Source organism: Hymenobacter sp. CRA2 (genome assembly GCF_002007105.1).
GTDB lineage: Bacteria > Bacteroidota > Bacteroidia > Cytophagales > Hymenobacteraceae > Solirubrum.
Genome location: NZ_MVBC01000006.1, coordinates 109778 through 225120 on the forward strand (window position 1 = coordinate 109778; position 115343 = coordinate 225120).

At 63.2% G+C, this 115343-nt stretch carries 88 protein-coding genes, 1 tRNA gene and 2 pseudogenes (2 of these 91 running past the window's edge); 46 read left to right on the top strand and 45 right to left on the bottom strand.

The genetic code is table 11. The features are described 5' to 3' along the window. The 3 genes from B0919_RS11370 to B0919_RS11380 all read right to left on the bottom strand — a co-directional run. A protein-coding gene (locus B0919_RS11370; protein ID WP_078012378.1) for an ABC transporter ATP-binding protein crosses the window boundary here: on the bottom strand, positions 1-1339 show its 5' portion. The gene continues 512 nt to the left of window position 1, outside the view; only the first 1339 of its 1851 coding nucleotides appear in the window; the start codon lies at positions 1337-1339; its stop codon lies off the left edge, out of view. A gap of 108 nt (positions 1340-1447) precedes the next feature. Further along, positions 1448-1927 carry an energy transducer TonB gene (locus B0919_RS11375; RefSeq protein WP_078012379.1) on the bottom strand — a complete coding sequence of 160 codons (480 nt, stop codon included), beginning with the start codon at positions 1925-1927 and terminating at the stop codon, positions 1448-1450. A gap of 40 nt (positions 1928-1967) precedes the next feature. Beyond that, on the bottom strand, positions 1968-3488 hold the full coding sequence (locus tag B0919_RS11380) for a sodium:solute symporter (RefSeq protein WP_078012380.1): 1521 nt from the start codon (positions 3486-3488) through the stop codon (positions 1968-1970). Between the two features lie 112 nt (positions 3489-3600). Here B0919_RS11380 and B0919_RS11385 point away from each other — a divergent pair. Both B0919_RS11385 and B0919_RS11390 read left to right on the top strand, forming a co-directional pair. Continuing rightward, positions 3601-4535: pseudogene (locus B0919_RS11385) on the top strand (pirin family protein). Positions 4536-4615: 80 nt separating this feature from the next. Further along, positions 4616-4876: a hypothetical protein gene (locus B0919_RS11390; RefSeq protein ID WP_078012381.1), complete on the top strand. Its 261-nt coding sequence runs from the start codon at positions 4616-4618 to the stop codon at positions 4874-4876. A 227-nt stretch (positions 4877-5103) separates the two neighbouring features. Here B0919_RS11390 and B0919_RS11395 read toward each other — a convergent pair whose 3' ends face one another. Beyond that, positions 5104-6132: an MBL fold metallo-hydrolase gene (locus tag B0919_RS11395; RefSeq protein WP_078012382.1), complete on the bottom strand. Its 1029-nt coding sequence runs from the start codon at positions 6130-6132 to the stop codon at positions 5104-5106. A gap of 89 nt (positions 6133-6221) precedes the next feature. Here B0919_RS11395 and B0919_RS11400 point away from each other — a divergent pair, with 89 nt between their 5' ends. Continuing rightward, on the top strand, positions 6222-6881 hold the full coding sequence (locus tag B0919_RS11400; RefSeq protein WP_078012383.1) for a hypothetical protein: 660 nt from the start codon (positions 6222-6224) through the stop codon (positions 6879-6881). A gap of 100 nt (positions 6882-6981) precedes the next feature. After that, positions 6982-7719, top strand: a complete 738-nt coding sequence (locus tag B0919_RS11405; RefSeq protein WP_254846554.1) for a Bax inhibitor-1/YccA family protein — start codon at positions 6982-6984, stop codon at positions 7717-7719. A gap of 53 nt (positions 7720-7772) precedes the next feature. On the opposite strand, the gene B0919_RS11410 is transcribed toward B0919_RS11405, so the two are convergent. The 3 genes from B0919_RS11410 to B0919_RS11420 form a co-directional block, all read right to left on the bottom strand. Beyond that, positions 7773-9023 (bottom strand): MFS transporter, encoded by a 1251-nt coding sequence (locus tag B0919_RS11410; RefSeq protein WP_078012384.1) that lies wholly within the window; start codon positions 9021-9023, stop codon positions 7773-7775. A gap of 376 nt (positions 9024-9399) precedes the next feature. Beyond that, positions 9400-11244 carry a M61 family metallopeptidase gene (locus B0919_RS11415; RefSeq protein ID WP_078012385.1) on the bottom strand — a complete coding sequence of 615 codons (1845 nt, stop codon included), beginning with the start codon at positions 11242-11244 and terminating at the stop codon, positions 9400-9402. Positions 11245-11388: 144 nt separating this feature from the next. Then, positions 11389-12030, bottom strand: coding sequence for a class I SAM-dependent methyltransferase (locus B0919_RS11420; protein WP_078012386.1), 642 nt, complete (start codon positions 12028-12030; stop codon positions 11389-11391). Positions 12031-12131: 101 nt separating this feature from the next. Here B0919_RS11420 and B0919_RS11425 point away from each other — a divergent pair, with 101 nt between their 5' ends. The 3 genes from B0919_RS11425 to B0919_RS11435 all read left to right on the top strand — a co-directional run bounded on the left by B0919_RS11425 (position 12132) and on the right by B0919_RS11435 (position 13858). After that, a complete protein-coding gene (locus tag B0919_RS11425; RefSeq protein WP_078012387.1) occupies positions 12132-12848 on the top strand; it encodes a phosphatase PAP2 family protein in 717 nt (238 codons plus the stop codon). A 141-nt stretch (positions 12849-12989) separates the two neighbouring features. Then, positions 12990-13071: transfer RNA gene (locus B0919_RS11430), tRNA-Leu, on the top strand. Positions 13072-13180: 109 nt separating this feature from the next. Further along, on the top strand, positions 13181-13858 hold the full coding sequence (locus B0919_RS11435) for a phosphatase PAP2 family protein (RefSeq protein ID WP_078012388.1): 678 nt from the start codon (positions 13181-13183) through the stop codon (positions 13856-13858). 58 nt (positions 13859-13916) lie between these two features. Here B0919_RS11435 and B0919_RS11440 read toward each other — a convergent pair whose 3' ends face one another. From B0919_RS11440 to B0919_RS25225, 10 genes are all read right to left on the bottom strand, one after another. After that, positions 13917-16253: a hypothetical protein gene (locus tag B0919_RS11440; RefSeq protein ID WP_078012389.1), complete on the bottom strand. Its 2337-nt coding sequence runs from the start codon at positions 16251-16253 to the stop codon at positions 13917-13919. An 83-nt stretch (positions 16254-16336) separates the two neighbouring features. After that, positions 16337-16957, bottom strand: coding sequence for a hypothetical protein (locus B0919_RS11445; protein ID WP_078012390.1), 621 nt, complete (start codon positions 16955-16957; stop codon positions 16337-16339). 129 nt (positions 16958-17086) lie between these two features. After that, positions 17087-18034: a T9SS type A sorting domain-containing protein gene (locus tag B0919_RS11450; RefSeq protein WP_078012391.1), complete on the bottom strand. Its 948-nt coding sequence runs from the start codon at positions 18032-18034 to the stop codon at positions 17087-17089. A gap of 321 nt (positions 18035-18355) precedes the next feature. Further along, positions 18356-19918, bottom strand: coding sequence for a M16 family metallopeptidase (locus tag B0919_RS11455; protein ID WP_078012392.1), 1563 nt, complete (start codon positions 19916-19918; stop codon positions 18356-18358). Positions 19919-19960: 42 nt separating this feature from the next. Continuing rightward, positions 19961-21331, bottom strand: coding sequence for a M16 family metallopeptidase (locus B0919_RS11460; protein WP_176133003.1), 1371 nt, complete (start codon positions 21329-21331; stop codon positions 19961-19963). A gap of 124 nt (positions 21332-21455) precedes the next feature. Then, positions 21456-22133 carry a hypothetical protein gene (locus B0919_RS11465; protein WP_139362069.1) on the bottom strand — a complete coding sequence of 226 codons (678 nt, stop codon included), beginning with the start codon at positions 22131-22133 and terminating at the stop codon, positions 21456-21458. A gap of 213 nt (positions 22134-22346) precedes the next feature. Then, positions 22347-23783, bottom strand: a complete 1437-nt coding sequence (locus tag B0919_RS11470) for a dicarboxylate/amino acid:cation symporter (RefSeq protein WP_078012395.1) — start codon at positions 23781-23783, stop codon at positions 22347-22349. A 98-nt stretch (positions 23784-23881) separates the two neighbouring features. Further along, positions 23882-24130, bottom strand: coding sequence for a hypothetical protein (locus tag B0919_RS11475; RefSeq protein WP_078012396.1), 249 nt, complete (start codon positions 24128-24130; stop codon positions 23882-23884). A 15-nt stretch (positions 24131-24145) separates the two neighbouring features. After that, positions 24146-24631 carry a hypothetical protein gene (locus B0919_RS11480; protein WP_078012397.1) on the bottom strand — a complete coding sequence of 162 codons (486 nt, stop codon included), beginning with the start codon at positions 24629-24631 and terminating at the stop codon, positions 24146-24148. Positions 24632-24714: 83 nt separating this feature from the next. Next, on the bottom strand, positions 24715-24972 hold the full coding sequence (locus B0919_RS25225; RefSeq protein WP_176133004.1) for a DUF6799 domain-containing protein: 258 nt from the start codon (positions 24970-24972) through the stop codon (positions 24715-24717). Positions 24973-25288: 316 nt separating this feature from the next. Here B0919_RS25225 and B0919_RS11490 point away from each other — a divergent pair, with 316 nt between their 5' ends. Then, the gene (locus B0919_RS11490) at positions 25289-26326 is read left to right on the top strand and encodes a dipeptide epimerase (RefSeq protein WP_078012399.1); all 1038 of its coding nucleotides are present in this window, start codon (positions 25289-25291) and stop codon (positions 26324-26326) included. Between the two features lie 218 nt (positions 26327-26544). Here B0919_RS11490 and B0919_RS11495 read toward each other — a convergent pair whose 3' ends face one another. Next, positions 26545-27135 (bottom strand): DUF6799 domain-containing protein, encoded by a 591-nt coding sequence (locus tag B0919_RS11495; protein ID WP_078012400.1) that lies wholly within the window; start codon positions 27133-27135, stop codon positions 26545-26547. 156 nt (positions 27136-27291) lie between these two features. Between B0919_RS11495 and B0919_RS11500 the strand changes: the two genes are divergently transcribed. Both B0919_RS11500 and B0919_RS11505 read left to right on the top strand, forming a co-directional pair. Then, positions 27292-27741 (top strand): MarR family winged helix-turn-helix transcriptional regulator, encoded by a 450-nt coding sequence (locus B0919_RS11500; protein ID WP_078012401.1) that lies wholly within the window; start codon positions 27292-27294, stop codon positions 27739-27741. A 52-nt stretch (positions 27742-27793) separates the two neighbouring features. Further along, on the top strand, positions 27794-28444 hold the full coding sequence (locus tag B0919_RS11505; protein ID WP_078012402.1) for a YceI family protein: 651 nt from the start codon (positions 27794-27796) through the stop codon (positions 28442-28444). Positions 28445-28535: 91 nt separating this feature from the next. Here B0919_RS11505 and B0919_RS11510 read toward each other — a convergent pair whose 3' ends face one another. The 3 genes from B0919_RS11510 to B0919_RS11520 form a co-directional block, all read right to left on the bottom strand. Then, positions 28536-29288, bottom strand: coding sequence for a hypothetical protein (locus B0919_RS11510; protein ID WP_078012403.1), 753 nt, complete (start codon positions 29286-29288; stop codon positions 28536-28538). A gap of 18 nt (positions 29289-29306) precedes the next feature. After that, positions 29307-29858 carry a hypothetical protein gene (locus B0919_RS11515; RefSeq protein ID WP_078012404.1) on the bottom strand — a complete coding sequence of 184 codons (552 nt, stop codon included), beginning with the start codon at positions 29856-29858 and terminating at the stop codon, positions 29307-29309. 192 nt (positions 29859-30050) lie between these two features. Further along, positions 30051-32282 carry a S9 family peptidase gene (locus B0919_RS11520; protein ID WP_078012405.1) on the bottom strand — a complete coding sequence of 744 codons (2232 nt, stop codon included), beginning with the start codon at positions 32280-32282 and terminating at the stop codon, positions 30051-30053. Positions 32283-32466: 184 nt separating this feature from the next. On the opposite strand from B0919_RS11520, the gene B0919_RS11525 reads away from it, so the two are divergent. The 3 genes from B0919_RS11525 (at position 32467) to pta (ending at position 35973) form a co-directional block, all read left to right on the top strand. Next, entirely contained in the window at positions 32467-32748 is a 282-nt protein-coding gene (locus B0919_RS11525) for an ATP-dependent Clp protease adaptor ClpS (protein ID WP_078012406.1), read from the top strand. A gap of 147 nt (positions 32749-32895) precedes the next feature. Further along, positions 32896-33510: a recombination mediator RecR gene (recR, locus tag B0919_RS11530; protein ID WP_078012407.1), complete on the top strand. Its 615-nt coding sequence runs from the start codon at positions 32896-32898 to the stop codon at positions 33508-33510. Between the two features lie 369 nt (positions 33511-33879). Beyond that, positions 33880-35973, top strand: a complete 2094-nt coding sequence (gene pta, locus B0919_RS11535) for a phosphate acetyltransferase (RefSeq protein WP_078012408.1) — start codon at positions 33880-33882, stop codon at positions 35971-35973. A 95-nt stretch (positions 35974-36068) separates the two neighbouring features. On the opposite strand, the gene B0919_RS24735 is transcribed toward pta, so the two are convergent. Both B0919_RS24735 and B0919_RS11540 read right to left on the bottom strand, forming a co-directional pair. Beyond that, complete coding sequence (locus B0919_RS24735; protein WP_139362070.1) at positions 36069-36800, bottom strand: hypothetical protein; 732 nt, start codon at positions 36798-36800, stop codon at positions 36069-36071. A 185-nt stretch (positions 36801-36985) separates the two neighbouring features. Beyond that, a complete protein-coding gene (locus B0919_RS11540) occupies positions 36986-37543 on the bottom strand; it encodes a hypothetical protein (RefSeq protein WP_078012409.1) in 558 nt (185 codons plus the stop codon). Between the two features lie 232 nt (positions 37544-37775). Between B0919_RS11540 and B0919_RS11545 the strand changes: the two genes are divergently transcribed. From B0919_RS11545 to B0919_RS11560, 4 genes are all read left to right on the top strand, one after another. Then, a complete protein-coding gene (locus B0919_RS11545) occupies positions 37776-38975 on the top strand; it encodes an acetate/propionate family kinase (protein WP_078012410.1) in 1200 nt (399 codons plus the stop codon). A gap of 130 nt (positions 38976-39105) precedes the next feature. Further along, positions 39106-41097 carry a glycosyltransferase gene (locus B0919_RS11550; RefSeq protein WP_078012411.1) on the top strand — a complete coding sequence of 664 codons (1992 nt, stop codon included), beginning with the start codon at positions 39106-39108 and terminating at the stop codon, positions 41095-41097. Between the two features lie 224 nt (positions 41098-41321). Then, positions 41322-42551, top strand: coding sequence for a pyridoxal phosphate-dependent aminotransferase (locus tag B0919_RS11555; RefSeq protein ID WP_078012412.1), 1230 nt, complete (start codon positions 41322-41324; stop codon positions 42549-42551). A 94-nt stretch (positions 42552-42645) separates the two neighbouring features. After that, positions 42646-43200 (top strand): YfiT family bacillithiol transferase, encoded by a 555-nt coding sequence (locus tag B0919_RS11560; protein ID WP_078012413.1) that lies wholly within the window; start codon positions 42646-42648, stop codon positions 43198-43200. Between the two features lie 87 nt (positions 43201-43287). Here B0919_RS11560 and B0919_RS11565 read toward each other — a convergent pair whose 3' ends face one another. Beyond that, positions 43288-43557 carry a hypothetical protein gene (locus B0919_RS11565; RefSeq protein WP_078012414.1) on the bottom strand — a complete coding sequence of 90 codons (270 nt, stop codon included), beginning with the start codon at positions 43555-43557 and terminating at the stop codon, positions 43288-43290. A 192-nt stretch (positions 43558-43749) separates the two neighbouring features. Here B0919_RS11565 and B0919_RS11570 point away from each other — a divergent pair, with 192 nt between their 5' ends. Continuing rightward, positions 43750-44760 carry a bifunctional heptose 7-phosphate kinase/heptose 1-phosphate adenyltransferase gene (locus B0919_RS11570; protein WP_078012415.1) on the top strand — a complete coding sequence of 337 codons (1011 nt, stop codon included), beginning with the start codon at positions 43750-43752 and terminating at the stop codon, positions 44758-44760. A 146-nt stretch (positions 44761-44906) separates the two neighbouring features. Here B0919_RS11570 and hemE read toward each other — a convergent pair whose 3' ends face one another. Both hemE and B0919_RS11580 read right to left on the bottom strand, forming a co-directional pair. After that, positions 44907-45956, bottom strand: a complete 1050-nt coding sequence (gene hemE / locus B0919_RS11575) for a uroporphyrinogen decarboxylase (protein ID WP_078012524.1) — start codon at positions 45954-45956, stop codon at positions 44907-44909. 146 nt (positions 45957-46102) lie between these two features. Continuing rightward, the gene (locus tag B0919_RS11580) at positions 46103-46735 is read right to left on the bottom strand and encodes a MarC family protein (protein WP_254846555.1); all 633 of its coding nucleotides are present in this window, start codon (positions 46733-46735) and stop codon (positions 46103-46105) included. Positions 46736-46877: 142 nt separating this feature from the next. Here B0919_RS11580 and purE point away from each other — a divergent pair, with 142 nt between their 5' ends. Together purE and B0919_RS11590 are read left to right on the top strand one after the other, a co-directional pair. Beyond that, positions 46878-47423: a 5-(carboxyamino)imidazole ribonucleotide mutase gene (gene purE / locus B0919_RS11585; protein ID WP_078012416.1), complete on the top strand. Its 546-nt coding sequence runs from the start codon at positions 46878-46880 to the stop codon at positions 47421-47423. A gap of 130 nt (positions 47424-47553) precedes the next feature. Then, the gene (locus tag B0919_RS11590; RefSeq protein ID WP_078012417.1) at positions 47554-48729 is read left to right on the top strand and encodes an endonuclease/exonuclease/phosphatase family protein; all 1176 of its coding nucleotides are present in this window, start codon (positions 47554-47556) and stop codon (positions 48727-48729) included. 141 nt (positions 48730-48870) lie between these two features. On the opposite strand, the gene B0919_RS11595 is transcribed toward B0919_RS11590, so the two are convergent. Both B0919_RS11595 and B0919_RS11600 read right to left on the bottom strand, forming a co-directional pair. Further along, positions 48871-54867: a reprolysin-like metallopeptidase gene (locus B0919_RS11595; RefSeq protein WP_078012418.1), complete on the bottom strand. Its 5997-nt coding sequence runs from the start codon at positions 54865-54867 to the stop codon at positions 48871-48873. 135 nt (positions 54868-55002) lie between these two features. Further along, positions 55003-56178, bottom strand: coding sequence for an FAD-dependent monooxygenase (locus B0919_RS11600; RefSeq protein ID WP_139362071.1), 1176 nt, complete (start codon positions 56176-56178; stop codon positions 55003-55005). 243 nt (positions 56179-56421) lie between these two features. Between B0919_RS11600 and B0919_RS11605 the strand changes: the two genes are divergently transcribed. Further along, positions 56422-57102, top strand: coding sequence for a hypothetical protein (locus B0919_RS11605; protein ID WP_139362072.1), 681 nt, complete (start codon positions 56422-56424; stop codon positions 57100-57102). Positions 57103-57192: 90 nt separating this feature from the next. On the opposite strand, the gene B0919_RS11610 is transcribed toward B0919_RS11605, so the two are convergent. Together B0919_RS11610 and dnaK are read right to left on the bottom strand one after the other, a co-directional pair. Then, complete coding sequence (locus B0919_RS11610) at positions 57193-57885, bottom strand: hypothetical protein (RefSeq protein WP_139362073.1); 693 nt, start codon at positions 57883-57885, stop codon at positions 57193-57195. 177 nt (positions 57886-58062) lie between these two features. Beyond that, complete coding sequence (gene dnaK, locus B0919_RS11615; protein WP_078012422.1) at positions 58063-60018, bottom strand: molecular chaperone DnaK; 1956 nt, start codon at positions 60016-60018, stop codon at positions 58063-58065. 360 nt (positions 60019-60378) lie between these two features. On the opposite strand from dnaK, the gene B0919_RS11620 reads away from it, so the two are divergent. Beyond that, entirely contained in the window at positions 60379-60963 is a 585-nt protein-coding gene (locus B0919_RS11620) for a Crp/Fnr family transcriptional regulator (protein WP_078012423.1), read from the top strand. 97 nt (positions 60964-61060) lie between these two features. Next, positions 61061-61438 (top strand): DUF4260 domain-containing protein, encoded by a 378-nt coding sequence (locus B0919_RS11625; RefSeq protein WP_078012526.1) that lies wholly within the window; start codon positions 61061-61063, stop codon positions 61436-61438. 231 nt (positions 61439-61669) lie between these two features. On the opposite strand, the gene B0919_RS11630 is transcribed toward B0919_RS11625, so the two are convergent. The 4 genes from B0919_RS11630 to B0919_RS11645 are packed head-to-tail and all read right to left on the bottom strand — an operon-like array spanning position 61670 to position 66186. Further along, positions 61670-62641, bottom strand: a complete 972-nt coding sequence (locus tag B0919_RS11630) for an alpha/beta hydrolase (protein ID WP_176133005.1) — start codon at positions 62639-62641, stop codon at positions 61670-61672. Between the two features lie 8 nt (positions 62642-62649). After that, positions 62650-63570, bottom strand: a complete 921-nt coding sequence (locus B0919_RS25230) for a pseudouridine synthase (RefSeq protein WP_176133006.1) — start codon at positions 63568-63570, stop codon at positions 62650-62652. 60 nt (positions 63571-63630) lie between these two features. Then, positions 63631-64065 carry a hypothetical protein gene (locus B0919_RS11640; RefSeq protein ID WP_078012425.1) on the bottom strand — a complete coding sequence of 145 codons (435 nt, stop codon included), beginning with the start codon at positions 64063-64065 and terminating at the stop codon, positions 63631-63633. Positions 64066-64107: 42 nt separating this feature from the next. Beyond that, entirely contained in the window at positions 64108-66186 is a 2079-nt protein-coding gene (locus tag B0919_RS11645) for a VWA domain-containing protein (RefSeq protein ID WP_254846556.1), read from the bottom strand. An 861-nt stretch (positions 66187-67047) separates the two neighbouring features. Between B0919_RS11645 and B0919_RS11655 the strand changes: the two genes are divergently transcribed. Then, positions 67048-68199: a hypothetical protein gene (locus B0919_RS11655; RefSeq protein ID WP_078012427.1), complete on the top strand. Its 1152-nt coding sequence runs from the start codon at positions 67048-67050 to the stop codon at positions 68197-68199. Positions 68200-68218: 19 nt separating this feature from the next. Continuing rightward, a complete protein-coding gene (locus B0919_RS11660; protein WP_139362074.1) occupies positions 68219-68893 on the top strand; it encodes a hypothetical protein in 675 nt (224 codons plus the stop codon). 13 nt (positions 68894-68906) lie between these two features. On the opposite strand, the gene B0919_RS11665 is transcribed toward B0919_RS11660, so the two are convergent. Beyond that, on the bottom strand, positions 68907-69587 hold the full coding sequence (locus B0919_RS11665) for a YiiX family permuted papain-like enzyme (RefSeq protein ID WP_078012429.1): 681 nt from the start codon (positions 69585-69587) through the stop codon (positions 68907-68909). A gap of 299 nt (positions 69588-69886) precedes the next feature. Beyond that, a complete protein-coding gene (locus tag B0919_RS11670) occupies positions 69887-71065 on the bottom strand; it encodes a LacI family DNA-binding transcriptional regulator (RefSeq protein WP_078012430.1) in 1179 nt (392 codons plus the stop codon). Positions 71066-71403: 338 nt separating this feature from the next. On the opposite strand from B0919_RS11670, the gene uxuA reads away from it, so the two are divergent. From uxuA to B0919_RS11735, 13 genes are all read left to right on the top strand, one after another. After that, on the top strand, positions 71404-72672 hold the full coding sequence (uxuA, locus tag B0919_RS11675; protein ID WP_254846557.1) for a mannonate dehydratase: 1269 nt from the start codon (positions 71404-71406) through the stop codon (positions 72670-72672). Positions 72673-72718: 46 nt separating this feature from the next. Continuing rightward, positions 72719-74842 (top strand): alpha-glucuronidase family glycosyl hydrolase, encoded by a 2124-nt coding sequence (locus tag B0919_RS11680; protein WP_078012431.1) that lies wholly within the window; start codon positions 72719-72721, stop codon positions 74840-74842. Positions 74843-74883: 41 nt separating this feature from the next. Continuing rightward, a complete protein-coding gene (locus B0919_RS11685) occupies positions 74884-75720 on the top strand; it encodes an SDR family NAD(P)-dependent oxidoreductase (RefSeq protein WP_078012432.1) in 837 nt (278 codons plus the stop codon). Between the two features lie 68 nt (positions 75721-75788). Continuing rightward, positions 75789-78941 (top strand): SusC/RagA family TonB-linked outer membrane protein, encoded by a 3153-nt coding sequence (locus B0919_RS11690; protein WP_078012433.1) that lies wholly within the window; start codon positions 75789-75791, stop codon positions 78939-78941. Between the two features lie 50 nt (positions 78942-78991). Then, positions 78992-80746: a RagB/SusD family nutrient uptake outer membrane protein gene (locus tag B0919_RS11695; protein WP_078012434.1), complete on the top strand. Its 1755-nt coding sequence runs from the start codon at positions 78992-78994 to the stop codon at positions 80744-80746. Between the two features lie 89 nt (positions 80747-80835). After that, the gene (locus B0919_RS11700) at positions 80836-82785 is read left to right on the top strand and encodes a sialate O-acetylesterase (protein ID WP_078012529.1); all 1950 of its coding nucleotides are present in this window, start codon (positions 80836-80838) and stop codon (positions 82783-82785) included. 347 nt (positions 82786-83132) lie between these two features. Beyond that, a complete protein-coding gene (locus tag B0919_RS11705; RefSeq protein ID WP_078012435.1) occupies positions 83133-85337 on the top strand; it encodes a glycoside hydrolase family 3 N-terminal domain-containing protein in 2205 nt (734 codons plus the stop codon). A gap of 102 nt (positions 85338-85439) precedes the next feature. Next, positions 85440-87329 carry an endo-1,4-beta-xylanase gene (locus B0919_RS11710; protein WP_078012436.1) on the top strand — a complete coding sequence of 630 codons (1890 nt, stop codon included), beginning with the start codon at positions 85440-85442 and terminating at the stop codon, positions 87327-87329. Between the two features lie 111 nt (positions 87330-87440). Beyond that, on the top strand, positions 87441-88772 hold the full coding sequence (gene xylA, locus B0919_RS11715) for a xylose isomerase (RefSeq protein WP_078012437.1): 1332 nt from the start codon (positions 87441-87443) through the stop codon (positions 88770-88772). Positions 88773-89053: 281 nt separating this feature from the next. Further along, a complete protein-coding gene (locus B0919_RS11720; RefSeq protein WP_254846558.1) occupies positions 89054-90550 on the top strand; it encodes an alpha-N-arabinofuranosidase in 1497 nt (498 codons plus the stop codon). Between the two features lie 68 nt (positions 90551-90618). After that, positions 90619-91722 carry an endo-1,4-beta-xylanase gene (locus B0919_RS11725; RefSeq protein WP_078012439.1) on the top strand — a complete coding sequence of 368 codons (1104 nt, stop codon included), beginning with the start codon at positions 90619-90621 and terminating at the stop codon, positions 91720-91722. A gap of 201 nt (positions 91723-91923) precedes the next feature. Next, positions 91924-94569 carry a glycosyl hydrolase 115 family protein gene (locus B0919_RS11730; RefSeq protein ID WP_254846559.1) on the top strand — a complete coding sequence of 882 codons (2646 nt, stop codon included), beginning with the start codon at positions 91924-91926 and terminating at the stop codon, positions 94567-94569. Between the two features lie 236 nt (positions 94570-94805). Next, entirely contained in the window at positions 94806-95903 is a 1098-nt protein-coding gene (locus tag B0919_RS11735) for a DUF5700 domain-containing putative Zn-dependent protease (RefSeq protein ID WP_078012440.1), read from the top strand. 126 nt (positions 95904-96029) lie between these two features. Here B0919_RS11735 and B0919_RS11740 read toward each other — a convergent pair whose 3' ends face one another. Together B0919_RS11740 and fabG are read right to left on the bottom strand one after the other, a co-directional pair. Then, positions 96030-96797 carry a DUF4262 domain-containing protein gene (locus B0919_RS11740; RefSeq protein ID WP_078012441.1) on the bottom strand — a complete coding sequence of 256 codons (768 nt, stop codon included), beginning with the start codon at positions 96795-96797 and terminating at the stop codon, positions 96030-96032. 12 nt (positions 96798-96809) lie between these two features. Then, positions 96810-97559 carry a 3-oxoacyl-[acyl-carrier-protein] reductase gene (gene fabG / locus B0919_RS11745; protein ID WP_078012442.1) on the bottom strand — a complete coding sequence of 250 codons (750 nt, stop codon included), beginning with the start codon at positions 97557-97559 and terminating at the stop codon, positions 96810-96812. A 557-nt stretch (positions 97560-98116) separates the two neighbouring features. Between fabG and B0919_RS11750 the strand changes: the two genes are divergently transcribed. The 3 genes from B0919_RS11750 to B0919_RS11760 all read left to right on the top strand — a co-directional run bounded on the left by B0919_RS11750 (position 98117) and on the right by B0919_RS11760 (position 102422). Continuing rightward, on the top strand, positions 98117-100465 hold the full coding sequence (locus B0919_RS11750; RefSeq protein ID WP_078012443.1) for a TonB-dependent receptor: 2349 nt from the start codon (positions 98117-98119) through the stop codon (positions 100463-100465). Between the two features lie 49 nt (positions 100466-100514). Further along, a complete protein-coding gene (locus tag B0919_RS11755) occupies positions 100515-101360 on the top strand; it encodes a DUF4249 domain-containing protein (protein WP_176133007.1) in 846 nt (281 codons plus the stop codon). Positions 101361-101594: 234 nt separating this feature from the next. Further along, the gene (locus B0919_RS11760; RefSeq protein ID WP_176133008.1) at positions 101595-102422 is read left to right on the top strand and encodes a DUF4468 domain-containing protein; all 828 of its coding nucleotides are present in this window, start codon (positions 101595-101597) and stop codon (positions 102420-102422) included. Positions 102423-102503: 81 nt separating this feature from the next. Here B0919_RS11760 and B0919_RS11765 read toward each other — a convergent pair whose 3' ends face one another. Both B0919_RS11765 and sppA read right to left on the bottom strand, forming a co-directional pair. Then, the gene (locus tag B0919_RS11765) at positions 102504-103346 is read right to left on the bottom strand and encodes a purine-nucleoside phosphorylase (RefSeq protein WP_254846560.1); all 843 of its coding nucleotides are present in this window, start codon (positions 103344-103346) and stop codon (positions 102504-102506) included. 100 nt (positions 103347-103446) lie between these two features. Further along, positions 103447-105219, bottom strand: coding sequence for a signal peptide peptidase SppA (gene sppA, locus B0919_RS11770; protein ID WP_078012447.1), 1773 nt, complete (start codon positions 105217-105219; stop codon positions 103447-103449). Positions 105220-105526: 307 nt separating this feature from the next. Between sppA and B0919_RS11775 the strand changes: the two genes are divergently transcribed. Next, positions 105527-107329, top strand: coding sequence for an RICIN domain-containing protein (locus B0919_RS11775; RefSeq protein WP_078012448.1), 1803 nt, complete (start codon positions 105527-105529; stop codon positions 107327-107329). A gap of 234 nt (positions 107330-107563) precedes the next feature. Continuing rightward, positions 107564-109345, top strand: a complete 1782-nt coding sequence (locus tag B0919_RS11780; protein WP_078012449.1) for an RICIN domain-containing protein — start codon at positions 107564-107566, stop codon at positions 109343-109345. A gap of 69 nt (positions 109346-109414) precedes the next feature. Here the strand turns inward: B0919_RS11780 and B0919_RS11785 are convergent, their stop codons facing one another. Together B0919_RS11785 and B0919_RS11790 are read right to left on the bottom strand one after the other, a co-directional pair. Beyond that, positions 109415-109981, bottom strand: coding sequence for a hypothetical protein (locus B0919_RS11785; RefSeq protein ID WP_078012450.1), 567 nt, complete (start codon positions 109979-109981; stop codon positions 109415-109417). Between the two features lie 54 nt (positions 109982-110035). Further along, the gene (locus B0919_RS11790; protein ID WP_078012451.1) at positions 110036-111346 is read right to left on the bottom strand and encodes a replication-associated recombination protein A; all 1311 of its coding nucleotides are present in this window, start codon (positions 111344-111346) and stop codon (positions 110036-110038) included. 139 nt (positions 111347-111485) lie between these two features. Between B0919_RS11790 and B0919_RS11795 the strand changes: the two genes are divergently transcribed. After that, complete coding sequence (locus tag B0919_RS11795; RefSeq protein WP_254846561.1) at positions 111486-112436, top strand: DMT family transporter; 951 nt, start codon at positions 111486-111488, stop codon at positions 112434-112436. 63 nt (positions 112437-112499) lie between these two features. Here the strand turns inward: B0919_RS11795 and B0919_RS11800 are convergent. The 3 genes and pseudogenes from B0919_RS11800 to B0919_RS11810 form a co-directional block, all read right to left on the bottom strand. After that, a pseudogene (locus B0919_RS11800) lies at positions 112500-112889 on the bottom strand (carboxymuconolactone decarboxylase family protein); the annotation flags it as partial. Between the two features lie 111 nt (positions 112890-113000). Further along, positions 113001-113624, bottom strand: a complete 624-nt coding sequence (locus tag B0919_RS11805; protein WP_078012453.1) for a Crp/Fnr family transcriptional regulator — start codon at positions 113622-113624, stop codon at positions 113001-113003. A gap of 39 nt (positions 113625-113663) precedes the next feature. Beyond that, positions 113664-113885, bottom strand: a complete 222-nt coding sequence (locus B0919_RS11810; protein WP_078012454.1) for a hypothetical protein — start codon at positions 113883-113885, stop codon at positions 113664-113666. A gap of 174 nt (positions 113886-114059) precedes the next feature. On the opposite strand from B0919_RS11810, the gene B0919_RS11815 reads away from it, so the two are divergent. Both B0919_RS11815 and B0919_RS11820 read left to right on the top strand, forming a co-directional pair. Further along, positions 114060-114737 (top strand): response regulator transcription factor, encoded by a 678-nt coding sequence (locus B0919_RS11815; protein ID WP_078012455.1) that lies wholly within the window; start codon positions 114060-114062, stop codon positions 114735-114737. A gap of 148 nt (positions 114738-114885) precedes the next feature. Next, positions 114886-115343, top strand: partial view of a sensor histidine kinase gene (locus tag B0919_RS11820; RefSeq protein WP_078012456.1) — the 5' end (the start) only. 910 nt of this gene lie beyond the right edge of the window; only the first 458 of its 1368 coding nucleotides appear in the window; the start codon lies at positions 114886-114888; its stop codon lies off the right edge, out of view.

Sequence of the window (115343 nt, forward strand, 5' to 3'; positions counted from 1 at the left end):
CCGTCAGGTCCAGGTCGTTGATGTTGTAGCCGTCGATGCAAATGCTGCCGCCGCTCAGCTCGTAGATGTGCATGAGCAGCTGCACGATGGTGGATTTGCCGGCGCCCGAGGGACCCACCAGCGCCACTTTCTCGCCCGCCTCGATGCTGAAGGTAATGTCCTTGAGCACCGTCAGATCGGGGCGGGTGGGGTAGCGGAACTCCACGTGGTCGTAGCGGATGTTGCCGTGCAGGCGCAAAGGCTGCGCGCCAGTCACACGGGGTTGGTGTACCGGCTCCGACGGCTCATCCAGGATTTCCAGAATGCGTTCCGAGGCGCCCAGGCTGCTTTGGATCTTGCCATACATCTCGCCCAGCCCAGCCACCGAAGCCCCGATGAACATGGTGTAGAGAATAAACGACACCAAGTCGCCCATGGGCAGGTGGCGCGGGTCGGAGGCGGGCAGCTCTACGTAGGTAGCACCGCGCCAAAGCACCAGGAAGATGCCGCCGAAGATGGCCACGATGATAAACGACACGAAGCCGCCACGGTACAAGCTGGATTTCAGCGCCGCCTGTACGGTACGGTTCAGGCCGGCGCCGTAGCGGCTTACCTCGTGCTGCTCGCTGGTGAAGGCCTTTACCGAGCTGATGCCCTGCATCGTTTCCTCCACGATGATGTTGGTTTTGGCCAGCTCATCCTGGGTTTGCTTCGAGAGTTTGCGGATGCTGCGGCCGAACAGGAAGGCCATCAGCACCAGGGGCGGAAACGTGGCCAGCATGAACAGCGACAGCCGCCACGATTCCCACATGATAAAAGCCACGCCCGCCAGCAGCGTCAGGATCTGCCGCATGAACTCCGCCAGCGTCAGCGTAAACGTGTCTTGGATATTGGCCACGTCCGAGGTGAGGCGGGAGGTGATTTCGCCCACTCGGCGCTGCTCGAAAAAGGGAATCGGCAGCGTAACGAGCTTCTGGTATAGCGTGCGGCGGATGTCGCGCACGGTGAACTCGCTCACCCGCGAGAAAAAGTATATCCGCAGAAAGGAAAACAGGCCCTGTAGCAGCACCACCCCGAACAGCACCAGGGCAATGCCGGTGATGGTTTTGGGCAGAAAACGGGGTAGCGTGTTGGTCTGGTGGTTAGCAATGTTGACGAGGTAGCCCAGCATCTTGGGCATCACCATCGTGGAAATGCTGCTGAACAGCAGCAGCAGCAGGCCCGCAATGAACGGGGCTTTATAAGGCAGCACGAAGCGGAAAATCCGCAGCCCGCGCTGGAAAGTCTCTTTGGTAAGCTTGATTTTGGGCGCGTCGCCGCCGACACTGCCACTGGTATTGAATCCGCTTCTAGCTGCCATCTTCTGAACGGTGAAATAGTGAGATGGTGAAATGGCGAGTTTGATGTTCTGCTGATTAGAACGGCACTCACCATTTCACCATCTCACTATCTCACCTATACGTCGCTGTTACTCAAATTTTACTTTACCCTGCTCGAACTCCACGTGCTGCGACGTGCCAAAAGGCACCGCCAGGGTCACGTCCACGGCTACCGGCTTGCCCTTGCGGGTAGCTGGTTTCCAGGCGGGCATCAGGCCGAGCACGCGCAGGGCTTCCGCGTCGCACTCGGGCGTAAAGCCCTTGTCGACCTTGGCGTTGGTCAGGCGGCCATCTTCGCCCACCGAAAAGCTGGTGAAAACCACGCCCGACTTGCCTTGGTCGCGCACCGCGGCCGGCGTCTGCACGTTCTGCTGAATGAACTCGCTCAGCGCGGGTTGGCCACCGGGGTAGGCGGGAGCCACGTCGGGGCGGTTTTCGCCGGGCTTCATCTGCGGGCGCATCTGGTCGGCACGCATGATGATGGGGCCGCGGACATTGGGCGCCTTGCGCTGGGCCAGCGCCGGGGCGCAAGCTGCGAGCAGCAGGATGAAGAGCAGGTGATATTTCACGGACAAACGGGCTGGGTGAGGCCGACCACAAAGGTACGCCCTAGCTAACCAATTCGCGCGCAGCGGGGTTCACTGCGGCCGGCACCTCGGCGCGGCGCGAAATCAGCCAGAGTCCCAGAAAGGTGAGCAGCCCGTTGTAGATCAGCTTCTCGAAACCAATTTCGTAGCCGCCAAGCCACGCGGCCGAGTTCTGCACCAGCAGCCAGGTGAGTACCGGCGAGAGCACGCAGATGAGGGGCACGAACTTGTCCTGCGGGCGGCGCTGGGTGTACAAGCCGAAGGCGTACAGTCCCAGCAGCGGACCGTAGGTATAGCCCGCCGCGTCGAACACCGCCGATACCACGTTCTGGTCGTTGAGGGCGCGGAAAATCAGGATGATGGCAATGAGCACGCCCGTAAACGCCAGGTGCGTAAGCTGGCGCATGGATTTCTGCTTGGCCTCGGGGTAGCGCGAGATGCCCAAAAAATCGACGCAAAAAGAGGTAGTCAGGGCGGTCAGGGCGGAGTCGGCGGAGGCGTACGTAACGGCGATGATGCCGAGCACGAACACGACGCCCGCAAACAGGGAGAAGTGCGTGGTGGCCAAGTAGGGGAATACGCGGTCGGTGTCGAGCTTGCCTTTCAGGTTCAGCAGCTGCGGCAGCTGGTCCAGGGCAATGCCCTTCAGCTCGGCATACTTAAACAGGAGCACGCCCAGCGCCAGGAACAGCAGATTGACGAATACCAGCGTGATGGTAAACCAGAGCATATTTTTCTGGGCGTCGCGCAGGTTGCGGCAGCTCAGGTTTTTCTGCATCAGGTCCTGGTCGAGGCCCGTCATGGTGATGGTGATGAACATGCCGGCCGCAAACAGCTTCCAGAAGTACTTTTTGTCGTTGGGGTCGGAGAAGAAAAACGTCTCCGACAGTGGCGACTCACGCACCGTTTGCACCAGCCCGGCCCAGCCCAGGTTCAGTTCCCGCCCGATCAGGCCGATGCTGACCACCACGCACAGCAGCATGGCCATGGTCTGGAAGGTGTCGGTCCAGAGGATGGTTTTGAGCCCGCCGCGGAAGGTATAGAGGTAAATCAGCAGAATGCTCACCGTCACCGTCACGGCAAAGGGCACGCCCATCTGCTCAAACACGATGAGCTGCAGCACGCCTGCCACCAGAAACAGGCGGAACGACGCGCCGATGGCCCGGCTCAGCAGAAAGAAAAAAGCGCCCGTTTTGTAGCTCCAGAAGCCGAAACGCTGCTCCAGGTAGGTGTAGATGCTGACCAGATTGAGCCGGTAATACAGCGGCAACAGCACCGTGGCAATGACGGCGTAGCCGGCCACATAGCCGAATACCATGCCCATGTAGCTCCATTGCCCGGTAAGCACCTGCCCCGGCACCGACACGAAAGTGACGCCCGACAGGGACGTGCCAATCATGGCAAACGCGACCATGTACCAGGGCGCGTTGCGGTTGGCCACGAAGAAGGATTCGCTCGTGGCCTTACGCGACGTGAGCACCGCAATGATGACCAGCACAACAAAGTAGCCGGCAATTAGGCTTAAAACCAGGGTGGGAGACATAGGCGAAAAAGTAGGGCGCAAAGATAACCGGAAGCAGCCGAGGCCGGCTGCTGCGGCCAAAACCGCCGCGTCCGCTACCTTGCCGGCGCTGTACCCCTAAAAATACTTTTCCATGCTGGATATCGTCATCGATGCGCGCCCCGCCAGTATCGGCCCGGGTTTCGACGTGCGGCGCATTCTGCCCTTTCGGCAGCGGCGCATGGTGGGCCCCTTCGTGTTCATGGACCACGCCGGCCCCGTGGACGTGGCCCCGGCCCAAATGCCTGACCTCGACGTGCTGCCGCACCCGCACATCGGGCTGTCCACGGTGAGCTACCTGTTTGGCGGGCAAGTCACGCACCGCGACAGCCTCGGCGTGGAGCAGATCATTCGGCCCGGGGAGGTAAACTGGATGACGGCCGGCCGCGGCATCGCGCACTCGGAGCGCTTCGAGGACCCGGCCGCGCTGGCCGGCGGGCAGCTGGAAATGATTCAGACCTGGGTGGCCCTGCCCGAAGCGCACGAGGAAGACGCGCCGAGCTTTGCCAACTACCAGCCCCACGAACTGCCCGTCTTCACCGATACCGGCGTGTGGATGCGCCTGATTGCCGGCAACGCATTCGGCCTCGGCAACGACGTCCGCACTCACTCGCCGCTGTTCTACCTGCACGTGGTGCTGCAGCCGGGTGCCCGCTTTGGGCTGCCGCGCGGCCACCAGGAACGCGGCGCCTACGTGGCCAAGGGCGCGGTGGAAGTCGGCGGGCGCTTCTACACGGCCGGCCAGCTGCTGGTGTTTACGCCCGGTATCGACCCCGTCATCATGGCCCGGGAGGCCAGCACGCTGATGCTGCTGGGCGGCGAGCCGCTGGGTGAGCGGTTTATCTGGTGGAATTTCGTGTCGTCGCGCAAGGAGCGTATCGAGCAGGCCAAGGCCGACTGGCAGGCCGGACGCATCGAGCTGCCGCCCAATGTGATAACCACGAGTTTGTGCCCTTGCCGCAGGACCGCACCCGGCCCGCAGGCACCGGCGGAGCTACGGGCGGAGCGGCGCCGCAGCCGTTGTCGTAGCCGCGGTGGCAGCGGGCTCGGCCTTAACACGACGGCGGGAGGTACGTACGTGCAGGCAAGCACCAAACGCTCCTTTAGCCATGCCTCTGCACCCTGAGCTCGACAAGAAGCTGAGCAAGACCTACGAGCCCAAAACGCGCATCGACGACGTATTCAAGGGCTACGACATCACCTTCCTGACCAACGAACACGGTGAGCCCGTGACGCTGTTCTTCGGCAAGCGCCGCCCCGACGGTAGCATTGCTGGCGAGCGGTACACCCGCACCATCAAGCGCGTACCCGATAGCCTGGAAGTGAAATCCAGCCATTGGGACAACCGCGGTAAGATCATGCAGTTTTAGCCGGCTTATTCCGCTGTCATTGCGAGCGAAGCGCGGCAACCGCAGGAAGGCGTAGCCAATCCTTCCTCTCGTGGCACAACGGTGAAGCACGTAACACCTGATAACAGAAGCACCGCCCGAAACTGCAGACGCTGGTTTCGGGCGGTGCTTCTGTTAGGGCTAGCACATTGGCCAGGACCGATTGCTTCGGCTACGCCTCGCAATGACAGCGGGGTGAACCGTCTGCTCTACTCCATAGCCGCCAAATCCAGCGGCTCGCCCACGGCGGGGGCGTGCAGCTGCGCGTTCAGCCAGCCTTCCCCGGCAATTTGCTCCAGGGTGCGCAGCGGCTCGGAGGCCGGCTCGTCGCTGAGGTCGTAAGTGCCGTAGTGCATCGGGATGAAGTGGCCAGCGCGGAGCTGGTTGCTGATTTTGGCCGCTTCGTTGGGGTTCATGTGGCTGCGCTGCATCATGAAAGCCGGCTTGTAGGCCCCGATGGGCAGCAACGCCACGTCCAGGGGGCCGAACTGCTCCTCAATCTGGTAGAAGTGGGGGCCGTCGGCGGAGTCGCCGCAGAAGTAGAGGGTGCGGCCCGAGGCCTTTTCGCGCAGCAGGAAAGAGCCCCAGAGCACGGTGTTCAGGTCGTTGAGGCCACGGCGGTGCCAGTGGGCAGCGGGCAGGTAGAAGATTTCCAGCGCCGCGTCGGGGCCGAGGTCAAACTGCTGCCACCAGCCGGCTTCCTGCGTGGGCGGCAGCGTGCCGGCCGTACGCCGAAGCAGCCCGGCTACGCGCAGCGGCCCGAGCACCTGCATGGCGGGGTTCTGGCGGGCCAGCAGCCGGATAGAGTCGTCGTCGAGGTGGTCGCGGTGGCCGTGGGAAAGCAGCAGGTAGTCGATGCCGGTGAGGTCCTGCGGCGCGCAGGGCAGGGGGTGGCGCCGCTTGATCAGGGGCAAATCGAAGAGCAGCGGGTCGAAAAGCAGGGTTTTGCCGCCCCAGCGCAGCCAGAAGGAGGCGTGGCCCAGCCAGATCAGCGTGGCCTCCGGGCGCTGCCGCAGGACGTCGGCGCAGGGCTGCACCTGTGGGGCCCAGGTGTCCTGCTTTTTGGCTTCGGCCTGCGGGTTCTTGGTCAGCACCTTCCAGCGCAGCACGTTGCTGAAGCTCGGCTCGTAGAGTTGTTCGTCCACGTTGGCAAACTCGTTGCCAATCATCAGGTTGCCGGGGTAGGTGGGGCGAATGGTCGGCAACTGCTCGTTGCGCACGCGGCGGGAAGAAGCCATATAGAGGATAAAGGACAAGCCAGGGGGCGGACTTGAAACGCCCCGGTGCCTATCTTGTTCGCCGCGAATAAACAAAATCCGCGTGCCGTATGCCCCCAGTTGCTTTTGTCCGCTACCAGCAGTTCCCCAGCGCCGACGCCGCCACGCACCTGCTAGGCCTGCTCGAAGAACACGACATTCCCTTCGAAACCAGCCGGGTAGCGCCCAACGTCGACCCCAACCTGTCCTTCAACACGGTGCATTACGTGTACGAAGTGCGCCTGCAGCCCGCCGACGTCGACCGCGTCAACGCCTTGCAGGACGAGGAAAACCGCCAGCTCATCGAGCAGGCCGACCCCAGCTACTACCTGTTCAGCTTCACGGACCAGGAACTGATGGACGTGCTCACTCACCACGCCGACTGGAGCCGCTACGACGTGCTGCTGGCCGAACTGCTGCTGCGCCGCCGCGGCCACGAGCCCGACGTGCAGGCCCTGCAGCAGCTACAGCAGCATCAGCAGCGGGTGCAGCCGCTACCCCAGCCCGAAAAAAGCCGCCCCGGTTGGATCATTGCCGGTTACGTGTCGGCGGTGCTGGGCGGAGCTTTCGGCATCTTGGTCGGCTGGCACCTGTACTCGGCCACTTCCACCCAGCCCGATGGCCGCGAGTTACACACCTTTTCCGCTCAGGACCGCGTGCACGGCATCTGGATTATGGCTTTGGGCGGGCTGGCGCTGGTCGGTTGGCTGGGCTTGCGTCTACTGCGCTAAGAGTATTGCCGAGGTGCTATATTTATTGCCTGCAAACCAGTATTTTACCCACAGTTTCGCTCTTTCCTCCTGCTCACCCTTCTAGTCCCACCGTTTCGCAATGGAAAACCTGATGCCCGAACAAACCTCTGAGCCGCAAGCTCAGCGCATCGTGCTGACGGCCGAAGAGGCCGCCGCTATTCAAACACGCTTCATGACGCAGGTCTACGGCTGGATGGCCGGCGCGCTGGCCATGAGCGGGGGCATGGCCATGATGGTCGGCGCTTCCGACGTGCTCCAACGCTTCGTGATTGGCAACCGGCTGGTGTTTTTCGGCCTGCTGATTCTGCAAATGCTGCTCGTCGGTTACATCGGGGCACGGCTGGCCAAAATGTCGGCCAATCAGGTCGTGGGTACGTTCGTGGCGTACTCCGTTATCAGCGGCCTCACGCTCGGCTTCATCTTCATGGTGTACCGCGCCGACAGCATTGCCTCCACCTTTTTCGTGACGGCCGGCACCTTCGGGGTGATGAGCCTCTACGGCTACTTCACCCGCACCGACCTGAGCAGTTGGGGCAACCTGCTGCTGATGGGCCTGATCGGTTTGGTCATTGCCTCGGTGGTAAACATCTTCCTGCAAAGCGGCCTGCTCTACTGGATTACTTCCTTCGTCGGCGTACTGCTGTTCGTAGCCCTCACCGCCTACGACACGCAGAAAGTGAAAAGCCTCGCCTTCGTGGGCCTGGAAGACGAAGACCTGGACCGTAAAGCCGCTGTATGGGGTGCCCTCACGCTGTACCTGGACTTTGTAAACCTGTTCCTCTACCTGCTGCGCCTGTTTGGTGACCGTCGCCGCTGAGAACCCGCATGTGAACAAAGCCCCGCAAAGCAGCTTCGCGGGGCTTTGTTTTTTTAGGCCGCTTCGGGTAAGTCGGCCGTAGCAGCGGGCTGCTCAATGCGCAGGTAGTAAAAGCACGCGTACGCCACGCCCGCCAGGCACAGCGCAAACCACGCCCACGGCAGGCGCAGATCCACCACCGATAAGATGCCGCACACCAGCGTGGAAGCAAAGCTGGCCAGGCCCTGCACCGCCTGGTTCAGCCCGAATATCTCGCCGCGGTCTTCCTCCGACGTGCGCTGCGCCAGCAAGCCCTCAATGAGGCCCTGAATCAGCGAGAGCGTGAGGCAATCAACGGCTACCAGCGCGTACAGCGCCACGCGCGAACTGCCCACCAGCCCGTAGCCAGCCAGCACCGGCGTGCCCAGCAGCGCCAGCCACCCGATGACTTGCCGCTGTGGAATGCGGTCGGCCAGGTAGGTGAAGAAGAGGTAGTTGATGGCTACGCTGAGCGCCCCAAAAAACATGAAGAAGAAGGAAATGGCGCGGGCATCCATGCGCAGCTCGCCGAGGCTGGCGAAAGGCACGAAATAGAAATAGTACCCGATGCTGAGCGTGAACAGCGCCTGCGTCAGCACCAGCGGTAGCAGGCCCGGGTGCTGCCGGCCCTTGGCCCGCAGCCGGCGCCACAGCCCGGCCACGTTCACGGCTTCGGTGAGCGTTTGGCGCAGCTCCAGCCGACTGAGGCCGGTACGCTGCGCGTGCGTTTCGCGCAGCAGCAGGCTCAGGGCCACGTTAGCGGCCGCCAGCGCTATAGCCAGCCCTACCACGTAGCGGGCCTGCAGCCCCGTAGGTACGTGCCCGAGCGTAAGCAGCAGCCCGCTCACCATCGGCCCGATGACGAAGCCCAGCGAAATAATGGCCCCTTCGATGCCCAGGTTGCGAAACAGCCGCTCCGGCGGCGATACATCGGTAATGGCCGAGCGCACGGCGCTGTACATGCCGTTGGTAAGTCCGTCGCTGCCGCGGTTGGCGAAGTACAGGCCGGCGCGCACCGGCAGCAGCAGGGCGTTGGCCAGTAGCGTGCCCACCGCCGAAAGCACTAGAATGGGCCGTCGGCCGTAGCCGTCCGAAAGCTTGCCCAACAACGGCGCGGCAAACAGCTGCACGCCCAAAAACAACCCCGTGCCCAGCGCCAGCCACAGCTGCGGCCGCGGCAGCCCGCGCACAAACTCCGGCACGATGGGGCCGATGGCCGAGCCCACGATGACGTCGAGCAGGATGATGGCGTACAGCAGCCAAAGGCGGCGGTCAGGTGGAGGCATTGCTGGAAACGAAAGCTGCAAGTACGAAAAAGCCGGACGGTGAGGTCCGGCTTTCTGGGCTTTCAGGAAGAAGAGAATCAGAAATGCAAAGACTCCCGCACGTCATGCTGAGCGTAGTCAGGACATCTCGCGTGCTTGGTTGAACGACTCGGAAAAGGTTCGTCATGTCGAGCTTGTCGAGACATCTCGCGTGCTGACGGCCGATAGTAACCTCTTCGTTCAACGAGGGAATTACTATCCGGCGAGACGTCTCGACTGCGCTCGACATGACGGCCTTTGCCAAGATGTTCAACAATGAACTTCCCAGCAGACTGTCATGTCGAGCTTGTCGAGACATGACAGTCTGCTGGCTCGGCAACGCTGCGCACCCGCTACGTTACTTCGCTTTCGCGCCCAGCCAGGCCGCCCGGAAGGCTAGCTGTTCAGGAGTGGCCTGTTCGGCGGGCACTACGGCCAGCGAGGTAGAGGCGGTCAGCGGCACCTGCACGGTGCGCACCTGCCCGCGCGAGCGGAATTCCACCGGTACGGTATCACCCACCTTGTGCTTCTTAAGCAGCTTGGGCAGGTCCTTCTCGCTTTTCAGCTCTTTGCCGTCGAAGCGCAGGATTTCGTCGTCGCGGTCGAGGCCGACCTGGTAGAGCGGCGAGCCGACGAGCGTGCCGTAGCTGATGACGTAGCGTTTATTGGTGAAAGCCACCTGACCCGGAGCGCCAAACGTGGGTACGTCGGGGCGGGCGGGGCGCACCAGCAGGCCGGCCGGGGCCAGTAGGGCGGCGTAATCGTGCGGGGTAGCGCGGTAGATGTGCTGGCGGAAAAACTGCCCGGCAAAGGCCGTGTCGCCGCTTACCTGACCCAACAGGCGCTGTAGCTCGGGCACGGTGTAGGGCCGCTCGGGCGCATAGTCTTTCTGCGGCTTGCCGTGTTGCTGCCACACGGCGCGCATGTAGGTGTCGAGGTCGGTTTTGTAGCGCTGGCGCAGCAGCAGATCCAGCGCCAGGGCATTGGCCCCGCCCACAAAGTAGTACGACTGGTACGTGTTGGCGCGGTTGCTGGGGTCGATGGAGCGGGCCGCGTCCACAAACGGCGCCTGCTGGCTCATGTAAATGGCCCCGTAGCGCTGGGCGCCGGGCACCTGCATGGAGTTGACGAGGCCGTTCAGGGCTTCGTCGCAGTACTGCTTATCGGTGGGGTATGCGCCCGAGCGGCGCAGCAGTAGCTCGCCGTAATACTGCGTGAAGCCCTCTGCAAACCAGAGCATGTCGCTCATGTTGGCCCGCTCGAAGTCGAAGGGCTCCAGGTCGCGCGGGCGGATGCGTTCCACGTTCCAGCTGTGGAAAAACTCGTGCGACACCGTGCCGAGGTTGTCCAGCGCGCCCGGCCCGCTGATGGGGCGCGCGTTGGTCACCGAGGTGGAGTTGCGGTGCTCCATGCCGTCGCCGCTGGCCTGGGGCAGGTAGTCGGCCACGAAGGTGTAGCGGCCGAAATCGTACTGCGGTAGCTCGCCGAACACGGCCCGGGCCTCGCGCACCACGCCCTTGGTCAGCTCGGCGTAGCGGTCCAGGTCGGCCGCGGTGCCGGGGTGTAGCACCTGCATTTCGATGGTGCGGCCGTCTTCCTGCCAGCTGCGCACCTGGTGGGCGCCGAGGGAAGTGGGTGAGTCCATAAAGTACTGGAAGTGCGGGGCGCGCCACACCTCGCCGCCGGGCTGCAACTGCGAGGCCACGTTCCAGCCAGCCGGCAGGTCGAAGCGCACTTCCACGGGGCGCTGATCGAGCCCACGGGCATAGGCAAAGGTGGCCGGGATGTTCAGGTGCGCGTGTTGCGCGTCGATGCCGAGGTAGGTGCCATCGGTCCGGTCGCCGAATACGGTGTAGCTGAAGCGCACGGTGCCGTCGGGACCGGGCGTCACGTCCCAGCCGTAGGGGTCGGGGTGGCTGAGCGGCAGCGCTTTGCCCTGCGCGTCGGTGGCCTGCACGTCGTACACGTTCTTGGCGAATTCGTGCAGGGCGTAGCGGCCGGGCGAGGAGCGGGCCATGCGCACCTGCAGCGGTCGGCCAGCCGGCACCTGCGCGAAGGTGGCCACCACTTGCGCCTCGTGGTGCGCGGCGTTGGGAAAGCTGATGCGGTATTGGACGGGAGCGGCCTGCTGCGCCTGGCTTAGCAGCGGCGCGGTCAGCAAACCCAGGCCCAGCAGCAGCCGGGCAGCAGAAGAATGGAGCATAGGGTAGAGTAGGGGACGCCCGAAAGTACGCGCCCGCCAGCAGACACCGAAACGGTGCACCGCGTTGCTTCCCGCCCGTTAGCTTGCCAAAGTGCCGCGCAGGGATTGTGGCAACGGCGCTGGAAAGCCCCTGGAGCAGCACGACTACTTCCACACCGCCGCCTCCACCAGGCCATCGGCCCACTGCTGCTGCCAGTGGCGCTGCAGCCCCAAGCGGCCCAGCACGCCGGCAATATCGGGCAACTGCCTCCCCGGCACGGCCGACGTTAGCCCGAAAAAGCGGTACATCAGCCACTGCAGGCCGCGCTGCCAGCCCCGGTGTGGCGGTGCAAAATCCGCCACTAGCCAGCGGGTGCTGGTGTGGGTGTGCTGGTGTAGCCGTTGCACCAAGGCGGCCAGCTCCACGTCGGGAAACAGATCGAAGAGGAAGAAGGCCACCACGACGTCAAACTGCTCCGCGGGCTGCAGCACGGTTTCGGTGCCGTGGCGCAGGCTGATCTGGTCGGCTACTGCGGGCAACTGCTCCTGAATTAAGCTGGCCGCCTGAGCCAGCATGCGGGCCGAGGCTTCCAGATAGACTACCTGCGCCGCGGGCTGGTGAGCAAACAAATCGGGCAGTACCCGCCCCGTGCCGCCCCCGATAAACAATACGCGCGGTGCCGGCTGTGCCTGAGCAAGGCCCGCTTGCAGCGCCGCGCGCTGGGCCCGCAGCAGCAGCGGCCCGAAGACCAGGCCGGCCAACGGGTCGTAGAAGCGGGCGACGCGGTCAAAGTTGGGCGTGGGCATGACAGAGCGGGCTAGGCGGCGCAACCTACGGCCGGCGGCGCAGAGTATCCTTCGCCCGGCGGTTTGCGTTGTTCTACGCAGTTACCCGTTTTCTGCGCCGCATGACCACCTCTTTTCGTCGCCTGTTCGCCGGAATCCTCCTGTTCGTCACCGAATTTGCTCTGATTCTGGCCATCGGTACGGCGGGCGTGGTCATCTTCCTGCTGCTGGGCCGGCAGGTGCTCGGCGACGGGCAACTGGATTTCGACGAGGGCGCCTTCACCTGGTCGCACTGGTTTCTTGGCGACGCCAACCGCCACTGGGTTGACTTCATCACTTTCCTGGCCTCGCGCAACTTCATCATCGTGGCTGCGCTGGCCGTTATCGGCTACTTCCTGGTGCTGCGCAAGCACCGCTGGTACTCGCTCAAAGTGCCCGTGGTGGCCCTGGGCAGCATCACGCTGAATCTGCTGCTGAAGCAATTTTACAACCGCCCGCGCCCAATGCTGCCGCTTACATCGGCATCGGGCCTGAGCTTCCCGAGCGGCCACGCCATGATTTCGGCCTCGTTCTACGGCCTGCTCATCTACCTTACCTGGCAGCACGTGACCAATAAGTCGCTACGTTGGCTGCTGACGGTACTCCTGACCGCCCTTATCCTGATGATTGGCCTGACGCGGGTGTACCTGCGCGTGCACTACGCCTCCGACGTGCTGGCCGGCTTTGCGGCCGGCGTGCTATGGCTGCTGGTGGCTATTCCGTTGCTAAACCGGATGGAACGCCTCATCAAACAGCGGGCGCGGGGCGCTAAGTCCAATACCATGTTGCCCACGGAGTGAAATTTTTGCGCCTGATTATCAGTGGGCAAAGCTTTTGTTAAGAAAATCTTTTGCGTAGGCTCTTGACAACAACCCCAAGGCCCTCTACTTTTGTATCACAATTCGCCGCTGACCTACCAACAGCGGCGAGTTTTAAAAGCTGCGGTTGTGGCGAAATTGGTAGACGCGCTGTCTTCAGGCGGCAGTTCCGAAAGGTGTGAGAGTTCGAGTCTCTCCGACCGCACAAACCGAGAGCCGGTTCCGAAAGGAACCGGCTCTCGTGTTTTTTAGCGTTTCCCACGCCGTACCTGCCGCCACCGCCGCGGGCTTTCGGCCGTAAGCAAAGGCTTGTTATGAACCGTCTGCCTCGCTTTCTTGTGCGCCTGACCGGGCAACTCTCTGCCGAGCTGGCCGCAATGGGCGTGGCCTTCGTGGGCGCGTTTCTGGCGTTTCTGTACATCACCCGGCTAGTGTTCTACCGCGGCCCGGAGCACTTCGATCAGGCCGCCTTCGATGCCATGGATCGGCTACGTGCCTCTGTGCCCGGCCTTACCGCCTGGGCCCTACGCGTGACGTTTTTCGGCTCGGCGCTCTGGTTTGTCATCGTGGGCTTGGCCGCTCCGCCGCTGCTGTGGTGGCTGAAGCGGCGCCGCGAGGCCGTGGAGCTGTTTGCCGCCATTGCCGGTGCCTCGCTGCTGAATCAGCTGCTGAAGCACTTTTTCGGGCGGGTGCGGCCGCTCACTGCACTGATTTACCAGCCGGGGCTGAGCTTTCCCAGCGGCCATTCTATGGTTGGGCTGGCGCTGTATGGCATGCTGGCCTGGCAGCTGTGGCGCTACGGCCGGCACCCTATCTGGGCCATATTGCTGGTGCTCTGGGCCGTGTTCGTCGGCCTGACGCGTATCTACCTGCACGTGCACTACGCCACCGATGTGCTGGCTGGCTTTGCGGCCGCTGTAGCGTGGGTGGTACTGGTACAGGCTGCCGTGCAGCGCCGGCTGCAGCGCATGGGACAAGTGGTAAAAAAGTGATTATAAGCGCCCAGCCTGTCGAGCGCAGCTACGCTTGACAGGCCGGGATGCGTTACTGTTAGCTCAGCTTCACCCGTACGCGGATGGCCTGCAGGCCCTTCACGCCTTGCAGCTCTTCTAGTTCCAGCTCCTCCACGCCGGGCTCCAGCAGGCCGCGGTCCTGCAAGTAGTCCACGTACTCGCGGTACTCGGCGGCTTCGCGGGCCTGGGCGTACACTAGCGCGATGCAGCCGGGCTGCGTCAGCCGCTCGCCGGTGCCCGCCACGGTGGCCTTGTCCACGCGCTTCTTGATGATTTCGTAGCGGATATTGTAGGCGCCATCCACGTCGAACTGCCGCTCGTCCATGCGGAAGCGGATGCTCAGGGCCTGGCTGTGGATGAGCACCAGCTGGGTGGTATCCAGCGGCACGGGCAGCGTGGGCTTGAGCCGGTGCGTGAGTCGGGTGATTTCGCAACTCACCAGCAACTGCCACAGCCGCAGGTTCTTGAGGAAGATCAGGTCGAAGGGCTTGTCGTGCACCAGCGAAGCGCCCACGTAGATATTGTACTCCACGCCATCGGTTTTAAAGCGCTGGAAGTAGTGCGGAAACATCTTTTGGGCGCGGCGGTCCTCCTCGTCGAGGTAGTCGCTCACCGCATCGTTGAGCTGGGTGATGCTCTGCTCGAAGGCCTTACGGCGCTTGTAGAGAATGCCCAGTTCGGGGTCGATGTTCGACCAGTACTCGCCGATGATGGCGCGTAGCTCGGGCGTGTGCTGCGCCAGGTACTCAAACAGCGGCTCCACCTCCGACTTGATGGATTCCAGAATGCTTACCTCGTCGCCCGAAAGAATGCCCTGGCGCAGGCGCTTCAGGTTCTTGGTGACGTAGAACTTCAGCTCGTCCAGGATGGGCAGGGCCTGAAACTCGGTGGCTTTCTTGAGCACGCGGTTAGCCAAGGTCAGGTGCTCGATCAGGTCGCCCTGAATGGCCTCGTTGCGGGCCGTGCTGGAGCCGCGCACGTCGGAGGAGCCGTAGAGCGGGTACACGTCCTGGAACACGATGGGCTCCATTTCCGCGTTTTTGTTGCCCTCGTCGATTTTCTCCAGCAGGTTCAGGGCCGCGTCGGTGAAGCGCCACTCCATGCTGGGGTGAATGGCGGTAAACTTCTCCTTCACGATGGCCTGCACGCGGGTCTGGATTTCCTCGGCGTTGCGCTTTACGGCCACGGCAAAGAGCGGCAGAAAGGCCGTGACTTTGTCCAGGGCAAACTCGTCCAGGTCGGCGGCGTTGGGCGAGCCCAGCTCCAGCAGGCCCACCGCATCGTCGCCGTAAGGCAGCAGCGCCAGAATGGCCGAGCGGATGCCGATGCTGGTGAGCTGCTCACGCAAGTCCTCCGGAATATCGGCCGTGGCCACGTCCTCCAGCACCAGCGGGCGGCGCTCCTGCGTCACCTGGGCGTACACGCGCCGGAAGCCCGAATTGGCGTCCTGGCGCTGCAACTGCTTCATCAGAAACGAGTGGTTGATCTTGCGGCCAAAGTCCACGAAGGCCTTTTTCTTCTCGTCGTAGGCGGCAATGCCGAGCTGCAGGAAGGGCCGGCCGAAGAGCACGCGCAGCTTTTCCTGAATCTGCTCGAGCCGGTCGGAGGCCTGCAGCACGTCGCGCTCCAGCAGGTCGTACTTCAGCTCCGAGAGGATTTCCTGCTCCGTTACGTCAGTAAGCTGCAGGATGTTGAAGCCTTCCAGGGCGAAATTATCGGGCGGCAGCAGCTCGCGCCACAGGGCCACGTCGTGGGGGTTGCGGCGTAGGCGCTCCAGGTTTTCGTCGGCCAGCTCCGGCTTCGGCCCGACGAGCTTCACATCGAGAAACGCCGAGTTGAAAGCCACGCTGTAGTGCCGGTACAGGCCGATGTTGTAGTCGGGCACGGTGAAGATGATGCTGCCGTAGTGGTCGGGCATGTCCTGGCCGTACAGCTTCTCCATGATCTGGGCGTACACCATGTGCACCATGTGGCGCTCCATGGTGGCCGCGTCGATGTTCAACGGCTGCTTCACGCGCTTGTCGGGCGCCAGCAGCACTTCGGCAAAGCGGGGCGTGTGGTAGAAGCTGTAGCGCTGAAAGGGCGGAATGGCCCCGATGATGTCGGTGGCGAAGGAGGCCGGCGGAAACACGGCCAGCATCAGGGCCTGCACCAGTTGCTGGTGGGCGTCGAGGACGCTGGTATCGGTGAGGGGGCCGCGCAGCTCGGGCGCCTGCTCCACCTTGCGCATAATGCCGCGCGCTACCAGAGCAATGCCGGGGTTGGCATCGTCGAGGCGGGCCTGCCACCACGCAATGATGGGCTCGAGGCTGAGCGTGGTCTGAAAGAAAAATACCGGCGCGGGCGCTGGGGCAACGTCGAGGGGGCGGGGCATAGAAACAGAGGGGAGGGCCGCTTCGGCAGCCGAAATGCAGCTCTGGTTTATACGCAGGCACGCGCCCGGCGGACGTCGGCGCCTCAGCGCGTCAGCACAAACGCCGCGGCTTGCGTCTGACCAGTGGCATCGACCGACTGCTCGGCCTGCGTGCTGTTGGATAGGGGCTTGACGCGGAACGACTTGCGCGTGTTGCGGTAGCAGGTGCAGCAGCCGTCGGCTTCCTGCTTGCCATCGAGACCCACCTGATCGACGAGGTAGCTCGGCAGCGACAAAGGGCGGCGGCCCGGCCCGCGGCTGGGCAGCAGAATGGTGTAGCGGTACGAGGAATCGGCGTTGACGGCGCCCAGCTTGCGGCCATTCACCGCCGCAAACGGCTCGTTGTTGTCGATGACGATGGGCGTGCTCAGGGCCGTACCGCGCGGGCGGATGATGCGCGCCGTGTCGGGCTTGGCGTAAACGGGCGGCGGACCGGGGGAAGTAATGGCTCGGCGCGGGTACACCGAGCGCACGATGAGCACCGTGTCGACTTCGTTGGCCCGGAAGCCCTTGGTCAGCGAGTCGGCGCTGAAGCGGAAAAACAGGGCGTCGGCGCGATAATCCTGGCAATTACAGCCCACCGAGCCGCAGCAGCCGGCAAACAGGGCCGCGCAGCTCAGCGCGAAAAACCAGGACTTAAACGACGCGGCAGCAAACAACTTCATCGGAAACGGAAAACAGGGTAACGGCAGGAGCTACCGTCAGCTAACGAGCGGAACGTAAAAATAGTGGGCCCACCGCTTACGAAGCGGCGGGCCCACTGATACAGGCTGCGTTCGGGGTGTGCCCGGCCGTTATTCCTTCACGAAGCGGCGGGTTTCCGAGCTGCCTTTGCTCGTGATTTTGTAGTAGTAAGTGCCGCGGTTGAGGTCTGCCAGGTTCACGTCGAGCGAGTGGCTGCCCTTGTCCTGCTTGCCGTCGAACACGGTGCGCACGGTTTTGCCGCGCTCATCCAGTAGCTCCACTTTCACGCTGCCTTCTTTTTTTACCTCGTAGGTGAGGCGCTGGGCAGCCGAAGCGGGGTTGGGGTACAGGGCCGCACGCGTGCCGTTTTCAGGTGTAGCTGGCTGAGCCGGAGCGTTCGGGTCGAGCAGCAGGAAGCGCGTCGGGCCGAAGAAATTCTGTTTCATTCCACCGAAGCCGTGGTGGCCGCCTTTGCCGCCCTTCTCCTGCCATTGCTGCAGCTTCTGTTGCTGCTCGGGCGTGGCGTTTTTCAACATCAGCGCTTTGATGTCAGCTGCCCACTGGGTGCGTTGGGGCTGCACTTCGGCTTTCAGCTGGTTGATCTGGGCGTCGTACTTCTGGGCCAGCTGGGCCACATTCTGCATCACGGCGCGTTGCTCGGTGCGCAGCTGCTGCAGTTGTTGCTTCTGCGCGTCGGTCAGCGGCGGGCGCTGGCCCTGGGCGGTGCCGGCGGTGGGCTTCAGGCTCTGGCGCAGCGTCTTGCCTTGCTCACGCAGGGTTTTCAGCTGGGAGCGGTAAGTAGCCAGCTGCGTTTTATCGGCGGCGCTCATCTGCGCGTCGAGCTTCTGACGCTGCTGGCGCACCACGGGCAGGATATTCTGCTGCGTGTAGGCCCGCACTTCGCCGTTGCCTTTCGCGTGGCTGCCGCGGCTGTGCCGGCCGAAGGGCTGGCTGGCTGGCTTGTCGGTCGGGGCTACTTGCGCGAAACTCAGGCTTGCAGTGGCGGGCAGGATGGCAGCGGCAAAGGCCAGTGCTTTCAGCCAGGAATGGTTTTTCATGTCTATGTGAGGAGGGAAGTGGATTTTCGTTTTCTGCTCACATAGAGGAAGAAGACACTGCCGGGTTTAACGGCTGAGAGAATATTTCATGTAATGGTTCACCCCACTGTCATTGCGAGCAACGCGAAGCAATCGTTCCTCTCGCGGCACAAACGGCTTAACTGACAGCAACTAAAAAACGGCCCCGCCCGAAACCAGCAACTCAGGTTTCGGGCGGGGCCGTTTTCGGGTAGTAGGTATTGCGTCGGCGGTGCTACTGGAGGAAGGATTGCTTCGTCCTTCGTCCTCGCAATGACAGTACGAGGCTACCGTTAGCCAGGCCTATTTGAACGTGTCCTTGGTGTCGACCACCTTAACGTCGGTCACGTTCACCTTGAAGCTGGCAACCTGCGCGTCCTCGGCTACCACTTCCTTCGGCAGGCCTTCGCGCACCACTTTGGCGTAGCTCATGGGCGAGGGCGTGTTGTTCTTCAGCACATCGGCCAGGGGCTGGGCTTCGCTGTCGTCGGTTACCACGGTCACGTACATATTCTGCACCTGCCAGTACTTCTTGATGGCCTTGTTCACGTCGTCGAGGGTAAGCTTGGCCAGCTGCCCGTCGAGCTCCGAAAGCCAGTCTTTGCGGCCGTAAAACTTGGAGTCGAGCAGGAAGCCGAGCTGCTTGGCGGGCGTCAGGCCGTAGAGCTTGGTGTAGGAGCGCAGGAAGGTGCGCGTCAGCTCGAAGTTTTCCTTCGTCATGCCGTTCTTCACCAAGCCATCCATCTCGCGCAGGGCCAGGCGCAGCGCGAAGGGCGCGTGGCCCACTTTCAGGTCGCCCAGCTCGGTGGGGTACTGCTTGCGCAGGCCCTCGGCAATCTGCACCGGGCGCAGCCAGATGCTGGCGTAGTTGGCGTGGCGCGGCACGCCGGGCACGGGCAGCATGTTGTTGCCGCCGGCTTCGTACCACTCGATGTAGCTGTAGTCGCCGTAGTTCATCGAGCGGGTGGTGCGGATCTTGTCGTATAGCTTGCCGTAGCTCTTGCGGTGCTCCCCGAGGTAGGAGTTGGCCACCATCAGCGCCGCGAAGTCGTCCTTGCCGCGCGTCGTTTCGATGGGGAAGCCGGCGTACACCGCCGAGCCCAGCGCGTCGGGCTTGCTCACGATTTCCACGTGCACGCCTTTGGTCGGGCTCAGCTTGGGCACTTCCGGCTTGATGGAGGCCGTGGGCAGCGCGTCCATATCCTTCTTGAGCTTCTGCACGAAGCTCTCGGGGTAGTTGCCGGTGATGCCGATGGTCAGGTTGTTCTTGCCGTAGGCCTTGGCGTAGAACTGCTTCACGTCGTCGAGAGTAATGCTGCGCACGCCGGCGGCGGTGCCGCGCGTCATGTGCTGGTAGCGCGTGCCGCGGAACAGCTGGTCTTCCAGCGCAAACTTGCTGTAGTCCTCATCCGACGAGGCCCGAATCACCTGCTCCACGTAGTTGAGCTGGTTGGATTTCAGGCGTGCAAAGTCTTCCTGCGTGAACGAGGGCGTGAGCATCAGGCCCTTGAGCACGGGGTAGAACTTGTCGATAAAGTCGCGGTGAAACTCGAAGGTGTAAGTCGTGACTTCCTTGTCGGTGCGGGCGCCGTAGCGGGCGGCCATGGGGTAGAGCAGGTCCTTGAGCTGGGCGGCGGTCAGCTCCTTGGTGCCGCCTTCGGTCACCAGCTGCGAGGTGAGGTAAGCCAGGCCTTCCTTGCCCTTGGGGTCGGAGGCCGAGCCGTTGTTGAAGCGCAGCATCACCACCACTTTGGCGGCGTTAGGCTGCTTGAGCTCCACCACGTCGGCGGCCAGGGCCGGGGCGGCGATGATGGTAGCCGCGCCCAGCAGCAGGCCGAGAGACGCGCGGAGAAAAAACTGTTTCATGGAATGCAAAATCGAAAGCAAGAGAAATAACCGGCAGTCAGCTTACTGCACGCCGCCCGTGTCTTTCGGGCCGATGGTGCCCACCGTCAGGTGCTCGGGCACGAAGTATTTCTTGGCGGCAGCCTGAATGTCCTGGGCCGTTACCTGGTCGTAGAGCGCGGGGTAGCGGTTCACCGACTGCACATCACCCGTCAGCCAGATAAATTGGGCCAGGGTGTTGGCAATGTTATCGGGCGCGTCCAGGTCCATCAGGTTGCCGTACTTCAGCGCCGATTTGGTGTCGGCCAGCTTCTTGGCGTCCAGCGGCTTGGTCTTGGCGTCTTCCAGCGCCTGCACGATGCGCTGCTTCACGTACGGAATGTCCTCGGCCTTCACCACCGAGGCGCGGATGCTCGTCAGGTGCGGGTCGCGGGTCATGTTGGGTGAGCCGCCCACGAAGCGCACTTTCTGCTCCTTCACCACCAGCTGCTGGTAGAGGTCGGAGTTTTCGGCGAAGAGCATAGTCATCAGAATATCCAGCGCCGGCAGGTCCTTGCTCTGGTCGGAGAAGGCCGGGCCCTTGTAGCTCAGGCTGAGCATGGGCGGGAAGTTGGCGTTCTGGATGTGCACGTAGCGCGGGGCCGTTTGCTCGGCTTCCTGCTTCATGTTGGGTACGTAGGAGCCGCGCTTCCACAAGCTGAAGTACTGCTGCGCCAAACGGTTCACGTCGGCCGCTTTCACGTCGCCCACTACCAGCAGGGTGGTGTACTCGGGGCGGTAAAACCGGTCGAAGAACACCTTCGAATACTCGTACTGGTTGGGCATGTCCACCACGTCCTTGAAGAAGCCCATGGTGGTGTGCTCGTAGGTGTGCTGGTCGAAGGCCGCGTCCGACACCTTCTCGTTCAGCTGGGTGTAGAGCGAGGCCGAGTTCTTGGTGTATTCGCCCTTCACGGCCCCAGCTTCGGTCTTGAAGTCGTGCTCGGAGTACTTCAGGTTCTGAAACCGGTCGGCTTCCACCTCAAACATCTTCTCCAGCATGCGGGCGTTGCCGGTCATGTGGTACACGGTGCGGTCCAGCGAGGTATTGGCGTTGGCCGAAGCCCCGAGGCTCTTGAGCACTTCGTCGTACTGCTCTTTCGAGTACTTATCGGTGCCGCGGAACATCACGTGCTCGAAGAAGTGCGCAAAGCCGGTTTTGCCGGCCTCTACTTCGTCGCGCGAACCGGCGCGCACCACCAGAAACACCGAGGCCAGGCCCGGCGAGGCGTAGGGCACAGTCACCACCTTCAGCCCGTTGGGCAGCTGACTTTGCTCGATGGCGTAAGGGAAAGCCGCCGTGCTGGTAGCTGCGGCTTGTTGCGCCTGCGCGGCCGGGGCGCCTGCGGCCAGCATGGCTACGGCTACGCACAGCGCCCGAAACGTCTGTTTCATATCAAAAACAAGGGTGAAAAAACGACAAACGCGCCGCCTCGTTGCCGAGGCGGCGCGCCAAAGAAACATGGGAAGGAGGAAAGTTGCAGCCGTTTTATCGGAGGGTAGGCTCCCCGGCTCAAAATCAGTGACCGGTGCGAGCAATGGCCGGAGGTGTAGCTGGAATGCTGCCGGTTCCCTCGGTGTGCCGGCCGCCGATGGGGCCCGTAGCCAGCAGCGCCGCGCGCAGCCGTTCGGCGTCTACTTCCATCTGGGGCTTGATCTGGGCCAGGGCTTCGCGCAGCGCGGCCACGTCGGCCAGGCGCGGCGCTTGCGTCTGGGAATAGCCGTGGTACAGCGCCACCCGCACCCGCGACGTGCCCCGGCCGCTGTAGGTGCCCAGAATGTTGCCCTTGGCATTGAGCACCTGCACCGTAGCCTGCAGCTCGGCCTCGTAGTGTTCCAGCGGTACGCCCAGCACCGAAGGCGCCATAAAGGTCAGCATCTGAAAGGCTTGCAGCACCCGCCCGCGGCGCACCACGCGACACTGCTGCACCTGTAGCACCGCGGTACCGAAGCGCGCCGTGTCCTCCGGCTCGGTCAGGTTCATGTGCACTTCGCGTTCGAAGAGCTGCTGCGCGTCCTCGGGCTGCGCGCCCTCGCTGCTGTCCAGCGGGCCGTTGTCCACCCGCACTTCCAGCGAAGGCAGCCGGCTCGACAAGGCCATGGGCGAAGGCTGAAACAGCACTTTATCAGTCGATTTGCAGCCCAGTAAGCTCATGACAAGCAGCGCAACGAGCACGCAGGAAGAAGAACGCAGCATAAAACGCGAGCAGCTAGGGCGGGACAAGAGCAGAGGTCAGCAGCAGGCTAACAGAGGTCTAAGTAAATATAATTTTATTGCAAATAAATGTTGAATTAATAAAATATGATGTTTAAGAGTTTGCTTGATTAGCTGATGGCTCCAAATACAAACGCCCCGCCGGCCGGTGAGCCAACGGGGCGTTTGCAACAACTTGTGCACAACAGGGTACGCTTAGTGCAGCGGCGTGGCGGTTTCTACTTCCGTCTCGTACAGCTCCGTGATTTCCGAGTGCTGGTAATTGTCGACGAACTCGCCTTCCCAGCGGGCAATGACGGCCGAAGCCAGGCAGTTGCCGAGCACGTTCACGGCCGTACGCGCCATGTCCATCAGCGCATCGATGCCGAGAATGATGAACACCGGCCATGTAGGCAGGTTGAACGAAGCCACGGTGGCCAGCAGAATCACCAGTGAGGCGCGGGGCACGCCAGCCACGCCTTTGGAGGTAAGCATCAGCGTGAAGACCATCACCAGCTGCTGGCCAAAAGTAAGCTCCACGCCGGCGGCCTGGGCCACGAAGATGGCGGCCAGCGAGAGGTACAGCGTGGTGCCATCAAGGTTGAAGGAGTAGCCCGTAGGCATCACGAAGGCCACCACCCGACGCGGCACCCCGATGCTCACCATAGCTTCCATGGCCCGCGGCAAGGCGGCTTCCGAAGACGTAGTGGCAAAAGCAATGCTCACCGGCTCGGCCACCGCCTGCACGAAGCGCTTCAGCGGAATGCGCGCCACCAGCGCCACCGGCAGCAGGATGAGCAGCACAAAGGCGATGAGGGCGCCGTAGAGCGTGAGCAGCAGCTGCAGCGCGTTCAGCAGCGGGGCAAAGCCCATTTTACCCACCGTATAAGCCATGGCGCCGCCCACGCCCAGCGGAGCGAAGAACATGACCACGTTGGTGAATTTGAACATCACCTCCGACAGGCTTTCCGACCAGGCCAGCATGGGGCGGCGGTGCTTCTCGGGTACCATGGCCAGGCCAATAGCGAAAATGATGGCAAACACCACCACTTGCAGCACCTGCCCTTCGGCTATCGATTTGGCAATGTTCTCGGGGAAGATGTGTAGGATGATGTCGGCAGCGGTTTGCTTCGGCGCCGTAGCAATGGCATCGGCAGCCGAGGTGCCGGACTGAGCGGCGGCCAGCACGGCCGGGTCCAGCTTGCCAGCCTTGGTCAGGTTGATGGCGGCCAAGCCGATGAACAGCGCGAAAGTGGTGACAACTTCGAAGTACACCAGGGCTTTCACGCCCATGCGGCCCACCTGCTTGAGGTCGGCGTGGCCGGCAATACCGACCACCAGCGTGGCGAATACCAGCGGGGCAATGATGGTCTTGACCAGGTGCAGGAAGATGTCGGACAACACCTTAAAGTTCTGGGCAATACCTGGAAAATCGGCCCCGGCTTCGGCGCCGACCAGCATGCTCACCACAATCCAGAAGGTAAGGGAGCGGCGTCCGGCGGCCCATACCATCAGGGCCACCAGCGCTACCCAGCGGGCAGCCAGCGGCACCATCGGCGGCAGGGCCAGCACTCCGTAGTGAGACAAGGCGGTCAGCAGCACGGCCACGAGCAGCAGGACCAGCGCCGGCGCGGCAAAGCGGGAAAGCTTCATAAGCAGAGAAAAATAACGGACGCTGCCCGGTGGGGAAGGCAGCGTCCGGCAAAGATAGCCGATTGGGCCACAGCCCAACCGCTCGCAAAAAACGAGCGTTAGGGCAGCGTCAGCAGGTAGCCGATGGTGAAGTTGGCATCCCAGTCGAACACGAACTGCTTGCAGCCGGTGGCGTCGGCCAGGGTTTGGTAGATGACGGCGCCGGCCTGGGCCTTGGCGCCCGTTTGCTGGGCGTAGCTGCCCGGGGCCTGCAGCACGGTGTAATCTTGACCCTGGCGCAGCGGCTTGGCCCACTCGTAGGGCATGCCCCCGATGATAAAGCAGGTGCTGCGCAGCTCGGCCGGCACTTGTTGAGCCTTGGTTTACACCTCCGTGGCGACGGTGGCCGGCTCGGTGTTCTTCACGTAAAACTTCGAGCCGTAAGTCTCAATCGACTTAACCGTGCCCTGCTCCAGCCAGGCCAGTTTGGTGTTGCCCGAGCCCATATCGGCTAGAAAGGCCTTGTCGGCGTAGGCGGCCGGCACGGCGGCCCGCAAGCCCAGGGCGCCTTCGCGCTCCGCCGTCACGCTGATGACTACGTAATTCAGGGCCTTCAGCTCCTGGATGATTTTCTGCGTGCCTGGGGCTGCCAGCGCGCCAGAGCTGACCACGAAGTGAATGTCGCGGCCGCCGACACCGTAATCCAGCATCTTGCCGATGTAGGCTTTGAGGCCCTTGCGAATGTCTTCTTCGGGAGCGAGGTTTTCTATCACCAGGCTATTACCGAATTCCGACTTTTCCAGCTGCCAGTTTCTCAGCCCGTCGACGCGCACGATAAAGGAGTTGAAGTCGCTGGCGCCGAGCTCCACTACGCCTTGAGCTTGCCGCCCGCCGGGGCTACTGGCCGAAACGTAAAGGCCGCTGCTTTAGCAGCCGGTGCGGGCGCTGCGGCCTACAGTGCCGGGGCTGCGGTAGGTGCTGCCGAAGCCGTAGGGGCAGCGGGGGCCGATGCGCTCGGTGCGGCTGGCGCTTTGGTAGCCGCCTTGGCCTCGGCCGACTGATGCACCTCGCCGTACAAAGTCACCATGTCGCCCTCGTGCAATTCCACTTTTCCGCCGCCTGGCAGCAGAGCCGTGCGAGTCTGGAAATCAAGCCGGGTGCCGTTGATCAGCACCACATTCTTGGTGACGGGCGTCGTTTTGGTGCCCATTTGCACTACCAAGGTGTTGTGTCGGACGGTAAACCAGGAAGTAAAGCCCGCCGACTGGGTGCCTCGGGGCCATCAGCTTTGCCGAAAAGACCAGCAGCAAAGCCAGAAATAGTAAAATGGTCTTCATGCAATTGGTGGGAAAGGGGGCTTGGTTCAAATAAGGGGTTAAATAGTACTATAAATTGTTTGAATAGACGAGCTTTTGAGCCAACTGGGGGTTGGCTAGCCGAACCCTGCTGATTTCTATGCGAACAGGATTTGCCCCATCTTCGGCCGGCGGTTTTCCGTTTGCTTCTTGCCTTACTGCCCACCCATCATGCTACACTGGTCCATTCGCCCGCTGGAGCTGCCGCTCCGCTTCACCTGGAAGATTTCCCGCAACGCCTCCGATGCCAAAACCAACCTGCTCGTGCGGGTGGGCGATGCGGAAACCGCGGGTGGGGTAGCCGGCTGGGGCGAAGCCGCGCCTAACGTGCGCTACGGTGAGGCGCCTGAGCTGCTCCTGCAGCAGTTTGCCGCGCTGCAGCGGGCCGGGCTGGAGCAGGTGCAGGCGCTGCCCGACCTGACGGCGCTGCTGGAGGCCGCGCAGCCCGCCCACGCGCTGCGCTTTGCTATCGAGTCGGCTTACGTGCACTACCTAGCGCAGCGGCGCGGCCAATCGGTACCGGCGCTGCTGGGCGTGCCCCCGCCGCTGCCGGCCGTGGGTACGGCTTTTACCCTGCCCATCATGGAGCCAGGCGCGGTGCAGGCGTTCATCGAGCGGCACGGCTTGGCGCGCTTTCCACTGCTGAAAGTGAAGGTCAATCAGGCCGCCGGTGCCGAATTGCTGCGTGAAGTGGCCCGGCTGCTGCCCGGCCGCCCGGTGCTCGTCGACGGCAACGAGGCCTGGACCGATGCGGACGCCCTGCTAGGCTTTATCGAGGAAGTGCAGGCCATACCGCGCCTCAACGTGCAGTTGCTGGAGCAGCCCCTGCCCGCCGCCTGCGCCGACGATTACCGCTACCTGCGCCCGCGCAGCCCCTGGCCGCTCATCGCCGACGAGTCAGTAACCGACGCGGCCGACTTTGCCGACATTGCCCGCCAGTTCCACGTGCTGAACATGAAGCTGATGAAAGCCGGCGGCTACCTCAACGGCATTCGGCTGCTCAACGAAGCCCGCGCCCACGGCCTGCGTACCATGGTGGGCTGCATGGTCGAAACGTCGCTGGGCATCTGGTCAGCTCTGCAAGTCAGCGGCCTCTGCGAAATCTGTGATTTGGATGGCTTGCTGATCGTGCGCCACGAGCCTTTTGGCGTGGTGACGGAAGCCGACGGACGCCTGATGGTCCAGCCGCAAGTACCAGTGCTGAATTGATGCTGACCGCTGCAGGACAGCACAAAATCAGAGCGTCATGTCGAGCGCAGCCGAGGCATCTCGCGTGCTGACGTCTGAGAATAATTCCTCAATGAAGGTTACTCCTCGCATCAACACGCGAGATTCCTCGACTTCGCTCGATAGGACGTTCTTTTTTCGTCTTTCAACGAAGCGCGCGAGATGTTTCGGCTGCGCTCGATAGGACGTTCTGAGTTGCGTTACCGCACCGCCCGCAACTGCTCGTCCAGCGCCCGAATCTGACCGTCTAGCTGGCTGGTGTCGGGGGCTTTGGCGTTGCCTGGGCTGAGCAGGGAAATCTTCTGGTTGAGCAACTGAATCTTTTGCGCCATCAGATCGACGCGGCGGTTGAGCTCGGTCATGCGGGCATCTACGCTGGCAGGCGTGGGGGTGGCGCCGCGGTCCAGCACTTTATCGAACTGCGCGTCGGCGGGGGCGGTTTCGCCACGTGCGGCGGCCGCGCTCTGCGGCGTAGCGTAGTTCACGCTGCCATCGGCCGTCACGTAGTCGCCCTCGGTCAGCGTGATGATCTTGCCCGTGGGCAGCTCCACGATGCCGCTCTTCACGTTCACCTTGGTGCCGTTGGGCAGGCGCACGTTCTGGCTTAGGCCGCTGGTTTGCCCGTTGCGGCGCTTTACCACGGCGCCGTTCAGCATCACAAACTGGTCGCCGTTTTGCAATTCCGTGCGCGTTTCGGCGGGCGTCGCTTTGCCTTTGGCGGATTGGGCCACGGCCAGCGGAGCCGTGAGGGCGGTGGCGGCCAGAACCAGAAAGCCGGCAAACAACTTCATAGGGGAGGCAGTTGGTGTGGTTTGTGTAGGGAGCGGGTTTGCATACGGCAAACACCGACGAAAGGGTAGAAGCAAGGGCTTTTGAAAAAAAGCGTGGAACTAATGTTGTGACATATAATGTATGTACATATATTTGCAGCGTAGTTCGAATCACCCATGAAGCTCGAAGACGAAATTCAGCAGCGCGCCTTCAAAAACGCTTACCAGAAAGCCCACCTGAACGTGGTGTTTACCTCGGGCTGGCTGCAGCAGCGCTTGGCTTCGGCTTTCAAGCCCTACAGCCTGACCCTGCCGCAGTACAACGTGCTGCGTATTCTGCGCGGCCAGCACCCCAAGCCGGCCACCGTCAACCTGCTTATCGAGCGCATGCTTGATAAGACCAGCAACGCCTCGCGCATCGTGGATAAGCTGGAAGCCAAGCACCTGGTGACGCGCCAGATCTGCCCGAGCAACCGCCGGGCCGTGGACATCCGCATCACCGAGGCTGGCCTGGAGCTGCTGCGCGAAACCGAAAGCCTGGCCGACAGCCAGAGCCAGGGCTTGCAAAACCTCACCGAAGAAGAAGCCACTCAGCTGAGTGACCTGCTCGATAAAATCCGCAGCTGACGGACCTCTCATCAGCCAACTTAACCTCGACTCTCACACCGTTTTAAAGACCATGAAAAAATTCATCCTGCCCCTGCTCGTTGCTGGCGCCCTGTTTGCTGCTCCGGCTCACGCTCAACAAAAATTCGGTGCCAAGGAAACCGCTGCCGCCAAGCCGGGTAAGGCTACCGCCGCTTCCTACGCCGTGCAGCCGCAGCTGAGCACCCTCGGCTGGGTGGGCAAGAAAGTAGGTGGCCAGCACAACGGCACCATCTCCGTGAAAGACGGCGCCGTGCAAGTGAAGGGCAACCAAATCGTGGGCGGCACCTTCGCCTTCGACATGAGCACCATCAAGGTAGCTGACCTGACCGACCCGGAGTGGAACGGCAAACTGGTGGGCCACCTGAAGAATGACGACTTCTTCGCTGTGGACAAGAACCCGACCGCGACCTTCGTCATCACCAACATCAAGAACATCAAGCCCGACGCGCAAGGCAACAACGCCCAAATCACGGGCAACCTGAGCATCAAAGGCAAGACGAACCCGGTGACCTTCCCCGCCAAAGTAGGCGTGAAAGACGGCGTGGCCTCGGCCTCGGGCGTAGCCACCGTGGACCGCACCAAGTACGACGTGAAGTACGGCTCGACGCTGTTCGGCGCTGCCGCCGACAAAGCCATCGAAGACAACTTCACGCTGAGCTTCAACGTCATTGCCAAGCAGTAATTGCCGCAACTACTAGTCCCTGACCGGACCAAAAGCAACAAACCGCCCCTTCACCGCAGTGGTGAAGGGGCGGTTTGTTGCTATCAGGGGCCTACCCCTCGTTGGGCAACTGCAGGCGGCGGTCGATGAGGTGTTGCTGCAGGGTTTTCTGCATGGCCGCAGGAAGCAGGGGAACCGGCGGGGCATGCAGAGTGCGCAGATCGTAGCGCAGCCACTGAATGGCATCCGCAGTGCTGGAGTGGGCAAAGCGGGCCGAGTAGAACCGCAGCTGGACTACCAAATAGTGCGGCTCCAGGGTTTTCCAGCTTAATAAATACGTTGAGTCGGGTGTGACTTGCCACAGGTGGCGCCCCTCGCGGTCAGAGGCAAACAGCGCTTCCGCGTCGTCGGAGTCCTGCCGTCCGTCGTGGTTGGTATCGGCGGTGATGATGTTATAGAACAGGTACGGCGTCCGGGCCTGAGGCCATAGCTTGGCGTCGAAATCCGTGATGCGGAAGCGACTGTGAGGCAACAGTAGGTGCGCGTCGGTGCCGTCGGGGTGGAAGAAGGCTATGTTGAAGTTGCTGCCACTCTCGTAAGACTCGCTGCTGTAAGAGCTGCCGTAGCTGTCGAGGCGCGACGAGGAGCGGCCTTGCTGGCCGGCAAGGCCCACGAGCTGGTACTGATAGGTGCTAAGGCTGTCGAGGCGCGCGGGGTTGGAGTATTCCAGGCGGAATTCCTGCGCGGCTTTCTGGCGCTGAGCCTCTATTTCGGTGGGGGTAGTGGCCGGTTTTTCGGTAGCCGATTGCGAGCAAGCTGCGCTAATCAGCGGAAGCGCAACCCAGGGAAATATACGTGGGTTCATTGACGAAATAACAGGTGGTTAATGCGGTAGCTCCAGCTCCGGGGGCAGGGGGTAGCGCAGCTGCCGGTGCTTGTCGTGGGCGCGGAGCGTGCCCAGGATTTCGTCGAACTCGGGCTTGTATTCCAGCCACAGGTCCTCGTGCAGCTTCGGAATGAGCTTGGCCGTGCGCACCAGAAAGCGCACCGTAGCCATGTAAAACAGGTGGAAGTAGCCGTCGAAGTAGTTCTGGTACTCATCGAGCACGAGGCGCAATACGTACAGGTTCAGGTCGACTTCCAGGCGCTTGTCCTTGGTGATGCGCTTGGCGCGGGCCACTTCCTTGGCGGCTTTGCCCAGAGCCCGGGACAAGGCGCGGTTCATCACCCGCCCGTTGGCTTTCTGCAGCAGCTCCGCAATGCGCTCGGCGTGCTCGTCCTGCACCGTGCGCAGGTCCACGTCGGGCAGGATTTCGTAGCGCACCAGGTCATAGAGCTCCGCGTCGCGGCGCACGGCCTTGAGCAGCAGGTCTTCCTTTTCCTTGTCAGAAAGCAGTTTGAGGGCGCGCTTGAAGTCGGAGGAAGGGGCAGGCATTCTTGGGTTGAAGGAAGAATGAGGAATGAGGAGGGAGGGAGGCGCGGCGTCGTTAGAACGTCATGTCGAGCTTGTCGAGACATCTCGCTCGGGGACTATTCTTCTCGTTGCACGATGCGGTTACTATCGGACATAGCATGCGAGATGCCTCGGCTGCGCTCGGCATGACGTTCATCTGGCCAACGAACCTAACTACTGGCCGTTGCTGCTGGCACCTGCGGCCGGGGCTTCGGGCTTCAGGTACTGGTCCAGGTAGTTGGTAATCTTGGTGTAAAGGTGCACGCGGTCCTTGCCGCCCACGTTGTGCGGGTGGCCGGGGTATACGAAGTAGTCCAGTTGCACGCCTTTGTCCACGGCGTTTTTGAGGTACTTCAGGCTGTGCTGCCACACCACCACGTCGTCGATGGTGCCGTGAATCATCAGCAGCGGGGCCTTCAGGTTTTCCGCGTAGTTGAGCAGGTTGGCTTTCTGGTAACCCTCGGGGTTCTGCTCGGGCGTGTCCATGTAGCGCTCCGTGTACATCACCTCGTACATGCGCCAGTCGATAACCGGGCCGCCGGCCACGCCCACCTTGAACGTGCCCTGCGGGGCGCGCGTGAGCATGGTCGTGGTCATGAAGCCGCCGAAGCTCCAGCCGTGCACCCCGATGCGCTGGGCATCCACGTAAGGCAGCGACTTAAGGTAATCAACGCCCTTGAGCTGATCGGCCAGCTCCTGCGTGCCCAACTGGCGGAAAGTGGCCTGCTCAAAAGGCAGCCCGCGGTTGCCAGAGCCGCGCGAATCGATGGTGAATACCACGTAGCCTTTTTCGGCCATCATCTGCATCCACAGGTTGCCGCCGCCCAGCCAGGAGTCGGTGACGAGCTGCACGTGCGGGCCGCCGTACACGTAAATCACGGCCGGGTATTTCTTGTTCGGGTCGAAGCCGGGCGGGGTGATGATGCGGGCGTACAGGTCGGTTTGTCCGTCGGCGGCCTTGAGCGGGAATACCTTGGTCTGGCCCAGGCGGTAGTTGCTGAGCGGGTTCGGAGCGCTGAGCAGTTGTTGCTGGCTCTTGCCGTCCTTGGTGCCCACCACCGAAATGGTGCGCGGCGTGGTCTGGCTGCTGTAGCTGTCGAGCAACGCCTCGCCGGAGGGGCTGAGCGTGCCCGCGTGCGTGCCGGCCGTGCTGCTGATGCGCCGCGGCTTGCCCCCGCCGAGGCTCACGGCGTAGAGCTGGCGCTGAATGGTACCGTCCTGGTTGCTGGCGTAGTAGAGCTGCTTGCCCTTGGCGTCGAAGCCGAGCACGTCGGTCACCAGCCAATTGCCCTGGGTGAGCTGGCGCAGCAGCTTGCCGCTGGTGTTGTAAAGGTAAAGGTGGTTATAGCCGCTCCGCTCGCTCTGCCACACGAACTGGTCGGGGTGGCCGGGCACAAATTCCAGCGGGTGCGTGGGCTCCACGTACTCGGTGTCGGTTTCCTCAAACAAGGTCTTCACCAGCGCGCCCGTCGCGGCGTCGTACTGCCGCAGCCACATGTGGTTCTGGTCGCGGTTGAGCACGGCCACGTAGATGCTCTGCTCGTCCGGGCTCCAGCTGATGTTGGTCAGGTACTGCTCCTTCGGCTCACCGGTCTGCAAAAACACCGTTTTGCCCGAGGCCACGTCGAACACGCCCACCGTCACTTGGTGGCTTTTGTCACCGGCCATGGGGTACTTGATGGGCGCCGCCTGGGCCGGCACCTCGCTGATATCCACCAGCGGGTAGTCAGTCACCATGGTCTGGTCCATGCGGTAGTAGGCCAGCTTGTTGCCCTTGGGGCTCCAGAAGGTGCCCTTGGTGATGCCGAACTCCGAGCGGTGCGCCGCCTGCCCGTTCACGATGGCCGGGTTGGTTTCGTTGGTCACGGCCACGTTTTCCTGCCCGCCGCGGCTGATGAACAGGTTCTGCGCCTTGGTGTAGGCTACGCGCGTTTTGGTCGGGTCGAAGTCCACGTTGTCGGCGCCGGTCTGGTAGCCGAAGAGCTTCGAGGCCTTGCCATCAGTGGTGGAGTAGCGAAACACCTCCCGGCTGGGCATGGTCACCAGGAAGGCGTCGGGGCCGGTCCATTGCACCTGCGGAAATGCCGTGGCTTTCAGCGTAGGGGCGCCGGCAGCCTGCAGGGCTTTGTACAGATTGGCCATGCTCACCACGGGCTGCACAGGGCCGCCCGCAGCGCGGCCGCGCACCAGCGCATCCTGGCCGTTCTCAGTGCGCAGGTAGCTGAACTCGTCCTTGGAGCCCGGAATCCAGGCGAGCTGCTTGAGGTTGGCGGGGTTGAGCGCAGGGTTGCGGAAGGCGTCTTCCACGCTCAGCTGCTGCTGCTGGGCGCGCAATGTGGCAGTAGGGGCGCCGGCCAGGGCGAAAAGCAAAGCGGGAAGGGCAAGCTGCCGAAGCGTCAGGGACATAGGAACGAGAAGCAGGAAAGGGGAGTGGGCCACACGGATTGGCGTCGGGAATTTACGCCGGATTCAACAGACCCGCCCCGGTACAAATTCCCCACCCGGGCGGCAACTATCCCCGCACCGGATGTGTTAAGGGGTGCCTTTTGCGAGCAGACAACCTAGCGCCCGAATCCGTACCTTTACCGCCATGAATACCAACCCGCAGATTGCACACGACGAGGACGTTCTGTTGTTGGAGGAAACCACCGACCTGCGTGACCTCGTCGTCTACAACGACGACGTGAATACCTTCGACCACGTCATCCAGACCCTCATCGACGTGTGCCAGCACGAGCCCATGCAGGCCGAGCAGTGCACGCTGCTCATCCACCATAAGGGTCAGTGCACGGTGAAAGTTGGCTCGTACGAGGAGCTGGAGCCCATGTGCACCGCCATCCACGACCGCGGCATTTCGGCCGACGTGGTATAGCCCGGCGCCGCCAAAATCATCTGTCATCCTGAGCCCCGCGAAGGACCTTTCAGCGTCAGAAAAGTGTTATCTGACGTATGCCGTTCCGACGGCTGAAGGTCCTTAGGCTGGCGCCTCTGGATGACAGTTTTGTTGTTATAGATCCGAATGGAATTTCCCTCCAAACTCATCGAAAACGCCGTGGCCGAGCTGGCCAAGCTGCCCGGTATCGGGCGCAAAACCGCTTTGCGCCTGGCTTTGCACCTGCTCAAGGCCGAAACCGATACCACCAGCAACCTGGCCGAAGCACTGGCCAAGATGCGTTTCGACATCCGTTACTGCCAGACCTGCCACAACATCTCCGATACCGAGCAGTGCTCCATCTGCGCCAATCCCTTGCGCGACCATAGCACCGTCTGCGTCGTGTCGGATATCCGCGATGTTATTGCCATCGAAAACACCGGGCAGTTCCAGGGCGTGTACCACGTGCTCGGCGGCGTGATTTCACCCATCGAAGGCATCGGCCCGGCCGATTTGCACATCGAGCCCTTGGTGGAGCGCGTGAAAGTGGAGGAAAGCGAAGTCAAAGAAGTTATCCTGGCCATCAGCCCCACCATGGAGGGCGACACCACGGCCTTCTACCTCACGCGCCGCCTGCGCGAGTTTCCGGAGGTGCACATCAGCAGCATTGCCCGCGGCATTCCCGTCGGCGGCGAGCTGGAGTACGCCGACGAAATCACCCTGGGCCGCTCCATCGTGGAGCGCCAGCGGCAGGCGCGGTAGCTAGTACTGCGCTTCCCATGAAAAAGCCCCGACCATGCAAATGGTTGGGGCTTTTTGTTGTGCTAGAGCTAGCTCCCCTCCTCAGCTGAGGAGGGGTTGGGGGTGGTTGAAAAATTAGAGTTAGAAGTCTAGGATTAGAAATCACCCCAACGATTGGCCAACCACCCCTAGCTCCTCCTCAGCTGAGGAGGGGAACTAGCTTTGGCCTTAGCTTTTGAACTTAGCTTAGGCAGCATAGCTCGTTGACAGTCACCGGCTAGGTGAAAAGCTGAGCAGAATCAGCTCGCCCGCGCCGGAAAACTTTGCGTAGTTACAGCCGATATCTGCCTTCGGTAGTTATTCTGCTGTCACCCGAACCACCCCTCCGGTATGACCAAAACCGTCTTTATCGCCTCGGCCGAACCCTACAGCGGCAAATCCCTTGTTACGCTGGGCTTAGTGAACATGCTGCTGAGCAAAGCCCAGAAAGTAGGCTACTTCAAGCCCATCATCAATACCGGCCCCCAGGAGCAGCGCGACGCGCACATCGACACGGTGCTCCGCTACTTCCAGCTGCCCACCGCCTACGAGGACACCTTCGCCTACACCGGACCGGAGGTGCTGCGCCTGATGGAAACCGAGCGCCAGGGCGAAATGATTGATACCGTCATCCGGCGCTACAAGCAGCTGGAGGAGCAGCACGATTTTGTGGTGGTGGAAGGCACCGACTTCGTGGGCCAGGGCACCGCTTTCGAGTTCGATCTGAACGTGACCATTGCCAAAAACCTGGGCGTGCCGGTGCTGCTGGTGGTATCGGGCGAGGGCAAAACCACGGCGCAGGTGGTCAGCAGCACGCTCACGGCCCTGCGCGGCTTCGAGGCGCGGGAGGTGCCGGTGCTCACGGTAGTGGCCAATAAGGTGGCGCCCGCGCAAGTAGCCGACGCGCAGCAACTGCTGCGGGCCCAGCTGCCGGCCGAAATCGGCCTGTCGGTAATTCCTGAAGACAAAGCCCTGCTCAACCCCACGATGCGCGAGATTCATGCGGCGCTGGGCGGCAAGCTGCTGTTTGGGGAGGACTTGCTGGCCAATCAGGTCGACAACTTCGTGACCGGCGCCATGCAGGTGCCCAACTTCCTGAACTACCTCAAGGAAAACGTGGTCATCGTGACGCCCGGCGACCGGGGCGACATCGTCATCTGCGCCGTGCAGGCCAACGTATCGGCCAGCTACCCCAAGGTGGCCGGCGTGGTGCTCACGGCCGGCTGGCAGCCCGAAGAGCCCATTCTGCGGCTGCTGCGCGGCTTGCAGGGCGTGATGCCCATCCTGGCCGTGTCCACCGGCACGTTTGAAACCAGCGCCCGGCTGGCGGCCGTCAAGTCGCGCATCTCGGCCGACAACCCGCAGAAGGTGCAGCTGGCCATTCACACGTTTGAGCGCTACGTCGACGTGCCGGCCCTGGACCAGCAGCTGGCCAGCTACCAGTCGGAGGGCATCACGCCGCACATGTTCCAGTACCGGCTGATGCAGTGGGCCAAGCAGCAGCGCCGCCACATTGTGCTGCCCGAAGGCAACGACGACCGGATTCTGCGCGCCGCGGCGCTGCTCCTGCAGCAGGACGTGGTGGACCTGACCATCCTGGGCAACGAAGCCGAAGTGGCCGCCTCGGCCAAGCGCCTGGGCCTAAACCTGCCGCTAGGCCATTTGCGCGTCATCGATCCGGTGCACTCCGAGTACTACGCCGACTACGTGCAGACCTTTTATGAGCTGCGTAAGAGCAAGGGCGTGAACGAGGACATGGCCCGCGACCTGCTGCGCGACGTGTCGTATTTTGGCTCGATGATGGTGTACAAGGGCCACGCCGACGGCATGGTGTCGGGGGCGGTGCACACTACCCAGCACACCATCCGGCCGGCCCTGCAGTTCATCAAAACCAAGCCGGGCATCTCGCTCGTGTCGTCGGTGTTTTTCATGTGCCTGCCCGACCGCGTGGCCGTGTTCGGCGACTGCGCCGTGAACCCCAACCCCACGGCCGAGCAGCTGGCCGAAATTGCCATTTCCTCGGCCGAAAGCGCTCAGCGCTTCGGCGTGGCCCCGCGCGTGGCTATGCTCTCGTATTCCTCGGGCACCTCCGGCGAGGGTGCCGAAGTAGACAAGGTGCGCCGCGCCACCGAGCTGGTACGCCAGCTGCGTCCTGATTTGCCCGTGGAAGGCCCCATTCAGTACGACGCTGCCGTGGACCCGCTGGTGGGTCAGCAGAAGCTGCCCGGCTCGGCCGTAGCGGGCCAGGCCAGTGTGCTCATCTTCCCCGACCTGAATACCGGCAACAACACCTACAAGGCCGTGCAACGCGAAACAGGCGCCCTGGCCATTGGCCCGGTGCTGCAGGGGCTGAACAAGCCGGTGAATGACCTAAGCCGCGGCTGCACCGTCGACGACGTGTTCAACACGGTGGTCATTACCGCTATTCAAAGCCAGCAGGGGTAATTAAAAAGAGGCTCAGGACTTTGTATTTAAGGGACTTCAGGATATGTCGTGATTTTGAATTGATATAACTGAGCAGTAAATACTGCTACGAGTAATTAGTCTTGGTCGTAGTCATACCAGGGATAAATTTTTACTGGGGATTTTGTTATATCATTTATGTGATATAAATAACATATTATAACGATTAAAGATTTAATATCGTCTTTGAAACTGTGGATATCTGGATACTTTAGTTCGTGGGCAATGCTGTTCCTTTTTTGCTTAAGCTCATAGAGAAGGTCTACAAACTTTTCGTCGATGTCTGAACGCTGTAAGTTAAAAGGTAGGCCAAAGCCGGCTACTAAATCTCGTCCGTCGTTTTTGGCATGCTTATTTACTTTACTATGCCAAGACTTCCCATCTTGAATTACTCCAGTGTAGTAGGTGTTATTTACTTTTTCAACTAATGAGTTTCCAAAATCTTCAAGTAGAGTGAATAGATATATAAATATCATTTCTTTATGTCGAAAAGGTTCGGCTGAAAGTTCGCTTGTTATATCTGTACTTGCTAAATCTTTTTGAGTGTCTACAATCAGGTCGTTGTTATAGGGATTACGCCATTTTGAAAAAATTTCGGCGCTGAATCTAACTTCGGTTCCCTTGATTGGATAATCGACGTCCAATTCTGCTTCAAAGTTTACGAAGTTTGAATTTTTATCATTGATAATATATTCGTAAATGTCTAGGCCTAATTTAAGTTTTATGGCTTGCGTTATTGTTCGGTCGAAGATGGTCTTTACAGTTTCCATAGAGTCTTGTTTGATATCTGAGTAGCCGAAAGTAATCACTTAGGGTAATTCTTCTTGGTTTGGCTGGGCTACTTTGGTAACAACACTACGGTGGCATTATGTCAGCTAACGCAGCTGGTTATCGGACCGGTTAGAGGTTTGTAATGCGCAACGTGGTTGTAGCCATAGCTGCTCAGGCTTGGTTTCAGCGAATGATAAGAATGAGCTTTAAGTGCAGCACTTGCCTAGCCGTACAGCTCCGGGTACCTGGTCCGGGAAATGCAGCACACGCTTTGCTGCATGGTCCGGTCAAGAGCCTGCTGCCAACCAAAGACGTCGAAGTGCCTTTCCAGGTCCCGGCACGCGCGAAAGTCGTCTTCCGTGACCTCGTAACGGTTGTCGTCGCGGGTACCCGAAACGGACAGCTGAATGGCGAAGTCAGTGACCCACATGAATACCCGGTACCCGAACAGCACAACGTGTCCCGGCTGCTCCAGGTCCGGAAACCGGCGAATTTCGCTCTTAAACTGTTTGAACTCCGCCGCGGGGTAAGCCTGGCCGACAACAGGGCGGGGAAAGTCGGGCGGGAGCCGGTTGGGGTGGATGCCGAGGCGGCCCAGCTTAGCCAGCAAATCAGCCCGATCAGCGTACTGCAACTGCGCTCTGAACTCGTCGCCGTCGTTGGCGTGCCCGCCCCAGGCCCGGATAAAGCAGAAGTACCGCAGCTGATTTACCCACTCTTTGATGGTGGCGCGGGAATGTTGCTGAAACAGCCAGCTGTCGGATAATTTATCAAGTGCCATGCCAGCGGGAAGTCAAAAGGAGGTAGCCGCCGATAGCTGCGGGCCAAGTGGTGTGCACGGTAGGTTACGTAGCACCTACGGGAGGCGCAAATTGGGTAATCGTATCAATTCAGCGCGCAGACCGAGCGGACCGAGTACTTTGCCCGTTAAATAGCGCCTAGCGCCTTCTGCATCGATACTGTCGCACCGCCGCGGCCACCCGCTCATGGGTAGCCGCGCCCTGGTTTTTCTCATGAACATCTTCGTCGTCAACTCCGGTAGCTCGTCCATCAAGTACCAACTCTTCCGCTGGCCCGCCGAGCAGCCTGTCTGCAGCGGGCTTATTGAGCGCATCGGCCTGCCCGATTCTGTCATCACGCACACCGTGTTCGGGGCTGATGCCGAGCCGCAGAAGCAGCAGCGCACCCTGGCGCTGCCCGACCACGCCGCCGGCCTGCGCGAAGTAGTGGCCCTGCTCACCGATGCCGAAAACGGCGTGATTCAGGACCCGACTGATATCGACGTGGTTGGCCACCGGGTGGTGCACGGCGGGGAGAAATTTGCGGCAACGACGCTCGTCGACGAAGCCGTAAAGACCGAAATCAAAAGCCTGTTTGCCCTGGCCCCGCTGCACAACCCGGCCAACTACCTCGGCATTGAGGTAGCCGAGCAGCTGATTCCGCAGGCCCGGCAGGTGGCGGTGTTCGACACGGCTTTTCACCAGACCTTGCCCGAGCATGCCTTCCGCTACGCGCTGCCGGCGAGCCTGTACCACGAGCATGGTATTCGCGTGTACGGCTTCCACGGCACCAGCCACAAGTACGTGGCCGCCCGCGCCGCCGAGCACCTCGGCAAGCCCGACGCTCGCCTCGTAACTGTGCACCTGGGCAACGGCTGCAGCATGGCCGCCGTGCAGGCCGGGCGGTGCATCGACACCAGCATGGGCTTTGGGCCGCTCAGTGGCTTGGTGATGGGCACCCGTTCCGGCGACATCGACCCGTCAGTCATCTTCCACCTCGTGCAGCAGCTCGGCTACTCCGTGGAGCAGGTCAGCGCCCTGCTGAATAAGCAAAGCGGCATGCTCGGCCTCACCGGCCACAGCGACATGCGCGACGTGGGCGCGGCCGTAGCCGCCGGCGACGCCGAAGCCACCCTGGCGCTGGAGCTGTACGCCTACCGCATCAAGAAATACCTCGGTGCCTACGCCGCCGCGCTCGGGGGCCTCGACGCGGTGGTCTTCACGGCCGGGGTAGGGGAGAACGACGCCGCGGTACGCCGGCTGGCCTGCTCCGGGCTGGAGTTTCTCGGCATCCGGCTGGATGAGGCGCGCAACCAGGTGCGCAGCCGCGAGCTGCGCGCAATCAGCGCGGCCGATGCGCTGGTGAAGGTACTGGTGGTGCCCACCAACGAGGAGCTGGAAATAGCCCGGCAGTGCGCGGAGCTGCTGGGGTAAGGCTGCCGTAACGCAAACGGCTTCTCCCACAATCAGTGCGGGATGAGCCGTTGTTGGGGTTGGCTCTGCACCGCAAGGGCCGGGCTTGAATCAAACTCTGCGTAACTTTCGCAGTCAGTTGCTCCCGCCCGTGCCTGCCCCCGTCAAGCTTTCCGTCGTCGTCGTCAATTACAACGTCTGCTACTTCCTGGAGCAGACGCTGCTGTCGGTGCGGCGTGCGGCCGAGAAGCTGGCCCAGCCGGTGGAGGTTTTCGTGGTCGACAACAACTCGGTGGACCGCTCGGTGAGCATGGTGCGGCAGCGTTTTCCGGAAGTCATTCTTATCGAAAACCAGGACAACCCCGGTTTCTCGAAGGCCAACAACCAAGCCCTGCGTATTGCCAAGGGCGAGTACCAGCTGCTGCTCAACCCCGATACGGTGGTGGAGGAAGATACCTTCCTGCGCTGCTGCGAGTTCATGGACCAGCACTCCGACTGCGGCGGACTGGGCGTGAAAATGCTCGATGGGCAGGGCAAGTTTCTGCCCGAAAGCAAGCGCGGCCTGCCTACGCCCTGGGTGGCCTTCTACAAGGTGTTTGGGCTGGCAGCGCTGTTTCCGAAGTCGCGGCGTTTCGGGCGCTACCACCTCGGCTTCCTCGACAAGGACCAGACGCACCAGATCGAGGTGCTCAGCGGGGCGTTCATGCTCATGCGCAAGGCGGCGCTGGACCAGGTCGGCCTGCTCGACGAGGATTACTTCATGTACGGCGAGGATATCGACCTCTCGTACCGCTTGACGCAGGGCGGCTGGAAGAATTACTACTTCGCCGGTACGCGCATCATCCACTACAAGGGCGAAAGCACCAAGCGCACCTCGGTAAACTACGTGTTCGTGTTTTACCGCGCCATGGTCATCTTCGCCCGCAAGCACTTCGCACCGCAGCGGGCGGGCACCTTTTCGCTGCTGATCAACCTAGCCATCTGGCTGCGCGCGGGCGTGGCCATCGTACGGCGGTTCTGGGACCAGGCCTGGCCCATCCTGCTCGATGCGCTGATCATCTTCGTAGGGATATACTTCCTGAAAACGTACTGGGAGCGAAACCACAAGTACGTGCCCACGCCCTACCCGCCGCAGTATATGCTGGTGGCCGTACCAGCCTACATCCTGATGTGGCTCAGCTCCAGCTACCTCAGCGGCGCCTACGACGAACCGGCCAAGGCCTCGCGCATTGTGCGCGGCATCTTTTTCGGCACGGTCATCATCTCCGCCCTCTCAAACTTCCTCGATGCCTGGCGCTTTTCCAAGGCGCTCATCGTGCTCGGGGGTACCTGGGCGGTGGCAGCCATGGTGGGGCGGCGGCTGGTGCAGCACGTGGTGCGCTACCGCGACCTGCGCCTCTCGGAGCGGCGGCAGAAAAACATTGCCATCGTAGGTTCGCAGGCTGAAAGCGCCCGGGTGCGTCACCTGCTCGAAGCCGCCGCCGTGCAGGCCCGCATCATCGGTTTCGTGAGCCCGACCGAGGACAGCGCAGCGGTGAATGCGCCCGAGGATTTGCTTGGTTCCTTGCGCCAGCTCGACGAGGTGCTGCGCATTTACGCGCTGGACGAGTTGATTTTCTGCGGCAAGGACCTGTCGGCCAGCCAGATTATGGGCCGCATGGTGCAGCTGCAGCAGACGCACCCCGGCGTGTCGTTCAAGATTCTGCCCGAGGACAGCGAATACATCATCGGCTCGTCCAGCAAAGACTCGCCCGGCGACTACTACGCCCTCGACATCGAACTGAACCTCTACAAGCCGCAGCAGCGCCGCGCCAAGCGCCTCGTGGATATTCTGCTCAGCTTGGGCCTGCTGCTGGGGGCACCGCTGCTGCTCTGGCTGCAGCGCCATGCGGCGGGCTACCTGCGCAACGTACTGCGTGTGCTACTCGGCCGCCGCACCTGGGTAGGCCTACGCTACCTGGCACCGCGCCGCGGCACGGCCCGCGCCGTCCTCTCGCCCGCCGACCACGCCGAGGCGCCGGGCGCCGGGCCCCTTTCCGAGGCTACCCGCCGCCGCCTGGAGTTGCTTTACGCCCGCGACTACACGCCGACTGACGATTTGCGCTTGGTGCTGCAGAACCTGCGCGGGCTGGGGCGGGAGTAGGGGCGGTATTCTGCTCCGGTTACGCCTGCGACCAAACAGGCGCCAGGGCCTTCCACTTCTGCGGACCGATCTTCCCAAACAGCAAGTTCATTCACCGCTACTTGCTTTACTTGTGCGTACAGGGCCAGAAGCTTCCATATTTCCGCATCAGTCGTTGAGCTGAGCCATCTGCGTATTTTTGCGGCTCATTCTCCATCGTCCCACTCCCAGCTTACCCTTTGCCCATGTCTACTGCTACAGCCGTGCCGAATGCCGCCGTTTCCTTTCTCTCCGACCGCATCAACGCGCTGGAGGAGTCCCAGACCATCGGCATGGCCAAAAAGGCCCGCGAACTAGCCGCCCAGGGCGTCGACGTGATTAGCCTGAGCTTCGGGGAGCCGGACTTCCAGACGCCGCAGTACATCAAGGATGCCGCCAAGCAGGCCATCGATGAGGGTTTCACCTTTTATACCCCCGTGCCCGGCATTCCGGCCCTGCGCCAGGCCATTGCCGACAAATTCAAGCGCGACAACAACCTCGACTACCAGCCCGAGAACATCGTGGTGAGCACCGGCGCCAAGCAGGCCCTGGCCAACGCCGTGCTCACGCTGGTGAACCCCGGCGACGAGGTCATCGTGTTTTCGCCCTACTGGGTGAGCTACGAGGAGATGGTGAAGCTGGCCGAGGGCGTAACGGTGCGCCTCGTGGGCAGCCTCGAAAACGACTACAAAGTGACGGCCGCGCAGCTGGCCGACGCCATTACGCCCCGCACCAAGCTGGTGATGTACTCCTCGCCCTGCAACCCGACGGGCGCTGTCTGGTCGCGCGAGGAGCTAAGCGCCATTGCCGACGTCATTGCCCAGCACCCGCAGGTGTTCGTGGTAGCCGACGAGATTTACGAGTACATCAACTTCGTGGGCGAGCACGCCAGCCTGGCCCACTTCGACGCGGTGAAAGACCAGGTGGTGACCGTCAACGGCTTCTCCAAGGGCTACGCCATGACGGGCTGGCGCATCGGCTACCTGGCGGCCCGCAAGGAAGTGGCCGCCGCCTGCGAGAAGATGCAAAGCCAGATTACCTCCGCCACCTGCTCCATCACCCAGCGTGCCGGTCTGGCCGCGTTGCAGGGCGGGCGCAGCTCGGCCGATGAGATGGTGGCCGCCTACCGCCGCCGCCGCGACCTGGTGCTGGAGCTGGTGAAAGACATTCCGGGCTTCAAGACGCCCCAGCCCGACGGCGCCTTCTACATCTTCCCCGACGTGTCGGCTTACTTCGGCAAAACCACGCCCGACGGCGAAACCATCCAGAACGCATGCGACCTGGCCCTCTACCTGCTGCGCGACGGCCACGTAGCCGCCGTCGACGGCGCGGCTTTCGGGGCGCCGCAGTGTATGCGCTTCAGCACCGCCGCCGCCGATGAGAAGCTGGCCGAAGCCTTCCGCCGCATCAAAGTAAGCCTGGCCAAGCTGCAGTAAGCAGCCGACTTATTACGATGCCCAAAAGCCACCTTCCACGACGGAAGGTGGCTTTTGGGTAAAATGCTGGCGCATTTATTTCATGCTTACTGCTATGAGCCAAAACCCGGCTGCCGCCCCTGGTATCGACGACGAACACCTGCGCTACCCCGTGGGCCGCGTGGTGCTGCCCCAGCAGCCACTCACGCCCGCCGAGCGCCTCGGCTACATTCAGCAGATAGCGGACCTGCCCGCCCAGCTCCGCGAAGCCGGTAAAGCCGCCGGCGGCGTGCGCCTGGAGCAGCCCTACCGCCCCGGCGGCTGGAATGGCCGGCAGGTTATCCATCACCTCGCCGACGCGCACCTGAATAATTACCTGCGCTTTCACCTGGCCCTGACGGAGGAGCACCCCAGCATTCCGGCCTGGAACCCCAACGCCTGGGTGGAGCTGCCCGACGTGGCGGCCACGCCCATAACGGTGTCGCTGGGTATGCTGGAGCACCTGCACGCCCGCTGGGTAGTGCTGCTGTATCACCTGACGGAAGCCGATTGGCAGCGGACCTTCTACCACCCGGTATTCGACCGCGTGTATACCCTGGAGCAGGCCCTGGTGCAGTACGCCTGGCACGGACGGCATCACCTGGGCCATGTGCAGCTGCTGGCACGCTAGCCATGGACGACCGTAAAACGGCAGCGGCGGCCAACTCTGAAGAGCCGGTCGCCGCTGCGGTGTAAGCACAATTTGCCACGGCGTGGCTTAGCGCGAACCGTGGTGCTCGTCGATGGCCTGGTCCATGGCCGCCTTGAAGTCAGAGAGGAGCTTGTCTCGCTCGTCGTTGGTGCTGTGACGCAGCATTCTTTCCACCATGTTGCGGTACACCCGCACCATAAAGCTCGGGCCGTAAGTGGCTAGAAAGTCGTCGTGCACTTTGTCGAATGCCACTTTTTCGGCGTCCGAGATTGAAAGGGAAAGGGCCAGCCACGCCTTGGCGTTGTTGGCCAGGCTGGTTTTCAGGTCTTCATCCACGCGGCAGGGGAATAGGGAATTGAGAGGAGCGGAGCCGGTCAAAACCCCAGGTAGTATATGCAACCCGAATACCCCCGGTTTTGTGCGGCCAAACTCGGATTATCTTTTCTGCCGAAGTCATGCGCCGCCAAAACCGGGCTGCTCAGCTGACTGTCGGTTATCTTTGCGGCCTCATTTGCTTTGCCTGCCCTGATGCCCGCTGCTGCTCCGTCGTCACCCGCTACGCTACCCGCCCTCTTTACTGCTTTCAACGACCTGACCGTGCTCATCGTGGGCGACGTGATGGTGGACGCCTACGTGTGGGGCAAAGCTGCCCGCCTTTCGCCCGAAGCCCCGGTGCCGGTGGTGAACGTGACGCGCACCGAGCAGCGCCTCGGGGGCGCGGCCAACGTGGCCCTGAACGTGCAGGCCCTGGGGGCCACGCCGCTGCTCTGCGCCGTCATCGGCGACGACGCCGGCGGCGACCAGCTGCTGCAGCTGCTGCACGAGCGGCATCTGCCCGCCGACGGCCTGGTGCGCAGCGCCGAGCGGCCCACCACCGTCAAGCAGCGCATCCTGGCCCACGGCCAGCAGCTGCTGCGCATCGACGCGGAAGTGGAAACCGACCTGAGCACCGCCGAAGACGCCGCCCTGGCCGAGGCGTACGCGCAGTTGCTCGACCGCGCCGACGTGGTCATCTTCGAAGACTACGACAAGGGCGTGCTTAATGCCGGGCGCATTGCCCAGTTCATCGAGTTGGCCCGGGCCAAGGGCGTGCCCACGGTGGTCGACCCGAAAAAGCGCAACTTCCTGGCCTACCGCGGATGCACGTTGTTTAAGCCCAACCTGAAGGAGCTGCGCGAAGGCCTCAAAATCGACTTCGCCGACGGCGACAACGCCGGCCTGGAGCGCGCCGTGCAGGTGCTGCGCGAGCATCTGGCACCGGATATGGTCCTGGTGACCCTCTCCGAGCGCGGCGTGTTCTGCGACGCCGGCCAGGGCCCCATCTACCTGCCGGCCCACGTGCGCGCCATTTCCGACGTGTCGGGCGCCGGCGACACCGTTATCAGTATTGCCGCCCTGTGCGTGGCCCTAGAGGTAGCGCCGACCAGCATGGCGGCGTTGGCCAACCTCGGCGGCGGCTTGGTGTGCGAGCAGGTGGGCGTGGTGCCCATCGAGAAAACGCGCCTGCTGCAGGAAGCCGAGGCCTCGGCAGTGCTGTAGAAACTGTAAGGCTGAGGCTGCAAAACGGAACGGTCATCCTAACGCAGGAAGGACCTTACCAAGCCTGAACGAGTCGTTGTGACGATAATCGTTCAAGCGGAGTAAGGTCCTTCCTGCGTCAGGATGACGTTCTAAACGGTCTGCCGTTACGCCAAATCCTGGCGCATGCGCAGGCTGTGCTCCTTCACCGTCTCGATGAACACGCGCACGCGGTCGGGGTTGGTATCGGGGTACACGCCGTGGCCGAGGTTGGCAATGTGGTGCTGCGGGCCAAAACGCTCCAGCATCTCAATGGTGGCGGCGCGTACCTGTTCGGCCGAGCCGTACAGCGCGCAGGGGTCGAGGTTACCCTGCAGTGTTTTGTTGCCGACGAGCGGACGCACCTGGCGCGGGTCCTCATTCCAGTCCAGGCCGATGGTGCGGCAATTGGTTTGGGCGAATTCCTGGTGGGCGAAGTAAGCGCCCTTGGCAAACACCGTCACGGGAATATCGGCGGGCATGGCCGCGCAGATTTCGGCGATGTACGAGGCCGAGAACGTGTGGTAGTGCTGCGGATTCAGGATACCCGCCCAGGAGTCGAATACCTGCAGCATGTTGGCGCCGGCCTCCACCTGGGCGCGCAGGTAGGCAATGGTGGTATCGGTGATTTTGCGCAGCAGGGCGTGGGCCAGCTCCGGCTCCTGAAACAGCAGGCGGCGGGCTTTGGAGAAAGTCTTGGAGCCATGACCTTCCACCATGTACGCCAGGATAGTCCAGGGGGCGCCGGCGAAGCCAATCAGCGGCACGCGGCCGCTCAGGGCTTTCTTGGTCACTTTAATGGCGTCGAGCACGTAGCCCAAGTGCTCGTGCGGGTCGGCCACGCGCAGGCGCTCCACATCAGCCGCCGATTTCACGGTTTCGGGAAACAGCGGCCCGCGGGCTTCCACCATTTCGTAGGTCAGGCCCATGGCCTCGGGCACCACTAGGATGTCGCTGAAGATGATGGCCGCGTCCACGTCCAGCGCGTCGATGGGCTGAATGGTGACTTCGGCGGCCAGATCCGGCGTCTCGACCAATTCCTTGAACCCGCTCAGCCGGGCGCGCAGGGCGCGGTACTCGGGCAGAATGCGGCCGGCTTGGCGCATCAGCCACACGGGCGTACGTTCGGTTTGTTCGCCGCGGGCGGCACGCAGGATCAGGTCGTTCTTCAGCATCAGTTGGCAGTTTCGGGCCACAAAGATAACCCGCGGGCGGCAACGGATATGTGCACGGATGAAACGCAGAGGCAACCAGTACCGGTGGTCGTCGGTAGCCTCTGGCCGTCGTTCCTCCTCGCAATGATGGATGGTGCGGTGCTACCGCCTCACGACTCCGTCATGAACAGCGCCTTGATGGCCGACATGATGAAGTTCACACCCAGAGCCAGGGTGATAAAGCCCATGATGCGCGCCAGTGCGGCCATGCCCGGCCGGCCCAAAAAGCGCGTCAGCCGTAGCGAGAACAGCAGGATGAGGTAGCTGGCCGCCGCTACCAGTACGAAGCCCAGGAAAATCAGGGCCATGTCGGGGTAGCTCAGCTTGCCGGTGAACAGGCCGATGCATACGGCAATGGAGCCCGGACCCGAAAGCATGGGCATGGCCAGCGGCGTAAACGAAATGTCCTCCTTGTGCAGGCTTTCCTCCAGCGTGGCGTCCGAAACCTTGGCGCGGTTGCCGCCCGGCGTGAGCAAATCGAAGGCCGAGCGCATGAGCAGGATGCCGCCCGCAATGCGCAGGTGGTGGATGTTGATGCCGAAGAAATTCAGCACGTACTGCCCGGCAAAGAACGACACCGCCAGCACGCCCACCATGTAAGTACACGCCCGCAGGGCAATGCGTGCCCGGTCGCCGGCCGTTTCGTGTTCGGTCAGCGTGAGGAACACTGGCATGGCGCCGAAGGGGTTCACGACCGAGAAGAGCGTGGTGAAAGTGGCGAGCAGTATGTTCAGCAAATCCATGCGGTAGGGCACAAAATCCCGCTAAAGGTAGGGGAGAAGCGCATACGAGCGGGGCGGAAGTTCGCTATGTTTAGAGGCAGGTGCGTATCACTACCGTTGGGCTTCGGGCCCAGCCTTTCACCAGCTTCTTTCTGACCCGTTTATGACTACCCTGCCCCCCGAGCCCAACGCCACGGACGCCGCCACGCCCGTGGTCGGCATTCTGATGGGCGGCCAGTCGGACCTGCGCGTGATGAACGCCGCGGCCGAAATGCTCCGCCAGTTCCAGGTGCCGTACGAACTCACCCTCGTCTCGCCCCACCGCACCCCGCACCGCCTCGTTGAGTACGCCGAATCGGCCCGCAAGCGCGGGCTGCGCGTCATTATTGCCGGCGGGGGCGGGGCCGCCCACCTGCCCGGCATGGTGGCGGCCTTTACCACCCTACCCGTCATCGGCGTGCCCATCAACGCGGCCACCAGCATCGGCGGGCTCGATTCCATCCTGTCGATGCTGCAGATGCCGGCCGGCGTGCCCGTGGCCACCGTCGCCCTCGACAATGCCGCCAACGCCGCCGTGCTGGCCGTGCAGATGCTGGCCCTCGGCAACGCCCGCCTGAGCGATGCGCTGGAAAAGCACCGCGCCGCCCTGCGCGACAAAGTGATGCGCTCCGTGGACGAGCTGCGCAAGGGCGGACTCGACGATATTTGAGGGCGGCCGGTTCTGGGCTGAGTCCAATTAACGGGCCCAAGGCCAGAATGTAACGGAGGAGTTGAAACCAAGTCGGGCCGGCGTAGTACAATGCCTCAAAGCTCCTCTCCCAACTCCCATCCGTCCCGGCTTGCACCCCTCATTTTTTACTCACCTGCTCATCGGCCTGGTAGGCCTGCTCGGCGTGGCCAGCCTCGTGGCTACGCTGCTGCCGCTGCTGCGCCAAACGGCTTGGTGGATCCGCATTTTCGACTTTCCGCGCCTGCAAATCGTAGGTGTGATGGCGCTGGTGCTGCCCGCCGCCCTGCTGCTCGATTTCTGGTACTGCGGCTGGTGGGGCATTGCCCTGGTACTGAGCCTGGCGGCGGCCATCGTTTACCAGCTGCTGCGCATCGTGCCCTACACCCGGCTGGCGCGCAAGCAGGTGGGCGACAGCACCACCGACAGCAGCCGCGGCCACGTGAGCCTGCTGATGATGAACGTGCTGCAGTACAACAAGCAGGGCGCGCGTGCTCTACAGGTTATCCGCGAAGCCGACCCGGACATCATCATGGCCGTCGAAACCGATTCGTGGTGGCTCGACCAGCTGCGCCCCTTGCAGCAGACGCACCCCTACACCTGCCACGAGCCGCTCGACAACACTTACGGCCTGCTGTTCTTCTCGCGCCTGCCGCTGATCGGCTGCCGCATCAAGTATTTGCTGGACGACGACGTGCCCAGCATCCACACCCGCGTGCAGATGCCCGACGGTACCCGTCTGCGCGTGTACGGGCTGCACCCCAAGCCGCCCGCGCCGCAGGAGTCCAAGACCAGCACCCGCCGCGACGCCGAGCTGCTGCTGGTGGGCAAGGAAATCGACCGCAAAGACGAGCCGACCATCGTGTTCGGCGACATGAACGACGTGGCCTGGTCGCACACTTCCGAGCTGTTTCGGCGCATCAGCGGACTCATGGACCCGCGCGTAGGCCGCGGCCTGCTGCCCACCTTCCACGCCGAGTACCGCCTGCTGCGTTGGCCCCTCGACCACGTTTTCGTCTCACCGCACTTCAAAGTCGACGACATGCAGCGCCTGCCCTACGTGGGCTCCGACCACTTTCCTATTTTCATCAAGCTCAGCTACGAGCCCCGCGACCGGCACGAGCAGGAAGCCAACCTGGAGGAAGCCGACGAATCGGACCACGTGGAAGCGCTGGAGAAAATCAAGGAGGGCTTCGAGGAAGAAGTAGAAGAGGAGCGCGAAGAAGCCAAAGCCGAGCCAGTGCGCAACGTCACGCGCGTGCGGCCTAACCGCTCGCTGTGGTTGTAGCAGCGGGCGGTTGGGCTGCCGTACCAGCTGATTAAAGCACTTAAGAAGCTCTGTCGTCCTTTATCTGGCCTTCGCTCATCATAAAAAAGCCCCGCCGGAGCATTCCGGCGGGGCTTTTTGGCCTACTAACTGATGGTAAGATTACTCCACCACCACGCGGCGGGTCACCGGTGCTTGGCCGGGGGCCGTTACGCTCAGCAGGTAGGTGCCAGTAGCCAGGCCCTGGGTGGGCAGGCTGGTGCTGCTGCCGCTGAAGTCGTGCGTGGCCACGGTGCGGCCTAGCACGTCGCGTAGCGTGGCGGTGCCAGCCGGCACGGCTTTGCTCAGCGTCAGGTGCAGTTGGGCGTGGCCGGCCACCGGGTTGGGCCACACGCTCAGTTGCAGCGCCGTAGCGGCCGAGGTGGCAGCCAGCGGCCGTTGCGGCGAGAAGACCAGCTCGAAGCGGCCGGTAATCAGAGCCGAGGCATTGGTTACCGTGAACGAGTAGCTGGACTGCTGCACGAGGTCAATCAGAGCGCCGGTTTGCACGTCGCGCAGGTACACCGGCACAGCGGTCAGGTTCAGTAGCTCGGCGGCCGAAAGCGTGTAGCTGCCCACAGCTGGTACGCCCACGGCCAGCGGTACCACGCGTTGGGCCGTGCCCAGCGCAGCGCGCCCGTCAATGCTCAGGCGCTGAGTGGCCGAGAGGCTGGTCGAAAGGTTAAGCCCCGAGGGGTTGGGCAGCTTTTCGGCGTCGTACTGAGAGTCAAAGCCGTCGGTAGCGCCTTGCTCGAAGTACACAAACGCGTCGTCGCCCGTTGTGGCGCCCGCAGCTTTAAGCGTGAGCTGCACCAGAGGCCGGGTTTCGGTGGGGCGGTGATACACCGGGTTCGTATAGGACGTGACGCGGTGGCTGTTGCGGAAGTTGATGGTGCCCGCCGTTTGGCCCGGCGTCACGCGCACGAAAAAGCCCTGGCCCAGCGGCAGCACCGGGCTGATCGTGCCGATGCCGTTGTTAAAGAAGCGGTAGGTGCCGGCGTAGGCGTTGGTCGGGTCGTCGCTGACAAATACGTACATCGCTGCATCCACGCCCGGGCGGTCGGCATCCGTTAGCTGGCTCCAGTCTAGGGGCGCGGGGTAGGGGTTGCCCACCAGCGCCAAGCCGGCGTCGGCAGCCGTGGGGCCGGTGTTGCGGCTCAGCGCCACGGCAATGCTGCCGTTGTTTTGTGGCCCGGTGAAGGCCAGCGTCTGACCGGCCGGCATGTTGACGGTGTAGCCCTGGCCCACGCCAAGCGGGGTGCTCAGAGTAGCGGGCGAGTACCAGCCCTTGTCGAAGGTCGACAGGGTGTTGGTGGCCGTGGCTAGGCGCGACTGGTCGTAGCCGTACACCGTGGGGAAGGGCGTTACGGCGCTGGGCTGGGCGCTGGTGTTGTAGGCTGGGTTCACCACGGGCGTAAAGCCCGCCGTGGCCAGGTTGCTCACCGTGGCGTTGCCGGTCGGCGCCGATACGTGGCGGTAGCCCAGGTTGGGGTTGAGGTCAGGCACAATGTAGCGCTGCACCGTCACGTTGCCCAACACGGCGTTGCTGCCGTTGTTCACTAGCATAGCCGTGTTGTTGGCGTCGGATTCGAGCGTGAACGGGTTACCCTGCGTGACCAAGGCGCCGTTGAGCGTCACGAGCCGCCGGGCCGAGGCCCCGGCCGAGGTGCTCAGCAGCAGCCCGTTGGTGCCCACGGTCAGGTTCCAGAAGCGAATGCGTGAGCTGCCCAGAATGTTCGGGCCGTTGGTTTGGGCCGTAGAGCCCAGGGCTGTCGTACCGCCTGAGGGCACAAAGGTGCCGTTGTTGGTCAGGTTGGCGCGTACGTCGAGGGTGCCTGCCGTCTGGTTTAGCGTAGCACCGCTGCCAATGGTCAGGTTGCGGGTTGTAGCCACGCCCGCCGCAATCAGGGGCATGCGCGGGGCGTTGCCGGGCACCGTGGCATCCAGCGAAGCAGTCGGCACGCCGCCGGTCCAGTTGGCGGCCGTATACCAGTCGGTACTTACTGCGCCGGTCCAGGTAGTGGCCGTGACAGGGGCAAGGTAAGTCAGCGAGTAGCTGCTCGAGGCAGCGTTGCCGTTGCTGGCCACGTCCTGAGCGGCATTGGCCAGCACCTGCACCGTGGTAGGCGTGCCCGCCGTGATGGGCGTCACCACGAAGGTGTAGGTGGTAGCGTTGCTGGTCGTCAGGCTGCTGACCGAGCCGTTGGTCACCTGAATGCCGCTAACCGAGAAGCCCGTTACCGGTTCGGAGAACGTCGCCGTGAAGGGCAGGGGCGAGGTCGTCGTGGAGCTGCCCGAAGCGCCGGCCGAAGAGCTGAGGCTCACCGTCGGGGCCGTGGTGTCGACGATGAAGGTATTGGTGTTGCTGCTGGGGCTTACAAACTGCCCTTGGATTTGGGCAGTAGCGTATACCGTGTGTGTGCCCTCCGCCAAAGGCGTCGGCTGGGTAATGCTCCAGTTGGTATTGCCTACGGATTGAGCAGTTGCAATGCCATCGACGTATACTATTACTACACTGGCCGGTGCCGTGCCGCTGTAGGTGGGGATGCTGCTATTAACGAAGCTACCATTGGCGGGTAGCACTACCACTGGAGCCGCCGTGGTGGCTTGGTTGTAGATGATGCTGAACGGCGAAGCCGCCGCGTTGCCGTTGCCGGGCGCATCCTGCGCTACGCCCGCCGCCACGTTCACCGTCACGGTGCCGTTGCCCGCAGGCGTCACGCTGAAATTGTAAGTGGTGCCGCTGCCGCTGAAGCTGCCAGCCGTTACCGCACCGCCCGTCACCGTCACGTCGCTGGCCACGAAGCTGCTCACGCTTTCGGAGAAGGTCACCGTGAATGGAATCGGGGAAGTGCTGGTGCTGCTGCCCGAGGCGCCCACGGTGCTGCTGATGGCTACGGTTGGGGCCGTGGCATCCACCGTGAAGGTGTTGGTATTGCTATTGGGGCTGATGTTGGCGCCCACCGCCGCCGTAGCATACACCGTGTGCGAGCCGTCGGCCAGGTTGGTAGTCGGCGTAAAGCTCCAGTTGCCGCTGGCATTGGCCGTAGTCGAGCCGCTGCTCGTGCCGTCGAGGTAAACCGCAACGGTGGTGCCGCTCGGGGCCGTGCCAGTGATGGGCGGGCGGGCACTGCTGATCAAGCTGCCGTTGGCCGGCGTGAGTACCACTGGCGCGGCCGTCGGAGTTGCCGGGCCGGTCACGCAGATGGTAAAGCTGCCATCGGCCGGCACCGGAACGCTGGCCGTCACGTAGGGATAGTAGCGCACGTAGTAGCGTGCCCCGCTCGTCAGGTTGGTAAAAGTCAGCGATTCTCCGCCGGCGGAGTTCATGTCGCGGCAATCCAGGGAGGTGAGGCTACCGCAGCTGCCCGCGTATACCTGCAGCACGCCATCGAAGGCGCTGTTGGTGCGGATGGTATGCTGCGGACCCGTCGCCACGAACGAGTACCACACATCCAGGGCCGAGTTGCTGATGGAATTGTCGCAGGTGGAGGCCGCCTGCGACTGCGTAGCGCCCGTAACGGTGCCCGAGATAGTCGCGCAGGTGAGGCCCGAGGTCAGGCTGATGGCCGTGGCGCATTCGTCGTTGGCTACGCGGGTAGCAAAACTCAGCGTGCCGGGCGTCGACGTTACGCCGCTCGTACAGTTGCTCACGATGCTGACCGTGTAGTTGGTGGCCCCCGACAGTCCCGTCAGCGTAACCGGCGAGCCGGTTACCGTCTGCGTCGTCGTGGCCGGGAACGTCGTCACGGTGTAGCTGCTGGCCGTGCCGCTGGCCGTGAAGCTGATGCTCGCCGAGGAAACCGTGATGCTGCCTGCGGCCAGGTTCGTGGGTGCGTTGCAGGGCGGCGGCGCGGTGGTCGTAAACGAAGCCGTGGCTGCCGTGGAAGTGGCGCCGCCGGTGCAGTTGGACACGACGTTGACGGCGTAGCTGGTGCCCGGCGTGAGGCCCGTCAGGTTGGCCGACGTGCCCGGCACGGTCTGCGTGGTGGTAGCCGGCGTGGTCGTCACCGTGTAGCCTGTGGCCGAGGCGCTGGCCGCGAAGCTCACCGTGGCCGTGGTTTGCGTCACGTTGTTCACCGCCACGCCCGTCGGCGCGTTGCAGGCCGTGGGAGCCGTGATGGTGAAGTTGGCGTTCGAAATATCGAAGAAGTAGTTATCGGCCGCGGCCACCATGATGCGGGCCTGCGAGGTGGTCACGTTGGGCACCGATACGCTCGCGGAGCCGTCGTTAGCTGTGCCGCTGACCAGCGTCGTGGGGTAGGTGAAGCCGCCGTCGGTGGAGAGCAGGATGTTGACCGTGGCGCAGTTCACGCCGTTGGCGGCGGTGCCGGCCACGTTCCACGTCACCGTTTGGGTGGTGTTGCCGGTCCAGGTAACGGCCGTGTTCGGCGCCGTTACCAGGAAGGGCCCGGCCGCGCTGGTCACACCCAGGTTCACGTCGGTGCTGTAGTTCACGCCGCCAATCACGCCCGCCGGGCCGCTGTGCCGGTCGCGGACTGTGCAGCGAAACTTCAGGGTACGCGTCACCGTGGGCAGGCGCTCCGCGTTGTTGGTGGCATTGTTGATGACATTGGCCAGGCGCGGGAAGTAGCGCGTGGGCGAGGTGGTCGGCAGGAAAGAGCGGAACAGCGGCACGTTGGAGTTGGCCACCTGGGCGGCTGTCACCGAGGCAAAGGGCCCGAGGTCCATTTGCTCCCAGCAGTAGGTCAGCGCGTCGCCCTCGGCGTCAGTACCACCGGCCGAGAGGCGGAAGGGCGTACCGATGGGCAACGTCTTCGAGCTCGGCACGCTCACCACCGGCGCCGTGTTGCCCGTGGCCGTGGTGGTGGCGCAGGTGGCGGTGGCGATGAACGTCAGCATCTCCTGGATGCTGCCCGAGTGGAAGTAGGCGTCGGAATTGCCCTGCAGGTTGTCGGTGTTGCCGCAAATGCCGGCGTAGGCCATAATGGTCGAGCCCGAGCCCGGCTCGAAGGCCGTGCTGGGGTTGCCATTGTCGGTGCAGGAGCTGTTGGGGCTATTGAAGGTGTGGTTGCCGCCGAACTGGTGCCCCATTTCGTGGGCCACGTAGTCGATGTCGTAGGCGTCGCCCACGGGGCTGCTGGTGCCGGTTTCGCCGCGGGCCTTGTTGCCGCCCCGGCACACCACCCCCAGACCCGCCAGCCCACCACCATCCGTGCTGAACACGTGGCCGATGTCGTACCCGCTCGCGCCAATGATTGCGTCGACGTTGGCTTGGTTTTGCGTCAGCAGGGTGCTGGCGTCGTCGTTGTCGTAGGGGTCGGTGTTGGCGTTGGTGTAAATGAGCCGGTCGTTGCCGGCCACCAGCTGCAGGCGCACGGCCAGCTCCTTTTCGTACACGCCCACCACGCGGTTCACGCTCGTCACCACGGCCGACAGGCCCAGGGCCACGGTGCCGCCGTGAAAGGTCGTGTACTCACCGGTAGTGGCTACGGCTAGGCGGTAGGTGCGCAGCGTCGGGCCCGCCGAAATCAGCGTGCGCTGCGCCGTGCCCGCCGTAGCGGCGCGCTGCCGGGCCGCCGCCAGCTCGGCCGGGCTAGGCTTAAACTGGCAGCCCGGGGCCGCCGCCCCGGTTCCGGGGCTCATGTCGCGGCGGTAGAAGCTGAGGTAGTGCTGCGGGTCGTTAAGCGTGGCCGGGTCCACGTAAATCGTGCCGCTGGTGCGCGACAAGATTTGCGCGTGAAAGCCCCGCGGCGTCATGTCCAGGCGCACGGTGGCGTCCGGGTCGTCGAGGCCCGTGCCGCGGTAGGTTTTGATCATGGGGTAGCGCGCGGCCAGCGCCGGCGCCATTACGGCCGTTTCCACCACTGCAAAGCGCGCCGTGCCGCCATCGGGCAGGGGCAGGGCCAGCACCAGCGGCCTGGCGCTGAGCTGGGTTTCGGCCGGGGCCGTGGCCAGGGCCGCCTGCAGCGCCGGCGCATCGAGCGTCAGGGCGCGGCTTTGGCGCAGGCTGGAGCCCAGGGCCGAGCGGGCCGCAGTAACATCATCCCGAAAATACGGCGCCGCCGTGCGGGCTTGCGCCCACGCCTGCGGGCTTAACCAGCTGCCGGCCGCCAGGCTACACGCCGCCGCCAGCATCCGCAAGTACATTTTTCTCATAAGCAGAAATTAAAAAAGGGCTGAAAGATAGGAAGTTGATTGGGCTATTGCGTGCAGAAGTTTCCTTGATGTATGCCAACGCGGGCTGGCGGTCTGTCGGCGGGGCAGGGCCGGAGTGCAAGCCGGTCGTTGTGCTTAATCGGCGTAGAGAAAAGCCATTTGCCGGGCATTGACGGCGGCGGGCAGGCGGCGCATCACCGCGTTGCGCAGCCAGACCAGCGCCGGATTGCTCAGCTGAGCCACTTTCCCAAGCTGCCACGACTGGTTGACGATGCGCGTGGTGCGTGGGCGCCGGCGGGCGTCGAAGAGCCGAAACGCCTGCTCCACGTCGGGGGCCTCCTGCAGGCAGCGGGCCAGCATAGCGGCGTCTTCCACGGCCTGGCCCGCGCCCTGGCCCATGTTGGGCGTGGTAGCGTGGGCGGCGTCGCCGAGCAGCAGCACCTGCCCGAAGCAAAAGCGCGGCAGCGGCGGCAGGTCGATGATGTCGCCCCAGAGCACCTGCTCGTCGGTGGTGAGGGACAGCAGCTGCGGAATGGGCGCGTGAAAGCCGGCGAAGTGCCGCTGCAGATCGGCCAGCCGGAAGGCGCGGTAGGTCGGGTTCTGCGGCGGGGCGCTGTTGATGCACGCAAACCAGTACACCTGCCCGTTGCCCAGCGGCACCACCCCGAAGCGGCCCGCCGGCCCCCAGGCCTCCGTGGAACGGCCCGGTTCGAGCCCCAGACTAGCCGCCTCTATCACGCCGCGCCAGCAGGTGTAGCCCGCGTAGCGCGGCTGCGCGGCGGGCAGCAGTTGCTGGCGCACCCGGGAGCGGATGCCGTCGGCGGCTACCAGGGCTTCGGCCGTGGCCGTGCTGCCATCGGCAAAGTGGGCCGTGACCCGGCCTTCGGCCGACTCAAACCGCGTCAGCACTTTGCCTAGCTGCACCGTGCCGGCTGGCAGCTCGGCCAGCAGCACGCGTTGCAGATCGGCGCGGAGAATGGCCAGGTTGTCGTAGCCGATGCGCTCCGTAAAAGGCCGCGTGTCGATGTCGTTCAGCACGTGCCCGCGCTCATCCAGCAGCGCCACCCGGGTAACGGGGTAGCCGGCGGTGCGCACCACCGCGTGCACGCCCAGGTGGTCGAGGGCGCGCATGGCGTTGGCCCCGAGCACCACGCCCGCCCCGATTTCGCGCAGGGCCGGCGCCGCTTCGCATACCTGCACTCCTTGCCCCTGCTGCCGCAGCGCCAGCGCCGTGGCCAGGCCACCGATGCCGGCGCCAATGATGAGAAATTCCATATGGATGTAGACGATGTGCCGCTGGAGGCTGAGCACGGGCGGCAAACAGGGATGCAACTTACCCAGATGCCCCGGCAAGACCTACTGCCTGATCGGAGCGGTGCGTTGCCGGGCGGGTCGCGCATTTCTTATTCGGGTGGGCGCAGTGGCCGAAAGGCACTTGGTCAGGTGTTCCCACATAGGAAATGATGACTCCCAAATAGGGAAGAGGGCAATTGAACTAAAAAAAGGGATAGGCGAGTTGGGAGCGAGTAGATTCGTCAGTAGTAGCGCAGAAATATGATTTTTCTCTTTACTTCCTTACTCGTCGGCTTGCTGTCGACCCCCGAGCCCGGGCCGGTGTTCAAAGCCGATATGCTGCCGGCCAAAGCCGTGCGGCCGGCAGCCTTCATCCCCAATGGCTGGATGCTGGAAAAGCAGCTCAACAGCGACCTGAACGGCGACAACCGTCCCGATCCGGTGCTGATGCTGGTGGAGCGCCCGAGTCCCACAGCCCCCGAAGCCCGGCGCGAACGGGCCCTGGTGGTGCTGCTGGCTGAGGCCAACGGGCAGTTTCGGCGCGTGGCTGCCTCGGGAGCCGCGCTGTACTGCACCGGCTGCTTTGCCTCCGACCGCACCGCCGCGGGCATGCCCGAGCTGAGCATCACCAAGGGCGTGCTGGCCGTGCGGCACGTATCCGGCGTCGACCAGACCCTGGACCTGACCCAGCGCTACCGCTTCGAATCCGAAACCGGCCGCGTCCGCCTCATCGGCGAAAGCCTGATGCTGAGCAGCCGCCTCAAGCTCGACACCACCTACAAGCGCACCGACTACCTCACCGGTCAGCAGCAAACCGAGCACATCACCGCCGACCCCGCCGACAAAAGCGGCGCCAAGCAGCTGGTGACGCGTAAGGACGGCAAAGTGCCCACCGCGCCGCGCTACCTGGAAGACGTGAAGGTGGGCGACCTAATGCTGTAATTTCACTCTACTACTCACATAGACAAGGCAAAGGCCGGTACCCCAGGGTTCCGGCCTTTTGCATTAGCTGCCTGGTTTCTGCTTCAGCCGTTATTGGCGCTCCAGAATCGTTTGGCTGATTATCGTCTGGTACACTTGGTAACGGCCCGGGATTTTGCGTTCCGTCACGGCGCAGGTGTGCATGACCAGCCGGCCCGCCGTGTCCAGGCCTACCTGTGATACGGCGCCGCCACTTTTGGCGAGTCCATACGTCAGCAAATAGCGCTGATTAACCAGTTCGTAGTTGGAGTTGTGGGCTTTGCCGGCCTTGCCGCTGCCGGCATTGATTTCCGTCAGGCGCAGCTTCCGGTCGGTTAGCAGCAGCGTGTAGGGGTTGGCGCTGGGCTGCATCGTGGCCGAGCGGTAGATGCGCTTTTCGGCGAAGGATACCGAGTCGATGTGCGTGACGCGGCGCGTGACCACGGCGCGCCAGTTGCCTTGCAGCTGCGTAGCATTTCGGATAACAGTGGCCGTGTCCAGCTGGGCATGTGGATTGGCAGAAGGCTGGCAAAACCAGGTGTGCACGCCTTCGCGCTGAAAGCCCATTCCCATTTGCGTCTTGCGCAGCTCCGGCGTCAACCACCGTTCGTATCGCCCGAAGTCGGCGTCCCACTGCTCGAAAGAGGGTCGGGGCAGCGCCGTGCAGTAGCCGACAGGAAATGCGGTGGTGTCGGTAGAAGCCGTTTGGGCCTGAACCGCAATGGTAATCAATAAGAGGCTGAGTGCAAGAGCCGAACGGAGCATGAGCAAGACTATAAATTAGCGTAAGCTACAAGCTTTGCGCCGTGCCACCAACTATGGCCCCGGGGCACCGTGGCGAAACAACCGTTAGCCCCTGTTGACGACCAATGCCTTTGCCTGACAACAAAAAAAGCCCCGCAGCTGACGCTGCGGGGCTTTTTGCTTATCGACTAGCCAGAATTACTTCTGGCCGTCTACTTCTTCGTAGTCCACGTCGGTCACGTTGTCGTGGCCCTGGGTTTGCTGGCCGTTGCCGCCGGGCTGGCCGCCCTGGAAGCCGCTGGCGTCGCCGCCGGGGTAGCCCTGGGGCTGACCTTCGGCACCGCCACCCTGGGCGTACATTTCCTGCGAGGCTGCTTGCCAGGCCGCGTTGATGGCCGTCATGGCCGAGTCGATGCGGGCCAGGTCCTTGCTCTCGTGGGCCGAGCGCAGCTCCGTCAGCGCCGATTCGATAGCCGACTTGTTGCCGGCGCTCAGCTTGTCGCCGTACTCCTTCAGCTGCTTCTCGGTCTGGAAGATCATCGAGTCGGCCTGGTTGACCTTCTCAATCCGCTCCCGCTCCGTCTTGTCAGCTTCGGCGTTGGCCTGGGCTTCCTGGCGCATCCGCTCGATGTCGGCATCCGACAGGCCGGAGGATGCTTCGATGCGGATTTTCTGCTCTTTGCCGGTGCCTTTGTCCTTGGCCGTCACGTGCAGAATGCCGTTGGCGTCGATGTCGAAAATTACTTCGATCTGCGGCACGCCGCGCGGGGCGGGCGGAATGCTGTCGAGGTGGAACTTGCCGATGGTGCGGTTCTGCGAAGCCAGCGGCCGCTCGCCTTGCAGCACGTGGATTTCCACCGAAGGCTGGTTATCCGAAGCCGTCGAGAAGGTCTCCGATTTCTTGGTCGGAATGGTCGTGTTCGACTCGATGAGCTTGGTCATCACGCCGCCCATGGTCTCGATGCCGAGGCTCAGCGGGGTCACGTCCAGCAGCAGCACGTCCTTCACCTCACCGGTGAGCACGCCGCCCTGGATGGCAGCGCCCACGGCCACCACTTCGTCGGGGTTTACGCCCTTCGAAGGCTTCTTGCCGAAGAACTTCTCTACTTCTTCCTGGATGCGCGGAATGCGCGTCGAGCCACCTACGAGGATTACGTCGTTGATGTCAGCGGCAGTCAGGCCGGCGTCTTGCAGAGCCTTTTTGCAGGGCTCCATCGAACGGCGAATCAGCGAGTCGGCCAGCTGCTCAAACTTGGCGCGGCTGATTTTCACCACCAAGTGCTTGGGGCCCGAAGCGGTAGCCGTGATGTAGGGCAGGTTGACTTCCGTCTCGTTCGAGGACGACAGCTCAATCTTGGCCTTTTCGGCGGCTTCCTTCAGGCGCTGCAGGGCCATTGGGTCCTTGCGCAGGTCCAGGCCTTCGTTCTCATTTGAGAAGGTCTCGGCCAGGAAGTTGATGATTACCTGGTCGAAGTCGTCGCCGCCGAGGTGGGTGTCGCCGTTGGTCGACAGCACTTCGAACACGCCGTTGTCCAGCTCCAGAATCGAAATATCAAACGTACCACCGCCGAGGTCATAGACAGCGACTTTGTGGTTCGAGTGGTCTTTGTCGAGGCCGTAGGCCAGGGCAGCGGCGGTCGGCTCGTTGATGATGCGCTTCACGTCGAGGCCCGCAATGGCACCGGCTTCTTTGGTAGCCTGGCGCTGGGCATCGTTGAAGTAAGCCGGAACGGTGATAACCGCCTCAGTTACGGTCGTACCGAGGTAGTCCTCAGCGGTTTGCTTCATCTTTTGCAGCACCATGGCGGAGATTTCCTGCGGGGTGTACTGCCGGTCGCCGATTTGCACGACGGCCGTATCGTTGTTGCCACGCACGACTTCGTAGGCCATGTGGCCAGCTTCGCTGGAAGCTTCCGAGAAGCGGCGGCCCATGAAGCGCTTGATCGAGGCGATGGTATTCTTGGGGTTGGTAATAGCCTGGCGCTTAGCAGGGTCGCCTACTTTACGCTCGCCTTTGCCATTATCGAGGAATGCCACAATCGACGGGGTCGTGCGGCGGCCTTCGCTATTCGGAATTACAACCGGTTCGTTGCCTTCCATCACGGCCACGCACGAGTTGGTCGTGCCGAGGTCAATACCGATAATTTTGCCCATTGTTATGGAGTGAGTAGGGTGAAGGTGTCTTAGTCAGAAGCCGCCCCGACTGAGGCGGCTGACCGGCAGATTACAAGCAGCGTACCAAGGCCGAAAATAGGCTTTTGGGCTGCCACAATGTCACCGCGCGGCAGAAGCGCCCCGGGTTTTCTGACGAAAGGCAATTGTACGGCAACGGCGGGCCGACAGATATTCCGGATTGTGGGAGTAAAGCTGTAATGCTTCTGCCTGGCTGGGCTTTACCAAGCGGCTGCGGCAGGTTTTGCCACTCGGGCGCAGCATAATGACCTCGGGCTTTGCTGTCGAAGGGTAGGCTGTTTTTACCCAGCCAGTAGCTATTGTAGCGCTTATGTTTACCGCATGAATCCACTACGCGCCTATTTGCTTCGTTTTGTGCCGGGCCTCACCGAGCAAGAGTGGGCCCCGCTAGAAGCAGCACTGCGGACGGAGCGGTTGGCCCGCGGGGCGCATTTCGTGCAGGTGGGGCAGTACCGGCCGGTGTTGGCGCTGGTGCTTAGTGGGGCGCTGCGCTTGTATTACCCGCGGCCCGACGGCGAGGAGCGCACCACTTATTTCTTCTTTGAAAACCACTTGCTGGGTGATTACCCCAGCTGCTTGACGGGCAAGCCCGGCCAACTCAACATTCAGGCCCTGACCGAAGCCGAGTTGCTGGTATTCGATTACGCCGTGCTGCGCGAGTTGTACGACCGGTTTCCGGTGTACGAACGGTTCGGGCGCCTGGTGGCTGAGTACCACCTGCTCGGCACCGATGCTCGCCTAACGGAGCAGCTGCTGCTCTCGCCCGAGGAGCGGTACCAGGTCCTGCTGGCTTCGGGCAAAACCAAAATCCTGGAGCGAATTCCGCAGCACCTGGTGGCCAATTACCTAGGCATTACGCCAGTGTCGTTGAGCCGCATCCGGGCCCGCGTGGCGCGGGGCGGATAGATAGACGTTTTCTTATCTTTTGTTATCGTCGGCGGGCGGCAGGCCGCCGGACCTTTGGGCTGTTCACTTGAGCATTCACCAACAACCCAACAATACCGTGAAAAACCTGCTGAAAACCGAAGAACTGGCCGAAATGCTCCTGGCCGTGGTGGTATTTGCCTACCTGCCCTACGCCTGGTGGGTGCTGCCGGCCGCTTTTCTGCTGCCCGACCTGAGCGCCCTGGGCTACTTAGCCAGCCCGCGCATTGGAGCGCTCAGCTACAACCTGTTTCACCACAAAGCCCTAGCTATAGCCTGCGGGGTAGCCGGCTGGTTGCTCGGCGCTCCGGTGCTGATGTTGGCGGGCGCTGTGCTGCTCGGCCACTCCGCCTTCGACCGCCTGCTGGGCTACGGGCTGAAGTACCCGACCGGCTTTCAGCATACGCACTTGGGCCGCATCGGCCGCGCCGAAATGCCGGTGGGACAGGCTAGCTAAGAACCGGAAATTGAGCTTCCAATGGGCGGCTTAAGTCCGCCCCAAGTCCGAACGGTTGAGCCGCAGATTTACGCTATTTGCCTAAGCTGCGCTCAATCTGAAGAGGCTAAGCGTCCGCCGTCTTTGGTAGCATGAAAGCCGCTTCCCGAGCAGCCATCGGTATAAACCGGCGCTAAGTCGTTGTCGGACGAGACTGGTCGGCAATGAATAATCAGCGCCCTGGCGGCGCAGCTACATAGCGGAGGAGGTCAGGTTGCGCCTGGTCAAAAAATCCCAGATGGCGCTCTGCCAGCCCACCTTGTGCCGGCGCCAGTACGGCTCGTGGCCGCTGCCGGGGAAGTCGCGGCGCTGCTTGGGGCCGGCCAGGGCAGCATAAATAGCGTCGGTTTCCTGGCGCGTTACGCGCGGGTCGGCTTCGCCCCACATCAGCAGGGTCGGCGTCTTGACTCTGCGGGCGTAGGCTTCGGCCGAAAGGTCGTAGGCCCAGAAGCCGTTTTGCACGCCACCCCAAAACACGAGCAGGTTGGCCATCGGGAACGGCGGCACGCCCATGGAGTGGAAGCGGTTTTCGGCCGTTTGGAGCATGCTGCCGTAGGGGCACTCCACAATGTTGGCATCGGCCTGCACGCCCAGCTCACTTTCGGCGCGCAGGATGGCCACGGCGCCCATGCTCACGCCGTAGAGCACCACGCGGGCTTCCGGCTGCCGCTCGCGCAGCCACTGCACCACGGCCGCTACGTCGTCGGCCTCGCGGTAACCCACGGTGATACGGTTGCCCTCGGAGCCGCCGGCCCCGGCAAAGTCGGTCAGGAGCACGGAGTAGCCCAGCTGCCGGAAGTACGCCGCTTCGTGGAGCAGGTGGGATTTGTCGCTGGTGTAGCCATGAAACAGCGCCACCGTGCCGCGGGCATCGGCTACCGGGCTGTACCAGCTTTCCAGGCTGCCGTTGGGGCTAGGAATAGTGACCGTCTGAAAGAAAAAGGCTGGCGACTGCGCATTGCGCGGCTTGGGGTTGTGGATGCCAGTGGCTAGTACCCAGAGCTTGTCGGCCAAGGAAAGCTGCTCGGGGTTAGCGGTGTGCTGCCCCGCCTCCGTGGAAAAGTGCGTGAAGCGCCAGGCGTGGTTGAAGGCCACTACGTTGGCGAGTACAAACAGAAGCAGCGCCGCCAGAATCAGCCAACGCCACCGACGCCGGGGCTTCACGGGCACACTCATTTGCTGCGGCGCGGCGGCCGGCCCGACGGGGCCGATGAACGACCCGAAGAAGCCGGCCGGGCGGAACCGGAGCCGGCCGTTTTGCCGCCCGGGCGCGGGCTGCCGGCACCGCCGCTGGGCTTACCGCCGCGCGGCGCGGCGCCAGCCGGGCCGGTACCACGGGTGCTGCCGGCCGAGCGGCCGCCGGAGCGGCCACCGCCTTTGGGGCCGCGGCCCGAAGCGGCCCTTTCGGAGGCGCGGCGGGCGCGGGCCGCTTTTTCAGCGGCTACCTTCTGCTCGTAGTTGGGGTCGTACGGCACGAAGTTCTTGCTGCGGCGCGGGGCAGTTTCGCCGGGCAGCGCAGCAGCCGTGAGGCTTTTCAGTTCCTGCACTTCGGCGGCCGTCAGCTCGCGCCACTGGCCGGGCTGCAACTGCTGCACCTCCAAGGAGGCAATACCGGCCCGCACCAGGCGCAGGGTAGGAAAGCCCACGGCGGCCGTCATCTTGCGCACCTGCCGGTTCATGCCCTCCGAAATAGTCAGCTCGATCCAGCTCGTCGGGATGTTGGCGCGGAAGCGCACCGGTTTGCTTCGTTCCCAGAGGCCGGCGGGCGTCTCAGGCAGCAAATGCACTTCGGCCGGAGCAGTGAAGCCGTCCTTGATCTGCACGCCGCGGCGCAACTGTTCCAGGGCTTCCTCGGTGGGCTCGCCTTCTACCTGCACCCAGTAGGTTTTGGGCACCTTGTAGCGCGGCTCGGCCAGGCGAAACTGCAGCTGCTTGTCGTCGGTGAGCAGCATCAGGCCCTCGGAGTCGTAGTCGAGGCGGCCGACGGGGTACACCTCCGGCACCTGCACAAACTGCTTAAGGGTGGCGCGCCCGGCCTCGTCGGTAAACTGGGGCAGGACTTCGAAGGGCTTGTTGACGAGCAGGTAGCGCATGGCAGAAAGGTGGCGACGCGGTGGCCGCGTCCGGGAAAGTAAAACGAGGCCGGGGCGGATTTAGTCCAACCAGGTGTCGACGTCCTTCCGAATGGAATTGGAGTCGCCGGCCAGCACAAAGTTCCATCCTAATTCGATAGCCTGCACGGTCCGGCGCATTTCGGTCACTGATTCGGGCGCAAAACCCGACTCACTTTCCACCCAGGTGGTGTATTTGCGGCCGGTAGTGAGCAGGCTGCTCAAGGCGTACACCAGCGCGCGGTCCAGGGTGGAGGCTTTGGCGGCATCGTCCGTTTCGGCCGGCTCAGCCCCGTTCAGGTGCTGATTTACGACTTCCAGACAGGCCACCACGTCATCGGCCAGCGGCTGTACTGGGCGGAAGGTTTTCTTGTCGCTGATGAGGTAAAGCACGTACTGAAAATCCTCGGCCGAGGGCTTCTGCTTGGAGAGCCCCGCGTGGCGCAGGAGCTTTTCGAGGGCGGTGGGGTAGTCCATATCGGAAATAAAAAGTCCGTCAGGATGACGAGGAGAAGAATACTAAATACTGCCCGAATACCGTCGCGCGGCCCATTCGGCCGTCACGAGGGCCAGTAGCAGCACTAGCAGCCAAGGCTCGTCGATGAGGTCTTTCAGCTCCTCCTGCGAGTAGATGACGGGCTTGAACTTAGCTTGTAAGAGCTGCCGCTCCAGCTGCTGGAGCTGCGAGGGGTAGTAGAGGCGGCCGCCGCTGCGCTGGGCCAGCTGGTAGAGGGCATTGTGGTCGGCGTGGGCGGCACCGGCTTCCAACTGCTGCTCCTGCACCAGTAGTTCGCCACGGTCTTCCTGAGCCTGCCCGGCCACGGTGGCGCGGGCGGTGTAGCGGTACACGCCGCCGGGCAAAGTACCCAAGCGCATGGGGCCGCCGTTTTCGCCGTTGGTGAAGTTGAACGTGCGCGGGCGGTTCTGCTCGTCGGTGAGCGTGAGGGTGATGCGCTGCCCGTACACGCGCTCAAACACGGCGTTGTAGGTTTCTACGCCCATCGTCACGTCGTCGGTGGTATTGAAAGCGTCCTGCGTGGGGTACACGTCGAGGCGTTTGCGGCGCGAGTCCTGGGTGAGCAGCTGCAGCAGGCGGGTGATGAGGCCGTCGTAGGCCGGGGCGCGCTCATCGGGGTGGGTGGCGGCTTCGTGCAGGCGCCACTGCCAGCTGCCATCGGTGAGCAGCGTGGCTTGCCGCTGGCCGGCCTGCCCGGCCACCAGCAGCAAGGGGCGGGCGGTACGGGCCTGGCCGAGCTGCTGACGCAGAATGACCTCGGCCCCGCCGCCGGTTTGGGCATCGGCTACGGCCACGGGCACGGCGGGGTAATCGGCCACGCGGCCGGCGGCTTCGGCGTCGAGGGTAAAGCGGGTGAAGTTGGGATTGATGGCCGGCGAAACTTCCTGCGCGCCGGCGCCGGATACGCGCAGGCCGGTGCCGAGGCCGTTGTAGGCCGGCAGGTCGGATTGGGCGCCGAGCACGTACAGGGCCGGCAGATGGCGGCTGCGCACGTACTGCAGCACCTCGCGGCCCTCGCCGGTGCGGCTGGGCAGCTGGTGCAGAATGGCCACGTCGTAATCCTGCTGGGCCCGCAGCGGGGCAATGCCCGGTAGCACCAGCGTCACGTCGAAATTGTCGTTGCCTAGCAAAGCGGTGCGCAGGGCTTTCAGGTCGGGGTGGGGGGCGGCGCCGGCCAGCAGCACCCGCAGGCGCCCCTTCACCACCTCGATGTAAGCGTTGCGGGTGTTGTTGAGCGGGGTGAACTCGCCGGGCTGCTGCTCCACCAGCACTTCGTAGCGGTGCTTGCCGGGGGCGGCCGCGCTCAGCATGAATTGGGTGCGCTGCAAGCGCTGCGTAGGCTTCAGCGTAATTTGCTGCCGGGCCAGCACGCGGCCGTTTTCGCGCAGCAGCACCGTGGCCGTGCCGCCACCCGGGAAACCGTCGTAGCCGATTTCGGCCTCCACGGGAAAGCGGTTGCCGGCGAAGGCCACGCGATTGTAGCGCAGATCCGTCACGCGCAGGTCGCGGCGCGGGATGGTGTCGCCCAGGGCCACGGGGTAGATGGGGTAGCTGAAATCGGCGTAGACGGGCGGGCGGCCCTGGTTGGCGAGGCCGTCGGAGGCCAGCACCACGGCGGCCAGGTTGCGGCCCTGGTAGCTTTGCTGCAGGCCGGTCAGCAGCCCGTCGAGGTTGGTAGCGCCCTGCCGGAAGCGCACCTGCGCCACCTGGGCCGGCGCGGCCGTGTCGAGGGTGCGCAGCTGCACGGCGTAGCCGGCTTGGCGCAGACGCTGGGTCATGGCATCGAGGCCCGTGAGCGTGCGGCGCAGCGCAGTGGAGTCAGCCGAGTACAGTGGTACGGAGCGGGAGTCGTCGACGGCCAGCACCACGGTGGGCGCTTCCTGCGAGGTGGTGTTGCGCCGGAAAATGGGCCCCAGCAGCAGCCAGCACAGCATGCTCACCAGCACAAAGCGCAGTGCCGCCAGCGTCAGGTTCAGCGCGCGGCTCCACGGGGCCTTTTTCGAATACAGCAGCGCCGCGTAGCCAGCCCCAATGGCCAGACACAGCAGGATAAACCAAGGAGAGTAGGCAGTAGTCAGCAAGGACTGAAATTCAGCAGATGGAGTACCAAGAACCCCGGGGGCAGCTAAACAGTTGCGCGCCGCGTCCCTGGGCACGATATAGGCGAAGGTAGAAAGATGAAGGCGGGGAAATGGCGTCGGATGCGGATGCAGCTACTTTATTCGTTTAACGCTAATCATCCAAAAGACTAACTCGGCAATATTGCGCACATCGAATGCTACGGATATTTGGGACTTTTTGTGCAACGTGCGTACTGTTTTTGCTGCTAGCTAAGTCGTGCGAATCGATGCAAAACAAGCCGGCTGCGCCTAGTCGACAGCATGTAATCGGCAATCTGTCGTGGGGTGATACGCTGCTTCTGGACGCACAATTTCCGGCATTAGCTGAATGCGGCGAATGGGGCTCTAAGCGTGAACAAATCAGAATATACTTGCCAGCGAAGCAGCATCCTAAAGCCGGGGTGGCGTTTCGGCGGTGGCGGCAGGGGCCGTATACAGCTACGTTGTGGGTCGACCCTATCAAATGCGCAAATCGACCCGGGCACCGCTACCTGTTGGTTGCACAGCGTCGTATGAGTGCTGAGGACGAGCAGCAGGTCAAGCGGTATATGCAACAAATGCTGGCGTGTACCCTACAAGAGCGACAAGCAGGGTATAGCGGCGGTACGTTCGATGCAATACTCAAGAATCAATTTGACTTAAGCTGTTATTGGCAGCGGCAGCACATACACGACTTCGGAGCACTGCGCAACCAACTGTTCCGGAAATAACGAGTCTTGTCTTTCCATCAGGAGAGTACAGGCATGAGCCGCTGCGCCGTATTCCTTAATTTTGCTTAGGCTGCTGAGTTTTATCCTCGACCCGCTTCGGCCGCCTACTCACATGAAACAAGGGCTACTAGCCACTTTCGCCACGCTGGTGGCGCTGCTGCTTACTGTCTCGGCCCACGCGCAAGGCCGCATCGTGCGCGTGAAGCTCAACGACGGCGCGCCCATGCTCAACGGCAACCTGCCGAAGGACTACACCGACCGCACCTTCATCAAGGGGCTGGCCATGTACCGCAACAAGATTGAGGACCTGGCCGGCTGCCTCATCCTGCTCGAAGACCGGGACAAGGCCAGTATCATCGGCCAGTACATCAAGGCCGGGGAGCCGCCGCTGAAGAACGTGTCGTTGTCGGACGTGCTCTACAGCTCCAAGATCAGCGCGGCCTTCAAGATGAACGGCAGCTACATGATTGCCTCGGTGGCGGCCGGCCACGCCTCGGTGGTGGAGCTGATTGTGACGGACATCAACGGCGTGCTGGTGCCCGAAGGCTCGATTCCCTACCTAGACATCTGCAAGGCCTCCAAAAACGTAGCGCCCGACCTGAAAAAGCGGATTTACTACATCCGCTCGGCCAAGCTTACCAGCGTACACAGCCGCACCTACCAGGAAATCAACGCCGAGGCGGGCATCACCGGCACCGTGTTCAGCGCCAACGGCAAGGTGTACAGCTCCTCCGACCAGTTCAAGACGGACTACGTGGTGTCGGTGGACTTGGTGAGCCTGACCAACCTGCTGCTGACCAAAAACTGCGACAACGTCATCAGCAGCAACGAGCTGGCCGCCCGCCAGCAGGCCGACCGCGCCCGCCAGGATGCCGACCGTGCCGAGCAGGAGCGCCGCGCCAAGGAAACGGAGCTGAAAACCGCCAAGGCCGAGGCCGACGAGCTGAAAAGAAAAGTGGCCGAAATTCAGGAAAGCCTGAAGCGGCAGGCCATGACGACCGACGAGTACAAAAACCAGGTGGATGCCCTGCGCCGCGACTTGGTAACGGCTCAGCAGCGCGTCAATCAGGTCAACATCGAGTTCAAGCAGGTGGAGAACAACACCAAAGTGGTGCTGGCCAACTCCGAGCAGCAAAAGCAACAAACCCAGGCTCCTGGTGAAGCCAAGCTGGTGCAGAAATCCGATGTGAACGTAATTTCGGAGGTGAAAAACCTCTCGGAGGAGGAAGTAAAGAAAATGGGCTTCAAGGAGGTGAAGCCGTAGCACCTACGCCATACTTGCCATGCTCGTCAATACCCGCTTCCTGTTGCCCGCGCTGTTGTTAGTGGGCTGCATTGCCTGCTCCGAGCCGGCTGCTGAAAAAACAGCGTCGGTTGAGTCAGCCGCCGCGGCGCCAAGTGCTCCTGTAGCACCCGAGCCCGCTGCAAGTACACCCGGCGACACCGCGGCTGTGCTCGATGCGCTTATTCAGGCCCATTCCCCCAAGTTGAAAGTGGCCGAGTTCAAGGCGGGTGACATCAATGCTGACGGCCGCCCCGACCTAATTGTGCTGGCCGAGCAGCCTTGCGCCACCGATGAGGGCGTGGGCGGCGACTCGCGGTGCCGGACGGTGCTGTTGGTCGTCAACGACGGCTTCCCGAAGCTGCGCATTGCCGCCACCAACGATGCCGTGGTGGAGTGCTCCGATTGTGGGGGCGCAGGCGTGGGCGACCCTTTTAGCGGCATCGTTATCAAGGGCAATTACTTCTCCATCGAAAGCCTGTACGGGGCTTGCGACAAGACGCATTTCGTCGTCACCTTCCACTACAACCGCGCCCGGCGCGACTGGCTGTTGCACCGCTTCGGCCGCGTCGACTATTCATGCCAGGACACTACGGGCAACGAGGTTGAGGAAGGCCTGGAAGCAGAAAAAGACTACGGCAAGGTGCCCTTCGCTGATTTTCAGGGCGGCTACTGAGGTGCAGGCCGGTTCAGCGCTGCGTCACCGTCACCAGCTCCGGGCTGTCGAACATGCGCACCGGCGAAATCACCTGCTCATCGAGCGGCAGACGGCTGCCGTACCGCTCGCGCATTTTTTGTTGCACGGCCGGGTGTGATAGGTCGAATTCCCGTAGCCGCTGCAGCTGCCCGATTTCGCGGCCCGTGGCCTCGTGGTACATCTTCCACAGCAGCTCGGAGCAGTAAATCCGCTCGTCGGACCAGCCGAAGTACAGGTCGTAGTTCTTGCCGCGGTACTGCTCGCCGGCCTTTTGCAGGCGCTGCAGCGCCGCAGGCGTCAGCACCTGATCGGCGTCGCGCAGGCGCTTCACCACGAAATGGCCGCCTTGGCCTCGCGCAATCCACTTGACCAGCAAGGTGGTGCCCACCGGCTGCACAGCCTCGAACACCTGCCACTCGCCGCCCTGCCGGAACAGGACGCCGCAGTGACTGTACTTGGAGTGCGTAGCCAGCTGAATGGCCCGGCTCTGCGCCGACTGTGAGGTGTGAAAGATTAGGTCACCGTCGTGCAGCGCCGCCGTTTCTCGCGCCATAGCGGCTTCTGCCTGGCGCAGGTGGCGGAAGCGTACCAGCCGGCGCTTTACGCGCGGGTAAGCCGCGGCTAGCAAAGTCAGCGCGGTGACGACAAAGAGAAGGAGAACCGAGCGTTTCACGAGAGGGGTTGAAGCCTCAAATATCTATCCCTAAGTGTGACTATTGGTGGGATATGTCTGAAAACATTAGACCGTCCTGCTGATCCCCGTCGAAGCATCTCTAACGGCTTAGCTGTTCGGTAGAGGTGCTTCGACGGGGCTCAGCAGGACGGTCAGGAAAAGAAAAAGAGCGGCGGAATACCTCCGCCGCTCTGCAATGCTACCTAGAGCCTATCCACAAGTCACGCAGACTGAAACAGGCAGTCATGTCTCGACTTCGCTCGACATGACGACTGGACTTACTTAGGTAGGCTCTTAGCTCAAATCTCCAGGTTGAAGCGCCCGCCGACGCCCTTCAGCGACGACTGCCGGATGACCAGGTCGCCAGATACCACGTAGGTGCGGGGCTTGAAGTTTTCCTTCTGCCGGATCTGGTCCAGAAATAGCCGGGCGGCCTGCTGGCCCAGCCGGTGCGGGTGCAGGTCGACGGTGGTGAGGCCAGGCTCGACCAGCGCCGCCAGAAACTCGTCGCCGAAGCCCGCCACGGCCACGTCCTGCGGAATGCGCAGGCCGCGCTGCTTCAGAGCCAGCATCAGGTCGAAGGCGTTGCGGTAGCTGATGGCGAAGATGGCGTCGGGCGGCTCGGGCAGGGCCAGCCAGGCATCCAGGGCTGCCACCGCCGATTCGGGCTGGAAGTTGCCGTGCACCTCGTACTCGGGCCGGATGGGCAGGTGGTAGCGCTTGAGCGCGTTTTGGTAGCCCAGGATGCGCTGCCGGCTGATCAGCAGGGACTCGGGCCCAGCCAGGATGGCAATGCGCTGGCAGCCTTCCTGAATCAGGTGCTCCGTCACGGCGTAAGCGCCGCCCCAGTCGTCGAGCACCACCTGGGCGCTGTCCACCTCGTTGCACACGCGGTCGAAGTGCACGATGGGCACGCCGCGGTTGGCGTGCTGGGTTACGTGGTCGAAGTTCTCGGTGTCGCGGGCGTGGCAGATGAGCAGCCCGTCGACGCGGCTGGCCATCAGCGCCTGCACGTTGGTGACTTCCATCTCGTACGACTCCTTCGACTGGCAGATCATCACGCGGTAGCCCGCCTCGGCCGCCACCTGCTGAATACCGCTCACGACGGTAGCGAAAAACGGCCGCTCCAGGTCGGGGATGAGCACGCCGATGGTGTGCGTGGCGCTGCTCTTCAGGCTTTGGGCCAGTAGGTTGGGCTGGTAGTCGAGCTGGCGCGCCACTTCCAGAATGGCCTCGCGCGTGTTGGTATTGATATCGGTGTGCCCGTTCAGCGCCCGCGAGACGGTGGAGGGCGCCACGCCCAGTACCTTGGCCACGTCGCTGATGGTGGTTTGGTGGCGCTTACGCTCGGGCGTGCGAATGGCTTTGGCGTCGGTAAAGTGGTAGTCGCAGAGCTTGCAAAAGAACCGCTGACGGCCGCGGATAAAGCCGGCGCGCTGCACTCCGTCGGGGGAGTGGCACTTGCTGCACTTCATCATAGGAAGAACGACTGGGAATGGGATTTTTCTAAATCCGGTGGGAGAGGGGGCGCAAAAAGGCCGATAGGAGGCCTTTCATTATTTGAAGATAAGCCCGGGAAAAAAACTTGTTCTCCCCGAGCTTAAATATACCTATCGAAAACGTTTTCGGAAACGGTTTCGGTATTTTTATTTCGAAATCAGCGTGTTACGGGCGTTTGTGTACTGGACTTTGCGAAAACTGTTCGCCTATCTTCGACCAGAAGTCAGTGCTCACCCACCGCCGCAACATTCCCACTGCAGTTGCGGCAATAGATAGGTGGGAGTGCTGATTAATTGTACTTTCTCTCAGCACGCGTATGATTCCCACCATGCGCTGGTTCGGTCCGTCCGACCCGGTTTCCTTGTTTGCCATCCGCCAGGCGGGCTGCACCGGCGTAGTCACTGCCCTGCACCAGATTTCGGTGGGCGAAGTATGGCCCGTAGCCGATATTCAGGCCCGGCAACAGCTCGTGGAAGCGGATAATAGTGAGTACTCACCGCTGCACTGGCTGGTGGTGGAAAGCCTGCCCGTGCACGAGGACATCAAGAAGGGCCGCCCGGCACGCGAACAGTACATCGACAACTACAAAACCTCGCTGCGCAACCTCGCGGCCTGCGGCATCCGCACCGTCTGCTACAACTTCATGCCGGTGCTCGACTGGTCGCGCACCAACCTGAGCTACGAAATGCCCGACGGCTCGCGGGCCCTGCGCTTCGTGTGGCAGGACTTCGCCGTGTTCGACCTGTGCATCCTGCGCCGCCCCAGCGCCGAGGCCGACTACGAGCCCGAAGTAGCCGCCGCCGCCCGTGCGCAGTTCGACGCCATGAGCGAGGCTGAGCGGCAGCACCTGACCAATACGGTGCTGCTGGGCCTGCCCGGTTCGGAAGAAGACTTTGAGCTGGCTGGCTTCCAGGGCCTGCTCGACGAATACGCCCAAATCGACGCCGATACGCTGCGCCAAAACCTGCACTACTTCATTCAGCAGGTCGGCCCGGTGGCCGCCGAAGTGGGCGTGAACCTCTGCATTCACCCCGACGACCCGCCTTACCCGCTGCTGGGCCTGCCCCGCGTGGTGAGCACCGAGGCCGACCTGACCGCGCTCATGGCCGCCTACGACCACCCCAGCAACGGTATCACCTACTGCACCGGTTCGTTGGGCGTGCGCCAGGATAACGACCTGCCGGGCATTGTGCGGCGGCTGGGGCACCGCATCCACTTCGTGCACCTGCGGGCCACCAAGCGCGAGGAAAACCCGCGCAACTTCCACGAGGCCGACCACCTCGCCGGCGACGTGGACATGTACGCCGTGGTGCGCGAGCTGGTGCTGCAGGAGCAGCGCCGCCAGCGCAAAGGCTTCGGGCAGCCGCAACTGCCCATGCGCCCCGACCATGGCCACCAGATGCTCGACGACCTGCACAAGAAAACCTACCCGGGCTACTCCGCCATCGGCCGCCTGCGCGGGCTGGCCGAGCTGCGCGGCCTGGAGCTGGGCATCCGCCGCTCCCTCGAACCAGATACCCCCGCGGCTACGGCTGCAACCACCGATACCCCGGCCGCCCACGCTGCGGCCCGCCTGCTGGCTTAGGCCAGTGCCTGCTTCCGCTTCTCCGTCCTGCCTGCATTCCCACGTCATGTCTCTCCGTACCTGCCTGCTACTGCTGTGCCTTGTCGTCTGCGCCGCTACCCGCGGAGTGGCCGATGATGGCTACCGCCTGTGGCTGAAGTACGACCTGATGCAGGCCGCCGGCCAGCGCAAAGGCTACCAGCGCAACGCGCAGTTTATCAGCACCAAGGGCGGGCAATCGGCTACGCTGCAAGCCGCGGCCGAGGAGCTGAAAACCGGCCTGAGCGGCCTGCTGGGCCAAGCGGTGCCGGTGCTGGCCGATGCCAAGGGCAAGAAGGGCGGCATCATCCTGCAAGTGGATGCCGCAGCGGCCGACAACGCCGGGCTGGGGGAGGAGGGCTACCGCATCTACGCCGACAAGCAGAACATCATCATCACGGGCCGCCGCGACGTGGCCGTGCTCTACGGCGCCTTCGCCCTGCTGCGGCAGGTGCAGACGCGGCAGCCGCTCGACGGGCTGACAATCAGTAGCGTGCCGAAGATTCAGCACCGCCTGCTCAACCACTGGGACAACCCCAACGGCACGGTGGAGCGCGGCTACGCGGGCTCCTCCATCTGGAAGTGGTACGAGCTGCCCGAGGTCATCGACCCGCGCTACCGCGACTATGCCCGTGCCAACGCCTCGGTGGGCATCAACGGGGCGGTGATTAACAACGTCAACGCTTCGGCCCGCTACCTCACGGCCGAATACCTGCAGAAAGTGGCCGCCCTGGCCGGCGTGCTGCGGCCCTACGGCATCCGGGTGTACTTATCGGTGTTCTGGGCCGCGCCCAAGGTCATTGGCGGGCTGCCCACGGCCGATCCGCTCGACGCCAAGGTGCGCCAGTGGTGGACGGCCAAAACCGACGAAATCTACCAGACCATTCCCGATTTCGGTGGCTTTCTGGTGAAGGCCAACTCGGAAGGGGAGCCCGGCCCGCAGGACTACGGCCGCAACCACGCCGACGGGGCCAACATGCTGGCCGCCGCCCTCGGCCGGCACGACGGCGTGGTGATGTGGCGCGCCTTCGTGTACAAAGCCGACCCAAACGGGGACCGGTTCAAGGCCGCCTACGAAGAGTTTCAGCCGCTCGACGGCAAGTTCCAGCCCAAGGTGCTGGTGCAGGTCAAGAACGGCCCGATTGACTTCCAGTCGCGGGAGCCGTTTCACCCGCTGTTCGGCGCCATGCCGCGCACCCCGCTGGTGCTGGAAGTGCAGCTCACGCAGGAATACCTGGGTTTTGCCACCCACGCCGTGTACCTGGCACCGCTCATCAAGGAATGCCTGGATGCGGACACCTACACCCAGGGCAAAGGCTCGACGGTGGCCCGCGTCATCGACGGTTCGGTAGATAAGCACAGCGTCAGCGGCATTGCGGGCGTGGCCAACATCGGCTCGGACCGCAACTGGACCGGTCACCCCATGGGGCAGGCCAACTGGTACGCCTACGGCCGCCTCGCCTGGGATTATTCCTTATCTTCTAAGGCCCTGGCCGAGGAATGGACCCGGCAGACGCTGACCAACGAGCCCGCGGCGGTGCAGACCATTGCCGGGCTGATGCAGCAGACGCGCAGCATCTACGTGCGCTACACCACGCCGCTGGGCCTGCACCACATCATGGGCGAGAGCATTCACTACGGCCCCCAGCCCTGGCTGGAGCGCAGCGCCCGCCCCGACTGGACGTCCATCTACTACCACCGTGCCGACTCGGTGGGGCTGGGCTTCGACCGGACGGCTAAGGGCTCCAACGCCCTGGCCCTGTACCGCCCCGAGGTGCAAAAACTGTGGGGCAACGCGCAAACGATTGCGCCCGATTACCTGCTCTGGTTTCACCACGTGCCCTGGCGCCAGAAGCTGAGCACTGGCCGCACCCTCTGGGACGAGCTGTGTACCCGCTACTACACCGGCGCCGACTCGGTGCTGTGGCTGCAGCGGCAGTGGGCCGCGGTGCAGCCGCAAGTAGACCCGGCCCTGCACGCCGACGTGGCCGCTCGCCTGCAAACCCAGCACAAGGAAGCCCTCTGGTGGCGCGACGCCTGCGTGCTCTACTTCCAGACCTGGGCCCGGCGGCCCATTCCCGCCCCCTTTGCACCCCCTCAGCGCAGCCTGGCCGATGTGAAGCGGCTGGTAGACCTGTACCAGCTGCGCTGATTGCCCTTCCTCCCGACTTAACCACTCTTTCCCGTTTGCGCATGAAACACATAGTCGAACCCCTGAGCCAAAACGGCCGGCCCGAGCAGGCCGCCCCCGCCACGGCCAGCCGCGCGGCGCACCAGCAGGCTTTTTCGCTGGAAGGCCGGCTGGCGCTGGTCACCGGCGGCGGCAGCGGCATCGGCCTGGAAATAGCGCGCTGCATGGCGCAGGCCGGCGCCACGGTGGTCATCACCGGCCGGCGCGAAGAGGTGCTCAAGGAGGCCAAGCGTGAGCTGGGCGAACGAGTTGAATACCTCGTCAACGACATCTGCGACCTGACCTCGCTCGATGGGCTCGTCGAGCACATCGAAGCCACCTACGGCCCCGTCGACGTGCTGGTGAACAACGCCGGCATCAACCTCAAGAAACCCGCTCTGCAGGTAACGGACGAGGAGTTCAGCCGCATCATCCACACCAACCTGAACGCGGTGTTTGCCCTCACCCGGGCCTGCGCCCAGCGCATGGTAGCCCGTCGCAGCGGCGTCATCCTGATGATTTCCTCGATGGCGGCCTACTACGGCATCGACCGCGTGGTGGCCTACGCCGCCTCCAAGTCGGCCGTGGAGGGTATGGTGAAGGTGCTGGCCTCCGAGTTTTCCGGCGACAACGTGCGCGTCAACGCCATTGCGCCGGGCTTTATCGAGACGGAGATGAGCCGCACGGCCATGAACTCCGACCCCGACCGCAAAAGCCGCGCCCTGCGCCGCACGCCCATGGGCTCCTTCGGCCAGCCCGAAGACATCGGCCGGGCCGCCGTGTTCCTCGCCTCCGATGCCGCGCGCTACATCACCGGCGCCTCGCTGCCCGTCGACGGCGGCAACTCCATCGGCTTCTAGCGCCTGGGCGGCCTATGCCGCGGGCGCCCCGAATAGAACCTACCTTTCCATAATTCCCACACACTTCCATGACTACACCTTTACGCAGAACGGCCCTGCTGCTTAGCTGGCCCCTGCTCCCGGCGGTGGCGCTGCCACTGACCCTGGCCCTGGCGCCCCACAGCGCCGTGGCGCAAACGAACCAATCGGTATCCGGGCGCGTGACGGCGGCCGACGGCACCGGCCTGCCCGGCGTGAGCGTAGTAGTAGCCGGCACCACGCAGGGCACTACCACCAACTCCGAAGGCGTATACAACCTGCAGAACGTGCCCCAGGGCGCGACGCTCACGTTTTCCTTCGTGGGCTACTCTACGCAGCGCGTAGTGGTGGGCGGCCGCAACACCGTGGACGTGAAGCTGCTGGAAGATGTGCAGAACATCAACGAAGTAGTGGTGGTAGGCTACGGGGTGCAGAAGAAAAGCCAGGTGACGGGGGCCATTTCTTCGGTGGACGAGCAAGCCCTGCGCGACGTGCCGGTAGCCAACGTGGGCCAGGCCCTGCAGGGCCGCGCAGCTGGCGTAAACATCTCCAGCGCCAGCTCCTCGCCCGGCCAGAACCCGGTTATCCGTATCCGTGGCAACCGCTCCTTCGCCGGTAGCAACGACCCGCTGCTGGTAGTGGACGGCGTGCCCTACGACGGCAACCTGAACGACCTGAACCCGGACGACATCACCTCGCTGGAAGTGCTGAAAGACGCCTCCTCGACGGCCATCTACGGGGCCCGTGGCGCCAACGGCGTTATCCTTATCACCACCAAGCGCGGCAAGACCGGCGCCCCCCGGGCCACCTACAGCGCCTACTACGGCACCAAGCGGGCCTACGGCGACTTCGACCTGCAGAACGGGCAGCAGTACTACAACTTCCGCCGCCAGGCCTACCTGGCCAACGGCGTGGCCAACCCGGACAACACGCCCGGCTTCCTGACCGACGACGAAAAAGCCAACCTGGCCGCCGGCCGCAGCATCGACTACCAGGATCTGCTGTTCCAGAACGGCCACATCCAGAACCACTCGCTGGGCGTATCGGGTGGCACCGAGCAGACGCAGTACTCCGCTTCGCTGGGCTACTACGACGAGACGGGCATCGTGCCGGTGCAGCGGCTGCAGCGCTACTCGCTGCGCGCCACGCTGGACCAGCAAATCGGCAAGCGCGTCAAAATCGGCCTGAATACGCTCAACAGCTACACCGATCAGGACGACCCGACGCTGAACATCATCAACGCCGTTCTGACGGGCAGCCCCCTGGCTTCGCCCTACGACGCCAACGGCATTCCGGTGCTCTTCCCGAACACCGACACCGCCCTGGGCAATCCGCTGGCCTTCTACACCGAGGATGCGCACCTGGACAAGCGCCGCCGCATCCGCACCTTCAACAGCCTGTACGGGCAGGTGAACATCCTGAAAGGGCTGGATTACCGCCTGAACATCGGCCTGGACGGGCGCTCGGAGAACAGCGACCAGTTCTACGCCTCGCAAACCCCGGCGCGCGGCGGTGGACAGAACGCGGCTTCCCGCTCGCAGAACCTGGCCTTCAACCTGCTGGCGGAAAACATCCTGACCTACAACCGCACCTTCGCCGAGAAGCACGACCTGAACGTGACGGCCCTGTACAGCGCGCAGGAGTACCGCACCGACGGCTTTGGCGCCGGCTCGCAGAACCTGCCTACCAACTACCAGTTGAACAACAACCTCGGCGCGGGCACGCCCACGGCCCCGAGCAGCTTCCAGAGCCAGTTCGACATCATCTCGTACATGGGCCGCCTGAACTACTCGTTCGACAACCGCTACTCCGCCACCGTGACGGTGCGCGCCGACGGTTCGTCGCGCCTGGCGCCGGGCAACAAGTACAAGGCCTTCCCCTCAGCCGCCGTGGCCTGGAACGTGGCCAACGAGAGCTTCCTGCGTGACCAGGGCTGGCTGAGCGCCCTGAAGCTGCGCGCCAGCCTGGGCCGGGTGGGCAGCACCGCTGTGAACCCCTACCAGACGCTGGGCTCCCTGCAATCGGCGCTGGGCAACGGCTACTACAACTCCGGCGGCACGGGCCTGATCGGGGTGGTGCCAGCTACCATTCCGAACCCCAACCTGGGCTGGGAATACACCACCACCGCCAACTTCGGCCTCGACTTCGGCTTTTTCAACAACCGCGTGGCCGGTTCGGTGGAAGTGTACCAGCAGCGCACCAGCGACCTGCTGCTGCCCGACGCACTGCCCACCTCCAGCGGCTACAGCGCCTTCACGCGCAACATCGGCCAGACGCAGAACCGCGGCCTCGAAATCGGGGTGACTACGGTGAACGTGCGCACCGGCAGCGGCTTCGAGTGGAGCTCGGACTGGAACTTCACCATCAACCGCGAGAAGGTGCTCGACCTAGGCCTGGGCGACGACGAGAACGGCAACCCCAAGAGCGACATCGGCAACCAGCGCTTCATCGGCGAGCCGCTGTACGTGATTTACGACTACAAGAAAATCGGCATCTGGCAGACCAACGAAGCCGCCGAAGCGGCCAAGTACAACTCCAAGGTCGGCCAGATCAAGATTCAGGACACCAACGGCAACGGCACCATCGACCCGGGCGACCGGCAGATCATCGGTACGCGCCAGCCCAAGTTTGAGGCCGGTACCACCCAGCGCTTCCGCTTCAAGGGCTTCGACCTGACGGCCGTGGCGCTGACCCGCGTGGGCGCCACCATCGTGGACCCGCTGCTGTTCGGCAACTCCTACTTCACCACCTTCGAAGGGCGCCGCAACCAGGTGAACCTGGATTACTGGACGCCGGAAAACCCGACCAACGCCTTCCCGCAGCCCCGCCAGGGCAACGGCGACTTCCCGCCCTACAGCCAGACGCTGGCCTACGTGAGCGGCACGTTCATCAAGGTGCGCAGCATCGACTTGGGCTACTCCCTGCCCGCCAGCTGGTCGGAGAAAGTACGCGTAAGCTCGGCCCGCCTCTACGTGCAGGTGCAGAACCCGCTGATCTGGTCGCCGCTGTCCTTCTACAAGAAGAACAAGGCTATTGACCCGGATGCGCTGTCGTACTCCACGCGCTTCTCGGCCTCGGGCCCCAGCGGCATTGCCTTCGCCGAGGGTGACCTGAACGGCAACGTGAACAGCACTACCGCCGGCCGCGGCGTGAATTACCCGGCTACCCGCGCCTTTATCGTGGGCCTGAACCTGGCCTTCTAATTTCCCCCTTCCCCTTAACATTCCCAGGGCGCCTGGCGCCCACCGTAGATATGAAAAAGGTATTGCTTACCGGGTCGGCGCTGGCACTGCTGATGGCAGTGACCGGGTGCGACAAGGATATTCTGGACGAAAACCCACGCTCTATTCTGGTGCCCTCCTTTCTGGGCACCCCCGAGGGCGTGCAGGCCGGCCTGACGGGCGTGTACTCGGGCCTGCGCAACGTGTACGGCAATGAAGAAGCCGAATACATGGCCGTGCAGGGCACCGATGAGTGGATGCGCGGCTTTGCCGCCACCCAGGGCTACGAGGATTACAACCAGGCGCTGCTGAACTCGCAGAACTCGGCCGTGACCAACCAGTGGGCCATCATCTACCGCTACATCAACGGGGCCAACGGCGTGATTCAGTACGCCGGCACCGTGCAGGGGCTGCCGCCGGCTACCATCTCGCAGGTGGTAGGCCAGGCCAAGCTGCTACGGGCCAATTTCTACTTCATGCTGGTGCAGTACTTCGGCGACGTGCCGCTGATGCTCAGCTTCGTGGACGCGCCCACCAAGGATATCGTGCGCGCTCCGAAGGCTGACGTGTACAACGCCATTATCGCCGACTTGAACGACGCGCTGGGCTCCCTGCCCGACAAGACGACGGGCTACGCCGCCAACGGCACCGGCCGCGTGACGCGTGCCACGGCTCTGCACCTGCTGGCCAAAGTTCACCTGACGCGCGCCACCTCCACGGCCCGGCAGAGCGACGACTACGCCAAGGCCAAGCAGTACGCCGAAGAGCTGATTACCAACCGCGCGCGCTACGGCGTGGACCTGGAGGCCGACGTAGCCGACGTGTTCCGCGAGGGCAACGAGAACGGCAAGGAAGTGCTGATGAACGTGCAGTTCAACCAGGACCCCACCTTTACCGGCCAGGACCCGTTCTCGCCCACCGGCGCCAACCAGACCAACTTCTTCTTCCGCAGCCGCTACGACCTGCTGCCGAACATGGTGCGCGACATTCCGAACGGCCGCCCCTACGGCCGCTTCTGCCCCACGCCCTTCCTGCTCGACTCCTACATTCTGCCGGGTGAAACGGGCCGCACCCTGCGCAGCACCGACACGCGCTACAACAAGTGGTTTACCACCGTGTACCGCGTAAACTCGACCGGGCAGGGCGCTGCCAATGGCGGCCGCACCAACGCCGTACTCGGCGACACCGCCGCCTGGTACACCGGCCGGCCGCTCTCGGCTGCCGAAAAGGCGCGCATTGCTGCTCGTCCCAACGGGCCGTTCACCGTCATCGAGCCCGCTGGCTACAGCAACCTGTTCTCGCCGGTGATGAACAAGTACGACGACGCCACCCGCACGGCCGTGAACAACCCCTCCGACCGTCCGCTGATCGTGTACCGCTTCGCCGAAACCTACCTGATTGCGGCCGAAGCCAACATGTACCTCAACAACACGGGCCCGGCCGTGACGCAGATCAATACCCTGCGCGAGCGGGCCGGCGCCACGGGTCGTAAAACCCAGATGGACATCACGGCTTCGCAGCTCAACATCGACTTCATCCTCGATGAGCGGGCCCGCGAGCTGTGCGGCGAGCAGATGCGCTACTTCGACCTGGTACGCACCAACAAGCTCGTGGAGCGCGTGCGCGCCAAGGTGCCGCCGAGCAGCAACGTGACGACTCCCCCCGCGGGCCCCTACGGCTCCGATGCCGCCCGCAACATCAAGGACTTCCACGTGCTGCGTCCGATTCCGCAAACCGAAATCGACCGCACCGCTGGTAAAATCACCCAGAACCCGGGCTACAACTAACCGGTCGGCCGGGGTGGGAGAGGGCTGCTGCCCTGGCCTGCCCCGGCTTCGTAGCCTTTTCCCCGCCGTCTGACTTGCTGCCTTTTGCTATGAAACCCGCCTTCCCGATTCTGCTTGCCGCCACCGGCCTGGGTTTGCTGTCGGCCACAGTGGCCCCGGCCGCCGTGCGTCTGCCGCGCCTCATCAGCGACGGCATGGTGCTGCAGCGCGACAAGCCGGTAGCGGTGTGGGGCTGGGCCGATAAAGGCGAGGCCGTATCGGTGAGCTTTCAGGGCAAAACCTACCGCGCCACCACCGGCCCGGATGGCAAGTGGCGCGTGCAGCTGCCCGCGCTCAAAGCCGGCGGCCCCTACGAAATGACGTTCAAAGGCTCGAATCAGCTCACGCTGCGCGACATCCTCGTCGGCGACGTGTGGGTGTGCTCGGGCCAATCGAACATGGAGCTGCCGATGAACCGGGTGAAAGACAAGTACCCCGACGTCATTGCCGCGGCCACCAATCCGCAGATTCGGCAGTTCGACGGGCCGACGCGCTACGCCTTCAAGGGCCCGCAGGCGGATCTGCCCTCGGGCCGCTGGACCGCCGCCGACCCCAAAGCCGTGCTGCAGTTTACCGCCGTGGGCTACTTCTTTGCCCGCGAGCTGCACGATAAGTACAAAGTGCCCATCGGGCTTATTCGCATTGCCGTAGGCGGCTCGCCGGCCGAAGCCTGGCTGAGCCCCGAGGCGCTCAAAAATTATCCGGCCCTGCAGCAGCGCGCCGACCAGCTGCGCGACAGCAGCTACGTGGTGGGCGTGCAGCAGCAGGAGCGGGCCCGCGACGCGGCCTGGTACCGGCAACTGCGCCAGCAGGACCAAGGCTTTGCTAAGGGCCAGACGTCCTGGACTTCGCCCAGCTACAACGCCGCGGACTGGAAAACGATGAACCTGCCCGGCTACTGGGCCGACCAGGGCCTGGGCCCGGTCAATGGTGTGGTGTGGTTTCGTAAGGAAGTAGAGGTGCCGACCGCCATAGTCGACCAGCCCGTACGCCTGAACCTGGGCACTATCGTCGATGCCGACTCGGTGTATGTGAACGGGCAGTTCGTGGGCACCACCTCGTACCAGTACCCGCCGCGCAAGTATGAGTTGCCGACCACGGTGCTCAAGCCCGGCAAAAACGTGGTGGTGGTGCGCGTCATCAACAGCACGGGCCGCGGCGGCTTCACCATGGACAAGCCCTACGAGCTGCGCGCCGCTAACGGCCAAGCCGTGGATTTGCGCGGCGCGTGGCAGTACAAGCTCGGCGCCAAGTCCGAGCCGCTGGCCCCACCGACGTTCTTTCAGTACGAGCCCGGCGGCCTGTTCAACGGCATGGTGGCGCCGCTGCTGCCTTACGCCGTGAAGGGCGTCATCTGGTACCAGGGCGAGTCGAACACCGGCCGCGCCAAGGAATACCAGCAGCTATTTTCGACCATGATTACCGACTGGCGCCGCGCCTGGCAGCAGCCGGCCTTACCCTTCCTCTACGTGCAGCTGGCCAACTTCATGGCCGTGAAGGACCAGCCCAGTGAAAGCGGTTGGGCTGAGCTGCGCGAAGCCCAGCGCCGCACGCTGGCCCTGCCGCACACCAGCATGGCCGTGGCCATCGACGCGGGCGAGTGGAACGACATTCACCCCCTGGACAAAGCTACCGTGGGCCACCGCCTGGCCCTGGCTGCCGAGCGCGAAGCCTACGGCGACAACGTGGTGGCTGCCGGGCCGCTGTACCAGAGCCACAAAATCAACGGCAACAAAATCACGCTGAGCTTCACGAGCGTCGGCGGCGGGCTAGTGGCCAAAGGCGGCGGTGAGCTGAAGCAGTTTGCCATTGCCGGTGCCGACCAGCAGTGGGTGTGGGCGCAGGCCCGCATCGAGGGCGACAAAGTGGTGGTGTGGAACGAGCAGGTGCCCAACCCCGTGGCCGTGCGCTACGCCTGGGCCGACAACCCGCAGGGCGCCAACCTTTACAACAAGGCTGGCCTGCCCGCGTCGCCTTTTCGCACCGATTCCGGCAAGTAATGTACCCGGAGCCGCCCGCCGTGGCGGCTTCCGAAAGTATCCGGTCCGCAGAGGACCGGCGAGCGGCTACCTAACCGCGGCTTCCCAAGACCGGGGCATGCGTGGGAACATGCCCGCTGGTGCACAGCTGGCGCGCAAGCGTCGGCCTCAAGGGGAATGTGCAGTCGGGGCGGCTTGCTACGGCCCTCCCGACAAGAAGCCCGGCCACGGTGCCGCTCACCAGCTGGGCCTGAGAGACCCGTGCTGGCCAGGCGGCAGCCCTCACCCAGGCGGGTGGGGGCTGCCAGCCTTGCCGCAGCCGTCCGGCTGCGTTATCACCACCAAAACGACTTTCTGCCTTCTTTCCCATGACCCTCACGCGTTTGCTTAGTGCCGCTCTGCTCCTGAGCCTGCCCCGGCTGACCAGCGCCCAGGCACCCAGGACCGTGGCGCCGCTGTACCTGGACCCCGCCCAGCCGCTGAGCGCGCGGGTGCAGGACCTGCTCTCGAAGATGACGCTGGAGGAAAAGGCCAGCCAGATGATGGACTACAGCGCGGCCATTCCGCGGCTGGGCGTGCCCACCTACAACTGGTGGAACGAGGCCCTGCACGGCGTGGGCCGCTCGGGCTCGGCTACGGTATTTCCGCAGGCCATTGCCCTGGGCGCCACCTTCGACGACGAGCTGGCCCTGCGCGTGTCCACGGCCATTTCCGATGAGGCGCGGGCCATGTACAACGCCGCTTCGGCCAAGGACTACCGGCTGAAGTATGGCGGGCTCACCTTCTGGACGCCCAACGTGAACATCTTCCGCGACCCGCGCTGGGGCCGCGGGCAGGAAACCTACGGCGAAGACCCGTACCTGACCTCGCGCATCGGCGTGGCCTTCGTGCGCGGGCTGCAGGGCAACGACCCGCAACGCCTGAAAGTGGCCGCCTGCGCCAAGCACTACGCCGTGCACAGCGGCCCCGAAAAGCTGCGCCACGAGTTCAACGCCCAGGCCTCCATGCAGGACTTGCGCGAGACTTACTTGCCAGCCTTCAAGGCGCTGGTGCAGGAAGCCAACGTGGAATCGGTGATGTGCGCCTACAACGCCACCAACGGCGAGCCGTGCTGCTCGAATAAATTCCTGCTGCAGGACGTACTACGCAAGGAGTGGGGCTTCCGCGGCCACGTGGTGACGGACTGCGGCGCGCTGGAGGACTTCTTTTCCGCCAGCGGCCACCACGTGGCGAAAAACGCCGCCGAAGCCTCGGCCATGGCCATCAAGAACGGCGTGAGCCTGAACTGCGGCACCGAGTATAAGTCGGTGGCCGACGCCGTGAAGCAGGGGCTGCTGACCGAAGCTCAAGTGGATAGCGCGCTGGCCATTCTGCTGCGCACCCGCTTCAAACTCGGCCTGTTCGACCCCAAAGGCAGCTCACCCTACGACAACATTCCGGTGGCCGTCATCAACAGCGACGCGCACCGCGCCCTGGCTCGCGAGGTGGCGCAGAAATCGGTGGTGCTGCTCAAGAACAACGGCGCGCTGCCCCTGCGCAACGACCTGGCTAAGTACTACGTGTGCGGCCCCAACGCCACCAGCCTCGACGCGCTCATCGGCAACTACTACGGGGTGAACCCGCGCATGAGCACCATCCTAGAAGGACTGGTGGGCGCCATCGAGCCGGGCAGCCAGATGCAGTACAAGCCCGGCATCCTGCTGGACCGGCCCAACGTGAACCCCGCCGACTGGACCACCGGCGACGCCAAGCGCTCCGACGCGACCATCGTGGTGCTGGGCATCACCGGGCAGATCGAAGGGGAGGAGGGCGAGTCCATTGCCTCGGCCCACGCCGGCGACCGGCTCGACTACAACCTGCCGCAAAACCAGATTGACTTTCTGCGCAAGCTGCGCCAGGGCAATACCCGCCCCATCGTGGCGGTGATTACCGGCGGTTCGCCCATGAACCTGCAGGAGGTGCACGAGCTGGCCGACGCCGTGGTGCTGGCCTGGTACCCCGGCGAGGAAGGCGGTGGCGCCGTGGCCGACATCATCTTCGGCAAAGTCTCGCCCTCGGGCAAGCTGCCGATTACGTTTCCGAAGTCCTTGGACCAACTGCCGGCCTACAACGCCTACGGCATGCAGGGCCGCACCTACCGCTACATGGCCGCCGAGCCCATGTACCCCTTCGGCTACGGGCTGAGCTACGCCCGCTTCGAGTACTCGGGCCTGAAGCTGCCGAAGAAGGCGGCCAAAAACAAGCCCGTGGAAGTGGAAGCCACCGTGACCAACACCGGCAAAATGGAGGGCGAAGAAGTGGTGCAGCTCTACCTCACGCACACCGCCCCCAAAGGCAGCCAGACGCCGCTTTACACCCTGAAAAGCTTCCGCCGCGTGAAGCTGGCCCCCGGCGCCAGCCAGACGGTGAAGTTTACGCTCACGCCCGAGCAGCTGGCCCGCATCAATGAGCAGGGGCTGGCCGTGGCTCCCGGCGGCCCCGTGACGGTGGCCGTGGGCGGCGCCCTGCCCTCGGCGCGCAGCCAGCAATTGGGCCTGGCCAAGGCTGCCACCGCCCAGCTGACGGTGAAGTAGCGCTGAGCCCTGGGCCGCGCTCTGCCCGCTGACCTACTCAAGCTTGATTTCAACTACCTGTTCCGCACCGCTCAAGCGACGCCTCGCATTCCCAAAACACCCATGAAACAACGCTCTACCCTATTCCTCGGCCTGCTCGGGCTGCTCACTTTAGGCGCCGCCCAAAGCGGGCAGGCTCAGAATGCGCCCGTGCCGCAGCAGGCCGAAAGCGGCACGCTCGGCGCCGACTGGCTCAGCCAGACGGCCAGCGGCGTGCAATACGTCACCGTCACGCCCACGGCCACTATCAACGGGCAAAACCCCGGTACGGCGGCCCGCGTCATTACTTACTCGGTGACCTTCCCCGGCGCCGGCGCCTACGACCTGTACGCCCGCGTGCGGGTAAACGCCGGTGGGGCCAACGACGACAGCTTTTACTACGCTAACGGCTTCGGCCAGAAGCTGCCGGCCGACGACACGAACTGGATTACCGTTAACAACCTGAACGCGGTGGGCTACGCCAGCGGCAGCGGCAACGTGGCCGTGGAAGGCGCCGGCGGGGCCGGCACGGGCGTGTGGAAGTGGATTAACCTCTCCAAGTTCAACGGCGGCGAGCCGCCCATCAGCTTCACCGTGGCGGCCGGCGGCCTCACGCAGACTTTCCAGATCGGGGCGCGCGAAGATGGGCTGGACATCGACAAGCTAGTGTTCGGCCAGACGGGGCTGTACTTCACGCCCGATCAGCTCGACAACAACCAGCAGGGCACCAGCGCGCCGCCCGTCACCTTCACGCCCACGGGGCCGCCCATGGCGCAAGGCAAGTCCAAGTACCTGGGCGGGGTGTACAGTACGCCGCAGAAGCCCTTCTTCAACAAGTACTTCAACCAGGTGACGCCCGAAAACGCGGGCAAGTGGGGCTCGGTGGAAGCCACGCGCAACCAGATGAACTGGGCCGAGCTGGACTCGGCCTACGCGCTGGCCCGCCGCAACGGCTTTCCCTTCAAGATGCACACCCTGATCTGGGGCCAGCAGCAGCCGATCTGGATTGAAACCCTGCCGCCCGCTGAGCAGCTGACCGAAATCCGGGAGTGGTTTCAGGCCGTGGCCCAGCGCTACCCCAATATCGACCAGATTGAGGTGGTGAACGAGGCCACCAACGACCTGCCGCTGAACGGCTCGACCGGCAACAACGGCCCGAACACGCCCGGCAGCGGCGCCGGCAACTACTACGACGCCCTCGGCGGGGCCGGTACTACGGGCTGGGACTGGGTCATCACCTCGTACCAGATGGCCCGGCAGTACTTCCCCAATGCCCAGCTGCTCATCAACGACTACGGCGTGATGAGCTACACCACCAACGCCCAGCGCTACCTCGGCATCGTGAACCTGCTGGTGCAGCGCAACCTGGTGGACGGCGTGGGCATTCAGGGCCACGCCTTCGAGACGAAGAATATCCCCACTTCTACGCTGATAGCCAACTTGAACACGCTGGCCTCGGCCGGCAAACCCTTGTACATCACCGAGCTGGACATCGACGGCGTGAACAGCGCCAACCAGCTCGACGACGCCATCCAGCTGGCCGAATACCAGCGAGTATTTCCGGCCCTGTGGGAGTACCCGGCCGTGAAGGGCATGACCATCTGGGGCTACCGCCCCGGCCACTGGCGCTCCGCCCAGGGCGCCTACCTGGCCAACGCCGACAACACCGAGCGTTCGGCCCTGGTGTGGCTGAAAAACTACGTGCGCACCACCGTGCTGAAAACCCGCAGCGGCCAGGAAACCACCGTGCGCCTGTTCCCGAACCCAACCACCGACGGCCGCTTCAGCCTCACCGGCACCCAAACCATCAGCCACCTGCGCATCGTGGATATGCAGGGCCGCACCGTGCACCAGCAGGCCCTGCATCAGCAAGCCAGCGTGGAGCTGCAGCCCAAGCTGGCCGCCGGCCTCTACGCTGTGCAGCTGACCGCCACCGACGGCAGCCTGATTACCAGCAAGCTGCTGGTGGAGTAGCCTCTTGGTTACCCGGGCCGGCGGCGGGCGGCTGAAGGTGAGTGCGGCGGTCCGCTGCCGGTTCCGGGAACCGATTTCGCTGATTACCCAACCAACTTTTTCTTACCCATCATGGCGCTTAGCACGCTTTCCCAAACCGAGTATTTCAAGGGCATTGCGCCGATCAAGTTCGAAGGCCGCGAGTCGGACAACCCACTGGCTTTTAAGTGGTACGACGAGAACCGCGTGGTGGCTGGCAAGACCATGAAGGAGCACTTGCGCTTCGCCACGGCCTACTGGCATACCTTCACCGGCACTGGCGGCGACCCGTTCGGCCCCGGCACCAAGCAGTTTGCCTGGGACCAGCAGGCCGACATCCTCGGCCGCGCCCACGATAAGATGGACGCCGCCTTCGAGTTCTTCACCAAGCTGGGCACGCCCTACTACTGCTTCCACGACGTGGATTTGGTGGACGAAGGCTCCTCGCTGCGCGAGTACGAAAGCAACCTGCAGCGCATCGTGGAGTACGCCAAGCAGAAGCAGCAGGAAACCGGCGTGAAGCTGCTCTGGGGCACGGCCAACGTATTTTCGAACCCGCGCTACATGAACGGCGCCAGCACCAACCCCGACTTTCAGGTGGTGGCCCACGCCGGCACGCAGGTGCTGAACGCGCTGGACGCGACCATCGCGCTGGGCGGCGAGAACTACGTGTTCTGGGGCGGCCGCGAAGGCTACATGACCCTGCTCAATACCAACATGAAGCGCGAGCTGGAGCACATGGGCCGCTTCCTCACGATGGCCCGCGACTACGCCCGCAAGCAGGGCTTCACCGGCAAGTTCTTCATCGAGCCCAAGCCCGCCGAGCCCACCAAGCACCAGTACGACTTCGACGCGGCCACCGTCATCGGCTTCCTGAAGGAGTACGGCCTCGACAAAGACTTCATGCTCAACCTGGAGGTGAACCACGCCACGCTGGCCGGCCACACCTTCGAGCACGAGCTGCAGGTGGCCGCCGATGCCAACATGCTCGGCTCGATGGACGCCAACCGCGGCGACTATCAGAACGGCTGGGACACCGACCAGTTTCCGGTGAACCTGAACGAGTTGACCGAGTCCATGCTCATCATCCTGGAGCACGGCGGCTTCAAGCACGGCGGCATCAACTTCGACGCCAAGACCCGCCGCAACTCCACCGACCTGGAGGATATCTTCGTGGCCCACATCGGCGGCATGGACGCCTTCGCCCGCGCCCTCGTCACGGCCGACAACATCCTGCAAAAGTCGCCCTACCGCCAGTTCCGGCAGGAGCGCTACGCCTCGTTTGACTCGGGCGAGGGCCGCGCCTTCGAGCAGGGCCAGCTGACCCTGGAAGACCTGCGCCGCATCGCGCACGAGCACGGCGAGCCGACGCCGCGCAGCGGCAAGCAGGAATGGCTGGAAAACATCATCAACCAGTACATCTAAGCAAATCAGTGTTGCGAACCTCATTCTCCGGCTTCCTCGCCTCTGAGCGCGGAAGAATCACCAGCTTCAGACGTTGGACTGCTCGTTGCCTCGGCTTATCTGCTCGGCCGATGGCGGTAACTAGTCCATATGCCCTAACGGCTGGCACCCCCTCTCCATTTTCGGAGAGGGGGCCGGGGGGTGAAGCGACACGTCCGCGCCGCCTGCGTCAACTAGGCTCCACCATTGGGCTGGTTGTCCTGGTCGCGACTTCCCTGCCCGCCCAAACGGTACAGTTGACGGTGCAGCCCGCGCCCGTCGCGGGGCCCGTCATCAGCAAGCATATTTACGGGCATTTCGCCGAGCACCTGGGCCGCTGCGTGTACGACGGCTTCTGGGTCGACCCGGCGCTGAACGTACCTAAGCAGGGCCGTATCCGCATGGACATTGTGGAGGCGCTGCGCAAGATTAAAGTAGCCAACCTGCGCTGGCCCGGCGGCTGCTTCGCCGACGCCTACCACTGGCGCGACGGCGTGGGCCCCGCGGCCCAGCGTCCGCGCACCATCAATACCTGGTGGGGCAACGCGGTGGAGGACAACAGCTTCGGCACGCACGAATTTCTGGAGCTGTGCCAGCTGCTCGGCGCCGAGCCGTACCTGGCGGCCAACGTGGGGAGCGGCACGGTGCAGGAAATGGCCAACTGGATGGAGTACCTGAACTCCAACGCCGACACCCCGCTCACCCAGCAGCGCCGCCAAAACGGCCACCCCGCGCCCTACGGCGTGACCATGTGGGGCATCGGCAACGAAAGCTGGGGCTGCGGCGGCAACATGACGCCCGACTACTACGCCGACGTGTACAAGCGCTACGCCACCTTCGCCCACAACTACCCCGGCTCGCCGCCGCTCAAGCGCATCGTGAGCGGGGCCAACGGCGACGACCCGAACTGGACGGAGACGTGCATGAAGAAGATTCCGCTCAACATGATGTGGGGCCTGACCCTGCACCAATACACGCTGCCGACCGGCAGCTGGAGCGGCAGCAAGGGCCCGGCTACCGGCTTCGGGGAGGCCGAGTATTTCAATACGATGCGCAACTGTCTGCGCATGGAGCCCATCGTGGCCAAGCACGCAGCCATCATGGACAAATACGACCCCAAAAAGCAGGTGGCGCTGCTGGTGGACGAGTGGGGCGTGTGGACCGACGTGGAGCCTGGCACCAACCCCGGCTTTTTGTACCAGCAAAACTCGCTGCGCGACGCGCTGGTGGCCGGCACCACGCTCAACATCTTCAACAACCACTGCGACCGGGTGCGCGGCGCCAACCTCGCCCAGGCCGTGAACGTGCTGCAGGCGCTCATCCTCACCGATAAGGAGCGGATGCTGCTGACGCCCACTTACCACGTCTTCGACCTCTACCAGGTGCACCAGGATGCCCAGTGGCTGCCGCTGCAGTTTAGCAGCCCCGAGTATGCTATGGGCAGCGAGAAAATCCCAGCCCTGAACGCCTCTGCCTCGCGCGACAAAGCCGGCGCGGTGCACATTTCGCTGGTCAACCTCAACCCCAACCAACCGCTGACGCTGGAAACCACGCTGCCCGGCGTGAAGTGGAACGCGGTAACCGGTCGCATTCTGACCTCGGCCAAGGTCAGCGACTACAATACCTTTGACCGGCCCGACAACGTGAAGCTCGCCAGCTTCCGGGGCGCCAAAAAACGCGGCGAGCAGCTCGTCGTGACGCTGCCGCCGAAATCGGTGGTGGTGCTGGAACTGACTTCCACGAGCAAAACCAGCTCTTGATTCTTGCGCAATTTCTCTAGTACGCCATGCTCAGCTTGCCGAAGCATGACGTTCTTCTTGACCACCCAATGACTAAGCCCAATTTCACCGCTCGCCTGAGCCGCCGTCTGCTGATCGGCGCCTTGCTCGCGGGCAGCACCACGCTGCTTAGCTCGCAGCGCCCCGCCGCCGATAAAGGCCTGAAAGACTACTACAAGGACTATTTTCCCGTGGGCGTGGCCGTAGGGCCGCAGTCCATCAAAGGGGAGGAGGCGGCCCTGATCAAAGCACAGTTCAACAGCGTGACGCCGGAAAACGCCATGAAGATGGGCCCGATTCACCCGGAGGAAAACCGCTACTTCTGGACCGACGCCGACGCCATCGTGGACTTCGCGCAGGCCAATAAGCTGCGCGTGCGTGGCCATAACCTGCTCTGGCACGAGCAGACGCCCAAGTGGCTGTTCAAGGACGCCGCGGGCAAGCCAGTGTCGAAGGAAGTGCTGCTCAAACGCCTGCATGACCACATCTTCACCGTGGTGAAGCGCTACAAGGGCAAGATTTACGCCTGGGACGTGGTCAACGAAGCCATCAGCGACAACCCGCAGGAGTTTTTGCGCAACTCGGAGTGGTACCAGATCTGCGGCGAGGATTTTATTGCCAAGGCCTTCGAGTACGCCCACGAGGCCGACCCCAAGGCCGTGCTGTTCTACAACGACTACAACACGGAGCGGCCCGAAAAGCGCGAGCGGGTGTATAAGCTGCTCAAGCAGCTCGTCGACGCGAAAGTGCCCATTCACGCGGTGGGGCTACAGGGGCACTGGTCCTTGCAGGAACCCACCGAGCAGGAGCTGCGCGAGGCCATCGAGCGGTATGCTTCGCTGGGCCTGAAGGTGCAGATTACCGAGCTGGACGTATCCATTTACCCCTGGGAAAAAGAGCGCCGCACCAAGCGCCCGGGCGAGTCGGATGCCTACACACCCGAGCTGGAGCAGAAGCAGGCCGCGCAGTACAAGATGTTTTTCCGCGTGTTCCGCGACTACAAAAAGGTGCTGACCGGCGTCACGTTCTGGAACGTGTCAGACAAGTACTCGTGGCTCGACACGTACCCCGTAGCCGGCCGCAAAAACTACCCGCTTTTGTTCGACCAGAACCTGAAGCCCAAGAAGGCTTTCCAGGAAGTCGTGAATTTCTAATGCTGCCGAAGCAAGACTAGAGCTAAGGCTAAAAGCTAGTTCCCCTCCTCAGCTGAGGAGGGGTGCCCGAAGGGCGGGGTGGTTGACCAATCGTTTGGGCGTCATCTAATTCTAGACTTTTAGCTCTAGTCTTTCAATCACCCCAGCCCCTCCTCAGCTGAGGAGGGGAGCTGGTTTTAGCCCCGCGTTGGCTGATTTCGCATGCCCATGATCTTTCCTGATTCAACTTTCCCTCGCCTCCTGCGCTGGCTGCCCGCGCTGCTTCTGCTGCTCGGCGCCCTGCCCGCGCTGGCCGCGTCACTCGTGCCGGCTGTACCCGGCTCCGAAGCATACGTGTCGGCCGAGAAAGGCAAGAACCGCTTCCCGCTGGCAGCCGGTGGCAAAGCCGCACCGCTGTTTGCCAGCGCCCAGGACTGGCCTGGCGTGCTGCGTGCCGCCCGCGACCTGCAGGCCGACATCAACCGCGTGACCAAGCTGCAGCCCGCGCTGACTACCGACAAAGCCCCGAGCGGCAAGGACGTCGTCATCATCGGCACCGTGGGCAAAAGCCCGCTCATCGATCAGCTCATCCGCGACAAAAAGCTCGATGCCAACGGGCTGGCCGGCAAGTGGGAAACCTTCGTGGTGCAGACGGTGGACAAGCCCCTGGCCGGCGTCGACCGGGCCCTGGTGGTGGCCGGCAGCGACAAGCGCGGCACCATCTTCGGCATCTATGATTTGTCGCAGCAGATGGGCGTCTCGCCCTGGTACTGGTGGGCCGATGTGCCCGTAGCGCCGCAAAAGGCGCTGTACGTGCTGCCCGGGCGCCATTCCCTGGGCGAGCCGCAGGTGAAGTACCGTGGCATCTTCATCAACGACGAGGCGCCGGCCTTGCAAAACTGGTCGCAGGAGAAGTTCGGCGGCGTCAACTCGAAGATGTACACCCACATGTTCGAGCTGATTCTGCGCCTGAAGGGCAACTACCTCTGGCCCGCCATGTGGGGCAACGCCTTCAGCGCCGACGATCCGCAGAACCCCGTGCTGGCCGACGAGTACGGCATCGTGATGGGCACTTCGCACCACGAGCCGCTCACGCGCGCCCACGACGAGTGGCGCCGCTTCGGTAAGGGCCCCTGGAACTACCAGACCAATGCCGAGAAGCTGCGCGAGTTTTGGCGCGGCGGCATGAAGCGCATGGGCACGCGCGAAAACATCGTGAGCATCGGCATGCGCGGCGACGGCGACGAGCCCATGAGCGAGGAAAGCAACATTGCCCTGCTGGAGCGCATCGTGGCCGATCAGCGCAAGATCATTGCCGAAGAAACCGGCAAGCCCGCCGAGCAGACCCCGCAGCTCTGGGCCCTCTACAAGGAAGTGCAGGACTACTACGACCGCGGCATGCGCGTGCCCGACGACGTGACCCTGCTGCTCTGCGACGACAACTGGGGCAACATCCGCAAGCTGCCCAAACTCGGCGAAAAGCCCCGCCCCGGCGGCTACGGCATCTACTACCACTTCGACTACGTGGGCGGCCCGCGCAACTACAAGTGGCTGAACACGAACCCGCTGCCGCGCATCTGGGAGCAGATGCACCTGGCCCACGAGTACGGCGCCAACCAGATCTGGATTGTGAACGTGGGCGACCTGAAGCCCATGGAATTCCCTATCAGCTTCTTCCTCGACTACGCCTGGAACCCCAACAAGTGGCCCGCCAATAGCCTAGCCCAGTACCACCAGCAGTGGGCCGCCGGGCAGTTCGGCGCCAAGCACGCGGCCGGCATTGCCGATATCCTGGCCAAATACGCCAAGTACAACAGCCGCCGCAAGCCCGAGCTGCTCGACGCCGACACCTACAGCCTAACCAATTACCGCGAGTGGGAAACCGTGGTGGCCAATTGGCAGCAGCTACTCGCCCGAGCCGAACAAATCGGCCAGCAAATGCCCGCCGAGTACCGCGACGCCTACTACGAGCTGGTGCTGCATCCGGTACAGGCCTGCGCCAACCTCAACGAGCTGTACTACACCGTGGCCCAAAACCGCGCCGCGGCCAAAGACGGTGCCGCCAACACCAACGCGCTGGCCGACAAAGCCAAAGCCCTCTTCGCCAAGGACGCGGAAATCAAGCAGCGCTACCACGCGCTGGCCGGCGGCAAGTGGAACCACATGATGGACCAGACGCACATCGGCTACACGTATTGGCAGCAGCCGCCCGCCGATAAAATGCCGGAGGTGGTTGTCTTGCCGGCTGATCAAATTAAGGCGGCTGCGGAGCCTGCGGTTGCGGCCTCCAAACCAGCTGGTAAAGGACTTGCGAGCAGCGGCTTCGCGGAAACCGACGGCTACGTGAGCATCGAAGCGGAGCACTTCGACAAGGCCGTGAACGGCGCCGGCGTCACCTGGCAGGTAATTCCTGACCTAGGCCGCACCCTTTCGGGCGTGACGGCCATGCCCCCCACGGTGGGCAGCCCCGCGCCCGGCGGCGGCACCCCGCACCTGGAGTACCGCGTGCAGCTAACGGGCACCGCTCCGGTCACGGTGCACGCCTACTTCGCCCCGACGCTGGACTTCCGCAACCAGGGCGGCCTGCGCTACGCCGTCAGCATCGACGACGAAGCGCCGCAAATCATCAACCTGCACACCGGGCTGGTGGCCGACAACGGCAACCGGCCCTGGGAGCAGTCCGTGGCCCAGAACATCATCATCAAAACCTCGCAGCACCAGCTGGCCAAAACAGGCGAGCATACGCTGAAGTTCTGGCTTGTCGACCCCGGCGTGGTGCTGGAAAAGCTTGTGCTCGACCACGGCGGGCTGAAGCCCAGCTACCTCGGCCCGCCCGAAAGCCCCCGCGGCGGGGCCCGGAACCCGTAAGCCGCTGACACCTGCTTCGTCGGTAGGAGTTGCCCAAAAACGAATGCCGTACCGGGGCCCCGGTACGGCATTCGTTTTTGCTAGGAACACGCGGCGCAGCGGCGCCGATGCGGAGTGAATTAGGATATTGGTACCGGTCGATTGGCTGGAAGAATACTGCAGTTGGTTTCGCTGGCTGCGGACCTTCTTTGGGCCATTCTTTCGGAAAGTCGACCATTTGCCGTTACCGCCCCTCTATGAAGCTAGCAAACAGAGTTGTCGCCCTATCATTATTCCTGCTGACGGCCGCCTTCCCGGCCTGGGCTCAGCGCATCGATGACGGCCCGCTGCAAGTCTACTGGGCGTTGATAGAGCCCATCAAGCAGGGTGACTCGTTGCGGGTGGCCGACTGGACGCGGTTTCTAAAAATCGAGGCCAACGAGGCGTACATCAACAACCAGGGCTTCGGGGCGAAGTACCTGGCCAATCTGCGGCGGGCGGTGGAAGTGGTGTATCAGCCCCAACAGGCGGCCCTGCTGCGGGAGCGGCTCAAGGACCCCGTCAAGAACTGGCTGACCTACAAAGTGTACCAGTACAAGGCCCACGAGCCGGAGCTGAAGGCCTACCAGGCCCGCCTAAAGCAACCGGAGTACCAGGAGGCCATGTACCAAACGGCCTGGGCGTGGCTGCCCAAACGCCTGCAGCAGCGGGATACGGCCGCTATCATTTACCTGCTCGGCATCGAAAACGACGCCATTGCCGGCAACCATCTGATGATTTTGACCCTGTGGTCGGCCTACAACCAGGACAAGCTGCTGAACGGCACGCTCATCGGGCACGAGCTGCACCACAACCTGCGCCAGCCGGTGGCTTTCCAGAACGTGACGGAGCAGGACAAAGGCATAATCTACGCGCTGAACAGCGTGCTCAACGAAGGCAGCGCCGACATGATCGACAAACCCGTGGCGCTGCAGCACGAGGCCGAGCTGCCCATGGAGTTTCAGCGCTCGGAGTTCCTGCTGCACCAGGCCGACAGCATCGTGCGGGTGCTCGACCAGCGCCTGGCCGCCATGGCCCGCAGCAACGGGGCCGAAGCCCAGCCCGAGAAATACTACCGCACCCTCATCCGGTGGACCAGCGGCCACTGCCCCGGCTACTACATGACCGACATCATCGTGCGCAACGGCCTGCGCCGCGCCCTGCTCAAGCAGGTGCAGAACCCGTTCGCATTCATTTACCTCTACAACAAAGCCGCCCGCAAAGACCAGGCAAAGCCACCCGTCTTTTCTGAGGCGGCCATTCAGTACGTGCGGCAGCTGGAGAAGAAATACTGGCCTACAAAGGCAAAAGCATAGGCCTACGGTGCGCCTAATGGGCTCGTTCGCGTTGCGGCTTGGCACTGCGGTTCGTAGGCCTAGGTCAGCAGGCCGGGCTGGCAGGTGGAAAACAAGAAGGCACACCTGAATTCGTGGCGATACAGACTATTCCGTGTCTTCGTCTGCCGCTTGCTCCCAGGTTTCCCACTCGTGCTCCGGCGTCTCCCGCCAAGCCGACCAACCATAATTGAGCTGATAAAGCTCATTGAGGCTGGGGTCACGCTTTAGGATTTCTTCCAAAGCAACAATTCTCAGGTCTTCCGTTTCAGCGGTTGTGGTACACAGGAATTGCCAGTCTCCATCTGTATCGTGCGATACGCGCAGTACGGGTAGACCTTCCAGGACTTGCCGTGTGGTGAAAACGCCCAAGTTCCGCTCTTCCCGAAACTTGAAGTCCAGGTCGCGGTCGAGTAGAGGCTGCAGGAACTTCCAATCGGCCTTGAAGTCGTCCTGCCACGGAAACAAGCCTTGCTGGTCGGGCCACACAAGCTGCAGCGCGGGAAAGTCCCGGCCGTTGTAAAACCACATTCCGTAGCCTAAGTAATCGGCATAGCAGGCTTTGTCGACAACTAAGAACCGAACGTCGTGGCCTTCCAGAAATCCGGGGTGACCGACGTTTAAGTCCGGCTGCGGCTGTTCGTCAAACAATCTTTTGGCTTCCCAAAACAGCGAATGCATTAGCTCGTGGCCGAGCCCAAAACATATCAGCTCAGGGTAACCATAGGTTTGAAACAGGCCGATGGTGTACGCAAAGCCCGGTGAATACCCATCGCCGTGGAACAACGCCACGAAAAAGCCGTGCTCCTGCACGTCGTGCAAGATCTGCCTTTCCGCTTCCGCGTTGTGCGCTGCGTGTTCCTCCGGCGTGGTCATAAACGATGCTTCTTAGGTCAGCATGCCGCCATCTACCTGCAGCACCTGGCCGGTGATGTAGCTTGAGTCGTCGGAGGCGAGGAAGGCGGTGGCTTTGGCCACGTCCTCGGGGGTGCCGCCGCGCTTGAGCGGAATGGCCTTGCGCCACTCGTCCACCACTTTCTGGTCCAGCTCGCCGGTCATTTCCGTCTCGATGAAGCCCGGCGCAATGGCGTTGCAGCGGATGTTGCGCGAGCCCAGCTCCAGCGCCACCGACTTGGTGAAGCCGATGATGCCCGACTTGGATGCGGCGTAGTTAGCCTGGCCGGCGTTGCCCTTGATGCCCACCACCGAGGTCATGTTGATGATGCTGCCCGTTTTGGCGCGCATCATGGGCTTGGTGGCGGCCTTGGTCAGGTTGAACACCGACTTCAGGTTCACGTTCAGCACCTGGTCCCACTGCTCCTCGCTCATGCGCATCAGCAGGCCGTCCTTGGTGATGCCGGCGTTGTTGACGAGCACGTCGAGCTTGCCGAATTCCGTCACCACGTCGTCCACCAGCTTTTCGGCCTGCTGGTAGTCGGAGGCGTCGGAGCGGTAGCCCTTCACCTTGGTGCCGAAAGTGGCCAGCTCCTGTTCGAGCTGCTGGCCTTTCTCCACGCTGGAGAGGTAGGTGAAGGCCACCTGAGCGCCCAGTTGGGCAAAATGCTGGGCAATGGCCCGGCCAATTCCTTTCGAAGCGCCGGTAATCAGCGCTACTTTTCCGTCGAGCAGTTTGGTCATAAAGACAAAAATCACGGATTTCCGCGGATTTTTCGGATTTCACGGATTTTGTAGACGATGAAGCTGTTCCGGAAGACCCTGGGCCGTCATGTCGAGCTTGTCGAGACATCTCGCTCGGGTAGTATTCCTCTCGTTGAACGAGTCAGGTTACTATCGGGCATCAGCACGCGAGATGTCTCGACAAGCTCGACATGACTGTTCTTAAACAGCTTCGATAATCAAGGCAACTGGCTGTTAGCCGGTAGCTTGGATAATTCTGGCCCCACTAGCTGACTCCGGTCTCCCGGGCTGCTGGCGGTGGGGCTGCGCAGCGCAAGCGGAGCAGCCCCACCCCGTTGAACGGCGTCGTTGCTGACGCCACGCGCCTCGCCCTGCGGAAAGATGAGCATCAGGTATACTTCGGGAGCCGGGCAAGGCTCCTGCTGCCGGGAGCATCCGTGCGCATTAAAACCTGATTAATACAACTTTTTCCGGCCTAATCGGCTCAAACTATTCGGTTCGTTGCGGCGTTTGGCTGAAACTACCTGCCGACCTTTGCGCCGGCTTTTCCACCCTCCATGGTTCGTTTTTTCTCTTTCCGGTTTGCGCTGGCTACGTGGCTGTTGCTGATGCCGCTGGCCGTGCTGGCCCAAACCACTTACCTGCTGCGCGGTACCGTGCGCGGCACCGATGGTACCGGCCTGCCCGGCGCCAACGTGGCCGTGCCGCGCCTCGGCCTGGGCACCGCTACCGACCCCGAAGGCCGTTACGAACTGAGTCTGCCAGCCGGCCGCCACGCGGTGCAGGCCTCGTTTATCGGTTATCAGAGCGTAACCCAGGACATCACGCTGCGCGCCAACCAGCAGCTGAATATCGTGCTGCCCACCGGCGGCACGGAGTTGCAGGAGGTGGTCATTCAGGGCTCGGGCACCCTGGAGCAGAAGCTGCAAACCACCCAGATGGGCGTGGAGCGCGTCACGGCCCGCGAGGCCAAGCTGCTGCCGGCCCTGTTCGGGGAGGTCGACATCCTGAAGACCCTGCAGCTCAAGCCCGGCGTGCAAAACGGCGGCGAGGGTACCAGCGGCCTGTTCGTGCGCGGCGGCTCGGCCGACCAGAACCTGTTCCTCGTCGACGATGCGGTGGTGTACAACCCCAACCATTTGTTCGGCCTGTTCAGCACCTTCAACTCCGACGTGGTGCAGTCCGTCGACCTCTACAAATCGGGCTTCCCGGCCCAGTACGGCGGGCGCCTCTCGTCGGTGGTGGATGTGAAGTTGCGCGAGGGCAGCCGCGACTCGGTGGGCGTATCCGGCGGGCTGGGGCTGATTTCCTCGCGCCTGGCGGTGGAAGCGCCCATCAAGAAGGGCAAAGGCTCGTTTATCGTGGCCGCTCGCCGCACCTACTTCGACGTGTTTACGCGCCAGATCAACAAGCTCAACGAGGACGACCCGGAGTATAACCCCATCCCGGACTACTACTTCTACGACCTGAACCTGAAGGCCAACTACCAGCTCACCGATAAGGATCAGGTATTTGTGAGCGGATATTTTGGCAACGACGTGTTCGGCTTCAACTCCACCCGCGGCTTCAATTTCGACTTCAGCTGGGGCAACCGCTCGGCCACCGGGCGCTGGAGCCACGTGTTCAATCCGCGCCTGTTCACCAATACCACCGCCACCTGGTCGTACTACACCTACCAGATTCAGAACAAGCTCGACCAGTTCAGCTTCGGGCTGGGCAGCAACATCCGCGACTACAACCTGCGCTCCGACTGGGAGTGGCGCCCCGAAGGCGGCAAGCACGTGGTGCGCTTCGGCGGCAGCGCCACGCTGCACCACTTCGGGGTGGGTCGCCTGCAGGCCGGTGCCACTGATGGCAGCCTCAACATCGGGCAGGACGTGGAATACGACGGGCAGGAGGGGGGCCTCTTCGCCGCCGACAATTACTCCGTCACCGATAAGCTGGCCGTGGATTATGGCCTGCGCCTGACGGGCTTCCGCTCGGGCCGCAACGATTACGGCGGGCTGGAGCCGCGTGTGGCCGCGCGCTACACTCTCTCGCCCAAAACCACGCTGAAGGCCAGCTACGCGCTGATGTACCAGTACGTGCACCTGGTCACGAACTCCGGCGCCTCGCTGCCCACCGATATCTGGTACCCTTCGCGCCTGTCGGTGAAGCCCCAACGCTCCCAGCAGGTGTCGGCGGGCGTAAGCTGGCTGCTGGCCGGCGGCCACCTGCTGCTCACCGACGAGGTGTACTATAAGTGGGCCCAGCGCCAGATCGACTTCCGCGACGGGGCGCAGCTGTTCGTGAATCCCGAGCTGGACGCGGAGTTCCTGTTCGGTCGCGGCTGGTCGTACGGCAACGAAATCTACCTGGAGAAAAAGGACGGCAAGACCACCGGCTGGCTGGGCTACACCCTGGCCTGGACCAAGCGCGAGTTTGAGCCCCAGCGCGGCACCAACGGCATCAACGGCGGCCGCGCCTTCTTCCCCACCTATGACCGCCGTCACAACCTCACGCTGGTGCTGCTGCACAAGCTCAACCCGCGCATCAACCTGACCGGCTCCTTTGTGTACACCTCCGGCAACCCTACCACCTTGCCGGCGGCCCGCATCGGGGTGCAGGACGTGTTCGGCCACGACCCGCAGGTGGTGCCCATCTACCCCGACCGCAACTCCTACCGCCTGCCCAGCTACCACCGCCTCGATCTGGGCGTGGTGTACAAGCTGAAGCCCTGGCGCCGGCTGGGCGGCGAATCGGACCTGACGCTGAGCATCTACAACGCCTACAACCACCGCAACCCCTACTTCATCTACATCGACGAGGTGAAGGACAAGGAAACCAAGCAGGTGATTCGCTACCGGGCCCGGCAGGTGTCCTTGTTCCCGGTGATTCCCTCGCTCACCTACAACTTCAAATTCTGACCGCGGATTGAAACGGATGTTTGAACGGATGAAACGGATTCAGAACAACATGCAAGTGCGCCTTCTTGGCCGCGTTCCGCAACGCTGGCTGGGCGCCGCGCTGCTTGCCGGCGGCCTGCTGTCGGGCTGCGGGTTGCAGAAGGACGTGGACGTGGAGCTGCCGGCTTACCCGCCGCAGCTGGTGGTGGAGTGCTACCTCGAAGACGGCCGCCTGCCGCAGGCGCTGGTGAGCGAAACCGTGGCCTACCTGAGCGCGCCCGCCCCCAGCGTACTCACCGACGTGACGGTGCTGCTCACCGGGCCCACCGGGCAGGTGGACACGCTGCGCTTCCAGCCGGGTCAGAACAACGGCAGCCGCAAGGTGTACACCCACCGCGGCCGGCGCCGCCTCAGCATCCGCCCCGGCGACACCTACCGCCTCGACGTGCGCGACACGCAGGGCCGCCGCGTCACGGGCTCGGCCACCATGCCCGCCACCGTGCCCATCGACACGGTGGAGTGGCAGTTCAACGACAAGCCCGGCGATGCCCGCCGCGCCCTCGTGCTGACCAAGTTCCGCGACCCGGCCGGCTCCGCCGATTACTACCGCTTTCAGGTGCACCGCAGCAACGTGGGCAACAACCCCGAGGCGGAGTACTTTCCCGATGACCGCCTGCTCGACGGGCAGGCCGTGACCCTGGGCACCGGCTACGAGTTCGAGGAGCAGGACACGTTGTTTGTCACCCTCTACCACCTCGATCAGCCCTACTACCGCTTCCTGCGCTCCATCGACGACGCGCAATCGGCCAACGGCAACCCCTTCGGGCAGCCGGCGGCGGTGCAGAGCACGGTGGAAGGCGGGCTGGGCGTGTTTGCCATCCTGAACTACCAGCGGCGCCGATTTATCGTGCGGTAAGGGCTGGACCAGATAGCCGTGGGGCGGCAGCTGAGTGGTGCCTGGGCACGGCTTGGCTGCCGCCCCTGCGTTTAAGGCTTTCTTGTAATCCACTATCAGCCGCTTAGCTTTGCAGATGGTACTATAGCCAAACAGCGTTGAGGCCCGCGGCTTGACTTGTTCAACCGCGTTGGCGCAACGCTCCGGCCGTTATTGCCCCGCCATCCGTTCACTCATCAGTTCCCGATTACCGCCGTGCGCCACCTGTACTGTCTGGCTATTCTATCCTTTACCACGCTGGGCACCGCTTACGCCCAGAAACCCACGGCCAGCTTCGAGCCCCGCACCTATCTGGTGGGCTCCAAGGCCCTGGCTTTGTACGCTTACCCCGAAGACACCGCCCGGGCATCGACCATTACCCTGCCGGCCGGCAGCAAGGCCGATGTGGTAGGCTCGAAGGGGAAGAATTGGGCTGTCATCGAGCGGAAGGTGCAGGGGCAGAAGTACTATTACTACGCCCCGGCCAGCAGCCTGCTCGATTTCAGCCCCGTGCTGTACCAGGGCCAGGAAAAGGCCGCCACGGAGGCTTTCCCGATTGATGCCAACACCCAGCACTACACCTACCAGGGCGTGGTGGAAGTGCCCGGCGTGAACAAGGACGAATTGTACACCCGCGCCTACGAGTGGATGGCCAAAACCTACCGCTCGGCCAACGCCGTGATTCAGATGCACGACAAGGAAGCCGGCCGCCTGGTGGGCAAAGGCGCCACCATCGTGCCCACTGAGCGGACCCTGACCATGATTGCACCGGGTTTTGTGCGCCACACGCTCACGCTCTACATCAAGGATGGGCGCTACAAATACGTGCTCACCGACTTCGAATACGTACCGGCCACGCTCGCCGCTGGCAACGCGCAAGGCAAGGGCGGCCCACTGGAACAGGACAATCCGGCCGGCGTATCGGGCGGAGAAAAGCGCTGGACTTTTATCCGGCAGGAAACCCGCCGCGACGCCTTCACCCTGACTTCCGGCCTGATGGACGCTATGGCCCCGAAAAAAGGCCAGGATGCCAGCGACTTTTAGAAAGCCGCCTCTGCCAAAGCACCGACGCCCGGCCGTACCACGCAGGTACGGCCGGGCGTCGGCGTTATAAAACGGGCGCAACTACTGCTGCTCCACCACGCGCTTGATGAGCGCGGTGAGGCGCGGCTCGGCGTCGGCAGCGGCGGCGAGGATGTGCTGGATGTTGACGGGCTTCAGGTGAGCGGGCGAGGCCTGATCGGTGATGACGGAAATGGCCAGCACCGGCAGCTCCATGTGGCGGGCGGCAATGACCTCGGGCACCGTGCTCATGCCCACCGCATCGGCGCCGATGGTGCGCAGGTAGCGGTACTCGGCCGGCGTTTCCAGCATCGGGCCGGGCAGGGAGGCGTACACCCCGCAGCGCACGCGCCCGCCGAAGCCCAGCTCCCGCGCCGCCGATTCGGCCTGGGCCAGCAGCTGGTGGTCGTAGGGCTCGAACATATCGGGGAAGCGCGGGCCCAGCTCGTCCAGGTTAGGGCCCACCAGCGGGTTGGTCGGCTGCAGGTTGATGTGGTCGTCGATGAGCATCAGGTCGCTGATGGCAAAGTCGGGGTGCAGCCCGCCGGCGGCGTTGCTCACGAACAGCTTCCGGATGCCCAGCAGCTTCATCACGCGCACCGGAAACACCACCTGCGCCATGGTGTAGCCCTCGTAGTAGTGAAAGCGGCCCTGCAGCACCACCACACGGCGCCCGCCCAGCGTGCCGAGCAGCAGGCGGCCGGCGTGGCTTTCCACCGTCGAGACGGGGAAGTGCGGAATGTCGGCGTAGCTCAGGCTGTGCTCCACCTGCACCTCCTTGGCCAGGGCCCCGAGGCCGGTGCCGAGGATGATGCCAAATTCGGGCTGGAACTGCTGGGTTTGTTGCTGAATAAAGGCGGCGGCTTCGCGGAGCTGCTGCATCTGTTGGGCGGCGGGGAGGTGCATAAAAAAGCGCCGCCGACTGGTGTCGGCGGCGCGGCAAAAGTAACGCTGTGGCGCGAACATGCAGCTGATTAACGTCAGCTCCCGGTACGCACGGCGCGGCTTACTGAATCGTCAGCTCGTAGGGCAAGCGGGCCTGCACACCCTGCATCTGCATCACGGCGTGGTACTGCTGGTAGACGGGGAACAGCGGGCCGAGCTTGTTTTGCAGCATGCGGGCTTCGGCTTCCTCCGAGCTGCCGTCGGTGAACATGCCCACGAAGCTTTCGAAGGCCGATTTGCGGCGCGGCAGGGCCTGAATGCGGTAGTCGCCTTCTTTCAGGCCGGCGCGCCGGGCGGCAATGGCCAGCGCGTCGTCGAAGTCGCCGAGCACGTCCACCAGGCCGCGGTCTTTGGCTTCGGTGCCCGACCATACCCGGCCCGAGGCCAGGCGACGCAGGCGCTCTACGGGCATGTGGCGGCCGATGGCGGCTTTGCTGGTGAAGTCGGCGTAGGTGCGCTCTACTTCGTGCTGCAGCTGCTGCTGCTCGAAAGGCGTGAGGCGGCGCGTCACCGTCGGAATGTCGCTGAACTTGCCGGTGGTCACGCGGTCCACGGTGATGCCGAGCTTATCGGACAGGAGCGGGCCGAGGTTGGGCAGCACGCCGAACACGCCGATGGAGCCGGTAATCGTGTTGGGGTGTGCCACGATGGTGTCGCAGCCCATGGCAATGTAGTAGCCGCCGGAGGCAGCCACGTCCGACATGGAGGCAATGACGGGCTTCTCTTTTTTGGCCAGCATCACCTCGCGGTAAATCACGTCGGAGGCCAGGGCCGAGCCGCCGGGCGAGTTGATGCGCAGCACGATGGCCTTCACCTTGTTGTCCATGCGGGCCTTGCGGATGGTCTCGGCGAACTTGGTGCCGCCGATGCTTTCCTCGCCGCCTTTGCCACCCACGATGTCGCCCTCGGCGTAAATCACGGCAATACGGTTGTTGCCCGATACTTTCTCTTCGTCGTCCTTCTCGGCCTTGGCGTAGGTGCTCAGGCTCACCAGGCTGGGCTTCTTATCCGCGTCCAGCTTCAGCTGCCGGCGCAGGTAGTCCAGCACCTCGTCGTAGTAGCCGAGCTTGGTCACCAGCCCGTAGCGCTTGGCGTCCTCGGCGTTGTGCACCAGCATGGAGTCCTGCACCGTCTTCACGCGGGCCAGCGGCAGCTTGCGCGCGGCGGCAATCTGCTGCACGGTGTGGTCGTTGATGGAGTTCAGGAACGACACCGTCTGGTAGCGGGCCGAATCCGACAGGTTTTCGCGGAAGTACGGCTCCACGGCGCTCTTAAACGAGCCCACGCGGAAGATGAAGGGCTCCACCCCGAGCTTGTCGAACAGGCGCTTGTAGAAGTACACCTCCGACGAGAGGCCGTTGAACTCCAGCAGGCCCTGCGGGTGCAGGTACACCTCGTTGGCCACCGAGGAGAGGTAGTAGCCCTTCTCGGAGCCCGTTTCGTGGTAGGCCACGATGAACTTGCCCGACTTCTTGAAGTCCAGCAGCGCGTCGCGCACTTCTTCCAGCGAGGCCATACCGCCCGATACCACGTCCAGGTTCAGCAGGATGCCCTTGATGTCGTCGTCGGTTTTGGCGCGCCGGATGGCGTCTTTCAGCGCGTTCAGCCCGATGGAGGAGCCGCTGCCGCCAAACACGGAAAACTCAGCTTCCTGCTTACGCTCGGTCAGCGGCTTGTCGAGCCGGAGCTCCAGCACGGAGTTGCTGGCCACCGTCACCTCGTCGGAGGACGAACCGATGGCCGCCACGATGCCGACGAAAATCACGAAGCCGACAAGGGAAAAGAGCACCAGCCCCACGATGGTGGCCAGTACGTACTTAAGAAATTGCAGCATTGCGGAGAGAAAAGAGAATCAGCGGTCAGGTAACAAAAATAGGCGGGTTTTGGTGGCGGGGCGCCCGGGCCTATCCGGGGTGGGGCCGTCGGGTGCTGCCGATGGTCAAAGTAAGGCAGGCTTTTGGTCGGGGTGCCGGCTTAATCGACAACCGGGCAGTTCTGCGGCGTGAAAGCGGCCCGCCCTGCCGACACCGGGCGCGGCGTGCCGTGGAAGGCGGCGAATATTTAGTGTATGGCATTAGGCATATACGATTTGGTTTTTCATAGCTTGCCGGAACGCCTTCCACCTATTTTCACCTAAGTGCATGACATTTATCGTTCCCGGCGACCGTTCCTTCGTCATCATCCCTAAGCACAGCAACCTGCCGCTGGCGCCCACCCACCACCAAAAGCAGCCCGGCAATACCATTCAGCAGCAGGAACCCTACCAGAATAACCCCGCCCAGCAGTTTCAGCTCAAGAAAAACGGGGGCGGCGAGTACCACGTGTACCTGCCCTACGACAATCTGTACTGGGCCATTGCGGGCGTCTCGCCGGAGGTCGGCGCCAGTCTGATTCAGTGGCACATGCAGGACAGCGGCGGGCAGGAGTCGCCTAACCAGCGGTTCCGCTTCATGTACGCCGGCGACGGGTACTACTACCTGCGCCCGGTGCACGCCCGCGGCCGCGTGCTGGAAGTGCCCGGCGCCACCCACGGCCAGGATGTTATCAAGCAGGGCAACTTGGCCCCGGTAAGCGGCCGCGACCATCAGCTGTTTCGCGTGGTGCCGGTTTCGGCCGACTACCTCTCCAACGAGGTGCGCACCTTCCACAAGCACAGCGACCAGCTCCGCGACCTGGTGCTGGGCGTCACCGGCCTGATTCCCACCATCGGGGGCGGGGCCAAGGCGGCCCTGGGCGTGTTCTGGCCCGATGGGCACGACCAGGACTTCTGGAACCAGATGACCCAGTACGTGGAGCAGCGCATGAAGCAGCTGCTGCTGCAGGAAAACATGCTCAAGCTGCACGGGCATCTGGCCGGCATCCGCAAAAAAACCAGACAGTTCCTGAACACCACCGAGGTCGACGTGAAGGGCACGCGCCTCATTGCCGCCATTTCGGAGGCCACGGGCGACGAGTACGACTTCCTGCGCGACCGGGAAGGCGTGACCGTGCTGCCGCTGCTGGCCGCCTGGGGCACGCTGGTACTGACGCTGCGCGCCGAGATGGTGCAGGGCTACGAGACGCTGTTTCCGGACAAGACCGCGGAGCAAAAGGCCGCCGGCAAAGCCGATGAGTTAGTCTTTCTGCGGGAGGAAATCGAGGAGTACGTGGCCGGGGTAGCACACAGTCGCCAGCGGGCACTGGAGTGGCGCCTGAGCTACATCAAGCAGGGCAGCAGCGAGTCTTCGCGCGACTTCGACTCGGGCAACATCACCGTCACCGAGTTTTACCGCAAAGACTGGGTGGTGGACGAGTACGACGGCTGGCGCATGGACCGCGGCAATACCACCTACAACTACAGACCCGACGTAGCCGGCGACCCGAACAGCCAGGCCAACATCACCGCCGCCCGACTGGCCCGTCAGGCGCGGGTGCGGGCCCAGTTCAATGCCGAGCTGGACGCGCTGCTGGCCCCGGCCTACCTCTGGCCCTACATGGACCCCTCCAAGCCGATCAGGCCCTCCGCCCAGCCCACAACCGTGGCCGTGGGCCCCTTCGGCGTCCGGCCGGGCGGCACTGCCTTCGACATGCAACCCGGCGGCCTGCGCAAAGTGGTTATCTGCTGGAGCGACGAGCATCCGTTCGTCTGCGGCCTGAAGCTGACGTACATCGACAACGTGGAGCACACCTACGGCGTGCCGGGCAGCCGCCAGGCCAAGCTGGAGCTGGCCAGGGACGAGTACATTGTCAACGCCCGCGGCTACGAGTGGGACCAGGTGGAAGGCCTGATGCTGGAAACCAACCACGGCCGGCTGATCGAGGGCGGCCGCATGGGGGATGGGACCTTTTTCGAGGCCGGCCTCGACGACGCGGTGAATGCCCGGCTGGTGGGCATCTCGGGCACTTACCAGGGCAACCTCATCAACACGCTGACCTTCCACTGGAAGTACTTCCTGCAGAAGTAGACCCGCCCCGGCGGCCCGAAACGCGCGGCCCCGCCCGGTTAGTCCGGGCGGGGCCGCGCGTTTCGGGCCGCCGGGGCGGAAGCGGGAAAGCTGCCCAGGCGCGGCGGATGCTACGGTGCGGGCAGCTTGGCCTTGCTGGAACAGGTAGGTGTTTAATATGAAAAATCGAATATGTAATTGTGTTAGTGTTGGTTCAAAGGGCTAGTATGCACTTCACTCCAACCCCACCTGACCATGGCTTTTAAAGCGCAGCCTCAACGTCCCTACGTCATCATTCCCAAGCACAGCCGCCGCCCGCTGGGGCCGCAGCGCCACGACCGGCACCGCGGCCTGCATATTCAGCAGCAGGACGCCTACCTCAACCACGTCGGCCAGCAGGTGCACCTGGACCCCACCGGCAACGGGGAGCATTGGGTGCACGTGGTGTACTGCGACAAGTACTGGGACATCGAGCGGGAGTCGCAGGCGGCTGGGGCCAAGCTGCTACAGTGGGACTGGGGCGGCGGGGCACCCAACCAGCATTTCCGCCTGGCTTACGCCGGCGACGGGTACTACTACCTGCGCCCGGCCCACAGCGGGCAGACGCTGGAAGTGGCCGGCGCCGGCCGCAGCTGGGAGGACATTCAGCAAAACCACCTCAACCCCAACCTTGGGCAGCGCGACTACCAACTGTTCCGCATCGTGCCGGCCTCGCCCGACTACCTGCCCCACGAAACGGTGCCCTTCCGCCAGTACAGCGACCTGCTGCGCGACGTGGTCATGGGCCTGACGGGCGCCGTGCCCAAGGTGGGCGGGCTGTTCAAGGGCGCGCTGGGCGTGTTCTGGCCCGATGGCCACGACCAGGACTTCTGGAACCAGATGACCCAGTACGTGGAGCAGCGCGTGAAGCAGCTGCTCAAACAGGAGCACATTGCCTCACTGAAAGAAGCCCTGGAAGGCGCCAAAGACATACTCGACGAGGTCGAGCGGACTCACCAGCCCAACGACCGGCGGGAAAAGCTGCACGGGGCCCTCATGGCGGCCAACTTTGTGAAAGCCCGCTTCAAGCGCGAGGAGGAAGGCATCAGCGTGCTGCCCCTGCTCGTGGCCTGGGGCACCCTGCTGCTGGCCCTGCGTCTGGAGATATACATCAACTACGAAGACCTGCACCCGGACGAGAAAGACGCGAACCGCATGGCCCTGGGCAAGGCCGAAGCGTTGCGGGAATTGCAGGGCGCCATCGAGGAGTTCGGCCGGGCCGTAACCAAGGCCCGCGCGAAGGCCGTGCAATGGCGGCTGGGCAAGATCAGCCGGGGCAGCGAGGAAGGCCGCGAAAGTGGGGGCGGGCGCACGCGGATTGTGGAGCTGTGGCGCCGCGACTGGGTAACCGACAGCTACGACGGCTGGCAGCAGCAGCGCAGTTGGCGCAGCCGCAGCTCCACCACCCACGACCGCAGCAACGAGCCCATCATGGCCCAGGTGCTGGCCCACCGCAAAACCCAGGTGCAGGCCCAGTTCGAGGCCGAGCTGGACGTGCTGCTGGCCCCGGCCTACCTCTGGCCCTACGTGGGCACCGCCAACAAGCCCTCCGCGCAGCTGAAGGCCGTGGTGGTAGGCCCCTTCGCCCGGCCCGACAGCCCGGCCTTTGGCGCCCTAGCCGGCACGCTGCGCTCCATTACCCTGTTTACCCACCCCGGCAACCAGCCCCACGGCTACCTGAGCGGCCTGCACCTGACTTACACCGACGGGCAAAGCCTGCGGGTGGGCTCCTGCGCCGGCACCCAGCAGGAGCTGCTGCTCAACGTGGGCGAGTACGTGACCAACGTGCGCGGCCACCAGTGGGATGTTATCGAGCAGCTCACCATCGAAACCAACCAGGGCCGCGTGATTAGCGCCGGCCAGGTCAGCCACCCCTCGTACTTCGAAGCCGGCCTCGACGACGCGGTAAATGCCCGGCTGACCGGCATTTCGGGCCACCAGAAGGGAGACTTTTTCACCGCCCTGAGCTTCCACTGGGAGTATACCGTGGTGAAGTAAGCCCCGGCAATTGCCGCCGCCCCCGCGGCCCCGTCCGGAATACCGGGGGGCCGCGTTGCTTGAGCCGGCTCAGTACGGAAACCGCAGAAACGGGTAGCGCAGCTGCAGCTCCTGCTGGGCGTACATCTGCTGGTACTCCGGCTCGGGGTCGAAGATGCGGGGGCGGGCGAAGGTGAACAGGCCGTCGTGGTGGTAGGACAAGGCCCCGTTCAGGGTTTCGTCGAATACCAGCCAGTCGTGGGCCCGAAAGAGTTGCCCGGCGTACTTGATGACCATCTTCCAGGTCAGCAGCACGTTCTGGGGGCTGGTTCCGCCGTACAGCAGCACGTAGTGGCTGAACGGGATGCCGCGGCGGTACAGCCACTTCTTCAGCACCGCCGGCGTATCATCCGAATACGTTTCCAAGTGCTGGAAGTAGCCGGCGCGAAACGGCGTGGGGTTGCCAGTGCTCATGGCCCCGCGCTGCATGGAGGACGCCTCCAGGTACTGGTCGACAAAGCGCGAAGCTTCTGCGTCCAGAAAGTGAATCTGCGCCTGGTGCTCCACGGGCAACGCCGCCGCTTCGGCCGCGCTGCCCAAAAAGGAGTAGGGCGGGAAGTCGGTGCGGTGCTGACGCAGGTGCTGAAAGTCTATCATGACGGGCTGCCGTGAATTGTCCACAAAATCCCTGAAACCCGCCCGAACCCTTAATTAATAGCCGTACTTCTCGCCCCACCAGTAACGCAGGCGCTCCAGCATCTTGGCTTCGGTGGGGTTGTCGCCGGGGGTGTAGAAGCGGTGGCCTTGCAGGGCGTCGGGCATGAACTCCTGGAACACGAAGTTGCCCTCGCCGTCGTGCGAGTAGTGGTACTCGGTGCCGTAACCCAACTGCTTCATAAGCTTGGTGGGGGCGTTGCGCAGCTGTAGTGGCACAGGCTGCACGCCCTGCTGCTTCACCAGCGCCCGCGCTTCCCGAATGGCCAGGTAGGAGGCATTGCTCTTGGGCGAGGTGGCCAAATACACTACGCACTGGCCCAGGATGATATCCGACTCGGGCATGCCGATGACGGTGACGGCCTGAAAGGTGCTCTGGGCCAGCAGCAGGGCATTGGGGTTGGCGTTGCCCACGTCCTCGGAGGCGAGAATGAGCAGGCGACGGGCAATGAACTTGGGGTCTTCGCCGCCTTCCAGCATCACGGCCAGGTAATAGAGCGCCGCGTTGGGGTCGGAGCCGCGGATGCTCTTGATAAAGGCCGAAATGACGTCGTAGTGCATTTCGCCGCCCTTGTCGTAGCGCGACAGGTTTTGCTGAGCCAGCTGCTGCACCACTTCGTCGGTGATGACCACTTCGCCGGTTTCGGGGTTGGCCTTGGCCGCCTGCACTACAATTTCGAGCAGGTTGAGCAGCTTGCGTGCGTCGCCCCCGCTGATGCGCAGCAGCGCGTCGTAGTTTTCCACCCGCACCGGGCGGCGCTGCAGAGCTTCGTCCTCGCGCAGGGCGCGGTCGACTAGGCCGGTAAGGTCTTCCTTGCTCAGGGGCTCCAGCACATACACCTGTGCCCGGCTCAGAATAGCCGGGATGACCTCAAACGAGGGATTTTCGGTGGTGGCCCCGATGAGCGTGACGATGCCCTGTTCCACGGCGCCGAGCAAGGCATCCTGCTGCGACTTGCTGAAGCGGTGAATTTCGTCGATGAAGAGCAGCGTGCCGCGGCGCGACTTGGCCTGCTGAATCACGTCGCGCACGTCTTTCACGCCCGCGTTGATGGCCGACAGGGCCACGAAGGGCAGCTTCAGCTGGGCAGCCAGCAGGTGAGCCAGCGTGGTTTTGCCCACGCCGGGCGGACCCCAGAGGATCAGAGAGGGCAGCCGGCCGGCGTCGAGGTAGCGGCGCAGCACGCCGCCCTCGCCCACGAGGTGCTGCTGGCCGACGTACTCGGCCAGGGTGCGGGGGCGCAGGCGCTCGGCCAGCGGGGCGCCAGGCCGGGGCTGATCGGCGGGCGGGTCGAAAAGAGATGCCATGAACAGAAGTAGCGCGAACTTTGTAGTTCGCGCATTCAGTACGATTGTCGGAGCACGAAGTCGACCTGAATACGCGAACTACAAAGTTAATTTCACTGACCTGCGGTTTGCGCTACGGTACGCTTCCCCTCCATACGGCTTGACAAATTCTTCCTCGACTTCCGCCTGGCGCGTGCACGCAGCCTTGTTTACCGTGGCGGCCATCTACGCCGCTAACTATTCCTTGGCCAAGGAGGTGATGCCCCGCTACGCCCACCCCAACGGCATCGTGGTGCTGCGCGTGGTGACGGCCGCCCTGGTTTTCGGTCTGCTCGATAAGCTGGTAACCAAAAAGCCCATCACCGGCCGCGCCGACACCGTGCGCTCCATTCTGTGCGGCATTTCGGGCATCGGACTAAACCAGCTGCTGTTTTTCGGCGGCCTGAACCTGACCTCGCCCATCAGCGCCTCGCTGATCCAGACGGTGTCGCCCATCGTGGTAGTGCTGGCTTCGGTGGTGCTGCTCGGCGAGCGAATTACGTTGCTGCGTGCCCTGGGCATCGGCGTAGCCGGGGTGGGGGCAGCACTGGTCATTCTCAGCCGCGGGCCGGTAGGGGCGCAAGGCGACTCTGTGGCACTGGGCAACCTGATGATTCTGCTCAATGCCACCTTCTTCGGCCTGTACCTGGTGCTGGCGGCCCCGCTTATGAAGCAGTACCACGCCTTCACGGTGCTGGCGCGCAGCTTTCTGGTGGGCGCCTGCATTGTGGTACCCTTCGGCTGGCGTGAGGCCCTAGCCATCGACTACGCCCACTTGCCCACGGGCATCTGGGTTGATATTTTGTACATGGTGTTCATGCTCACCATCGTGGCGTACCTGCTCAACAACTGGGCTCTGAAATACGCTTCGCCGGCCCTGCTAGGGGTGTACATCTACCTCCAGCCCATCATGGCGGTGCTCATCGCCGTGAGCCTGGGCCGCGACCAGCTCACCTGGGCCCGCGCCGTGCAGGGCCTGCTGATTTTTGTGGGGGTGTGGCTGGTGAGCCAGAAGCCCAAGCAGCCAGCAGCGGTAGGGGAGAAGGCGCCGCTGGAGCCGGTGCAGGATTAACTGGCCATAGTTCCGGCTGCCTGGCAGACGCCGAGGCGGGAGCACGCTTGCAGCAATGCCAGACTACGCCGGCATCAGCCTGGTGCTGATGCCGATGCGGTTCCAGGCGTTGATGGTAATAGCGGCCATGATGGCCTGGGCCACGTACTTCTCGCCCAGCAGCGCCACCGCCCGCTCATAAGTCGCGTCCGACACGTGCTGGCTGATGTGGGTAACTTCCTCAGTCAGGGCCAGAATGGCTTGCTCTTCGGGCGTAAACAGGGTAGTGTCGCGCCAGGCGCTGAGCACGTAGAGGCGCTGCTCGGTTTCGCCGTGCTGCCGGGCCTCGCGGGTGTGCATGTCGAGGCAAAATGCGCAGCCGTTGATTTGGGAGGCCCGGATCTTGATCAGGTCCTTGTGGCCGCGCGTGAGCTGGGTGCTGGCCAGGTATTTTTCCAGGGCCATCATGGCCTGGTAGGCGGCGGGTTCGAGCTGCTAGAGGTTGAGTCGCTGATTCATGGCAGGGTGTGCTTGAAGTGTGCGACAAAAGTCCCTCCGTCGAGGCCCGAAAGTCCTTAATCTAGTTCAAGAACCGCTGGAAGGGCTACGCAGGGCCTGGTGTGCCGCCTTGGCGCGAATTTTACTCAGGAACTCGGGCGTGAAGCCGAGGTAAGAGGCCAGCATATACTGCGGTACCCGCTGCACAAAATCCGGAAAGGCTGTGGCAAAGTGGTGGTAGCGCTGCTCGCCCGATTGCCCGTAGAGGTACAGAATGCGCATCTGCGCCGCGGCCGTCACGCGCTGCATCATCAGCCGGAAGTAGCGTTCCAGCTTTGGCACGCGGCTTAGCAAGGATTCCTGCTGCTGGTAGTCGAGCAGGGCCACGGTGCTGGGCTCCACGGCCTGCACAAAGAACTGCGACGGGGTTTGGGTGCTCAGGCTGGTGTAGTCGGCCAGCCACCAGTTCTCGATGGCAAAGTGGGTGATTTGCTCGGCGCCCTTGTCGGAGATAAAATACATGCGCAGGCACCCCTGCAGCACGAAATAGCTGGCCGTGCACACGTGGTCCTGCTCCAACAGGCAGGCTTTGCGCGGCAAGGTGCACACGGCAAGTTCGGCCAGCAGGGCGGCTTGCTCGTCTTCGGTAAGGGCTACGTAGCGCGCAATATGAGCCAGCAGGGGCGCGTACGGGCTTGCGTCGTTTGGCATACCGCCAAGATAAGCGCGGCCCGCCGACGTCGAGCAGCGTTACGCCGCTACCGCGTCGCGGTTCACGCGCAGGGCCCAGCGCACCGACATGGTCAGCAGCAGCACCTTGGCCAGTAGCACGCACACCAAGCCCAGCAGCAGGCTGCCGTCGGCGATGATGGGGTGCAGGTGCGTGACTTTGAAAAAGCCGCCGAGGCCGATAACGACCAGGCCGCTCAGCAGCAGGTACAGCAGGTTGCGCAGGGTGAGTAGCTCTTTCATCAGTAGGCTCAGGCGGTGTTTGGGAAGTGATGCGGGGCGCAGGGCCAGAAGTATGCCAAGAATACTTAACGGCCGTGGCATCCCCAACGTTTGAGTGGGGATACTTTATTGCCCGGGCCCGCGTATGTGGGCGTACCTTGTCGGCCCCGAACGGCCACCCCGCCGCTGCACCGCATGAAAATACTGTTGGTAGAAGATGAGCCCAAGCTCGCCTCGTTCATCAAAAAAGGCTTTGAAAACGAGGCCTACGAGCTGGAAATAGCCTACGACGGCCAGATCGGGCAGTCGTTGCTGGAGCAAAACCGCTACGACGCGGTCATCCTCGACGTGAACCTGCCCTACGTCAACGGCTTCGAGCTGTGCCGCCGCCTGCGTGCCCACGACGCGCAGGTACCCGTGCTCCTGCTCACCGCGCTGGACTCGCTGGACGACAAAGTGACCGGTTTTGAGGCCGGCGCCGATGACTATCTGGTCAAGCCCTTTGCCTTCAAGGAGCTGCTGCTGCGGGTGCGCGCCCTCACCAAACGCGCCTCCGACGCGGCCACCGTGCGCCACGTGCTGCGCATGGCCGACCTGGAGCTGAACCTCGACGGCAAGTACGTGACCCGCGCCGGGCAGCGCATCGACCTGACCACCCGCGAGTACTCGCTGCTGGAGTACCTGCTGCTGAACCGCGGCAAAACCGTCACCCGCGTGGATATTGCCGAGCGCGTGTGGGAGCTGAACTTCGACACGAACACCAACATCATCGATGTGTACGTGAGCTACCTGCGCAAGAAAATCGACAAGGATTTCTCGCCCAAGCTCATTCACACGGTGGTAGGCATGGGCTACGTGATGCGGGAAGGCTAGTAGGAGAAGAACGTCATGCAGAGCGCAGCGAAGCATCTCGCGCGCTGACGTTCGGTGGGTAACTCAACGAATGTTCAACGGGAAAACACTATCCAGCGAGATGCTTCGCTGCGCTCTGCATGACGGCCTGTAGGCTATTAATTCACCAATGCTGATTCGTAACAAGCTCATTTTGCGCTTTACGCTGCTGGTGGTCGTTATCCAGCTGTGCTTTTCGCTGTTTGTGTACTACTTCCATGCCGCCACGCGTGAGCAGAAGTTTCACAACCGGCTGGAAGGCAAAATCGCGCTGACCGGCCGCATCCTGATTCAGCGCGCCAACCTGCGCAGCGGCATTCTGCGCACGGTGCGCCGGCGGGACTTGCTGACCATGCCGCGCGAGCAAATCAGCATCTACTCGCCCCACGGGCGCCTGCTCTACGCCAGCGACGACGACATCGACCAGCGCGGCAACCTGGCGCACCTGGCCGAGCTCCGGCCGCAGCAGCAGGTCAGCTTCCGCTACAACGGCCGCGAAACCCTCGGGGCGGTGTACACCCACGGCGACTACGACTTCCGCATTTTCGTGGGCGGCTACGACGACGTAGGCTTTCAGCAGGTTGACAA

Bases quoted from the DNA above. Each gene is read 5' to 3' on its own strand.
- B0919_RS11380 (WP_078012380.1), bottom strand. From the start codon at position 3,488: ATGTCTCCCACCCTGGTTTTAAGCCTAATTGCCGGCTACTTTGTTGTG.
- B0919_RS11390 (WP_078012381.1), top strand. From the start codon at position 4,616: ATGCCTCTGCACCCTGAGCTCGACAAGAAGCTGAGCAAGACCTACGAG.
- B0919_RS11395 (WP_078012382.1), bottom strand. From the start codon at position 6,132: ATGGCTTCTTCCCGCCGCGTGCGCAACGAGCAGTTGCCGACCATTCGC.
- B0919_RS11400 (WP_078012383.1), top strand. From the start codon at position 6,222: ATGCCCCCAGTTGCTTTTGTCCGCTACCAGCAGTTCCCCAGCGCCGAC.
- B0919_RS11405 (WP_254846554.1), top strand. From the start codon at position 6,982: ATGGAAAACCTGATGCCCGAACAAACCTCTGAGCCGCAAGCTCAGCGC.
- B0919_RS11410 (WP_078012384.1), bottom strand. From the start codon at position 9,023: ATGCCTCCACCTGACCGCCGCCTTTGGCTGCTGTACGCCATCATCCTG.
- B0919_RS11415 (WP_078012385.1), bottom strand. From the start codon at position 11,244: ATGCTCCATTCTTCTGCTGCCCGGCTGCTGCTGGGCCTGGGTTTGCTG.
- B0919_RS11420 (WP_078012386.1), bottom strand. From the start codon at position 12,030: ATGCCCACGCCCAACTTTGACCGCGTCGCCCGCTTCTACGACCCGTTG.
- B0919_RS11425 (WP_078012387.1), top strand. From the start codon at position 12,132: ATGACCACCTCTTTTCGTCGCCTGTTCGCCGGAATCCTCCTGTTCGTC.
- B0919_RS11435 (WP_078012388.1), top strand. From the start codon at position 13,181: ATGAACCGTCTGCCTCGCTTTCTTGTGCGCCTGACCGGGCAACTCTCT.
- B0919_RS11440 (WP_078012389.1), bottom strand. From the start codon at position 16,253: ATGCCCCGCCCCCTCGACGTTGCCCCAGCGCCCGCGCCGGTATTTTTC.
- B0919_RS11445 (WP_078012390.1), bottom strand. From the start codon at position 16,957: ATGAAGTTGTTTGCTGCCGCGTCGTTTAAGTCCTGGTTTTTCGCGCTG.
- B0919_RS11450 (WP_078012391.1), bottom strand. From the start codon at position 18,034: ATGAAAAACCATTCCTGGCTGAAAGCACTGGCCTTTGCCGCTGCCATC.
- B0919_RS11455 (WP_078012392.1), bottom strand. From the start codon at position 19,918: ATGAAACAGTTTTTTCTCCGCGCGTCTCTCGGCCTGCTGCTGGGCGCG.
- B0919_RS11460 (WP_176133003.1), bottom strand. From the start codon at position 21,331: ATGAAACAGACGTTTCGGGCGCTGTGCGTAGCCGTAGCCATGCTGGCC.
- B0919_RS11465 (WP_139362069.1), bottom strand. From the start codon at position 22,133: ATGCTGCGTTCTTCTTCCTGCGTGCTCGTTGCGCTGCTTGTCATGAGC.
- B0919_RS11470 (WP_078012395.1), bottom strand. From the start codon at position 23,783: ATGAAGCTTTCCCGCTTTGCCGCGCCGGCGCTGGTCCTGCTGCTCGTG.
- B0919_RS25225 (WP_176133004.1), bottom strand. From the start codon at position 24,972: ATGGGCACCAAAACGACGCCCGTCACCAAGAATGTGGTGCTGATCAAC.
- B0919_RS11490 (WP_078012399.1), top strand. From the start codon at position 25,289: ATGCTACACTGGTCCATTCGCCCGCTGGAGCTGCCGCTCCGCTTCACC.
- B0919_RS11495 (WP_078012400.1), bottom strand. From the start codon at position 27,135: ATGAAGTTGTTTGCCGGCTTTCTGGTTCTGGCCGCCACCGCCCTCACG.
- B0919_RS11500 (WP_078012401.1), top strand. From the start codon at position 27,292: ATGAAGCTCGAAGACGAAATTCAGCAGCGCGCCTTCAAAAACGCTTAC.
- B0919_RS11505 (WP_078012402.1), top strand. From the start codon at position 27,794: ATGAAAAAATTCATCCTGCCCCTGCTCGTTGCTGGCGCCCTGTTTGCT.
- B0919_RS11510 (WP_078012403.1), bottom strand. From the start codon at position 29,288: ATGAACCCACGTATATTTCCCTGGGTTGCGCTTCCGCTGATTAGCGCA.
- B0919_RS11515 (WP_078012404.1), bottom strand. From the start codon at position 29,858: ATGCCTGCCCCTTCCTCCGACTTCAAGCGCGCCCTCAAACTGCTTTCT.
- B0919_RS11520 (WP_078012405.1), bottom strand. From the start codon at position 32,282: ATGTCCCTGACGCTTCGGCAGCTTGCCCTTCCCGCTTTGCTTTTCGCC.
- B0919_RS11525 (WP_078012406.1), top strand. From the start codon at position 32,467: ATGAATACCAACCCGCAGATTGCACACGACGAGGACGTTCTGTTGTTG.
- recR (WP_078012407.1), top strand. From the start codon at position 32,896: ATGGAATTTCCCTCCAAACTCATCGAAAACGCCGTGGCCGAGCTGGCC.
- pta (WP_078012408.1), top strand. From the start codon at position 33,880: ATGACCAAAACCGTCTTTATCGCCTCGGCCGAACCCTACAGCGGCAAA.
- B0919_RS11540 (WP_078012409.1), bottom strand. From the start codon at position 37,543: ATGGCACTTGATAAATTATCCGACAGCTGGCTGTTTCAGCAACATTCC.
- B0919_RS11545 (WP_078012410.1), top strand. From the start codon at position 37,776: ATGAACATCTTCGTCGTCAACTCCGGTAGCTCGTCCATCAAGTACCAA.
- B0919_RS11555 (WP_078012412.1), top strand. From the start codon at position 41,322: ATGTCTACTGCTACAGCCGTGCCGAATGCCGCCGTTTCCTTTCTCTCC.
- B0919_RS11560 (WP_078012413.1), top strand. From the start codon at position 42,646: ATGAGCCAAAACCCGGCTGCCGCCCCTGGTATCGACGACGAACACCTG.
- B0919_RS11570 (WP_078012415.1), top strand. From the start codon at position 43,750: ATGCCCGCTGCTGCTCCGTCGTCACCCGCTACGCTACCCGCCCTCTTT.
- B0919_RS11580 (WP_254846555.1), bottom strand. From the start codon at position 46,735: ATGGATTTGCTGAACATACTGCTCGCCACTTTCACCACGCTCTTCTCG.
- purE (WP_078012416.1), top strand. From the start codon at position 46,878: ATGACTACCCTGCCCCCCGAGCCCAACGCCACGGACGCCGCCACGCCC.
- B0919_RS11595 (WP_078012418.1), bottom strand. From the start codon at position 54,867: ATGAGAAAAATGTACTTGCGGATGCTGGCGGCGGCGTGTAGCCTGGCG.
- B0919_RS11605 (WP_139362072.1), top strand. From the start codon at position 56,422: ATGATTTTTCTCTTTACTTCCTTACTCGTCGGCTTGCTGTCGACCCCC.
- B0919_RS11610 (WP_139362073.1), bottom strand. From the start codon at position 57,885: ATGCTCCGTTCGGCTCTTGCACTCAGCCTCTTATTGATTACCATTGCG.
- dnaK (WP_078012422.1), bottom strand. From the start codon at position 60,018: ATGGGCAAAATTATCGGTATTGACCTCGGCACGACCAACTCGTGCGTG.
- B0919_RS11620 (WP_078012423.1), top strand. From the start codon at position 60,379: ATGAATCCACTACGCGCCTATTTGCTTCGTTTTGTGCCGGGCCTCACC.
- B0919_RS25230 (WP_176133006.1), bottom strand. From the start codon at position 63,570: ATGCGCTACCTGCTCGTCAACAAGCCCTTCGAAGTCCTGCCCCAGTTT.
- B0919_RS11640 (WP_078012425.1), bottom strand. From the start codon at position 64,065: ATGGACTACCCCACCGCCCTCGAAAAGCTCCTGCGCCACGCGGGGCTC.
- B0919_RS11655 (WP_078012427.1), top strand. From the start codon at position 67,048: ATGAAACAAGGGCTACTAGCCACTTTCGCCACGCTGGTGGCGCTGCTG.
- B0919_RS11660 (WP_139362074.1), top strand. From the start codon at position 68,219: ATGCTCGTCAATACCCGCTTCCTGTTGCCCGCGCTGTTGTTAGTGGGC.
- B0919_RS11670 (WP_078012430.1), bottom strand. From the start codon at position 71,065: ATGATGAAGTGCAGCAAGTGCCACTCCCCCGACGGAGTGCAGCGCGCC.
- uxuA (WP_254846557.1), top strand. From the start codon at position 71,404: ATGATTCCCACCATGCGCTGGTTCGGTCCGTCCGACCCGGTTTCCTTG.
- B0919_RS11680 (WP_078012431.1), top strand. From the start codon at position 72,719: ATGTCTCTCCGTACCTGCCTGCTACTGCTGTGCCTTGTCGTCTGCGCC.
- B0919_RS11685 (WP_078012432.1), top strand. From the start codon at position 74,884: ATGAAACACATAGTCGAACCCCTGAGCCAAAACGGCCGGCCCGAGCAG.
- B0919_RS11690 (WP_078012433.1), top strand. From the start codon at position 75,789: ATGACTACACCTTTACGCAGAACGGCCCTGCTGCTTAGCTGGCCCCTG.
- B0919_RS11695 (WP_078012434.1), top strand. From the start codon at position 78,992: ATGAAAAAGGTATTGCTTACCGGGTCGGCGCTGGCACTGCTGATGGCA.
- B0919_RS11700 (WP_078012529.1), top strand. From the start codon at position 80,836: ATGAAACCCGCCTTCCCGATTCTGCTTGCCGCCACCGGCCTGGGTTTG.
- B0919_RS11705 (WP_078012435.1), top strand. From the start codon at position 83,133: ATGACCCTCACGCGTTTGCTTAGTGCCGCTCTGCTCCTGAGCCTGCCC.
- B0919_RS11710 (WP_078012436.1), top strand. From the start codon at position 85,440: ATGAAACAACGCTCTACCCTATTCCTCGGCCTGCTCGGGCTGCTCACT.
- xylA (WP_078012437.1), top strand. From the start codon at position 87,441: ATGGCGCTTAGCACGCTTTCCCAAACCGAGTATTTCAAGGGCATTGCG.
- B0919_RS11725 (WP_078012439.1), top strand. From the start codon at position 90,619: ATGACTAAGCCCAATTTCACCGCTCGCCTGAGCCGCCGTCTGCTGATC.
- B0919_RS11730 (WP_254846559.1), top strand. From the start codon at position 91,924: ATGCCCATGATCTTTCCTGATTCAACTTTCCCTCGCCTCCTGCGCTGG.
- B0919_RS11735 (WP_078012440.1), top strand. From the start codon at position 94,806: ATGAAGCTAGCAAACAGAGTTGTCGCCCTATCATTATTCCTGCTGACG.
- B0919_RS11740 (WP_078012441.1), bottom strand. From the start codon at position 96,797: ATGACCACGCCGGAGGAACACGCAGCGCACAACGCGGAAGCGGAAAGG.
- fabG (WP_078012442.1), bottom strand. From the start codon at position 97,559: ATGACCAAACTGCTCGACGGAAAAGTAGCGCTGATTACCGGCGCTTCG.
- B0919_RS11750 (WP_078012443.1), top strand. From the start codon at position 98,117: ATGGTTCGTTTTTTCTCTTTCCGGTTTGCGCTGGCTACGTGGCTGTTG.
- B0919_RS11755 (WP_176133007.1), top strand. From the start codon at position 100,515: ATGCAAGTGCGCCTTCTTGGCCGCGTTCCGCAACGCTGGCTGGGCGCC.
- B0919_RS11765 (WP_254846560.1), bottom strand. From the start codon at position 103,346: ATGCACCTCCCCGCCGCCCAACAGATGCAGCAGCTCCGCGAAGCCGCC.
- sppA (WP_078012447.1), bottom strand. From the start codon at position 105,219: ATGCTGCAATTTCTTAAGTACGTACTGGCCACCATCGTGGGGCTGGTG.
- B0919_RS11775 (WP_078012448.1), top strand. From the start codon at position 105,527: ATGACATTTATCGTTCCCGGCGACCGTTCCTTCGTCATCATCCCTAAG.
- B0919_RS11780 (WP_078012449.1), top strand. From the start codon at position 107,564: ATGGCTTTTAAAGCGCAGCCTCAACGTCCCTACGTCATCATTCCCAAG.
- B0919_RS11785 (WP_078012450.1), bottom strand. From the start codon at position 109,981: ATGATAGACTTTCAGCACCTGCGTCAGCACCGCACCGACTTCCCGCCC.
- B0919_RS11790 (WP_078012451.1), bottom strand. From the start codon at position 111,346: ATGGCATCTCTTTTCGACCCGCCCGCCGATCAGCCCCGGCCTGGCGCC.
- B0919_RS11805 (WP_078012453.1), bottom strand. From the start codon at position 113,624: ATGCCAAACGACGCAAGCCCGTACGCGCCCCTGCTGGCTCATATTGCG.
- B0919_RS11810 (WP_078012454.1), bottom strand. From the start codon at position 113,885: ATGAAAGAGCTACTCACCCTGCGCAACCTGCTGTACCTGCTGCTGAGC.
- B0919_RS11815 (WP_078012455.1), top strand. From the start codon at position 114,060: ATGAAAATACTGTTGGTAGAAGATGAGCCCAAGCTCGCCTCGTTCATC.